The organism is Pseudomonas sp. P1_F7, assembly GCF_056405655.1.
Genome location: NZ_JBFUBR010000005.1, coordinates 287,700 through 403,042, shown reverse-complemented (window position 1 = coordinate 403,042; position 115,343 = coordinate 287,700). Strand labels below are relative to the sequence as shown.

Genomic DNA, 115,343 nt, shown 5'->3' with positions numbered 1-115,343 from the left:
TACGCAAATGGTCGGTGCGATCCACGGTCGCCTGCTGACGGCGTGGGCTGCCGCCGGCGTGCTCGGTCCAGTGCTGGTGAACTACCTGCGTGAATATCAGCTGAGCATCGGCGTCGAGCGCACAGCGGCGTACGACATCACCCTGTACATCCTCGCCGGCCTGCTGGTGCTGGGTTTCCTGTGCAACCTGCTGGTGCGTCCGGTGGCGGACAAGTACTTCATGACCGACGCCGAACTGGCCGCCGAACAGGCGCTGGGCCATGACAAAGGCGCTGACAGCAGCACCGTGCTGGAGTGGAAAGCCGCGCCGGGCACCAAGCCGCTGGCGATTGCGGCGTGGCTGGTGGTGGGCATTCCGCTGGCGTGGGGTGTTTGGGTGACCTTGCAGAAGACGGCGGTGCTGTTTCACTAAGGTGTTCATGGGTTGACAACAGCCAGTCCTGAATAAACACCGACACTGTGGGAGCGAGCTTGCTCGCGATAGCGGTCTGACAGTCGACAGAAAGGTTGAATGTGAGGGCCCCATCGCGAGCAATCGAGCGTCGACCGGCTGCTCCCACAGTTGTTTTGTGGTGTGCCAAATGGCTTGTATGGACATGTCTATCGCTGGCACCCCCGGATTCACTCCGTCAGGGATATCACCTCGCGTGTTTCTGTTTGGCGCCCGCACGCCTATAATGGCTGCCTTTTTCGCCCAATGATTTTGCGGAGCTGGTGATGGCCGAACGTAAGGCGTCTGTCGAGCGCGACACTCTGGAAACCCAGATCAAAGCCTCGATCAACCTCGATGGCACCGGAAAGGCCCGATTTGATATCGGTGTTCCTTTTCTTGAGCACATGCTGGACCAGATCGCCCGTCACGGGTTGATCGACATGGATATTGTCAGCAAGGGCGACCTGCATATCGATGACCACCACACGGTGGAAGACGTCGGTATCACCCTCGGCCAGGCGTTTGCCAAAGCCATCGGCGACAAAAAAGGCATCCGTCGCTACGGCCACGCCTACGTGCCGCTCGATGAAGCGCTGTCGCGCGTGGTGATCGACTTCTCCGGCCGTCCAGGCCTGCAGATGCACGTGCCGTACACCCGCGCCACCGTCGGCGGCTTCGACGTTGACCTGTTCCAGGAATTCTTCCAGGGCTTCGTCAACCATGCATTGGTCAGCCTGCACATCGATAACCTGCGTGGCACCAACACCCACCACCAGATCGAAACCGTGTTCAAGGCTTTCGGCCGCGCCCTGCGCATGGCCGTCGAGCTCGATGACCGCATGGCCGGGCAAATGCCATCGACCAAGGGCGTTCTGTAATGCAGACAGTCGCGGTTATCGATTACGGCATGGGCAACCTGCACTCGGTGGCCAAGGCCCTCGAGCACGTGGGTGCCGGCAAGGTGCTGATCACCAGCGATGCGAACGTGATTCGCGAAGCCGACCGGGTGGTTTTCCCCGGCGTTGGCGCGATTCGCGACTGCATGGCGGAGATCCGTCGCCTCGGCTTCGATTCGCTGGTACGTGAAGTTAGCCAGGACCGTCCGTTCCTTGGCATCTGCGTGGGCATGCAAGCCTTGCTCGACACCAGCGAAGAGAACGACGGTGTCGACTGCATCGGTCTGTTCCCGGGCGCGGTGAAGTTTTTCGGCAAAGACCTGCATGAAGACGGCGAACACCTGAAAGTCCCGCACATGGGCTGGAACGAAGTGAAGCAGAAGGTGAGTCACCCGCTGTGGCACGACATTCCGGACCTGGCGCGGTTCTACTTTGTGCACAGCTACTACATCGCTGCCGCCAACGCGCGGCAGGTGGTGGGTGGCGGTCACTACGGTGTCGATTTCGCCGCGGCGCTGGCCGAAGGCTCGCGATTCGCCGTGCAGTTCCACCCGGAGAAAAGCCATACCCATGGCCTGCAATTGCTGCAGAACTTCGCTGCGTGGGACGGTCGCTGGTAAATGGCAATCAAGAAAAAGCCGCCGATTCTGACCCTCACTCCCGAGCAGGAGAGCGAGGCCAATCGCAAGATCAAGCGTTTCATGGAAGACCGATTCGAACTCGACCTCGGCTCGTTCGAGGCGGCGGAGATTCTTGAGCTGTTTACCCGTGAAATTGCTCCGCACTATTACAACAGGGCGATTTTCGATGTGCAGGCGCACCTCAAAGAGAGGTTCGAAAGCATCGAAAGCGACCTGTGGGCGCTCGAAAAAAACTGATTTCCGAGCCAAGCTGAACATTCAAATTTGAAGGTTTGCCAGATGCTGATTATTCCCGCTATCGATCTTAAAGACGGTGCCTGTGTTCGTCTGCGCCAGGGCCGCATGGAAGATTCCACGGTGTTCTCCGATGACCCGGTGAGCATGGCTGCCAAGTGGGTGGAGGGCGGTTGCCGCCGTCTGCATCTGGTCGACCTGAACGGCGCCTTCGAAGGCCAGCCGGTCAACGGCGAAGTGGTCACCGCCATCGCCAAGCGCTACCCGAACCTGCCGATCCAGATCGGCGGTGGTATCCGCTCCCTGGAAACCATCGAGCACTACGTGAAAGCGGGCGTGAGCTACGTGATCATTGGCACCAAGGCCGTGAAAGATCCGGCCTTCGTCGCCGAAGCCTGCCGCGCATTCCCGGGCAAGGTGATTGTCGGTCTGGACGCCAAAGACGGCTTCGTCGCAACCGACGGCTGGGCTGAAATCAGCACCATTCAGGTGATCGACCTGGCCAAGCAATTTGAAGCCGACGGCGTTTCCGCGATCGTTTATACCGACATCGCCAAAGACGGCATGATGCAGGGCTGCAACGTACCGTTCACCGCCGCATTGGCTGCTGCAACAAAGATCCCGGTGATCGCTTCCGGCGGCATCCACAACCTGGGTGACATCAAGACCCTGCTCGACGCCAAGGCGCCAGGCATCATCGGTGCGATCACGGGGCGTGCGATCTACGAAGGCACCCTCGACGTCGCTGAAGCGCAAGCTTTCTGCGATTCGTACAAAGGCTGAGGACTGATCATGGCGCTGGCCAAACGCATCATCCCTTGCCTGGACGTGGACAACGGCCGGGTGGTCAAGGGTGTGAAATTCGAAAACATCCGCGACGCCGGTGACCCGGTGGAAATTGCTCGTCGTTACGACGAGCAGGGTGCCGACGAGATTACCTTTCTCGACATCACCGCCAGCGTCGATGGCCGCGACACCACGCTGCACACCGTTGAGCGCATGGCCAGCCAGGTGTTCATCCCGCTGACCGTGGGCGGTGGCGTGCGCACGGTGCAAGACATTCGCAACCTGCTCAATGCCGGTGCGGACAAGGTTTCGATCAACACCGCAGCGGTGTTCAACCCGGAATTCGTCGGCGAAGCCGCGCAGCATTTCGGTTCGCAATGCATAGTGGTAGCCATCGATGCGAAGAAGGTTTCCGGTCCGGGCGAAACCCCGCGCTGGGAGATCTTCACCCATGGCGGGCGCAAGCCAACCGGTCTCGACGCCGTTGAGTGGGCGAAGAAAATGGAAGGCCTGGGTGCCGGCGAAATCCTGCTGACCAGCATGGATCAGGACGGCATGAAAAACGGCTTCGACCTGGGCGTCACCCGCGCCATCAGCGATGCGCTGGGCATTCCAGTGATTGCCTCCGGTGGTGTCGGCAACCTGCAGCACCTGGCGGACGGCATTATTGAAGGCCACGCCAGCGCTGTACTGGCGGCGAGTATTTTCCACTTCGGCGAATACACGGTGCAGGAAGCCAAGGCCTACATGGCTAAACGCGGCATCGTGATGCGCTAAGCGCCAAAAACGATACAGGCCAGTGGACACCATGGCGTACCCAAGGCACTCTTGGGTACGCCATGGATTTCGGTAGCCAGACATGCTTAAACGCTTTCTTCTCGCTCTCGCCAGCGCTTCCCTGTTGCTCATTTACGGGGCACACGCTGCAGACCGTCCCGATACCGACCTGGTGTTGCTGACGGAAAACTTCCCGCCGTACAACATGGCGAAGAACGGCAAGAACTTCGCTCAGGACGAGAACATCAATGGCATCGCCACCGATATCGTCCGCGAGATATTCAAGCGCGCCGACATTACCTACAGCCTGACGCTGCGTTTCCCTTGGGAGCGAATCTACAAACTCACCCTGGAAAAACCCGGTTACGGCGTATTCGTCATGGCGCGGTTGCCGGATCGCGAGAAGCTATTCAAATGGGTCGGCCCAATTGGCCCGGACGACTGGATCATGCTGGCCAAGGCTGACAGCAAGATCACCCTCGAAACCTTGAATGACGCGCGCAAATACAAGATCGGCGCCTACAAGGGCGACGCGATTGCCGAGACGCTGGCCAAGCAAGGCCTCAACCCCATCGTTGTGCTGCGAGATCAGGACAACGCCCGGAAACTGGTCAACGGCCAGATCGACCTGTGGGCCACCGGTGACCCGGCCGGGCGCTATCTGGCGCGCCAGGAAGGGGTTAGCGGGTTGAAAACCGTACTGCGTTTCAACAGTGCCGAACTGTACCTGGCACTGAACAAGGACGTGCCGGACGAGACGGTGGCCAAGCTCCAGGCGGCGCTGGACCAGATGCGCAAGGAAGGGCGGGTGGACGAGATCATGGGGCAGTATCTCTAACGCCCGACACCCTCATTCAGCCATGTACATATCACTGTGGGAGCGAGCTTGCTCGCGATGGCGTCGAGTCAGTCGACATCATTGTTGAATGACAGATCGCTATCGCGAGCAAGCTCGCTCCCACAGGGGGTCTGCGGTGTAGATACTAGTGGTACACCCCATCCTTGCCATGCGCAGCCGTCGCCCGGTTACCGCGCACACTGATCATCTGCCTGATATCAATCCACTCGATCCCCTGAGCCTTGAGCTTGGGCAATTCGCGCTCCAGCACCGCCAATGTCTGTGGATACGGATGCCCGATCATCACCGCCGAACCCTGCTTGTGCGCGAGGCTGATCGCGGTCTGCAACTGGGTCAGGATCGCTGCTTCAGTTCGCTCATCGTCGAGAAACACATCCCGCGAAACGCTCGCCAGACCGATCTTCTGCGCTTGGGCAGCGGCTACTGTCTGGGCGCTGGTGCGGCTGTCGACGAAGAATTTATGCCGGCGCTGCAAATCGGCCATCAACCACGCCATGGCGGCTGGCTGTGCGGTCATGCGGCTGCCCATGTGATTGTTGATGCCGCTGGTGTACGGGACCATTTTGAACGCGGCGTTCAGGCGCTTTTCCAGTTCCTCGATGGGCAGCTCGGGATGCCAGGCGAACGGTCCGGTGGCCGGATCCATGGGCATGTGCAGAATGACGATTTTGCCGGCGCGATGGGCTTCGCGGGCGAATTCGGTGGCGTGCGGTGTGTCGGGCATGATCGCCGTGGTCACCGGACCGGGCAGGGCCAGCACGCGGCGATCCCGGGGCAGGTTCTGCCCCAGGTCATCGATGATCAGACTCAGGTAGGCTTTGTGGGGTGTTGATCCGGCGGGTTCTGCGTGAGCAACGCCCGCCAGACAACACAACAGACCGATCAGCAACCGCAGAAGCATCTCAACGGCCGGACGTGATGCTCAGCCCTTTGAGCAGGCTCAGGGCCTGGGCCAATTGGTAATCATCGTCCTGTGGCATAGGTTTGGCCTTGCCGCTGGCGCCGGTCGGTTTGTCGGCGCCGCCGTTGCCATTGCCCAGGTGACCCTGCAAGTCAGCTTCCTTGAAGTAATCGCTGTCCTGCTCGCTGGTGATCTTGGCCTTGCGTACTTCGATATCCGGCACGATGCCCTGGGCCTGGATGGAACGGCCATTCGGCGTGTAATACAGCGCCGTGGTGATCTTCAATGCGCGCTCGTTGTTAAGCGGCAGAACCGTTTGTACCGAGCCCTTGCCGAAACTGGTGGTGCCCATCAGTACGGCGCGTTTCTGGTCTTGCAGGGCGCCGGCGACAATTTCCGAAGCCGAGGCGCTGCCGCCGTTGATCAGCACGACCATTGGCACGGCTTCGCTTTCGTCTTTGCCGGTGGCAGAGAAACGCAGCTCGGAGTTGGCGATGCGGCCCTTGGTGTAAACGATCAGGCCCTTGGTGATGAAGTGGTCGACCACTTCCACCGCCGCCTGCAACACACCGCCCGGGTTGTTACGCAGGTCGAGAATGATGCCTTTGAGCTTCTTGCCGTTGTCCTTGCGCAGCTTGGCCAGGGCCTTGGAGACTTCTTCGCCTGTCTTGACCTGGAACTGGGTGATGCGGATATAGCCGTAGCCGGATTCCAGCAACTGGCTCTTCACGCTCTTCACCTGGATGACGGCGCGGGTCAGGGTCACGTCGAACGGCGTGCCGCCGTCGCGCACCAGGGTCAGGGTGATTTTCTGGCCGATCTTGCCGCGCATCTTGTCCACGGCTTCGGTCATGCTCTGGCCACGGGTCGGCTGGCCGTTGATCTTGACGATGAAGTCGCCGGCCTGAATGCCGGCCTTGGAGGCCGGAGTGTCGTCAATGGGCGACACCACCTTGATGAAGCCGTCTTCGGCGCCGACTTCGATACCCAGGCCACCGAATTCACCGCTGGTGCTTTCCTGCAACTCGGCGAAATCTTCAGGGCCGAGGTAGGCCGAATGCGGATCGAGGTTGCTGAGCATGCCCTTGATGGCGTTTTCCAGCAGGGTCTTGTCGTCCACCGGTTCGACATAAGCGGCTTTGATCCGGTCCATCACCTCGGCAAAGGTGCGCAATTCGTCCAGCGGCAGTGGCGCCTTGGTGGTCGCAGCAGTGCCCGCAGGCGCAACCGCCGGGGCTGGTTGAGCGGCAAACGCCAGAGGCGCGCCGATCACCAGGGCGATCGTCAGGGCCAGCGAGGTAAGGCGGGACAAATGCAGCATGTCGAACGAACTCCTAATGTAGGTAACTCAACGCCTATCCTTGCGCGTGGCACCATTGCGCGGGGTCACTCGGGTGACCCAGCTGACGAATTGCGAAATACAGCGCTGGTGTGTCTTGCCCGCCACTGTTACCGACAGTGGAAATAGGCTCACCGGCTTTAACAACGTCACCCGCAGACTTGAGCAGCGTCTGGTTGTGACCGTACAGACTCAAATAACCATTGCCGTGGTCGAGAATCACCAGCAGCCCGGCGCCACGCAACCAGTCGGCGAACACCACGCGACCACCGTGTACGGCATGCACCGCACTGCCGGCAGACGCGCCGATCATCACGCCGTCCCACTTGGTCCGGGCATCGTCGCCACGGCTTTCACCGAAACGCGCCAGCAGTCGACCATCGACAGGCCAGGGAAGTTTGCCGCGGGTTGATGCAAACGGGCCGCCAAAGGTCTCGCCGGAACTGGAAACCAGTGCGCCTGGTGTCGATCTGACCGGTTTGCGTGGAGCGTCGTCGCTGGCATCCGCCTGCGCCTGGGCCTCACGTAAACGCTTTTTTTCGGCTTCCTGCTGGGCAATCAGCGCTTTTTGCCGCGCTTCTTCTGCCTCACGAGCCTGGCGTGCCAGGGTTTCTTCAATGGTTTTAAGGACTTTAGACAGGTCTGCCTGATCCTGCTCGCGCGCCGCCAGTTTCTGATCGCGAGCCTTTACGTCGTCATTGAGTTTGGCCAGGACTTGCTGGCGCTCCTGGCGGACTTTCTCGAGCTCGTCGCGCTGGGTGTCGAGGCTGCTTTGCTGCACAAGCAATTGCGCCTGCTGCATGGCGATGTCTTTCTCGACATTGGACAGTTGGCGCAGGGTTTCGTTGAAGTTCTTCAACTGTTCCAGGCGAGCCTGGCTCAGGTAGTCGTAATAGGTGAGGGTACGGGCGAATTTTTCCGGATTTTGCTGGTTGAGCAGCAGCTTGAGGTATTCCTGACGTCCGTTCTGGTAGGCCGCCCGGGCCTGCATGGCGATCAGTCGTTGCTGTTCAGTGCGCGCGCTCTGGAGTTTTTTTTTCTCTGCATCGAGGCGCTGTAGTTCGGCTTCGCTTTTCTTCAGCTCTTTTTGCAGGGCTTCGACCTGCTTCTCGAGCTTGCCCATTTCGGTTTCGGTGCCCTTGAGCTGTTTTTGCACACCGGACTTCTCTTCCTGCAGCTTGCCCAGCAGTTTCTTCAGCTCGGCAATGTCCTGACGCGTGGCGTCCAACTGTTGTTGGGTGTCTGCGCGCTCGTCAGCAAAGGCCGGTTGGAGCAGGCATGTCAGAGCTAGGGCTATCAGGACGCGAAGCATAGGGGCGGGCGGCACCAGGGAAAGGGACGGCCTAGTATGCCCGCCATGGGCGGCAAAAAAAATGCCCATTTCTGACTGTGTGATAACTGGAGCGAGCGGCAGACTGAATTCCATTTCGAAAACTCCATAAACCACTGTGGGAGCGAGCTTGCTCGCGATGGCGTCCGATCATTCAACATAGATGTTGGCTGTCAGATTGCTATCGCGAGCAGGCTCGCTCCCACAGGGTTTGGCGGTGTTTGAGCGGCCGGATTACACCAGAATCGAAGTCCCGGTCATTTCCGCCGGTTGCTCAAGGCCCAGCAGCTTCAGCATGGTCGGCGCCACGTCCGCCAGCACGCCGCCTTCGCGGACCTTCAGGTCGCGCTTGCCGACATAGATGAACGGTACCGGCTCGGTGGTGTGCGCAGTGTGCGCCTGGCCAGTGGTTGCATCGGACATTTGCTCGACGTTGCCATGGTCAGCGGTGATCAAGGCTTCGCCGCCGACCTTTTCCAGGGCATCGACGATGCGACCCACGCACAGGTCCAGGCATTCAACGGCCTTGACCGCCGCTTCGAATACGCCGCTGTGGCCGACCATGTCGCCGTTGGCGTAGTTGACCACGATCACGTCGTAACGCTGGTTTTCGATGGCGTCGACGATGCGGTCGGTGACTTCCGGTGCGCTCATTTCCGGCTGCAAGTCATAGGTGGCGACTTTCGGCGACGGAATCAGGATGCGTTCTTCGCCCGGGAACGGTTCTTCGCGGCCGCCGGAGAAGAAGAAGGTCACGTGGGCATATTTTTCGGTTTCGGCGATGCGCAGCTGGGTCTTGCCGTTTTTCGCCAGGTAGTCGCCCAGCACGTTTTCCAGGCTGCCGGCAGCGAAAGCCGACGGCGCAGGGATGCTGGCGGCGTATTGGGTCAGCATGACGAAACCGGCCAGTTTCGGCTGGCGGACACGCTCGAACTCACTGAAGTTGTCTTCGACGAACACGCGGGTCAGCTCGCGGGCGCGGTCGGCGCGGAAGTTCATGAACACCACGGCATCGCCGTCTTCGACTTTTACCGGCTCACCGATGGAGGTGGCTTTGACGAATTCGTCGCTCTCGCCACGTTCGTAGGCCGCTTGCAGGCCTTCCTGAGCGGTGGCGGCGTTGAATTCGCCCCGGCCATCGACAATCAGGTTGTAGGCCTGGGACACGCGGTCCCAACGGTTGTCGCGGTCCATGGCGTAGTAGCGGCCGATGATGCTGGCGATCCGGCCCTTGCCCAGGGCCTGGAAGGTCGCGTCGAGCAGTTCGATCGACGATTGCGCGCTTTTCGGCGGAGTATCGCGGCCGTCGAGGAACGCGTGCAGGTAGATGTTCTGAGCGCCGCGCTTGAAGGCCAGTTCCGCCATGGCGACCAAGTGATCCTGGTGGCTGTGTACGCCGCCATCGGATAGCAGGCCCATGAAGTGCACGGCTTTGCCGGCGGCGACGGCTTTGTCCACGGCGGCGCAGATGGTCGGGTTCTCGAAGAACTCGCCGTCGCGGATCGATTTGGTGACGCGAGTGAAGTCCTGATACACCACGCGGCCGGCGCCCAGGTTCATGTGGCCGACTTCGGAGTTGCCCATCTGGCCATCCGGCAGGCCGACGTCCATGCCGCTGCCCGAGATCAGGCCGTTCGGCACCGTGGCCCACAAACGGTCGAGTACGGGCTTCTTGGCCGCATAGATGGCATTGGATTCGGGGCTGTCACTGTGACCGAAGCCGTCGAGAATCATCAGGACCAAAGGTTTAGGCGTGGTAGTCATGGAATCCACTCGTGGCTGAGGTAAAAGGGGTAATGGAAAAAGGGAGTCGCAGTTTAAAGCGAAGTTCCGGCCGCGTCACCGCCGGACGGGGTTTGGCCCACCATAGTGGCTGTGTATACTGGCCGACATTTTAACGCCCTGGAACCTCCTTCGATGGTTGCTCACCTGATTGAATTCGCCACTAACCACTACATTCTCGTCGGTATCTTCGTCGTACTGCTGGCGTTGCTGATTGCCTATCAAATGCAGGGCGGCGGCCGCAGCCTGAGCACTGGCGAACTGACCGGCCTGGTCAACAAGGACGCCGGCGTTGTGGTCGACATTCGTCCGAGCAAGGATTTCGCCGCCGGTCACATTGTCGGTGCGGTTAACATTCCCCAGGACAAACTGGCCGCCCGCGTTGGTGAGTTGGAAAAGCACAAGGCCAAGACCATCATCCTGGTCGACGCCATGGGCCAGACCGCCGGCACCCACGCCCGCGAACTGATGAAATCCGGCTTCACCGCCGCCAAGCTGTCCGGCGGTATCTCCAGCTGGAAAGCCGACAATCTGCCGCTGGTGAAGTGATATGAGCAGCGTCGTCGTCTATTCCAGCGATTACTGCCCTTACTGCTCGCGAGCCAAGTACCTGCTCGAGAACAAAGGCGTGGCCTTCGAAGAGATCAAGGTCGATGGCAAGCCGCAGGTGCGCGCTGCGATGGCCCAGAAGGCCGGGCGTACGTCCGTACCGCAAATCTGGATCGGCAGCACCCACGTGGGCGGATGTGATGATCTCTTCGCTCTGGAGCGCGCCGGCAAGCTCGACGCGCTGCTCAGGGCCTGAAGACAATACCCCAAACAAGCAAACCTAAAAGAACCCTGGATCAAGAAGGATCTGCGATGACTGACCAACAGAACACTGCTGCGAACGAAGAAGAAACTGCACCGCAATTCTCCTTGCAGCGCATTTATGTGCGTGACCTGTCCTTCGAAGCTCCGAAAAGCCCGGCGATCTTCCGCCAGCAGTGGGAGCCGAGCGTCGCTCTGGATCTGAACACCCGTCAGAAGACGCTGGAAGCCGACTTCCACGAAGTCGTGCTGACCCTGTCGGTTACCGTGAAAAACGGTGACGAAGTGGCGTTCATCGCCGAAGTGCAACAGGCCGGGATCTTCCTGATCAAGAACCTGGACGACGCTTCGATGAGCCACACCCTGGGTGCGTTCTGCCCGAACATCCTGTTCCCGTACGCTCGCGAAACCCTGGACAGCCTGGTGACCCGCGGTTCGTTCCCGGCACTGATGCTGGCTCCGGTGAACTTCGATGCGCTGTACGCGCAAGAGCTGCAACGCATGCAGGCTGCTGGCGAGACGCCGACCGTTCAGTAAAAGCGTTTCAATACTGTGGGAGCGAGCTTGCTCGCGATGAGGTCACCAGCTTCAACATCAATGTTGACTGATGCACCGCCATCGCGAGCAAGCTCGCTCCCACATTTTTTTGGGTGTTATTTAAAGCCGTTTTGACGCCACGCTTCGTACACGGCCACCGCGACAGTGTTCGACAGATTCAGGCTGCGGCAGCCCTCGCGCATAGGCAGACGCAGGCGTTGCTCGCCAGGCAGGGCGTCCAGTACTTCGGCGGGCAAGCCCCGGCTTTCCGGGCCGAACAGGAACGCGTCGCCCGGAACGAAGCTGGCATCGTGGAACGGCCGCGAGCCCTTGGTGGTGAAGGCGAACAGTCGTGGATGGCCGAGGCTCTCCAGGCAGCTGGCGAGGTCCGCGTGGCGTTGCAGGGTGGCATACTCGTGGTAATCGAGGCCGGCCCGGCGCAGGCGCTTGTCGTCCATCTCGAAGCCCAGCGGTTCGATCAAATGCAGGTGGCAGCCACTGTTGGCGCACAGCCTGATAACGTTGCCGGTATTCGGCGGAATTTCTGGTTGGAAAAGGATGACGTGAAACATGCACGGCTCCGAAGGTAAAGATGACGCGCATTCTACGCCGCCAGAAGGCGTGCGTTCGAAACTATTCCTGCGGGTGATGGGCTCGCTGGCGATTGTCGGGGTGATGGTCGGGATGATGATCGGTCGCCTGACCACACCAGACCCCAGTCAGTTGCAGCAGGTGGAAGTGACGAACGACGGGCTGGTGGTGTGGTTCAACAATGAACCCAAGACCCACGGCGAGATGGTTGATGGCAGTGTCGCGCTGCTGTTTGGCGCCGAGGGCAAGGCGCAGAAAGGCCAGCTCAAGCTCGGTGGCAAGGACGTGAACTGGCGGGTGCGTTTGAGCGATGGGGGGTTGTTGCTGACGCTGGTGGCGGCCCGGCCCCTGCAGGGCGAATGGGCCGGTAGCGAGGTCGATGACCGCTGGCGGCTGGAGATCCATCTCCGAGAGCAATAAAAGAGGGAATCCCCGGCCTGCCTGTACCAAGGTTCCCGAAACGGGAGGCTCGTCGCGAATGCGGTGTGAGCCCGGTGTAAAGAGGGAACCCCTGACCTGCCTGTATCAAGGGCCCCAAAACTGCTGGGCTCGTCGCGGGTGCGGTGTGAGCCCGATGTAAAGAGGGGAATCCCCGGCCTGCCTGTACCAAGGTCCCCGAAACCGGGTAGGTGAACTGATTCACTTGAAAGGGTTATTGCAGGGGGCGTGCCAGGTTTTAACAGTTTGGAACAAAAAATCGCTTTGATGCGCTGAAAGCCCCGGGATTCGGGGCTTTCGTGTTTTTTTGAAAGGGATTCGGTTGCGAAAGCAGGCGGGGATTCGAAGCTGTTTTTGTGCGCGATTGCGGTTCACGGTGCATTGCGGCGGTGCATGGAACGTGGTTGTGTGTACGCCTGTAGGAGCTGCCGAAGGCTGCGATCTTTTCGCTTGCGACTAAACTCGAAAGCCAGATTTAGCCCTCATCCCCCTCATCCTCATCCCCGCCATCCACCTTCATCCCCAATTCCTTGATCTTGCGGGTCAGGGTGTTGCGCCCCCAGCCCAGCAAAACGGCGGCATCGCGGCGTCGACCGGCGGTGTGCTTGAGGGCGGTCTCGATCATGATCCGCTCGAAGGCCGGCACGGCGCTGTCGAGCAGGCTCGACTGACCACGGGCCAGCGCCTGATCAGCCCATTGGCGCAGGGCCTGTTCCCAGTTGGTCACGGGTGCCGAGTCCTGCGGCAGGCTCAGCAGCTCAGGCGGCAGGTCGCCGATGTGCACTTCGCGACCCGAAGCCATCACGGTGATCCAGCGGCAGGTGTTCTCCAGCTGCCGCACGTTGCCCGGCCACGGCAGGTTTTTCAGGTATTCCTCGGTTTCGCTTTTCAGCAGCTTAGGCTCGACTGCCAGCTCCTGAGCGGCGCGGCCGAGGAAGTGCTTGGCCAGGGTCGGGATGTCTTCGCGACGATCCGACAGGCGCGGGATATGGATGCGGATCACGTTGAGGCGATGGAACAAGTCCTCACGGAATTTCCCGGCGTGCACCAGGGTTTCCAGATTCTGGTGAGTCGCGGCAATGATGCGCACATCGACCTTCACCGGCACATGACCACCGACGCGGTAGAACTCGCCATCGGCCAGTACCCGCAGCAAGCGGGTCTGGGTGTCGGCGGGCATGTCACCGATTTCGTCGAGGAACAGCGTACCGCCATCGGCTTGTTCGAAACGCCCGCGACGCAGGTTGGCGGCGCCCGTGAACGCACCTTTCTCGTGGCCGAACAGTTCGGATTCCATCAGGTCTTTCGGGATCGCCGCCATGTTCAGTGCAATGAACGGCGAAGCGGCGCGCGGGCTGTGGCGATGCAGCGCGTGGGCCACCAGTTCTTTACCGGTACCCGATTCACCATTGATCAGCACGGTGATGTTGGAGTGGCTCAAGCGTCCGATGGCGCGAAAAACTTCCTGCATCGCCGGCGCTTCGCCGATGATTTCCGGGGTGCGGGTCAGGGTCGGGGCAACTTCCAGGCCCTGTTGTTCCTGAGCGTGCTGGTTGGCGCGCTTGACCAGGGAAACTGCCTCGTCGACATCGAACGGCTTGGGCAGGTACTCGAAAGCGCCGCCCTGATAGGACGCGACAGCGCTGTCCAGATCGGAATGAGCGGTCATGATGATCACTGGCAGCCGAGGGTGCTGCTCGCGAATCCGCGCCAGAAGCTCCAGGCCGCTGGCACCGGGCATGCGGATGTCGGAAATGATCACGTCCGGCTGCTGGCGCGCCAGACGGCTCATCACGCCATCGGCGCTGTCGAAGCTTTGCGTGGTCATGCCTTCCTGTTGCAGGGCTTTTTCCAGGACCCAACGGATAGAACGGTCGTCATCGACGATCCACACGGTTTCACTACGGCTCATGTCGATGTGGCTCCTTGTTCCAGTGGCAGAAAGATCGAGAAGGTGGTGTGGCCGGGGTGGCTGTCACATTCGATCAGGCCCTGGTGCTGGCTGATGATGTTCTGGGTAATGGCCAGGCCCAGCCCGGTACCGTCCGGACGACCGCTGACCATGGGGAAGAAAATGGTTTCCTGAAGTTCTGCCGGGATGCCCGGACCGTTGTCGATGATCTCGATCTTGGTTACCAGGCGATGGCGCACATGGCCGATGGTGAACTGGCGCATGGCGCGGGTGCGCAGGCTGATGCGACCCAGGCGCAGTTCATTCTGGCTGCTGATGGCCTGCATGGCGTTGCGCACGATGTTCAGGACCGCCTGAATCATTTGCTCGCGATCGATCAGGACGTCGGGGATGCTTGGGTCATAGTCACGCACCAAGGTGATGCAGCCCTGGCTTTCGGCCTCCACCAGATGGCAGACACGCTCAAGCACTTCGTGGACATTACACATGGCCAGCGACGGCAGCTTGTTGGAGCCGAGCATGCGGTCCACCAGGTTACGCAAGCGGTCGGCTTCTTCGATGATGACGTTGGTGTAGTCGCGCAGGCTTTCTTCCGGCAGTTCCCGGGCCAGCAATTGTGCCGCGCCGCGAATCCCACCCAAGGGGTTCTTGATTTCATGGGCAAGGCCGCGCACCAGCATCTTGCTGGTTTCCTGCTTCGACAGCTGCGCTTCTTCCTTGGTGATCCGCAGCAGGCGGTCGCGGGGGTGGACTTCGAGCAGCAGCATCGTGTCGCCGTTGCTCAGAATCGGCGTGACCGCGTAGTCGACGGTCAGGGTCTGGCCGGTGAGGGCGGTGAGCATGGCTTCGCGCTTGGTGAACGGGTGAGCTTGTTCGACGGCCTGGCGCAACGAGTTCAGCGCCTCGGTCGATTCGGTAAACAACTCACTGATGAACTGCCCATGGCTGCGCTGACCGCTGATGGCCAGCAGCATCTCCGCTGCCGGGTTCATGTACTCGAGGCGCAGTTCGGCGTCGAGCAGGATGGTGGCAGTGGTGAGGTTGTCGAGTAGCAAACGGTGGAGTGCGTCGCTAATGGTCATCAGGACCTCTTTTAGGGCAGAGCATGCGCAAGAAAAAAACGCTGGTACGGGCAAAATGCAAAAACCAAACCAAGGCTCCGAAAAGAAGCGTTCAGCGCCTGAAACAGGCGTTTGACGCTCGTTTGCGTGGCGTTCTGCCAGCTTTTGCGGGTACTTTCGAACCAAAATGGGTTGGAATGTGAGTGCGGTGCAAGCAGTTGCACCAATATAGTGCGCAAACCTGAGCGAGGTTAGAAAAGTCGCAGGAAAGGATTTTTTTCTTCGGCGGGTTTGTCGCTGAGCGGGCATTCCGGCCGCTGGCCGTAGTCTTCGAGAGTGCAGGGTTTGATCCTGCGCTTCTGGGCGAGAGACGTGCGCTGCATGTGGAAAGGTTGGCTGGCGGTGCGTTCGACGATGCGACCCTGTTCGTCGAGGATTTCCACGGACAGGGTATGGCTGCCGCGATTGATGTTGCTCAAGGCGAACACCGGGCTCAGGCCGGGTTCGGCGGTGGGGTGGCCGTCGAGCAGCAACCGGTAGCGGTGACCGGGCTGCAGGGCAGGTTCGTTGGTGGCGCTGACGATGACTTCGCCGCTGTTGCTGCGGATGGTTGCGTCGGGTTCCGGGATCAGGATGCGCAGCACCTCATAGTGGAACAACGCTTGTACTTCGGGACTGCTCTGGGCGATCAACGGCGCTGCACTGGTGGGGTTGGCCGCCATTCGATTGGTCGTTGTCAGCGGTACACGCCTGGCGTCACCGGGTTTGGGCTGGTCGGTGAAAACCCGATTGCCCTGGGCGTCGACATACATGAAGACCTCTGCCGAGGCGGGCAGGACGACCAGGCAGGCGATCAGTAGCCAGGCCTTCAAGGCTTGTGCACTCGCTGTACGGTGAATGTCACCGCGGGGCTCTGCTGCACAACATTTTCGCCATCGATCACTTGCACGGCGAGGCGATGTTCGCCTCGATCGATGTTCACCAGTTGCAGGGTCGGCACGTTGCCTGGCTGGCCGTAGGGCTGGCCGTCCAGCAGCAGACGCAGCAGGTGGGGCCCTTGCAGGCGCGGCTTGATCAGTACGTTTATCGTGAAGGTGCCATTGTTGGCGCGTAACGCTTCTGTGGTGGGCAGGCCGGTGAGTTCCAGTTTTTCGTAGGCACTGTGGATTGGCTCGGGGTTATTGCCGGCCAGAGGTTGTGCAGGAGCGCTGGGCGGTTGGCGTTCGATGCTGTTGAGCGGCGGCAAATCAACCGCCCGGGCTTCAACACCAGCGGGCGGTTGATTGCTGTAGGCGGTATTACCGGCGGCATCGGTGTATTTGTAGATTTGGGCCATCACGGGAAAATTGAAGGACAGCAGTAGAAGTAATAACAGTGGCCGCATTCGGACTCCCTGTGTGAAGCAAAGACTACTCCGCCAATGGAATACCCTCGCTGCCAGCATAGAACACAACAAGTTCTACCGGTTCATCGCCGGTGACTCCGCGATGAGTGATATTGACCATTTCGGCCAGCGCTTCGCCTTGTTTGATGCGTCTGGTCTGGCCGCTGTTCCTGTCTTCGACGGTTAGCTCGCCGGAGAGGATGTAAGCCGCGTTGGGAATCGGATGGGTGTGCCAGGGGAGTTTGCTATTGGCAGGGATCGTGAGTTTGAGCACTGTCAGTTCGGGCGCGGCATCCGGGTAGCGAATGTAAGGTGTGCTATCCCACGACTTGCTGCTTTGAAGCAGGATTTCCCGTTTGATTTCTGTCGATGGGGGTTTTGTGGTGCAGCCTAGAAGGGCGAGGGCGGTGAGAGCGGCCAGTAGCGTCTTGAGTGGGAAAGTTTTCATCATTCCATCCGTTGATTGCAGGTAGTGAACAGGCTACGAGTCATTCAAGTTGGTTGATGCCGGACGATGCTGTGTGTGCCCGAGGAGATGTCGGGTTTCATTGTCGGAAGTTGCCCACAAAAAAGGCCTCCCGAAGGAGGCCTCTTTTTGTCACGCCGCTTGCGCAGGCGCTACCGGATTAGCAGCTGTAGTACAGCTCGTATTCCAGTGGGTGTACGAAGGTACGTACCTTGATTTCTTCTTCGCTTTTCAGGGCGATGTAAGCGTCGATGAAGTCGTCGCTGAAAACGCCGCCTTTGGTCAGGAACGCACGACCTTTGTCCAGCTCTTCCAGGGCTTCTTTCAGGCTGCCGCAAACTTGTGGGATCTCTTTGGCCTCTTCAGGCGGCAGGTCGTACAGGTTTTTGTCAGCGGCGTCGCCAGGGTGGATCTTGTTCTGGATGCCGTCCAGGCCAGCCATCAGCAGTGCGGCGAAGCATAGGTATGGGTTGGCAGCCGGATCCGGGAAGCGTGCTTCGATACGGCGGGCTTTCGGGCTCGACACGTAAGGAATACGGATCGAAGCGGAACGGTTGCGAGCCGAGTAGGCCAGCATCACTGGAGCTTCGAAGCCTGGAACCAGACGCTTGTAGGAGTTGGTTGCCGGGTTGGTGAAGCCGTTCAGGGCCTTACCGTGCTTGATGATGCCGCCGATGAAGTACAGGGCGGTGTCGGACAGGCCGGCATAGCCTTCGCCTGCGAAGGTGTTCTTGCCATCTTTCCAGATGGACATGTGTACGTGCATACCCGAGCCGTTGTCGCCGTACAGAGGCTTAGGCATGAAGGTCGCGGTACGGCCGTAGGCATCGGCAACGTTGTGCACGACGTACTTCAGGGTTTGGGTTTCGTCGGCTTTCTTCACCAGGGTGTTGAACTTGACGCCGATTTCGTTCTGGCCGGCAGTCGCCACTTCGTGGTGGTGAACTTCGACGGTCAGGCCCATTTCTTCCAGTGCGTTGCACATGGAGGTACGGATTTCGTGGTCGTGGTCGAACGGCGGAACCGGGAAGTAGCCGCCTTTGACGCCTGGACGGTGGCCTTTGTTGCCGCCTTCGATGTCCTGGTCGGACATCCACGAACCTTGTTCAGAGTAGATCTTGAACATGGAACCGGAAATGTCGGACTTGAACTTCACCTGGTCGAAGATGAAGAACTCTGGCTCTGGACCGGCGTATACGGTGTCACCGATAGCGGTGGCTTTCAGGTGCTCTTCGGCGCGCTTGGCGATCGCACGTGGGTCGCGGTCGTAGCCTTGCATGCTCGAAGGTTCGATGATGTCGCAGACCAGGATCAGGGTCGGTTCTTCGGTGAACGGATCCAGAACAGCGGTGGAGTCGTCCGGCATCAGGATCATGTCGGAGGCTTCGATGCCTTTCCAGCCAGCGATGGAGGAACCGTCGAACATTTTGCCGACTTCGAAGAAGTCGTCATCCAGCGCATCGCGAGCCGGCATGGTCACGTGGTGCTGAGTGCCTTTGGTGTCCGTGAAGCGCAGATCAATCCACTTGACGTCATGATCTTTGATGAGTTGAACCGACTTCGACATAGTGTCCTCCGGGTGGCTTCGGGCTAGTAGTGGATGCCCTTAAATGTGGGTGATGCCGGYGCGAATACTCTGCCAAGGCAACCTGCCTCACAAGGGAGCAAATTGCATGCCAGTGCCCCACCATGGGTTTTTTGCCCCAATTTCACGCCTGTCAGGCGGAAAAGTACCTTAAAGCGGAAAATGCCGCCCTACAATGTGGCGTTATTTTCAATAAATGACCTGTTTTGGTGCGCGCAAAACCTTCTGCACATTAACTGGTTAAACCTTGAGCAATTTCCGCTATAATCCGCGCCCCCCTTTTTCGGCAGGCCATGCGCGCGCTGTTTCCATGAAATTAATCGTAAAAGTCTTCCCCGAGATCACCATCAAGAGCCGCCCGGTACGGATGCGTTTCATCCGTCAATTGGCCAAGAACATCCGTGCCGTGCTCCGCGATCTGGACCCGGCCGTGGTGGTGAACGGCGTGTGGGACAACCTCGAGCTGGAAACCCGCGTCAGCGACCCCAAGGCCTTGAAGGAGATGGGCGAGCGCCTGAGCTGCATGCCGGGCATCGCGCATTTCCTGCAGATTGATGAATACCCGCTGGGCGATTTCGACGACATCGTTGAAAAGTGCAAGCAGCACTACGGTGATGCACTGGCCGGGAAGATTTTCTCGGTGCGTTGCAAGCGCGCCGGCAAGCACCCATTCAGCTCGATAGATATTGAGAAGTATGTCGGCAGCCAGTTGCGCCGTCAGTGTGGTGCCGCCGGGATCGACCTGAAAAAGCCGGAAATCGAAGTCCGGATCGAAGTTCGCGACCAACGGTTGTTTGTGATCCACAGCCAGCACAACGGCATCGGCGGATATCCGCTGGGTGCCCTGGAGCAGACCCTGGTGCTGATGTCCGGTGGCTTCGACTCCACCGTGGCGGCCTATCAGATCATGCGCCGCGGCCTGATGGCGCATTTCTGCTTCTTCAATCTGGGCGGGCGTGCCCACGAACTGGGCGTCATGGAAGTCGCGCATTTCATCTGGAAGAAGTACGGCAGCTCCCAACGCGTGCTATTTGTCAGTGTGCCGTTCGAAGAAGTGCTGGGTGAAATTCTCGGCAAAGTCGATAACAGTCATATGGGCGTAGTATTGAAGCGTATGATGTTGCGCGCTTCGTCCCAAATTGCCGATCGACTGCACATCGACGCACTGGTCACCGGTGAGGCGATCTCCCAGGTGTCGAGCCAGACGTTGCCGAACCTGAGCGTGATCGACTGCGTGACCGACAAGCTGGTGTTGCGTCCGCTGATCGCCAGCCACAAGCAGGACATCATCGACCTGGCCAACGAAATCGGTACCGCCGATTTCGCCCGGCACATGCCGGAGTACTGCGGCGTCATCTCGGTCAATCCGAAGACAGCAGCCAAGCGCTATCGCGTCGAGCATGAAGAGAAAGAATTCGATATGGCGGTACTCGAGCGTGCGCTCGAAAACGCCAAGCTGGTGCCGATCGATCGCGTGATCGACGAATTGGGCCAGGACTTGCAGATTGAAGAAGTCAGTGAAGCGCTGGCCGGTCAGATCGTCATCGACATCCGCCACCCGGATGCCGCTGAAGACGACCCGCTGGACCTCGCTGGCATCGAGGTACAAACGATGCCGTTTTATGCAGTGAACGCTCGTTTCAAGGAACTGGACCCTACTCGCCAGTACCTGCTGTATTGCGACAAAGGCGTGATGAGTCGCCTGCATGCCCACCATTTGCTCAGTGAGGGGCATGCCAATGTGCGCGTTTATCGACCGAGCTAAGTGCCCGGGGCTGTTTGCCTGTGGCCTGCGTCACCGGCCCCCCGATGCCACCGTAAAGCTGTAACGGCTTTCACGGACGCTACTGTTAATCGCTGCCAAGACTTGTCAGCACACCGAATCCTCTGATCGAGATACACAAGTGATCGAAAATCTACGCAACATCGCCATCATTGCCCACGTTGACCATGGTAAGACCACCCTGGTAGACAAACTCCTGCGTCAATCCGGCACCCTGGAGCGCAACGAGCTCAACGACGAGCGCGTGATGGACTCCAACGACCAGGAAAAAGAGCGCGGTATTACCATTCTGGCGAAAAACACCGCCATCAACTGGAACGGCTACCACATCAACATCGTGGACACCCCGGGCCACGCCGACTTCGGCGGCGAAGTTGAACGCGTAATGTCGATGGTCGACTCTGTTCTGCTGCTGGTTGACGCTCAAGACGGCCCTATGCCGCAAACCCGTTTCGTGACCAAGAAGGCTTTCGAAGCCGGCCTGCGTCCAATCGTGGTCATCAACAAGGTTGACCGTCCAGGCGCGCGTCCGGACTGGGTTCTGGACCAGATCTTCGACCTGTTCGACAACCTGGGTGCTACCGAAGAACAGCTGGACTTCAAAGTCGTCTACGCCTCGGCCCTGAACGGTATTGCCGGTCTGGACCACACTGAAATGGCTGAAGACATGACCCCGCTGTACCAGTCGATCGTCGACAACGTACCAGCGCCGAAAGTCGACCGTGACGGTCCGTTCCAGATGCAGATCTCCGCACTGGACTACAACAGCTTCCTGGGTGTGATCGGCGTTGGCCGTATCGCTCGCGGTCGCGTCAAGCCGAACACTCCGGTCGTGGCTATCGACGCTGACGGCAAGAAGCGCAACGGTCGTATCCTGAAGCTGATGGGTCACCACGGCCTGCACCGCATTGACGTTGAAGAAGCTTTGGCTGGCGACATCGTCTGCATCAGTGGCTTCGACCAGCTGTTCATCTCCGACACCCTGTGCGACCCACTGAACGTCGAAGCGATGAAGCCGCTGACCGTTGACGAACCAACCGTTTCCATGACCTTCCAGGTAAACGACTCGCCTTTCTGCGGTAAAGAAGGCAAGTTCGTGACCAGCCGTAACATCAAGGAACGTCTGGACAAGGAGCTGCTGTTCAACGTTGCTCTGCGCGTTGAAGAAGGCGACACCGCCGACAAGTTCAAAGTCTCCGGCCGTGGTGAGCTGCACCTCTCGGTACTGATCGAAACCATGCGTCGCGAAGGCTTCGAAATGGGTGTTGGTCGTCCGGAAGTGATCATCCGTATGGTTGATGGCGTCAAGCACGAACCGTACGAAAACGTGACCATCGACCTGCCGGAAGAATCCCAGGGCGCGATCATGGAACAGATCGGTATCCGTAAAGGCGACCTGACCAACATGGTTCCGGATGGCAAGGGCCGTGTGCGCCTTGAGTACAACATCCCGGCCCGTGGTCTGATCGGTTTCCGTAACGAGTTCCTGACCCTGACCTCCGGTGCAGGCATCCTGACCTCGATCTTCGACCGTTACGACACCATGAAGTCCGGTGACATGTCCGGCCGTCAGAACGGCGTGCTGGTATCGGTTGCTACCGGTAAGGCACTGACCTACTCGCTGGAAACCCTGCAGTCGCGTGGCAAGCTGTTCATCGAACACGGCCAGGACATCTATGAAGGTCAAATCGTTGGTCTGAACAGCCGCGACAACGACCTGGGTGTTAACCCAACCAAAGGCAAGAAGCTCGACAACATGCGTGCTTCGGGTAAAGACGAAACCATCGCTCTGGTTCCGCCTGTACGCTTCACTCTGGAGCAAGCTCTGGAATTCGTACAAGAAGACGAGCTGTGTGAAGTCACGCCTAAGTCCATCCGTCTTCGCAAGAAGATCCTGGGCGAAAGCGAGCGTACCCGCGCTGCCAAGAAGTCCGGTAACTAAGTCATTTAGTTAGCTGACAAAAAAAACGCCCCCGGTCGAAAGGCCGGGGGCGTTTTTGTTTGTCTGAAGCCATAAAAAAGATCGCAGCCTTCGGCAGCTCCTACAAAAGCACTGTCGTGCGCATTTCTGTAGGAGCTGCCGAAGGCTGCGATCTTTTCGGGCTTAAAACTTTTCTAAAGTCCGGCGACTGCTGCTCTCGCGCTCCACTTCCTTTGGCTTGTACGCGCAATACCCCGGCCGCGGGCCGATTTTCGGGTGGTTGCGGCAGGTATCCGGGCGCTTATCATAAATAGTGCACAGACGGCTCTTACGATCCAGGTACAGGCAATCGTTGTTGCTCATGCGCTGGAGGGTAAAGATTCCTGACTTCTGGTTGAAGCGCTCGACCAAGCCTTCCTTTTGCAGGCGTTTGGCGATGTTCTTCGGCGGATCGCCCAGCTCGAACTCATCGACCACGCCGATACGGATCAGGTCCTTGATCTTGACCTCGACGGGCAGGGTGCAGCAGCTGGACATGCACGAGCCGCACATCGGGGCAGAGTACTTGGCCCAGGTATCGAGGCGGTCGATCTCTGCGGCAGCGATCAGGTTCGGCTTCATCATCGTTTGTTACCAGCGTGTGCATCAGGGCGCGCGATCATACCGGGACTGGTGGATTTTTGAACAACCTTTCGCCAGATTTTTTCGCAGACGCTGCAAATAGCTGGAAAATCGGCACGAGCCCTGCATTGATTCAGGCACGCGACAACGCAACGTCGATCCAGCTCGTATTCAAAGGAAAAACTGCCGAACCAGAGCCTCTACCGCCTGTCAGACCGTCTAGGCTCAGACAACTCCAAGCTCGCTCGAGGTCCTATCGATGACTCAAGAACCACTTGTTCGCGAAGCAGAGGTGGCCGCATTCCGCGACGCCGTCTTGACCAAACTCACTTATGCAGTGGGTAAAGACCCGGATCACGCCTTCGACCATGACTGGTTCGAAGCCATTGCCCTGGCCGCGCGGGACCACATGGTGGAGCACTGGATGGACCACACGCGGCAGATCTACCGCAAAGGTCAGAAGCGCGTTTATTACCTCTCCCTGGAATTTCTCATCGGCCGGTTGCTCTTCGACAGCCTGAGCAACCTCGGCCTGCTCGACGTGGCCCGCGAAGCCCTGACCGAACTCGGCGTCGACCTTGAGCGCATCCGCTTGCTGGAGCCCGATGCGGCCTTGGGCAACGGCGGCCTCGGGCGTCTGGCGGCGTGTTTCCTGGAAAGCATGTCGACCCTCGGCATCGCCGGTCATGGCTACGGCATCCGCTATGAGCACGGGTTGTTCCGCCAGGCGATTGTCGATGGCTGGCAGCAGGAGCAGACCGAACACTGGCTGGATTTCGGCAACCCGTGGGAGTTCGAGCGGCCGGAAGTGGCTTACACCATCGGTTTCGGCGGCAGTGTCGAGACCCTGACCGACGACACCGGCAAATCCCGACAAGTCTGGTCCCCGGCGGAAACCGTGCGGGCGATTGCGTATGACACACCGGTGGTCGGCTGGCGCGGGGCGAGCGTCAACACGCTGCGCCTGTGGCGCGCCCGGGCCATGGAAGATCTGCACCTGGAGCGTTTCAACGCCGGCGACCACCTGGGCGCCGTGGCCGAAGTAGCCCGGGCCGAAAGTATCTCCCGGGTGCTGTACCCGGCGGACAGTACCGAGGCCGGCCAGGAGTTGCGCCTGCGTCAGGAGTATTTCTTCGTCGCCGCCTCGTTGCAGGATCTGCTGCGCCGCCATCGCAACATGCACACCTCGGTGCTGACCCTGGGCGATCACGCTTCGATCCAGCTCAACGACACTCACCCCTCGATTGCCGTGGCTGAACTGATGCGGCAACTGGTCGACGTGTATGACGTGGCGTGGGATGCGGCGTGGCAGGTCACCGTCGATACGCTGTCCTACACCAACCACACGTTGCTCCCCGAAGCGCTGGAAACCTGGCCGGTCGGCTTGATGGAACGCATGCTGCCGCGGCACATGCAGATCATTTACCTGATCAACGCCCATCACATTGACTCGCTGCGGGCCAAAGGTATTCACGACTTCGACGTGTTGCGCGCGGTGTCGCTGATCGAGGAAGACAACGGTCGTCGGGTGCGCATGGGCAACCTCGCGTTTCTCGGTTCCCACAGCATCAACGGTGTGTCCGGGTTGCACACGCAACTGATGCGCCAAACGGTGTTCTCTGAACTGCACAAGCTCTACCCGGAACGGATCAACAACAAAACCAACGGCATCACCTTCCGCCGCTGGCTGTATCAGGCCAACCCCGAGCTGACCTCGATGCTGGTCGATGCCCTCGGGCCGCAAGTGCTGGATAACCCGGAAGAGCGTTTGCTCGCCCTCGAACCGTTCGCCGAGAAAAATGCATTCCGCAAGGCGTTTGCCGAGCAACGCCTGCACAGCAAGAAAGCCCTGGCGTACCTGATACATGAGCGGCTGGGCGTGGCGGTCAACCCGGCGGCGATGTTCGACGTGCAGGTCAAGCGGATCCACGAATACAAACGCCAGTTGCTCAACCTGATGCACACCGTGGCGTTGTACCAGGCGATTCGCGCGGAACCTGAAATCGACTGGGTGCCACGGGTGAAAATCTTCGCCGGCAAGGCGGCCGCGAGTTATCACCAGGCCAAACTGATCATCAAGCTGACCAACGACATCGCCCGGGTGGTGAACAACGACCCGACCGTGCGCGGCTTGCTCAAAGTGGTGTTCCTGCCCAACTACAACGTCAGCCTGGCGGAGAGCATCATTCCGGCGGCGGATTTGTCCGAGCAGATCTCCACCGCCGGTTTCGAAGCGTCCGGCACCAGCAACATGAAGTTCGGCCTGAACGGCGCGCTGACCATCGGCACCCTGGACGGGGCCAACGTGGAAATGTGCGAGCGCATCGGCGCCGAGCACATGTTCATCTTCGGTCTCAGTGCGCAGCAGGTGGAGGCGCGCAAGCAGAACCATGAATTCAGCGCGGTGCCGGATATTGCTGCGTCCCATCGTCTGAACGATGTGCTGCAAGCGATTCGCGGCGGAGTGTTCTCGCCGGATGATCCGTCCCGTTACACCGGATTGATCGATTCGCTGGTGGACTACGACCGCTTCCTGGTCTGCGCCGACTTCGACTCCTACTGGAGTGCGCAGATGCGCGTCGAAGCCCATTGGCACGATTCGAACCAGTGGTGGCGTTCGGCGGTGTTGAGCACGGCGCGGATGGGCTGGTTCTCGTCGGACCGGACCATTCGCGAGTACGCCACGGAGATCTGGAAGGCGCTGGAGTAAGTCTTCGGGCAGGTGGATATACTGGCGCGCCGAAAAAGATCGCAGCCTTCGGCAGCTCCTACAGGATCGCGTAATACCGCGACTATGTAGGAGCTGCCGATGGCTGCGATCTTTATGGATACGGCTGAGCTAATCTTTCCGGATTGGCCAATGCGTTTAGGGATATCGACCATGCAATGGATGTTCATGCTGATAGGGCTGGTGCTCGGCTGGATACTCGACGAGTCATTCAGTGATGCACTGCTGGGCGCATTACTCGGATTGGGTGTCGGCCAGGCCGTTCGCATGGCTCGCATGGACGCTCGGGCAGCCGAGCAGCAGCGCTTGCTGGAACAGGCACAGGTTGCGCTGCAAGCGGTCGAGCAACGGCTGGCAGAGCTTGAAGCATCAGGCGTCAAGGCGCCGGAAACCCGTGAACCGCTGGTATCGCCTGAAACCCTCCTTGATGAAGTACCTGCCGCAGCCCCGGAATTGATCTGGGAACTGCCGCCCGAACTCGAGCCAATCTCCGCAGCGGCCAGCGAAATCGCCGATGCCTGGAAACCCGAGCCGACCGCTCGCGAAGCACAACCACCTGTCCCCCCGCGTGGCCCGAACCTCATCGACCGCGCCATCGGTCGCGCCCGCGCCTGGCTGTTCGGCGGCAATACCGTGTTGCGGGTCGGCGTGGTGTTACTGTTCCTCGGCCTGGCCTTTCTGCTGCGCTATGCCACCGAAGGCGTGGTGGTGCCGGTTGAGTTGCGCTACGCCGGCGTTGCGACGGCAGCCTTGGGGTTGCTCGGATTGGGTTGGTGGTTGCGAGCCCGCAACAGCAGTTACGCATTGATACTGCAAGGCACCGGGGTTGCCGTGTTGTACCTGACGGTGTTTGCCGCGATGCGCCTGCATCCGTTGCTCGATCCCTCGGCGGCGTTTGGCCTGCTGGTGGCGGTGACGGTCTGTTCGGCGATTCTCGCCATTACCCAGGACTCCCTGGGGCTGGCCGCCGCTGCCGCACTGGGCGGATTCGCCGCGCCCATTCTGGCCTCCACCGGCGCTGGCAGCCACGTCGCGCTGTTCAGCTATTTCACCTTGCTCAACGCTGGCATCCTCACCATCGCCTGGTTCAAGGCCTGGCGGCTGTTGAATGTCATCGGCTTCGTCGGCACTTTCGGCATCGGTTTCGCCTGGGGCCTGCGCTCTTACTCGCCGGAGCTGCTGTGGAGCACCGAGCCGTTCCTGATTGCGTTTTTCCTGATGTACCTGGCCATTGGTCTGCTGTACGCCCGGCGCAAGCTGATGCAGATGAGCGATGCACCAGCAGAGAGCAGTCGCGAAGCGCTGCTGCAGTGGTCGGCGCGCAAGGGTGACTATGTCGATGGCACGCTGCTGTTCGGCCCGCCGCTAGTGGGTTTCGGCTTGCAGTTCGCATTGGTACAGCATCTGGAGTTCGCTGCGGCGTTCAGTGCTTTGGCGCTGGGCATGATTTACATGGGGCTCGCCCGTTGGCTGATGGCCGGGCGCACGCTGTTGCTGGGGGAAACCTGCCTGGCCTTGGGCGTGATCTTCGCCAGTCTGGCGATTCCACTGGGGCTCGATGCACGCTGGACTACGGCGGCGTGGGCGGTGGAAGGCGCGGGGATCTTCTGGCTCGGTCTGCGTCAGCAAAGGCCCCTGGCCCGGGCCTTTGCCTTGCTGCTGCAACTGGGGTCGGCGCTGGTGTTTCTCAGCGAGTTGCACAGCAGCGAGAGCAGCCTGCTCGGCGGTGTGCCATTAGGCGCGCTGTTGTTGGGTGTCGCGTTGCTGTTCAGCTTCTACCAGTTACGCAAAGCCTTGCCGGAGCAGATCAGGCCTTGGGAGCTGATAGGCCTGCCAGTCTTGGCTTGCCTCGGGCTGGCGTTTCTCTATTTGCTGGCACCGCTGTTTTTCTTCAGCCACGGCACGGTGATCAGTTGGGCCTTGGCCGGGGCGCTGACGTTGTTTGTTGGTTTGCACCTGCCATCGCGCACGTTCGTGCTCACCGCGCTCGCTGTGCAACTGTTGGCTGGCGCGCTGTTCCTGGTGACAGGACCGCAGTTCAGTGATGGTCTGCGACCCCTGGCCCATGGCGGGTTCTGGGCGCCGCTGGTGCTGGGGCTGGCCGCGATGGTCGGGGCTTGGCGTTTGCAGACCGGTCATGTGCTCGGAACGTTGGAAGGGCTGAGTCTGTTGCGATTGTCCCAGGCGTTGCTGGTGTGGGGCGCAGGCTGGTGGGCATTGGCCTGGGTCATCGAAGTGCTGCATTTTGCGCCGTTGCCGATCCAAGCGAATTTGTTGTTGAGCATCGCTGCCGTGAGTGTTGCGCTGTGGGCGGGGTTGGCACTGCGCCTGAAATGGCCGTCACTGGGCGTGCTCTGCACAGTGCTGATTCCCGCTGCGGCACTGGTGCTGCTGGCGGCCTGGCACTCGCGTTATCACCCGGCGGCCAACTTCGGCTGGCTGGCGTGGGCCGTCGTGTTCGTCGTGCATTTCATGTCCCTGCGACGTCTGGCGCCCATGCTGCCGGCGCGTGTATTGAGTGTCGCCCATGTGCTCGGCTGCTGGCTGTTGATGGGGGTGCTGGCTTTGGAGCTGCGTTACGGCTTGCTGGTTTTGTCCGAGCAATACAACGCCTGGCGCTGGTTGGGTTGGGCGATTCTGCCAAGTCTGTATCTGGTGCTGATAGCAGCACCTCGCGCGTGGCCTTGGCCAGTGTCGGCGTATTCGAGGGAATACCGTGTATACGCCGCCGCGCCGCTGGCGTTGCTGATGCTCGGCTGGTTCTGGCTGGCGAATGTCGCCAGTGACGGCAACGCCGAGCCACTGCCCTACGTGCCATTGATCAACCCGCTGGAGCTGGGGCTGTTGTTTGCGTTGTTCGGCGTTTATGTCTGGTCCCACAGCGCGATGACACAACTGGCGATCCGCAAGGATTACGCCACCAACGCCACGCAACTGATCGCAGGTGCCTCGCTGTTCGTGTTCTTTACTGCATTGGTGATGCGCACGGCGCACCATTGGAGCGGGGTGCCGTTCGAGCTGGATCTGTTGCTGGAGTCGATGCGAGTGCAAGCCGGGCTATCCATCGTCTGGACCTTGATGGCTCTGAGCCTGATGATCGGCGGCCATTTGCGTCGCCGCCGCGAAGTCTGGCTGATCGGCGCCGCCTTGATTGGCGTGGTCGTGGCCAAGCTGTTTTTTGTCGAATTGAGCAATCGCGGCGGGTTGGCGCGAATCGTCTCGTTTATCGGTGTCGGCGTATTGCTGCTGGTGGTGGGCTATTTCGCCCCGCTGCCGCCCAAGCGCGCCGACGCTGTGCCGGATACCGGGAAACCGGTCGCGGAATCCGAAGGAGTGTCGTCTTGAATCAGAAGCTGAACCTGGGTTGGCTGGGCGTTGTTGCCATGGGTGTGATGTTGTCGGCGGTTGCCCAGGAAAAACCGGCGGACTTCACCACCCAAGTACCCTTGTCGGTAACGGGTGAAGGCCCCTGGTATCGCCTTGAACTGCCCCTGAACGTACAACTGAATGCACGGCAGGCTGACTTGAGCGACGTGCGTGTGTTCAATGCCGTGGGCGATGTTCAGGCTTATGCCTTGGCCCGGGAATCGGCGCGGAGCAATGAAACGCGCACCTTGACCGAGGTGAAATGGTTTGCGCTGTACAACTCGGTGGACTCCACTGAAACCGCGCCGAGCGTACGGGTGCAATCGAGCGCCAATGGCACATTGGTCGAGGTGCAGCCCTCCAGTCAGCTGGAGGCGGGTGAGGAGGAGTTGCGCGGTTGGTTGCTCGACGCTTCCGCTATCAAGGCGCCGTTGCAGCAATTGATTCTCGATTGGACCAGCGAGCGCGACGGCTTCCAGCGTTTCACCGTCGAAGCCAGCGACGATTTGCAGCATTGGCAGTCCTGGGGCGAAGGGCAGGTGGCGCGCCTGACCTTTTCCGACGAGCGGGTCGAACAGCATGAAGTCGGCCTGCCGGGTCAGTCGGCGCGCTACCTGCGGTTGCTGTGGATCACACCGCATTCGGCACCGACACTGACTTCGGCGCAACTGCAAAGCGCCAGTACCCGCAGCCTGCCGCTGCCGTTGGTCTGGTCCCAGGCGTTGGCCGGCAGCAGCGTGAAGGCGGGTGAATACACCTGGCAGTTGCCGATGGGGCTGAATGTCGAGCGAGTGCAGGTCGAGTTGAGCCAGCCCAACAGCCTGGCGCCAGTGAGCCTGGCCGGCCGCCACGACAGCAGCCTGCCATGGCAGTCGTTGGGCAGCGGTTTGCTCTATCGCCTGACCCAGAACGATCAGGACGTGGTGCAAAACGAATTGCCGTTGTCAGGGCAAATCGTCCAGCAATTGAAACTGACCGTGGACGAACGCGGCGGCGGCCTGGGTGATCAGGCGCCGACGCTGAAGTTTGCCGTGCGCGCCACGCAACTGGTGTTCCTGGCGCGCGGGCCGGGGCCTTACACGCTGGTCGTGGGGAATGCGACGGCGAAGGCGGCGAACTTGCCGCTGTCGACGCTGATACCGGATTACAGCCCGGCGAAGCTCGCGACTTTGGGTCGGGCCATGGTGGATGTCGGGGCGGTGGCGACGAAGCCGTCGACGGTCACCACGTCTGCGGCGATCGACACCAACTGGAAAAAAATCGGATTGTGGGCGGTGTTGTTGCTCAGTGGCCGTTAAAACAGTACTGTCCTTGTGGGAGCGAGCTTGCTCGCGATAGCGGTCTTTTAGTCAATAAAAATGTCGAAATGTCCTCTGTTCGAAAGCTCACACCCAGCCCTTTTCCAACTACGCTCATCCCCGCACATGAACTCTCTTCAGCCGATCACGTCTGATAGGAGGAAATGCGCCCCGACTCGCGTTAAACTGCGCGGGTTTTTAGCCCCCCCATTCCACCGGAGCCTTCCATGTCCCGCGTTACCTTGAGTCGCTATTTGATTGAGCAGACCCGCAGCAACAACACTCCTGCCGATCTGCGCTTCCTGATCGAAGTGGTGGCGCGTGCCTGCAAGGAGATCAGCCACGCCGTGTCCAAAGGCGCCCTGGGTGGCGTACTGGGCAGCATGGGCACTGAAAACGTCCAGGGCGAAGTGCAGAAGAAGCTCGACGTGATCTCCAACGAAATCCTGCTCGAAGCCAACGAATGGGGTGGTCACCTGGCCGGCATGGCGTCCGAAGAAATGGACAACGCCTACCAGATCCCGGGCAAATACCCGAAAGGCGCCTACCTGCTGGTATTCGACCCGCTGGACGGTTCGTCGAACATCGACATCAACGCTCCGGTCGGCACTATCTTCTCGGTACTGCGTTGCCCCAATGAATACCTGAGCCAGAACGAGCCCTTGAATGAAAAGGCTTTCCTGCAGCCAGGCACCCAGCAAGTGGCCGCCGGTTACGCGATCTACGGTCCACAGACCATGCTGATCCTGACCCTGGGCGACGGCGTCAAAGGCTTCACCCTGGACCGTGAAATGGGTAGCTTCGTCCTGACCCACGAAGACATCACCATTCCTGAGACCACCCAGGAATTTGCCATCAACGCGTCCAACCAGCGTCACTGGGAAGCACCGGTACAGCGCTACGTCGGCGAATTGCTGGCAGGCGATGAAGGTCCGCTGAAAAAGAACTACAACATGCGCTGGGTCGCCGCGATGGTGGCCGACGTGCACCGCATCCTGACCCGTGGCGGTCTGTTCATGTATCCACGCGACAGCCGCGAGCCGTCGAAGCCGGGCAAACTGCGCCTGATGTACGAAGCCAACCCGATGTCGTTCCTGGTTGAACAGGCGGGCGGCGCGTCCACCGACGGTCACCAGCGCATCCTCGACATCCAGCCGGAAGGCCTGCATCAGCGTGTTGCGGTGTTCCTCGGTTCGAAAGAAGAAGTGGCCCGCGTCACGGCTTACCACAAGGAATAAACCATGACCGCGCCCTGGCAGCCGTTGCTTGATTGGTGGTTCGGAAGTTCCGGGTCAGCGAAGGAAGTGGCGGCGCAGAAGGGCAAGTTGTGGTTCGGCAAGCGCGACAACCAGGACCTCGAAGCGCGCGAGCGTTTCGGGGACTGGACCGAGCAGGCACTGGCCGGCGGATTGACCGAGTGGATGCAACGTCCCGAAGGTTGGCTGGCGCTGGTGCTGTTGCTCGATCAAATCCCGCGAATGATCTTTCGCGACACTCCCAAAGCCTTTGCAGGCGATCTGCGGGCGCAGAAGCTGGTGGCCCAAGGCATTGCGGCGGATTTCGATCGGCAGTTGCAGCCGATTCAGCGGGTGTTCATCTACCTGGTATTCGAGCATAGCGAGAACCTCGCGGTGCAGAACGAAGGCGTCTCGCGCTACATCGAACTGGTGGCGCAGCAGCCGGAGGTTGATCGGGCGCTGTTCAGCGATTACCTGGACTATGCCGAGCGGCATCAGAAAGTGATTGCGCAGTTTGGGCGGTTTCCGCATCGCAATGCGGTGTTGGGAAGGGAGTCTACGGCTGAGGAGTTGGCGTTTCTGTCGAAGCCGGGTTCACGGTTTTAGTTTTTTGCTGTTGCTGTTGCTGTTGCTGATGCCGTCATCGCGAGCAGGCTCGCTCCCACAGTAGATCTCCAGTGCGACAAAGATCCCTGTGGGAGCGAGCTTGCTCGCGATGAGGCCGGTGAGATCGCCTTAGATCCTGAAGCTACCAACTAGCTGCTTCAACCGCGCCGCCTGCTGCTCAAGRTCSGMRCACGCRCGCAASGTCGAYTGCAGGTTYTCCACGCCTTCCTGGTTCAGCGTGTTGATCTCGGTGATGTCGACATTGATCGACTCCACCACAGCCGTTTGCTCTTCGGTGGCGGTGGCGACCGACTGGTTCATGCCATCGATCTCCCCGATGCGCTGGGTCACGCTGCCCAGGCGTTCGCCGGCCTGGTTGGCGATGCCCACGCTGCTTTCGCTCTGGCGCTGGCTGTCGGTCATGATGCCCACCGCTGCCCGGGCGCCGACTTGCAGCTCTTCAATCATCGTCTGCACCTGCTGCGCCGAGTCCTGGGTGCGGTGAGCGAGGTTGCGCACCTCATCGGCCACCACGGCAAAACCACGCCCGGCCTCGCCGGCACGTGCCGCTTCGATGGCGGCATTCAGGGCCAGCAAGTTGGTCTGCTGGGAAATGCTGGTAATCACTTCCAGAATCTGCCCGATGTTGACCGTGTTGCTGTTGAGGGTTTCGATGTTGCCGCACGAATCGCTGATCTTGGCCGACAGCTGCTGCATCGCCGCGATGGTTTTATCCACCACCTGTTGGCCGTCTTCGGCCAGGCTGCGGGCATCGCTGGAATGTTGCGAGGCGAGGGCGGCGTTCTGGGCGATTTCCTGGGCGGCGGCACCGAGTTGGTTGATCGCCGCGGCCACGCTGCTGGTGCGCGAGGCTTGCTGGTCGGAGTTGAACATCGACGAGTTCGACGCGGCCACTACACGCAACGCCACCTCGTTGACCTGGCCAGTGGCCGAGGACACTTCGATGATCGAGGTATGAATGCGCTCGACGAAGCGGTTGAACGACAGTCCCAGCGCGCCGAATTCGTCGTGGCCGTGAATGGTCAGGCGTTTGGTCAGGTCACCTTCGCCTTCGGCGATGTCGTGCATGGCGCGACCCATGGTCAGCAGCGGCTGCATCAGCAGGCTGATCAGCATGCCCAGCAGGGCGATGATAATCACCACGGCAATTACCATGGCGATGATGGCCGAGGTGCGGAATTCGCTGAGCATCGAGAACGCGGTGTCCTGGTCGAGCACCAGCGCCACGTACCAGTCCGCCGATGGCACGCCGTTGACGTGGGTGAAGGAGATGAACTGGCGCCTGCCGTCGATCTCGACTTCTTTCATGCCCGGGCTGACTTTGGGTGTGTCGCTCGGATAGGCCTCGGCCAGGCTCTTGAGCACCAGCTTGCTGTCCGGGTGAATCAGGATTTTGCCGTCGGCACTGACGATGAACGCATGACCGTGGCCGCCGAAGTTCAGCGAATTGATGATCGCGCTGACGCTGGACAGGTCGATGTCGGCGCCGGCGACACCGATCATCTGGCCCTGGTGCTGCACCGGAGTGGCCACGGTGATCACCAGTTTGCCGGAAGACGCGGCAATGTACGGTTCGGTGACGATGGTCTGTTGTGCGCTATTGGCCGCCTTGTACCAGCCACGGGCGCGCGGGTCGTAGTCCGCCGCGCGGTTGCCCGCCGGGACCGAGAACATAACGCCGTCGGCGCCACCGAAGTAACTCAGCTGGAAGTTACCGGTGTAGGCGGGCAGGTCGATGATCTGTTTCAGGCTGGCGGGAACGTTGCCATCGGCGGTGACCTGTTGGGCCATCGATTGCAGCAATTGCATGCGGCTTTCCAGCCAGGTCTGGATGTTGCTGGTGGTCAGGCTGCCGAGTTCCTGCATCGAGGCTTCGGTACTGTTGCGCAAGGTTTCGCGCTGACGATAGTCGTTGAACAGGATGAAACAAGCGAATGCGACGGCCACCACGAGGGCGGCAGCCAGCAAAATCTTGTGGCTGAACTTCATGTTTCTGGTCATGGATGAGCTACCGCAGAGGGTCTGTTCTACAAAAGGGGGGAGGCAAATGCCACCGGCGTGGCTTTGCGTTGCATTTATGTCGACTGAACGGCGTCAAAGATTAGGCGGATTTTCTGAAAAACGACGAAATGCTCGATGAACAAGGAAAATGGATGATTTTCGGCAAAAGGTAGACGAGTGGCCCGATAAATAGCCTGCCGGGCAGGGAACCTGACAGGGGTTTTCTCTTCTAAGCTTCAGCTTGGCAGCCATGCCAATCCCCTACGCCCCCCGGAGTTTCACCATGTCGCTGCGTTCCATCGCCCTGCTTTCGTTTTGCGTGTTGCTGGCTGCCTGCAGCAAGGTCAATCAGGAAAACTACTCGAAGCTCTCGGCCGGCATGGCCAAGGCCGATGTGGAGACCCTGTTGGGCAAACCCGCCGATTGTTCAGGCGCGCTCGGCATGTCCAGTTGCACCTGGGGCGACAAGAACAGCTTTATCAGCGTGCAGTTCGCCGGTGACAAAGTGCTGATGTTTTCCGGCCAAGGCCTGAAGTAAACCGGGGCTTCGTGCCCACGGGAGAAAAATAATGAAGCGGTTATTGATCATCCTTTTTGCCGGTCTGCTGTTGGCCGGCTGTGCCACGTCTGGCCAGGACCCATTGGCCCCCAAGACTGTCAAAAGCGTCAACCTCAAGCGCTACCAGGGCACCTGGTATGAGCTGGCCCGCATGCCGATGTACTTCCAGCGCGACTGCGCGCAATCCGAAGCCCATTACACGCTCAAGCCTGACGGTAACGTGGCGGTGCTGAACCGCTGCCTGACGGCGCAGTGGCAATGGGAAGAGGTCAAGGGCACGGCTTATCCACAGGTGCCCGGCAAGGGCGACAAGCTGTGGGTCGAGTTCGATACCTGGTTCTCCAGGCTGATCCCGGGTACGGCGAAGGGCGAATACTGGGTTCTGTACGTCAGCGATGACTACAAGACTGCCATTGTCGGTGATCCAAGCCGGAAGTATTTGTGGCTGTTGTCGCGCACGCCAACCGTGAACGGTGTGGTGCGTGAGGAGCTGCTGAGCAGGGCGCGCCAGCAAGGTTACGACACCACGCGGCTGATCTGGCGGGCGTCGGAACAGCAGATGGCCGAGACTTCGAACTAATAAATAAGCAAAACCAATGTGGGAGCGAGCTTGCTCGCGATGAGGCCATCAAACTCAACAGAAATGTTGACTGACAGGCCGCCATCGCGWGCAAGCTCGCTCCCACAGGTTTTTGTATTAGCCTAAAAGTTCGCGCAAGACTTGAGTGAAGGCGCGATTGCTTTCTTCTTCCCCGGCATGCCGCCCATCACGCACAACCCACTGGCCATTCACCAACACATCCCGCACCTGGCGATCGCCACCGGCAAACAGCCACCGATTGAGAATCCCGTCACCATTGGCTGTCGCCAGATACGGATCGTTGCCGTCGAGCACCAGCCAGTCGGCGCGCTTGCCGACTTCCAGCGCGCCAATCGACTGGCCCAGTGCCTGAGCACCGCCATCCAGCGCGGCATCAAACAGCGTGCGGCCGACCATTGGCTGATCCGCGCCATACAAACGATTACGCCGCTGGTCGCGCAAACGCTGGCCGTATTCCAGCCAACGCAATTCTTCCACCACGCTCAACGAAACATGGCTGTCGGAGCCGATGCCCATGCGCCCGCCCTGGGCGAGGAAATCCACCGCTGGGAAAATCCCGTCGCCGAGGTTGGCTTCGGTGGTCAGGCACAGGCCGGCGATGGCGCGACTCTTGGCCATCGACGTGACTTCTTCCGGGTTGGCGTGGGTCGCGTGGACCAGGCACCAGCGCTGGTCGACGTCGATGTTTTCGTACAGCCATTGCAGCGGACGACGACCGCTCCAGGTCAGGCAGTCGTCGACTTCTTTCTGCTGTTCAGCGATATGGATGTGCACCGGGCATTGCTTGTCGCTGGCCGCCAGCACTTCGCTGATCTGCTGCGGCGTGACCGCGCGCAGCGAGTGGAAACACAAGCCCAGGGCCTGCGCCGGTTGCTGCGCCAGCACCGGTTGCAAGCGCGATTGCAGCTTGAGGTAGTTTTCAGTGCTGTTGATAAAGCGCCGCTGACCGTCGTTCGGCGCTTGGCCACCGAAACCGGAGTGGCTATAGAGCACCGGTAATAGGGTCAATCCGATACCCGCGGAACTGGCAGCCTGGCTGATACGCAGGGCCAGTTCGGCCGGATCTGCATATGGCTGACCATTGAGGTCGTGGTGCACGTAGTGAAATTCCGCCACCGAGGTGTAACCGGCCTTGAGCATTTCGATGTACAGCTGACGCGCGATGACGCCGAGTTGCTCCGGGCTGATTTTTCCGACGAGGCGATACATCAGATCGCGCCAGGTCCAGAAACTGTCGTTCGGATTGCCCGCCACTTCCGCCAGCCCGGCCATGGCCCGCTGGAAGGCGTGGGAGTGCAGGTTCGGCATGCCAGGCAGCAGCGGACCGCTCAACCGCTCGGCGCCATCTGCATGGGAATCGGCCTGGATATGGGTCAAAACGCCATCGGCGCTGACCTCAAGACGTACATTGTTGGCCCATCCACTAGGCAGCAGCGCTCGTTCGGCAAAGAAGGCGGACATGGTTCATCACCCCATCGTGTGTTATTTGTATATACATATACAGACGTTTGCCTGCCCGGTAAACTCCGGCAAGCTAGCGACATCAATCAAATGACCAAGGATTAACCGTGCCGACTCCGCCTCCAGTCTCTCCGTTGGCCGCGAACATGGGCGACAGTCCGGCGCCCTTGTACGCCCGCGTCAAACAAATGATCACTCAGCAAATCGACAGTGGAAACTGGCCGCCGCACTACCGCGTTCCGTCGGAAAGCGAACTGGTCAGCCAGTTGGGCTTCAGCCGCATGACCATCAACCGCGCCCTGCGCGAGATGACTGCCGACGGTCTGCTGGTGCGCATGCAAGGTGTCGGTACGTTCGTCGCCGAGCCGAAAAGCCAGTCTGCGCTGTTCGAAGTGCACAACATCGCCGATGAAATCGCCTCCCGCGGTCATCGCCACACCTGCAAGGTCATCACCCTTGAAGAAGAGGCTGCCGGCTCCGAGCGCGCCCTGGCCCTGGACATGCGCGAAGGACAGAAGGTGTTCCACTCGCTGATCGTGCATTTCGAAAACGATATTCCAGTGCAAATTGAAGATCGTTTCGTCAATGCGCTGGTGGCGCCGGACTACCTCAAGCAGGACTTCACCCTGCAAACGCCATACGCCTATCTGAATCAGGTCGCGCCGCTGACCGAAGGCGAGCACGTGGTCGAGGCGATTCTGGCCGAACCGTCCGAATGCAAATTGCTGCAGATTGAAAAGGGCGAGCCGTGCCTGCTGATCCGTCGCCGCACCTGGTCCGGTCGTCAGCCGGTGACCGCCGCTCGCTTGATCCACCCCGGTTCCCGTCATCGTCTGGAAGGTCGGTTCCATAAATGAATCAGTTGAAAGTTCTACGCGCCAAAGATTACCCGCGCATGCCGTGGAAAAACGGCGGCGGCAGCACCGAAGAAATCACTCGCGATGCCGGCACCGGTCTGGATGGGTTTGGCTGGCGCCTGTCGATTGCCGACATTGGCGAATCGGGCGGCTTTTCCACTTTCGCCGGTTATGAGCGGGTAATCACCGTGCTGCAGGGCGACGGCATGACCCTGACGGTGGATGGTCAGGACGCTCGGCCACTGTTACCGCTGGACCCGTTTGCCTTTAGTGGCGAGAGCAAGGTTTCCTGCACATTACTGGGTGGGCCGATTCGCGATTTCAACCTGATCTACGCGCCGCAGCGTTATAGCGCGCGGTTGCAGTGGCTGGCGGGCGAGCAGCGGTTTTTCAGTTCGGCGGGCACGGTGTTGGTGTTCAGCATCAGCGATGCGCTGGAAGTGGTGGTCGGTAACAGTGCTTCGAAGCTCGGTCGCCATGACTGCCTGCAACTCGACGGTAACGCTAGCCTGCTGGAAATCTCCGTCAATGGCCCATGCTGTGTGATTGAGCTGGCCGCACGCTGATTCTGAACTTTCAAAGGATCGCAGCCTTCGGCAGCTCCTACAGGATGCACACCATCCCATGTAGGAGCTGCCGAAGGCTGCGATTTTTTGCATTTCAGCGTTCCCGAAAGCGCACCACTTTGTTACCGAATGCCCCAGCGTGGCGCAAAACCACGCTCAAGTAACAAAATCCCATCACCACAAAAATCCTCCCGAAAATATTTCATCTACGCCAAAACCCTTGTTCCAGGCGCTCTCCAGCCGTTTCCGAATTTTTCTTGAATGCTCATCCAACAAGTTGGCCGCTTGATTGCATATGCTTGTATGTACAAGTAAAGACGTATGCGTATGAGTCACGAGGACTCAACCATCGTCCACTGATTCGCCGGTGTGCACTGATGCCCATTGGCTTGCTCGCCCACTGCCTGGGTTGGTTTGGATTGATTGCTGAGGAGTCCTTTTCGTGACTGACATTAAACCTACTAAGTTTCGTGACGTTGAAATCCGTGCCGCACGCGGTAACAAGCTGACCGCCAAGAGCTGGCTGACCGAAGCGCCGCTGCGCATGCTGATGAACAACCTCGACCCGGAAGTCGCCGAGAACCCAAAGGAACTGGTGGTTTACGGTGGTATCGGTCGCGCTGCACGTAACTGGGAATGCTACGACAAGATCGTCGAGAGCCTGACCAACCTGAACGACGACGAGACCCTGCTGGTGCAATCCGGCAAGCCGGTCGGCGTGTTCAAGACCCACGCCAACGCCCCACGCGTACTGATTGCCAACTCCAACCTGGTGCCACACTGGGCGAGCTGGGAACACTTCAACGAACTGGACGCCAAAGGCCTGGCCATGTACGGCCAGATGACCGCCGGCAGCTGGATCTACATCGGCAGCCAGGGCATCGTCCAGGGCACCTACGAAACCTTCGTCGAAGCCGGTCGCCAGCACTACAACGATGACCTGAAAGGTCGTTGGGTCCTGACCGCAGGCCTGGGCGGCATGGGCGGCGCTCAGCCTCTGGCCGCGACCCTGGCCGGTGCTTGCTCGCTGAACATCGAGTGCCAGCAGGTCAGCATCGACTTCCGTTTGAAAAGCCGTTATGTCGACGAGCAGGCTACCGACCTCGACGACGCTCTGGCCCGCATCGCCAAATACACCGCTGAAGGCAAGGCGATTTCCATCGCGCTGCTGGGCAACGCCGCTGAAATCCTTCCAGAACTGGTCAAGCGCGGCGTGCGCCCGGACATGGTCACCGACCAGACCAGCGCCCACGACCCGCTCAACGGCTACCTGCCGGCCGGCTGGACCTGGGACCAGTACCGCGCTCGCGCCAAGACTGAACCTGCCGCTGTGATCAAGGCCGCCAAGCAATCGATGGCCGTGCACGTCAAAGCGATGCTCGACTTCCAGAAAATGGGCGTACCGACCTTCGACTACGGCAACAACATCCGTCAGATGGCACAAGAAGAAGGCGTGGAAAACGCATTCGACTTCCCAGGCTTCGTACCGGCTTACATCCGTCCGCTGTTCTGCCGCGGTATCGGCCCGTTCCGTTGGGCTGCGCTGTCGGGCAACGCCGAAGACATCTACAAGACTGACGCCAAGGTCAAGGAACTGATCCCGGACGACGCCCACCTGCACAACTGGCTGGACATGGCCCGCGAGCGCATCAGCTTCCAGGGTCTGCCGGCACGTATCTGCTGGGTTGGCCTGGGCCTGCGCGCCAAGCTGGGCCTGGCATTCAACGAAATGGTCCGTAGCGGCGAGTTGTCCGCGCCAATCGTGATCGGTCGTGACCACCTGGACTCCGGTTCGGTATCGAGCCCGAACCGCGAAACCGAATCGATGCAGGACGGTTCTGACGCTGTTTCCGACTGGCCACTGCTCAACGCCCTGCTCAATACCGCGAGCGGCGCGACCTGGGTTTCCCTGCACCACGGCGGCGGCGTCGGCATGGGCTTCTCCCAGCACTCGGGCATGGTGATTGTCTGCGACGGTACTGACGAAGCGGCCGAGCGTATCGCTCGTGTGCTGCACAACGACCCGGCCACTGGCGTTATGCGTCACGCCGATGCCGGTTATCAGATCGCCATCGACTGCGCCAAGGAACAAGGGCTGAACCTGCCGATGATTACCGGCAAGTAACACAGAACCTGTGGTACCGCTTTACCTGTGGGAGCGAGCTTGCTTGCGATGAGGCCGGCACATTCAACATCTGTGCTGACTGGCAGATCCCAATCGCGAGCAAGCTCGCTCCCACAGAAAGCAAAGCCCACAAGCCGTTTCACCGTGAATTCCCAGAACAATCCACAGAGGTTGAACCATGGCTGTTAACAGCGATCGTGCAGGCAACAAACCGTTGATCGAGAAGCGTTCGATCGACTACATCCCGGAAGCGGAAAGACACGGTCGTCTGTTAAGCCAGTTCACCCTGTGGATGGGTGCCAACCTGCAAATCACCGCGATTGTCACCGGCGCATTGGCCGTGGTCCTTGGCGGCGATGTGTTCTGGTCGTTGATCGGTCTGTTGATCGGTCAATTACTGGGTGGCGGCGTGATGGCGCTGCATGCCGCGCAAGGCCCCAAGCTTGGCCTGCCGCAGATGATTTCCAGCCGGGTACAGTTCGGCGTGTACGGAGCGGCCATCCCGATCGTGCTGGTCTGCTTGATGTACCTGGGCTTCACCGCAACGGGAACCGTGTTATCCGGCCAGGCGCTGGGCCAGTTGTTTGGCGTCAGCGACACCGTCGGTATCCTCCTTTTCGCCAGTGTCATCGTGCTGGTCACGGTGCTCGGTTATCGGGTGATCCATTGGATCGGCCGTGTTGCCAGTGTCATTGGCGTGATTGCCTTTGTTTATCTGTTCAGCCGTCTGATGAGCCAGGTTGACGTTGGCGCACTGTTGCAAATCCGCCACTTCAGCTGGAGCAGTTTCTTGCTCGCGGTGTCGCTCGCGGCGTCCTGGCAGATCGCCTTCGGCCCTTATGTGGCTGACTATTCTCGCTACCTGCCGAGCAAGATTTCCTCGGTGAAAACTTTTTTTGCCGCAGGCGCAGGTTCGGTCATTGGTGCACAGGTGGCGATGGTCCTCGGCGTGCTCGCTGCCGCTTCGGCCAACGGGCAATACGCCGGCCACGAAGTGGCCTACATCGTTGGTCTGGGCGGTACCGGTGCCACCGCTGCGCTGCTGTACTTCAGCATCGCGTTCGGCAAGGTCACCATCTCCACGCTGAACTCCTACGGCAGCTTCATGTGCATTGCCACCATCATCAGCGGTTTCCGTGGTGACCTGAAGGTAACGCGCTTGCAGCGTCTGGTCTTCGTGCTGGTCATCGTCGGTGCTGCGACCCTGATGGCGTTGCTCGGTCAACACTCGTTCCTCGGCGCGTTCAAGTCCTTCATCCTGTTCCTGCTGGCGTTCTTTACGCCATGGAGCGCGATCAACCTGGTGGACTACTACTGCATTACCCGCGAGCGCTATGACGTGCCGGCGCTGGCCGATCCGAACGGTCGCTACGGCCGTTGGAACCCCCTCGGTATCAGCGTCTATGTCTTCGGTGTGCTGGTGCAGCTGCCGTTCATCTCCACCAAGTTCTATACCGGTCCGCTGGTGGCTGCCCTGGGTGATGTGGATATTTCCTGGATCATCGGCCTGGTGCTACCCGCAGCCCTGTATTACGTGTGCGCAAAAAAATGGCACGGCACAGTGCCCGATCAACTGATTCTGCCGGTCGAGCAGGACAGCGTCGTACAACCTAAAACAAGCGAGACCGGTCGCGCTGCGGCGCAGGCCTGATTGGACGTGGACAGGGCTGGATGCCTCTTGACTGCCGTAAGCCAACTCATGATTAGGAGCGTCACAACAATGAAATCGAACAAGACCCTGCTGACCACATTGCTTTCCATGGGCCTGCTGGCCAGCGCCGGCGCCACTCAGGCGGCGGGTTGGTGCGAGTCGGGCAAACCGGTGAAATTTGCCGGCCTGAACTGGGAAAGCGCCATGCTGCTGACCGACGTGATGCAAGTCGTGCTGGAGAAAGGCTACGACTGCAAGACTGACAGCCTGCCAGGCAACTCCATCACCATGGAAAACGCCCTGAGCAGCAACGATATTCAAGTGTTTGCCGAAGAATGGGTCGGCCGCAGCGAAGTCTGGAACAAGGCCGAGAAGGCCGGCAAGGTCGTCGGTGTCGGCGCGCCGGTTGTTGGCGCGATCGAAGGCTGGTATGTGCCGCGCTACGTGATCGAAGGCGACGCCAAGCGCAAGCTGGAAGCCAAGGCTCCGGACCTGAAAAACATTGCTGACCTGGGCAAATACTCGGCGATCTTCAAGGACGCCGAAGAGCCGTCCAAGGGCCGTTTCTACAACTGCCCGGCCGGCTGGACCTGTGAGCTCGACAACAGCGAAATGCTGAAAAGCTACGGCCTGGAAAGCACCTACACCAACTTCCGCCCAGGCACCGGCCCGGCGCTGGATGCCGCGGTGCTGTCGAGCTACAAGCGTGGCGAGCCGATCCTGTTCTACTACTGGTCGCCAACCCCGCTGATGGGCCAGATCGACGCGGTGAAACTCGAAGAGAAACCAGGCGTGAACAAGACCGTGGATATCAAGGTCGGCCTGTCCAAGACTTTCCACGACGAAGCGCCTGAATTGGTGGCCGTGCTGGAAAAGGTCAACGTGCCGATCGACTTGCTGAACCAGAACCTTGGACGCATGACCAAAGAGCGGATCGAATCACCAAAACTGGCCAAGATCTTCCTGAAGGAACATCCTGAAGTCTGGCACGCATGGGTGAGCGAAGACGCAGCCAAGAAAATCGACGCGGCCTTGTAGGTCGAGCTTCTCCGGCTGTCGGCAACGACAGTCGGATGCTTGATCGCAACCCCTTGATTGAGAGTCTCTTATGTTTCCCGAAAGCTTTACCTTTTCCATCGCCGACTGGGTCAACGGTTGGGTCGATTCGCTGGTCACCAACTACGGCGACGTGTTCCGGCACATCTCCGACACCCTGTTGTGGGCCATCGTCAATCTCGAAGGCCTGCTGCGCGCCGCACCCTGGTGGCTGATGCTGGCAATCGTGGCCGGCGTGGCCTGGCACGCGACCCGCAAGGTCGTGACCACTGCCGTCATCGTCGGTTTGCTGTTCCTGGTGGGTGCGGTCGGCCTCTGGGACAAGCTGATGCAGACCCTGGCGCTGATGATGGTGGCGACGATCATTTCGGTGTTGATCGGCATTCCGCTGGGCATTCTCTCGGCGCGCAGCAACCGCCTGCGTTCGATACTGATGCCGTTGCTGGACATCATGCAGACCATGCCGAGCTTCGTGTACCTGATCCCGGTGCTGATGTTGTTTGGTCTGGGCAAGGTCCCGGCGATTTTCGCCACGGTGATCTACGCCGCGCCGCCGCTGATCCGCCTGACCGATCTGGGCATTCGCCAGGTCGACGGCGAAGTGATGGAAGCGATCAACGCCTTCGGTGCCAATCGCTGGCAGCAACTGTTCGGCGTGCAACTGCCGCTGGCCCTGCCGAGCATCATGGCCGGGATCAACCAGACCACCATGATGGCCCTGTCGATGGTGGTGATCGCCTCGATGATCGGTGCCCGTGGCCTGGGTGAAGACGTGCTGGTGGGGATTCAGACCCTCAACGTCGGACGCGGCCTTGAAGCCGGTCTGGCGATCGTGATTCTGGCTGTGGTGATCGACCGCATTACACAGGCGTACGGTCGCGCACGGCATGAGGTGAGCAAATGAACAACGCAACCGTGAGCAAGATCGAAGTCAAAAACGTCTTCAAGATTTTCGGCAATCGTGCCAAGGACGCGCTGGCCATGGTTGGCCAGGGCAAGACCAAGGACCAGGTGCTGGCCGAAACCGGCTGCGTGGTCGGCGTGAACGACCTGTCGCTGAGCATCGGCAGCGGCGAGATCTTCGTGATCATGGGCCTGTCGGGTTCCGGCAAGTCGACCCTGGTCCGCCACTTCAACCGCCTGATCGACCCGACCAGCGGCGCGATCCTGGTGGACGGCGTGGACATCCTGCAATACGACATGGAAGCCCTGCGCGAATTTCGTCGGCGCAAGATCAGCATGGTGTTCCAGAGCTTCGGCCTGCTGCCGCACAAGAGCGTGCTGGACAACGTCGCCTACGGCCTGAAAATCCGTGGCGAAACCAAAGCCATGTGCGCCGAGCGTGCGCTGCACTGGATCAACACCGTGGGCCTCAAGGGCTACGAAAACAAATACCCGCACCAGCTCTCCGGCGGCATGCGTCAGCGTGTGGGCCTGGCCCGCGCCCTGGCGGCGGACACCGATATCATCCTGATGGACGAGGCGTTCAGCGCCCTCGACCCGCTGATCCGTGCCGAGATGCAGGACCAGTTGCTGGAGCTGCAAAAGACCCTGCACAAGACCATCGTCTTCATCACCCACGACCTCGACGAGGCCGTGCGCATCGGCAACCGCATCGCGATCCTCAAGGATGGCCGCCTGATCCAGGTCGGCACGCCGCGAGAGATCCTGCATTCGCCGGCGGATGAGTATGTCGACCGCTTTGTGCAGCGTCGGGCGGCGGTGGTTTAAAAGGTTTGTGCCGGCTGTGCTGGCCTCATCGCGAGCAAGCTCGCTCCCACAGTGGATCCCCGGTGTTCACAAAACCTGTGGGAGCGAGCTTGCTCGCGATGAGGCCGGAAAAGCTGCATCAAAATTCAGGTTTGTACGCAGAGGTTGAAGATGTCCCAGGCTGAAAAAATCGTTATCACCGAGGCGCAGGTCAGTTGGCAGGATGTGGTCGCCGTTGCTCGTCATGGCGCACAGCTTGAGCTGTCGGCGCCGATCTGGGCGCGCATCGAAAACGCCCAGGCCATCGTCCAGCGCATCGTCACCAGTGGCGAACGTGCCTACGGCATCAACACCGGCCTGGGCGCACTGTGCAACGTCTCGCTGCAGGACGAACAACTCAGCCAGTTGTCGCGCAACACCTTGCTCAGCCACGCCTGTGGCGTTGGCGCGCCACTGACCAACGAGCAGACCCGCTCGATCATGTGCGCGGCCGTCGTCAACTACAGCCACGGCAAATCCGGCCTGCACCGTCAGGTGGTTGAAGCACTGCTGGCACTGCTCAACCGTGGCATCACCCCGCAAGTGCCGTCCCAGGGTTCCGTGGGCTACCTGACCCACATGGCCCACATCGGCATCGCGCTGCTGGGTGTCGGCAATGTCAGCTATCGCGGTCAGGTCGTTTCCGCACAGCAAGCGCTGGCCGAAGAAGGCCTGCAACCGGTCAAGCTCGGTGCCAAGGATGGTCTGTGCCTGGTCAACGGTACGCCGTGCATGACCGGCCTCAGCTGCCTGGCCATTGCCGATGCCACGCGCCTGCTGGAATGGGCTGACGTGATTGGTGCCATGAGCTTCGAAGCCCAGCGTGGTCAAATTGACGCCTTCGACGCCGAGATCATCGCGCTCAAGCCGCACCCGGGCATGCAACAGGTCGGGATCAATCTGCGGGCCTTGCTCGACGGCAGCGAAGTGATTGCCCAGAGCAAAGGTATTCGCACGCAAGACGCCCTGAGTATCCGCTCGATCCCGCAGGTGCACGGCGCCGCGCGCGATCAACTGGTGCATGCGACCAAACAAATCGAAACCGAACTCAACGGCGCCACCGACAACCCGCTGGTGCTGGGCACTGCAGACAATTACCGCGTGGTGTCTCAGGCCAACCCTCACGGCCAGTCCGTGGCAATGGCGGCGGACCTGCTGGCGATTGCCATGGCGGAAATCGGCTCCATCGCCGAACGTCGCCTGGACCGTTTGATCAACCCGCACGTCAGCGGCCTGCCGGCCTTCCTGGTGGCCAACCCGGGGGTAAACTCCGGGATGATGATCGTGCAATACGTGGCCGCTTCGCTGTGCGCAGAGAACCGTCAACTGGCGCAACCAGCGGTGCTGGATAACTACGTGACTTCGGGCCTGCAGGAAGATCACCTGAGTCTGGGCACCAACGCGGCGCTGAAGCTGCATCGCGCGCTGGAAAACTGCACGCAGATCCTCGCCATCGAGTATTTGCTGGCCGCCCAGGCGTTCGAATTCCTCAAGGAACAACGTTTTGGTGCTGGCACCGATGCTGCCTGGCGCCTGCTGCGCGAGCATGTTGCCCCCTACGACCAGGATCGCTGGTTGGCACCGGACATTGCCGCCGCTGCCGCGGTATTGAAAGACCCGATTTTGCTGCACAACGCTTTTCCAGAACTGAACTGATTTCCACAACACCAGCGTGCCAAGGCGCGGCTCCCCAAAAGGCAGACGCGACGGACAACGGACATCTCCGGAGCGTCTGGTGAGTTAACAACTAACTCTCAAAAGGAGCAAAAAATGACTGCGCTAAATTTGATTCCAGGCCAACTGAGCCTTGCCCAACTGCGTGATGTTTATCAGCAGCCGGTCAAAATCACCCTCGACCACAGCGCCTCGGCCCAGATTGAAGCCAGCGTTGCCTGCGTGGAGCAGATCCTCGCCGAGAACCGCACTGCCTATGGCATCAACACCGGTTTCGGCCTGCTGGCCTCGACCCGCATTGCCAGCGAAGACCTGGAAAACCTGCAGCGCTCGTTGGTGCTGTCCCACGCCGCCGGTGTCGGCCAGCCGATCAGCGACGCGCTGGTGAGACTGGTCATGGTGCTCAAGGTCAACAGCCTGAGCCGTGGTTTCTCCGGTATCCGTCGTGTGGTGATCGACGCGCTGATCGCCCTGATCAATGCCGAGGTGTACCCGCACATTCCATTGAAAGGCTCGGTCGGAGCTTCCGGTGACCTGGCACCTCTGGCCCACATGTCCCTGGTGCTGCTGGGCGAAGGCAAGGCGCGCTACAAGGGTGAGTGGATGGAAGCCACCGAAGCGCTGAAAGTCGCCGGTCTGACCCCGCTGACCCTGGCCGCAAAAGAAGGTTTGGCGCTGCTCAACGGCACTCAAGTGTCCACAGCGTTTGCCCTGCGTGGCCTGTTCGAAGGTGAAGACCTGTTCGCCGGTGCCTTGGCGCTGGGCGGCCTGACCGTTGAAGCGGTGCTGGGTTCGCGTTCGCCGTTCGACGCCCGCATCCACGCTGCCCGTGGCCAGAAAGGCCAGATCGATGCCGCCGCCGCGTATCGTGATCTGCTGGGTGAGCGCAGCGAAGTCTCCGACTCCCACGAGAACTGCGAGAAGGTCCAGGATCCGTACTCCCTGCGTTGCCAGCCACAAGTCATGGGCGCCTGCCTGACCCAGTTCCGTCAAGCGGCCGAAGTGCTGGCGATCGAAGCCAACGCCGTTTCCGACAACCCGCTGGTGTTCGCCGCTGAAGGCGATGTGATTTCCGGCGGCAACTTCCACGCCGAGCCGGTGGCCATGGCCGCTGACAACATGGCATTGGCCATCGCTGAAATCGGCTCCCTGAGCGAGCGCCGTATCTCGTTGATGATGGACAAGCACATGTCGCAACTGCCGCCGTTCCTGGTGGCCAACGGTGGTGTGAACTCCGGCTTCATGATCGCCCAGGTGACCGCGGCGGCACTGGCCAGCGAGAACAAGGCGTTGTCCCATCCGCATTCGGTGGACAGCCTGCCGACTTCCGCCAACCAGGAAGACCACGTATCCATGGCGCCGGCGGCTGGCAAGCGTCTGTGGGAAATGGCCGAAAACACCCGTGGGATTCTCGCGGTGGAATGGCTGGCTGCCGCTCAGGGCCTGGACCTGCGCAATGGCCTGAAAACCTCGCCGAAACTGGAAAAGGCTCGGGCCATCCTGCGTAACGAAGTGCCGTTCTATGAGAAAGACCGCTTCTTCGCGCCAGACATCAATGCGGCGTCTGAATTGTTGGCCTCGCGCTGCCTGAACGAGCTGGTGACAACGAAGTTGCTGCCTAGCCTGTAACGGCCCTTTCACGAGACGGCTCGCTTCCACATCGGTTCGTTTTAACATGTGGGGGCGAGCTTGCTCGCGATTCGATTTTGCGTCGAATAACAATAACTAGGGACGAGAAATGCAACAGCCGGAAAAAGGTTTGAAACGCGGGCTCTCTGCCCGACATATTCGCTTCATGGCGCTGGGGTCGGCGATCGGCACCGGGCTGTTTTATGGATCCGCCTCGGCCATTCAAATGGCCGGGCCTGCGGTACTGCTCGCTTACCTGATCGGTGGCGCGGCGGTGTTCATGGTCATGCGCGCCCTCGGTGAGATGGCAGTGCACAACCCGGTAGCCGGCTCCTTCGGCCAGTACGCCAGCACCTACCTGGGGCCGATGGCGGGCTTCATCCTCGGTTGGACCTACGCATTCGAAATGGTCATCGTCGGCATGGCCGACGTCACTGCATTCGGTATTTACATGGGCTTCTGGTTCCCGGAAGTTTCCCGCTGGATCTGGGTGCTGGGTGTCGTTTCCATCGTTGGCGGCTTGAACCTGTGCAACGTCAAAGTCTTCGGTGAAATGGAGTTCTGGCTGTCACTGCTCAAGGTCGCTGCCATCGTTGCGATGATCCTGGGTGGTTTCGGCATCATGTGGTTCGGCATCAGCTCGGCCCCCGGCCAAGCGACCGACATCAGCAACCTCTGGAGCCACGGCGGCTTCATGCCCAATGGCATGGGCGGTCTGATTGCTTCGTTCGCGGTGGTGATGTTTGCGTTTGGCGGTATTGAAATCATCGGCGTAACGGCAGGTGAAGCCAAAGACCCGCAGCACGTGCTGCCCCGGGCGATCAATGCTGTACCGTTGCGCATCCTGCTGTTTTACGTGCTGACGATGCTGGTGCTGATGTCGATCTTTCCATGGCAGCAGATCGGCAGCCAGGGCAGCCCGTTCGTGCAGATTTTCGACAAGCTGGGGATCAGTTCGGCGGCCACCATCCTCAATATCGTGGTGATCACGGCGGCGATTTCGGCGATCAACAGTGACATCTTCGGCGCTGGCCGCATGATGTTCGGTCTGGCCCAGCAAGGGCATGCACCCAAGGGCTTCGCCCGCCTGTCGCGCAATGGCGTGCCATGGATGACGGTCGTGGTGATGAGTGCCGCGCTGTTGCTGGGTGTGTTGCTGAACTACTTGATACCGGAAAACGTGTTCCTGCTGATCGCTTCCATCGCGACCTTTGCCACGGTGTGGGTCTGGCTGATGATTCTGGTTACCCAAGTGGCCATGCGGCGGTCCATGAGCGCCGAGCAGGTTGCACAACTGAAATTCCCGGTACCGCTCTGGCCCTATGCGCCGGCGGCGGCGATTGCCTTCATGCTGTTCATTTTCGGTGTGCTGGGCTATTTCCCGGACACCCAGGCAGCGCTGATCGTCGGCGTGGTCTGGATCGTGTTGCTGGTGCTGGCTTACCTGACATGGGTGAAACCGGCGGCGGGCCAGGCAGCCCTGGTGACGCAGGACCCTACTTTTTCTCATCGATAACCTAATGGAGGCCAAGGATGAAAACTCTCTGGCAACACTGTCACGTCGCAACCATGGCAAAAGGCGTCTACTCGATCATCGAGGACGCGGCCATCGTGACGTCAGGAGCGCACATTGAGTGGATCGGCCCGCGCGGTGAGTTGCCGGCGGGCGAGTACCCGGCCGTCAATGATTTGAATGGGGCCTGGGTCACGCCGGGCCTGATCGACTGCCATACCCATACGGTGTTCGGCGGTAACCGCAGCGGTGAATTCGAACAGCGCCTGCAAGGTGTCAGCTACGCGGAAATCGCCGCCAGCGGTGGCGGCATCGCCAGTACCGTGCGCGCCACCCGCGCAGCCAGTGAAGACGAACTGTTCGCCAGTGCCGCCAAGCGCCTGAAAAGCCTGATGCGCGATGGCGTCACCAGCATCGAAATCAAGTCCGGCTACGGCCTGGACCTGGCCAACGAGCGCAAGATGCTGCGTGTGGCCCGTCGCCTCGGCGCCGAACTGCCGGTCAGCGTGCGCAGCACCTGCCTGGCGGCTCACGCCTTGCCGCCGGAATACGCCGATCGCGCTGATGACTACATCGATCACATCTGCGCCGACATGCTCCCGGCCCTGGCCGCCGAGGGATTGGTGGACGCGGTGGACGCGTTCTGCGAGTACCTGGCATTCTCCCCGGCGCAGGTCGAGCGGGTGTTCATTACCGCTCAGGAACTGGGCCTGCCGGTGAAGCTGCACGCCGAGCAGTTGTCGTCGCTACACGGTTCGAGCCTGGCGGCGCGCTATCACGCACTGTCCGCTGATCACCTGGAATTCATGACCGAGGACGACGCCATCGCCATGGCCAAGTCCGGTACCGTCGCCGTGCTGTTGCCCGGTGCTTTTTACTTCCTGCGCGAAACCCAATTGCCGCCAATGGAAGCCCTGCGCAAGCACGGCGTGAAAATCGCCATCGCCAGCGACCTCAATCCGGGCACCTCGCCGGCACTGTCGTTGCGTCTGATGCTGAACATGGCTTGCACCTGCTTCCGCATGACCCCGGAAGAAGCCCTGGCCGGCGCGACGATTCATGCCGCCACCGCGCTGGGCATGGCCGACACCTATGGCTCGCTGGAGGTCGGCAAGGTTGCGGATTTCGTCGCCTGGCAAATCGATCGTCCGGCCGACCTGTGTTACTGGCTGGGCGGCGACCTGGAAAAACGCGTCGTGCGCCACGGCGTCGAATCAAGTCTGTAGGAGATCTGTTGTGGATAAGGTTCTGAACTTCAAACAAGGCCGCGTACCGCTGCTGATCAGCATGCCCCACGCTGGCGTGCGCCTGACCCCGGCAGTCGAAACCGGGTTGATCCCTGACGCGAAAAGCCTGCCGGACACCGACTGGCACATCCCGCAGCTGTACGATTTCGCCGCCGAACTGGGGGCCAGCACCCTGGCCGCCGAATATTCGCGGTTCGTCATTGACCTGAACCGGCCATCCGACGACAAACCGTTGTACGTCGGCGCGACCACCGGCCTGTACCCGGCCACGCTGTTTGACGGCATTCCGTTGTTCCGCGAGGGGCTGGAGCCTTCAAAAGAAGAGCGCGCGACGTATCTGGAGCAGATCTGGACGCCGTATCACAGCACCCTGCAAAACGAACTGGCGCGCCTGAAAGCCGAGTTCGGCTATGCGCTGCTGTTCGATGCCCACTCGATCCGCTCGATCATCCCGCACCTGTTCGACGGCAAACTGCCGGACTTCAACCTTGGCACTTTCAACGGTGCCAGTTGCGATCCACAGCTCGCGACCCGACTGGAAGCGATCTGCGCCGGGCACCCGGATTACAGCCATGTGCTGAACGGGCGCTTCAAGGGCGGGCATATCACTCGCCATTACGGCAACCCGGCCGAGAACATCCATGCGGTGCAACTGGAACTGGGGCAGTGCACGTATATGGAAGAGTTCGAGCCATTCCGTTATCGCCCGGACCTGGCGGAGCCGACGCGGGTGGTGTTGAAGGAATTGCTGCAAGGGCTGCTGGCCTGGGGGCAGCAGCGTTATTGATTGGCGGCTTTCAATGATCGCGCATTTATGCGCGATCATTTTTTTCGCTGTGAATCGAGGAATTAGCCTACAGCAAATGCAGGCGGATTTCGGCGCCATCAAGTCTGAAAAAAAATATTGTCTGCGAGAGACTTTTCTCTTTCATGCAATCAATTTCAGGAAGGCGCGTTAATGAAATCAAAATTACTTGTGTCGGCGTTGTTGGTCCTTCTGACACAACAGGCCCAGGCGTTGGATATCGAGCATTGCCCTCTGCCTCAAGTCATAAAAAATACCAGTGGCGTCTACTCGGCGCTGACGATCAGCAGAAAAGGGCAATGGGTCGGCGCCGCAACGGCGCCTCGCCCGGAAACAAGCGACCGTTTTTCAGCCGATGAGGTCAAGACCTTTGATGGAGCAGTTTTTTATACGACACAGCAAAACGGTATCGCCCGAGGTGTATTGAGCCGTTGCATGTATACAAACAGGGGCGGAGAGCGCCTGGACTTGTATCATCGTCCGGATGTTCGGCCCGACCTGGCCGTGAAATTGCTCGATATCAAGAATTGGCAACTTCAACCGACATCTGCCACCGGGTTGCAAACCTATCTTTGCAAGAGCAAAGAGCAGGGTGGGTGTGTTTTTGCCCTGATCGAATGATGTGATCAGAATCAAATAAGTCGATCAACCGCCTGGGCATTGCGCAGGCGGCGAACCATGGTCGACGGGTGGTCACCGTTACGAAAACCTGCTCGGGCGCATGGCTGACAAATTGTGACCCCGCACGGACATGCTCATTGACGTAAATCGGGTTTATGATGCCGGACGGCAGAATAATAGAAGTCCCCCCAGGGATGACCTCGACCCTTTACGGAGTGCGCAATGCAGACTTTGTACCCGCAGATCAAACCCCACGCCCGGCACGATCTGGCCGTCGATGCGACCCACACCTTGTACGTCGACGAAAGCGGTTCACCGGAAGGTTTGCCGGTAGTGTTCATCCATGGCGGCCCCGGTGCCGGATGTGATGCCCAGAGTCGTTGCTTCTTCGATCCCAACCTGTATCGCATTGTCACGTTCGATCAGCGCGGTTGCGGTCGCTCCACCCCCCACGCCAGCCTGGAAAACAACACCACTTGGGATCTGGTCGCCGACCTTGAGCGGATTCGCCAGCACCTGGGCATCGACAAATGGGTACTGTTTGGCGGCTCCTGGGGTTCGACCCTGGCGCTGGCCTACGCCCAAACCCATCCTGAGCGTGTGCACGGCCTGATCCTGCGCGGGATCTTTCTCTGCCGTCCGCAGGAAATCGAATGGTTCTACCAGGCCGGCGCCAGCCGTCTGTTCCCAGACTACTGGCAGGACTACATCGCGCCGATCCCGCTGGACGAGCGCGACGACTTGCTTACCGCGTTCCACAAGCGTCTGGTCGGTAACGACCAGATTGCCCAGATGCACGCGGCCAAGGCCTGGTCCACCTGGGAGGGCCGCACCGCGACCCTGCGTCCTAACCCGATGGTGGTCGATCGCTTCTCCGAACCGCAGCGCGCGTTGTCGATTGCCCGCATCGAATGCCACTACTTCAGTAACCATGCCTTCCTGGAGCAGAACCAGTTGATCCGCGACATGGGCAAGATCGCCCATTTGCCCGGCGTGATCATCCATGGTCGTTATGACGTGATCTGCCCGCTGGATAACGCCTGGGAATTGCATCAAGCCTGGCCGAACAGCGAATTGCAGGTCATCCGCGATGCCGGTCATGCCGCTTCCGAGCCGGGAATAACCGACGCGCTGGTACGCGCCGCCAATCTGATGGCCCGGCGTCTGCTCGACCTGCCGCCTGAAGAAGCATGAAGGGCCTATTGCAACGGGTGCGAGGCGCGCGGGTCGAGGTCGCGAGCGAAGTCGTAGGTGCCGTCGATCAGGGATTGCTGGTCCTGGTGGCCGTCGAGCCTGACGATACGCGGGCCAGCGCTGACAAACTTCTTAATAAGCTGCTTAACTATCGGGTGTTCAGTGACGCTGAGGGCAAGATGAATCTGTCCTTGGCGGATGTGGGCGGCGGGCTGCTGCTGGTCTCTCAGTTCACCCTGGCTGCCGATACTAAAAACGGGCTGCGTCCGAGTTTTTCGACTGCGGCCCCTCCGGCGCTGGGCGAGGAGCTATTCGACTATCTATTAAGCAAAGCGAAACAGGTGCATGGCACTGTGGCATCAGGTAGATTCGGCGCGGATATGCAGGTGCACCTGGTCAATGATGGCCCGGTAACCTTCCTGTTACAGACCTGAAAGCGTTTGAAACAAGTTTTTACGTTCATTTCGACTGAAAACAGGGCTTTTTCGCGATAAATACTTTGTTACCCCTGATGCGTTGTAACGCGGCCTACTAGATAATCCCGCGCTACGGGGATCAGCGTTCGTTGGTCCATTTTGACTTAGGTAGAGACTTGTCCGTATCCGATTGGGGAATCATTTCGCCCCAGCGGAGTCGGAACAATGCTCGCCAACTTGGCAAGAGTGGTTTGCAAGGGCGGTTTTTTCATACCGCACACCCTGCAGACCCTTTAACTGGCCGTTGGTTTTTTGATCTGTTTTCGGCGAGGGTTGCTCGTGATTGTTAGTCCCTGTAACGCACCAAAATTGTCTGCCAAACGGTTACGCAGCGCCCTGGTAGCGGGCTCTGCACTGCTCTGCCTGCTCAGCGCCGGTCAGCTTTGGGCATTCAGTCTGGATGATGTATCGGCCAAGGCAAAAGAGCTGGCCGCGCAGAAATACGAAGCGCCGCGCAGTAACCTGCCGAACGAGTTCCGCGACATGAAATTCGCGGACTATCAGAAAATTCGTTTTCTGACGGAAAAAGCCGAGTGGGCTGATCAGAAGACGCCGTTCAAGCTGTCCTTCTATCACCAAGGCATGCATTTCGATACGCCGGTGAAAATCAACGAAATCACCGCGAACACCGTCGAAGAGATCAAATACGACCCGAGTCGTTTCGACTTCGGCGACATGCAGTTCGATCCCAAGGCCACCGAACAACTGGGTTATGCCGGTTTCCGTGTGCTGTACCCGATCAACAAGGCCGACAAGCAAGACGAAATCATGACCATGCTCGGCGCGAGCTACTTCCGCGTCGTCGGCAAGGGCCACGTCTATGGTTTGTCCGCTCGCGGCATGGCGCTGGATACCGCATTGCCGTCCGGCGAAGAATTCCCGCGTTTCCGCGAATTCTGGATTCAGCAGCCCAAGCCAGGCGACAAGCACCTGGTGATCTTCGCCCTGCTGGATTCTCCGCGTGCCACCGGCGCCTATCGCCTGACCCTGCGTCCGGGCAGCGACACCATCGTCGACGTCAAGGCGCAGATGTTCCTGCGTGACAAGGTCGGCAAACTGGGTATCGCCCCGTTGACCAGCATGTACCTGTTCGGCGCCAACCAGCCGTCGAAAGTACTGAACTACCGTCGCGAGCTGCACGACTCCAGCGGTCTGGCGATCCATGCCGGCAACGGCGAGTGGATCTGGCGTCCGCTGAACAATCCGAAACACCTGGCCGTGAGCAACTTCAGCGTGGAAAACCCGCGCGGCTTCGGTCTGCTGCAACGTGGCCGCGACTTCAGCCACTATGAAGACCTCGACGACCGGTACGACAAGCGCCCAAGCGCCTGGATCGAGCCAAAGGGTGATTGGGGCAAGGGCACAGTCGACCTGGTCGAGATTCCGACCGCCGACGAAACCAACGACAACATCGTCGCCTTCTGGAACCCGGAAAAATTGCCGGAACCTGGCCAGCCGCTCGATGTCGCTTATCGTATGCACTGGACCATGGATGAAGACTCGATTCACGCGCCGGACAGCGCCTGGGTCAAACAGACCCTGCGTTCCACCGGTGACGTCAAACAGTCCAACCTGATTCGTCAGCCGGACGGCAGCGTTGCCTACCTGGTGGACTTCGAAGGCCCATCCCTGGCGGCTTTGCCGGCCGATGCGGACGTTCGCAGCCAGGTCAGCGTCGGCGACAACGCCGAGCTGGTGGAAAACAGCGTGCGCTACAACCCTGAAACCAAGGGCTGGCGCCTGACCCTGCGGATGAAGATCAAGGACCCGGGCAAGTCCACCGAGATGCGTGCCGCGCTGGTGCAGAACATCGTGCCGGCGGACCTGGCCAAGACTTCGATTCCGTCGTCGAACTCGTCGGTTGCCAAGGCCGACAAGGTTGCCGCCAAGCAACAAGAGAAAGCTGACAAGGAAGCCAAGCAAGCGGAGGCCAAGCAGGCTGAAGCGAAGCCTGTTGCAGATGCCAAGGACAAGGCCAATAAAGACGCCAAGCAGCCTGCCGCTGCCGACGCGGCCCCAGCCACACCGGAATCGGCCCCGACTGAAGAAGTCCTGACCGAGACCTGGAGCTATCAGTTGCCTGCCGATGAGTAACTCTCAAGTACGGCCAGAAACTCTCTCCGAGTATCTGGCGCATCTGCCAATGACCGACCAGCAGCGCGCGGAACTCGCGGGCTGCCAGTCTTTCAGCGAATTGCACGAACGCCTGTCATCCTCGACGTTCGACGCCCCGACCGAAGCCGCCCAGGCTTCGGTCGGCAAACGCCTGACCCTGAGCACCGCGGAAGAGCTGCAGGACGCGGAAATGCTGGCGCTCGACGCCAACGGCCGGGTTTGCCTCAAGGCGACCCCGCCGATCCGGCGGACCAAGGTCGTGCCGGAGCCGTGGCGCACCAACATTCTGGTGCGTGGCTGGCGTCGGATGACCGGTCGAACCAATCCGCCGAAGCCGCCGAAGGACGAACGTGTCCTGCCGGCCGCGCGCTGGCGTACCGTGGGTTCGATCCGTCGCTACATTCTGTTGCTGCTGATGCTCGGCCAGACCATCGTCGCCGGCTGGTACATGAAAGGCATCATGCCGTACCAGGGCTGGTCGTTCGTCGATCTCAACGAAGTGCTGCACCAACCGCTGCTGCAAACCGCCACGCAAGTGCTGCCGTATGCCTTGCAGACCAGCATCCTGATCCTGTTCGGGATTCTGTTCTGCTGGGTATCGGCCGGCTTCTGGACCGCGCTGATGGGCTTCCTCGAATTGCTGACCGGCCACGATAAATACCGTATCTCCGGTAAAAGTGCCGGCAACGAGCCGATTCCAAAGGATGCGCGCACCGCCCTGGTGATGCCGATCTGCAACGAAGACGTGCCACGGGTATTCGCCGGCTTGCGGGCGACCTTCGAGTCGGTGGCGGCCACGGGTGACCTGGACCGCTTCGACTTCTTCGTCCTCAGCGACAGTAACGACGCCGATATCTGCGTCGCCGAGCAACAGGCCTGGCTGGACGTCTGCCGTGAAGCCGGGGGCTTCGGCAAGATCTTCTATCGCCGCCGTCGCCGTCGCGTTAAGCGTAAAAGCGGCAACCTCGACGACTTCTGCCGTCGCTGGGGCGGTGACTACAAGTACATGGTCGTACTCGACGCCGACTCCGTGATGAGCGGCGAGTGCCTGACCAGTCTGGTGCGCCTGATGGAAGCCACGCCGGACGCCGGGATCATCCAGACCGCGCCGCGTGCGTCGGGCATGGACACCCTGTATGCGCGCATGCAGCAGTTCGCCACTCGCGTGTATGGCCCGCTGTTCACCGCCGGCCTGCACTTCTGGCAGCTGGGCGAGTCGCACTACTGGGGCCACAACGCGATCATCCGCATGAAGCCGTTCATCGACCACTGCGCCCTGGCGCCGTTGCCGGGTAAAGGCGCGTTCTCCGGCTCGATCCTGTCCCACGACTTCGTTGAAGCCGCGTTGATGCGCCGTGCAGGCTGGGGCGTGTGGATTGCCTACGACTTGCCGGGCAGCTATGAAGAACTGCCGCCGAACCTGCTGGACGAACTCAAGCGTGACCGTCGCTGGTGCCACGGTAACCTGATGAACTTCCGCCTGTTCCTGGTCAAGGGCATGCACCCGGTGCACCGCGCGGTGTTCCTGACCGGCGTGATGTCCTACCTGTCGGCGCCGTTGTGGTTCTTCTTCCTGGTGTTGTCGACGGCGCTGTTGGCGGTCAACACGCTGATGGAGCCGCAGTACTTCCTCGAACCGCGCCAGCTTTATCCGCTGTGGCCGCAATGGCACCCGGACAAGGCGATTGCGCTGTTCTCGACCACCATCGTGCTGCTGTTCCTGCCGAAACTGTTGAGCATCATCCTGATCTGGGCCAAGGGCGCGAAAGAGTTCGGTGGCAAGTTCAAGGTGACCCTGTCGATGCTGCTGGAGATGCTGTTCTCCATGCTGCTGGCGCCGGTGCGGATGATCTTCCACACCCGTTTCGTCCTCGCCGCGTTCCTCGGCTGGGCCGCGACCTGGAACTCGCCGCAACGTGACGACGACTCCACGCCGTGGAGCGAGGCGGTCAAGCGCCATGGTCCACAAACCCTGCTGGGCTTCTTCTGGGCCATGCTGGTGATCTGGCTGAACCCGAGCTTCCTGTGGTGGCTGGTGCCGATCGTCGGTTCGTTGATGCTGTCGATCCCGGTATCGGTGATCTCCAGCCGTGTCGGCCTGGGCCTCAAGTCCCGTGACGAGAGCCTGTTCCTCATTCCTGAGGAATACAATCCGCCACAGGCCTTGCTGGCCACCGACCAGTACACCCACGAAAACCGCTGGCACGCGCTGAACGACGGCTTCGTCCGTTCGGTGGTCGATCCACAGCAGAACGCCCTGGCGTGCTCGCTGGCGACTTCCCGGCACAATCAGGCTGAGCCGATTGAATGGCTGCGGATCGAGCGGGTGCGGCATGCGATGAAGGTTGGTCCTGAAGGCCTGACCAACAACGAGCGTGTGCAACTGCTGAGTGACCCGGTGGCCTTGGCCCGCTTGCACGAGCAGGTCTGGAGCGAAGGGCACCCCGAGTGGCTGGGTGCGTGGAGGGCGTCAGTGAAGGCCGATCCTCATGCGCCGCTGCTGCCACTCAAGCCTTTGAGCATGCAGCCTCAAATGGCCTGACAAAAGACCCGCGAAAGCGCGTTGAAAAATCGAAAAGCCCTGCAGGTTTGCACTTGCAGGGCTTTTCTCGTTTTTTTGGTTTGGTTCTAGTCATGGTCCGCGCAAGTTGTTGGAGTTCGCCTCGCCAGCGGGGGTCTTCGATGTGTCGAAGGATCCGCAGCGGAGAGTTTCTAACATGTGTTTTGTAAAATTAACACTACGCCAGAGATACTTTAATATACCCAGGTGCGGTAAAAAATTCACAGATGTGCCGTATTTTAGTTTGTGGTGAACTCCGGCAATAACGACGATGAACTATGGCATTTAAAAGGAGCCTTATGACCTGCGCGGGAGGATCAACTCACGCCATATCGAATCCACTCCACCCGCAAATGAACACCTAACGCGCACTTTTAGCTCAAGTGAGGGAGATGCGTCGGTTATAGTTACTTCATTTTGCAGTCCTACCTGCACCGGGAGTGGGATTCCCGCCACTATAACTGCGAATTTGTACTCAATGAGTTTTTCATCATCTATGATGGGTGGTGCCCAAGCAAAAGTTATCCTCTGATTGGCAATATTCGTAACTCGAAATTCCCTAGGGGTGTTGTTTGGTATTGCTTCTAAAATAGAAGGAATGCCTTTGTCGTTGATTGCCCAGACGTCGATGACGGAGTAATCATCTATTGGTCGATTCAGTTCGTAGCTATTTTCTGACGCTGCTAAAAATATAGGGGGAGCTTCGTTCAATGAAAGTGCGTAGCTTTTTATGTTTGGACTGGATGAGTGGGTCCAAGTGATAGTTGTGCTCTCCTGCTTGGGTGTTACTTGAAGGTTCGTAACTGGCTGTGGTGGTGTAAGGTCTAAAGTTATTTCGAAAAATTCTGGTTCTGATTTTTCGAAAGCACTACGCTCTGATGCGAAAAATGTTTTAATTGTTACCTTTGTGCCTATCCAGTTGGGTGGGCTGGTGTTTACTATTGGCTCTCCTAGAGTGAGCGGATAAATATGGTAGTCGCTAAACGCGCAATACAAAGTATGCTCAGGGTCAGTGATTTCGGGAGTCACATCCCAGTTACTGATGGCTCTGCATTTTCCATCTTCTGGAGCGGATAAAGTGTATCTATGATTGTATAATTTATGTGTGATTGGGAATCGTGTGAATGTTACGTATTCAGAGTAGAGTGCGTTAATATCTTTGGCGCGAACTTCAAATACATATTTTTCAGATGGGTTTAGTCCAGTAATTTGATGAATTTGTCTGAAGCCATCTGCGTGCTTTAAAAATCTGTTATGTTGCCCGTTGATTTTCAGTTCATATCCGTCGACGCCCGCTTCATCATATGATGGATCCCAAGCTATTTCTACAGTGTGTGGGGGCGCGTAGCCATATCTTCTAACGAAAGCAAATTTAGGTAGAGTTGGAGCTACGGTGTCCTGAATCAGAGTGACTGGCTCAGAAAATGCTGAGTAGTTTCTGAGCATATCGAAGGATCTAACTTTGAATGTTGTGTTTACCTTAGGAAAGTCTTTTACTTGATGGTTGGTGCTGTTCGTGAGTGCGAAATGACCATCGTCCCGAAAAATTTCATAGCCGTAGACGCCAAGGTCATCCGCGGAAGCGGTCCAGTTGAATAGTATGGTGTTTTGGTAGTTGCCGTCTGTGACATCATCATTTCGCATTTTTCTTACGATAAAATCGGTAGGGGCGCTTGGTGCGTACCGGTCATTGGCTCTGCGTTTATTAAGTGCTATGCAACGGTCAGTGACGCTGATTTGGGTGTCGAGCCGTTCAATAAAATCAACCATCACAATGTTACAATTCTGGAAGCCCTCTTTGAAGGTTTCTCTGCGTACCGGATGGTTGCGATCTAAATTCTTCGGGCCTGTGGCGGTATAGACCGAGGCGCTTAATGCCCATATGCCTGACAAATCTGGGCTTTTCATTGTTCGAACTACAAGCTCCTCGATCCCGGAATCGGAACTGTCAGCGGGGTTCCACTTGTGGCTGAGTGAACCCCACATATATTCCTGCCAACTCGCTGGAGCGCCATGGTTAAAAAATAAAACAATACTGCGTCCAGGGTGTCTTTGACGAATTTCACCTATTTTCAAGTCTGAAGCTGAACTTGGAATCAATAAGTCTTTAATGGGGTCGAAATATGGAAGGCAACGTTCCAGACTGTCGTCGGGAAACCTGCCGCGATCATAATCGTGAAAGTCGAGGATTACGATTTCACCAGGATTGGCTGTTATGAAGTTTTTTACATCTCTAATTAAATGCTCAAACCGTCGCCCTGCACTGGCGAGCTTATGCTTGAACTCAAAAACCTTATGAAATTTCGTGATGGGATTGTGATTGCCGGTAGTTTTTGTATAGCTACTGTCAACCAGACGTAAATCGAGGTGGCGTGCGCCAGCGGCTAACTGCTCAGGAAATGATTTAACTTGGTTGGCTCCATACAATTCCTCAGGCCCCCAGGTTCCTGCCAAATCCACACCAGAGTTGTGGGCACCAGGAATAGCCAGTTGACTCATTTTCAGTTGTGCGATGTCCGCCGCGATATCTGTCATCCAGCGGCTGTAGTTGATTCTGGGTTCTGCAGGTTCGAGGGAGGGGGAAGGCAAGTCGACAGGTGTATTGGCTGGATCGTCTTTCATGATTGTGCTCCTGGAAAATGACAGGAACACGATGGTGAGCCGTTCTTGAAAGTCGCGTAACTAGCAGAACTGTTAGTCCTGCTGAGCGGTTGCTTTACTAACTTTCAACGGTTGATCATCCGCTCTCACGAGCTCAATGATTGATTCAACGGCATCGATTGAGATTGGCCGGCGTGTGGTCCACCGGCCTCTCATGCTGTTTAGTTCTGTGGTGACTTTAAACTTTGAACCGCCCCACCAGCATCTGCAAATGCGTCCCCAGCCGCGCCAGCTCGACGCTGGAGGCTGCAGTCTCTTCACTGGCCGCCGATGTCTGGTCCGACACATCCCGCACATTCAGCACACTACGGTTGATCTCTTCAGCCACGGCGCTTTGCTGTTCGGCGGCAGCGGCGATCTGCTGGTTCATCGCCTGGATCGCCGACACCGTGCGGGTGATGCTTTCCAGTGAGCCGCCGGCGCGGCGGGTCAGTTCGACACTGCTGTCGGTCAGGGTGCGGCTGTTGTCCATGATGGTCGCCACTTGTTGCGTACCGCTTTGCAGGCCGACGATCAGTTCTTCGATCTCTTCGGTGGACTTCTGGGTGCGCTGGGCCAGACTGCGGACTTCGTCTGCCACCACGGCAAAACCGCGCCCGGCTTCACCGGCACGGGCGGCTTCAATCGCGGCGTTGAGGGCCAGCAGGTTGGTTTGCTGGGCCACGGATTTGATCACATCGAGCACGCTGCCGATCTTGTCGCTTTCGCGCTTGAGTTCGCCCATGGCTTCGGTGGAGTGGCCGACTTCCTTGGCCAGGCGTTCGATCTGGGCGATGGCTTCACCCACCACTTTGTCGCCCTCGCGGGCCTGCTGGTCGGCGGCGACGGCGGCTTCGGAGGCCTCTTCGGCGTTACGCGCAACTTCCTGCACGGTCGCGGCCATTTCGTTCATGGCTGTCGCGACCTGATCGGTCTCGACTTTCTGGCTGTTGACTCCGGCGCTGGTTTGCTCGGTGACGGCAGACAGTTCTTCAGCGGCGCTGGCGATCTGCGTGACGCCATCGCTGATGCCGCCGATCAGTTCACGCAAGCCCTGGGTCATGCTCTGCATGGCACGCTGCAACTGGCCGAGTTCGTCGCGGCGCTGCGACGTCAGGTTGTGGGTCAGGTCGCCACTGGCGACGCGCTCGGCGACGGCCAGGGTCTGGTTCAACGGAATGATGATCTGCCGGGTGATCGCCCACGCGGCCAGCAGGCCGAAGGCGATGGCCAGTACGGTGGCGAGGGTCAGCATGTTCTTGGCATGGGCGGCGTCGGTGTCACGCACGGCGGTTTGCGAGACGGTGAGTTTCTGGCTCATGTCCAGCAGGATCTCGCCTTGGGCAGACATGCGTACCAGGGCCTTGGCGCTGGCCACCTGGGAGTCGCGGAACTGGCTGACAGCGGCGCGGTAGGCCTTCAGCGAATCAGTCGCCTGTTGCAGGTTGGCGATGTGTTCTTCAGGCAGTTTGGCCGGCAGGCTCTCGAGGTTCTTCAGGGCGTTGTCGATCGCGTCGAGGGCTGGCTGTTCGGCCTCTCTCTTGCCGCTGTAGGTGTAGCCGCGGACCTGGAAGCGCGCCTGCTGGATCAGTTTGCTGAGGTCGATCACGCTGTTGAAGGCGGTTACGCTGTCGCCTTGCAGCATGGATTTTTCCACTTCGGCGACGCGGGCCACGGCATTGTCGGCGGTGGCGCCGAGTTTGCTGCGGGCGTCTTCACGCTGGGCGCCGGCCTGGGTCATGTCGCTGAAGGCACGACGGTATTCGGCGACAGCGGCCAGTTGTTGATCGACCATGGCCGTATCAGCCGGTTGCTCGATCAGGCCGCGGGCGGTCTGCAGGCCGCTTTCGAGTTTGCCCAACAGATCGTTGACGGCGCCGGGACCTTGTTCGCCGCGACGCATCTCGTAATCCAGGCGGGCAATGCGCAGGTCCTTGGTCAGGTCGTTGAGACTGGCGATGAACCCCAGTTTATCGCCCCGGCTGGTCACGCCGCTCAGGCCGCTCCAGCCGGTGAAGGTGATCAGCAGGGTCAGTAACAGCACCAGACCGAAGCCGATCCCCAGCTTGCGTTTGACGCTGACGTTTCCCAGATTCTCGGCTAGCCATTGATACATGCTGAAACTCCCCGGACCACAATTTGGTTTTATGGGGGGTTATCGGCCGGCGTGCGGGGTTCTGTAGTACGGGTGGCTGATCATCCAGGGCAGATGACGGACCTGTGGGAGCGAGCTTGCTCGCGATAGCGGCGTGTCAGTCAACAATGAAGTGGCTGATACACCGTCATCGCGAGCAAGCTCGCTCCCACAGGGGAATGTGGCCGGGGATTAGAAAAGTCGTGCCAGCAGCGCGGTCACGGCGGTTTCGACGCGCAGGATGCGTTCGCCCAATTGCACCGGTTGCAGCCCGGACTTGCCCAGCAGGTCGATCTCGTAGGGAATCCAGCCACCCTCGGGGCCGATGGCTAGGGTCACCGGTTCGCTGAGGGCGCGCGGGCAGGGCGGGTAGTTGCCCGGATGCCCCACCAGGCCGAGGGTGCCTTCGGTGATCGCCGGCAGACGATCTTCGACGAAGGGCTTGAAGCGCTTCTCGATCACGACTTCCGGCAGCACGCTGTCCCGGGCCTGTTCGAGGCCGAGGATCAACTGCTCGCGAATCGCCTCTGGCTCCAGGAAGGGGGTCTGCCAGAAGCTCTTCTCGACGCGATAGCTGTTGACCAGCACGATCCGTGGCACACCCATAGCCGCCACGGTCTGAAACACCCTGCGCAGCATCTTGGGTCGTGGCAGGGCCAATACCAGGGTCAATGGCAGCTTGGCCGGTGGTGGCTGGTCGAGGGTGACGCGCAATTCGGCTTCGTCGGCGTCCAGGCGCAGCACTTCGGCCGAACCCATCAGCCCGCCGATCCGCCCGACGCGCATGCTGTCGCCGACTTCACAGCGATGGACTTCCTGCATGTGGGTCAACCGGCGATCACGCAGGATCGCCCGGTCGGCCGCAATGAAATCGGCCTCTTCGAGGAGCAGCAGGTTCACGCTTGGGTCGCTGGCGGCTGGTCGTTGTGGTCGTCAGCCGGTTGGTCGTCCGGATGCTCGCCACGCTTGCTGATCAGGCTGCCAAACAGGATGCCGATTTCGAACAGCAACCACATCGGCACGGCCAGCAAGGTCTGCGAGAAGATGTCCGGTGGCGTCAGGATCATGCCGACCACGAAGCAGCCGATGATCACGTACGGGCGGATCTTCTTCAGGTATTTGACGTCGACCACGCCGATCCACACCAGCAGCACCACGGCCACCGGGATTTCGAACGCCACGCCAAAAGCGAAGAACAGCGTCATGACGAAATCGAGGTAGCTGGTGATGTCGGTCATCATTTCGACACCGGCCGGAGTGGCGGAGGCGAAGAACTTGAAGATCAGCGGGAACACCAGGAAGTAGGCGAAGGCCATGCCGGCGTAGAACAAAAAGATGCTGGAGACCAGCAAGGGTACGGCAATGCGTTTTTCATGTTTGTACAGGCCGGGGGCGATGAAACCCCAGATCTGGTGCAGGATCACCGGGATGGCCAGGAACAGCGAAACCATCATGGTCAGCTTCAGCGGCGTCAGGAACGGCGACGACACGTCGGTGGCAATCATCGTCGCGCCGGCCGGCAAGTACGCACGCAGCGGTGTCGAGACGAAGGTGTAGATCTGCTGGGTGAAGGCAAACAGGCCGGCGAAGATGATGAAAATCGCCGCTACGCAGCGCAGCAGTCGGGTACGCAACTCGGTGAGGTGCGAAACCAGCGGCATGTGCTGGTCGTTTTCAGGAAGATCGCTCATGGGGCTCGCGGCGGCAGTATTGGGTCATGAGGGGCTGGCGCAACAGGCGCAGCCGCAGGTGTGACAGGTTCAACCGGAGTGGCTGCTACAACGGGTGCAGGTTCTGCCGCGGCTGCAGCAGGTGCTGCGACGCTAGCGGCGGGAGCCTGAATCGTCTGCTCTCCCACATGCTCCACCGGCGTCGGCTCCTGCTGGGTCGGCGTGAAGATTTTCCGCGCCTCCTGCTCAAGCGACAGGATGTGCTCGTTGTGCAGTTGCCGACGAATCTCGTCGGCACCGATTTCACGTTCAACTTCCTGTTTGATCGCGTTGAAGCTGCGCTTCAGGCGCCCGACCCACAGGCCAGCGGTGCGCGCAGCGCCCGGCAAGCGCTCGGGGCCCAGCACCAGCAGAGCGACGAGGCCGACGAGCAGCAGTTCAGAGAAGCTGATACCAAACATTAGTCAGTGCTCACACGTCTTTGCGGATCGGCTCTTCGACTTTCTGGGCCTGCACGTCGATGGTGTGCGGCTGGTTCACCGAGGCCTGCGGCTGAACAGGCGGAACCGGTTGGGCCGGGGTCGCAGTCGGGTCGGCCGGTTTTTCGTCGTCGTTCATGGCTTTCTTGAAGCCCTTGATCGATTCGCCGACGTCAGTGCCGAGGTTCTTCAGTTTCTTGGTGCCGAACACCAGTACCACGACAACCAGGATGACGATCCAGTGTTTCCAGTCAAAAATGCCCATGCTGCTGCTCCTCTCTAATAGTTATTCAGGCGGACGGGCGCGAGGCTTTCTCGGCGTGTCCGGAGAGACCGAAACGACGGTCCAGTTCATCGAGTACAGCCTGTGGATGCTGCCCCAATTGGGCGAGCATGACCATGCTGTGGAACCACAAATCGGCGGTTTCGTAGATCACATCGCTGCAGTCGCCGCTGACGGCGGCATCTTTGGCGGCAATGATGGTTTCGACCGACTCTTCGCCGACTTTTTCCAGAATCTTGTTCAAGCCCTTGTGATACAGGCTGGCGACATACGAGCTGTCGGCGGCGGCGCCTTTGCGCTGCTCCAGCACTTCGGCCAGACGGGTCAGTGTGTCACTCATGTTTGTGCCCTGCGCAATAGATGGCGTGCGGATCTTTCAGAACCGGGTCGACGGTTGTCCAGTCGCCGTTCTCATAGACGCGGTAGAAGCAGCTCTGGCGGCCGGTATGACAGGCGATGTCGCCGATCTGCTCGACCATCAGGATGATGACGTCGGCGTCGCAGTCCAGGCGCATCTCGTGCAGGGTTTGCACATGGCCGGACTCTTCGCCCTTGCGCCACAGCTTGCCACGGGAGCGTGACCAGTAAATGGCACGGTTCTCGGCAGCGGTCAGTTCCAGTGCTTCGCGGTTCATCCAGGCCATCATCAGGACGCGCCCGGTCTTGTGATCCTGGGCGATGGCCGGCACCAGGCCGTCAGCGTCCCACTTGATCTCGTCCAGCCAGTTTTTCATCTTCGACTCCGACAGCGGGCTCGACACTTCAATAGCCGAGCTCAGGCGTTGAAACAGTGTGCCAGTCGTTCACACAACTGGCTATCGGCGCACGACCAGATACAAACCGACCGCCATCATGATGCCGGCCGGCCAGTAAGCCAACTGGTTCAGCGGGCCGCCAGCGGCAAGGATCGCGCCCCCGGCCAGGTGAGCTGTGCCGAGCAGGCGCAGGAACCAGTCGTCACGGCGTCGATGCCACGCTGGCGGCGGGTCGTAGGCGTGGGGCTGGGACATGCGTTCGAGCAGGTCGCGGGCCATGTTGGCCAGGTGCGGGATCTGTTCGAACTGGCTGTGCACGTTGCCTAGCAGGGCTTTGGGGCTGACCCGTTCGCGCATCCAGCGTTCGAGGAACGGCTGCGCGGTGTTCCACAGGTCGAGGTCCGGGTACAGCTGGCGGCCCAGGCCTTCGATGTTCAACAAGGTTTTTTGCAGCAGGACCAACTGTGGCTGCACTTCCATGTTGAAGCGGCGCGCGGTCTGGAACAGGCGCATCAGCACCTGACCGAAGGAAATATCCTTCAGCGGTTTTTCGAAGATCGGCTCGCACACGGTACGGATCGCTGCTTCGAATTCGTTGAGTTTGGTTTCCGCCGGCACCCAGCCCGAATCGATGTGCAACTGCGCCACGCGACGGTAATCGCGCTTGAAGAAGGCGAACAGGTTGCGCGCCAGGTAATCCTGGTCTTCCGGGGTCAGGCTGCCGACGATACCGCAGTCGATGGCGATGTACTGCGGGCTCCACGGGTTCACGGTACTGACGAAGATGTTGCCCGGGTGCATGTCGGCGTGGAAGAAGCTGTCGCGGAACACCTGGGTGAAGAAAATCTCCACGCCGCGTTCGGCGAGCATTTTCATGTCGGTGCGCTGGTCGGCCAGGGTCGCCAGATCGGTGACCTGAATGCCGTAGATGCGTTCCATCACCAGCACTTTCGGCCGGCACCAGTCCCAATAGACTTGCGGCACGTACAGCAACGGCGAGCCGTCGAAGTTGCGCTTCAACTGGCTGGCGTTGGCCGCCTCGCGCAGCAGGTCGAGTTCGTCGTAGATGGTTTTTTCGTAATCGCTGACCACGTCCACCGGGTGCAGCAGGCGCGCATCGGCCGAGAGTTTTTCGGCGGCGCGAGCGAGGATGAACAGCCACGCCAGGTCCTGGGCGATCACCGGTTTGAGGCCGGGGCGGATCACCTTGACCACTACTTCTTCGCCGGTTTTCAGTTGCGCGGCATGCACCTGCGCTACCGAGGCCGAGGCCAGCGGTTCGACGTCGAAACGGCTGAACACGTCGCTGATTTTCTTGCCCAGCTGTTCTTCGATCAGCTTGACCGACACTTGCGAGTCGAACGGCGGCACGCGGTCCTGCAGCTTCATCAGCTCATCGGCGATGTCTTCTGGCAGCAGGTCGCGACGGGTGGACAGGATCTGCCCGAACTTGATGAAGATCGGCCCCAGGTCCTGCAACGCCAGGCGCAGGCGCGCGCCACGGCTCAGGTCCAGGGTCTTGCGCGGGAACCAGCGCCACGGCAAGACATAACGCAACGCCCGCAGAAACCAGGGCAGCGGCAGGGCGAACAGCAGATCATCGAGGCGGTAGCGGATCACGACGCGCTGGATGCGCAACAAACGGCGGACGGCAAGCAGCTTCATGCGTTATCGCTTGGGTCGAGGGATCGGGAAAGGCGCTCGAAACGCGCCTCGAGACGTTCCAGATCGAGCTTGATCTGGTCCAGTTCGCTGAATCGGGCTTCGGCTTCGCGCTGACCGACGAGGGTCCGCGATTCTTCGGCCAGGTATTCGCCCAGGTTCTGGCCCAGGCCGGCAAAGCCTTGCTGATACCAGCGGGCGCGACTGCGCAGGTGACCGCCGAGCAGTTGCGTGGCCACGGGGCCGAGCCAGCGGGAGAGTTCGTACTCCCAGTCCAGCTCCAGGTCCTGAAGGATCGCCGCGAGTTCCAGCAGCACGCCGCTGTCGCCGTCGAGTTCGACTTCAGGGCTGTGCAGGATCGAGGTCTTGTCCTTGCTCATGGTCAGCTTCAACAGGCTCGAAGCCGGTGCACGCAGGGTGCAGTCGGCGCCGGTTTCCCACTGGGAGGCGAGCATCAGGCCTTCGTCGCTGGGCAGGATGAACAGTTGCAGCGCCGGGCTGCGGCAATCGACGGCAATCACTTTGCCGGTCAAATGCGCCAGCCGCGGCAGCGCCGTGCTGTCGAGACGCAGCACCCGGTTCAGGCCGAGTTCAACGCTGGCGAGCAGGCCGGCGAGCAGCATCAGGGCTTGATGCCGCGGTGCAGGGCAACGATGCCTGCGGTCATGTTGTGATAGGTCACGCGGTCGAAACCGGCCTCGACCATCATCGACTTCAGGGTTTCCTGGTTCGGGTGCATGCGGATCGATTCGGCCAGGTAGCGATAGCTCTCCGAGTCGTTGGTGATCAGCTTGCCCATCAGCGGCATGAAGGCGAACGAGTAGGCGTCGTAGGCCTTGGACATCAGCGCGTTGGTCGGCTTGGAGAATTCCAGCACCAGCAAACGGCCGCCAGGCTTGAGCACGCGCAGCATCGAGCGCAGGGCATCTTCCTTGTGGGTCACGTTGCGCAGGCCGAAGGCGATGGTCACGCAGTCGAAATGGTTATCCGGGAACGGCAGTTTTTCCGCATCGGCCTGGACGAATTCGACGTTGCCGGCCACACCGAGGTCCAGCAGGCGGTCACGACCGACCTTGAGCATGGATTCGTTGATGTCGGCGAGCACCACCTGGCCGGTCGGGCCTACCAGATGTGAGAACTTGCGGGTCAGGTCGCCGGTACCGCCGGCGATGTCCAGCACGCGGTTGCCGGTGCGCACGCCCGACAGTTCGATCGCGAAACGCTTCCACAGACGGTGCATGCCGCCCGACAGAAGGTCGTTCATCAGGTCGTACTTGGCGGCTACGGAGTGGAAAACCTCAGCGACTTTTTCCGCTTTCTGGCTTTCCGGAACGTTTTTGAAGCCGAAGTGAGTGGTGGGTTCGGCATCGCTGCCTTTGCGCTGATCAGTCATATCGCTGTCACCAAAAGAGAATGCGCGACATTCTAATCCCCAAGGCATGCTTTGTCTTGGCAAGGCTGAAGGTAAGATGGGCAACCATCGGGACGTTTTGACGCAGCAGAGGTCAAGATGCCTCGGGAAAGCATCCATAAAGCAGGAGTCATTTGATGGCCCGTATTAGTGTTGAACGTGCCCATGGCCTGGGTAAGGAAGCGGCTCGCGAGAAGGCCGACAAGCTGGCGCAGAAACTTTCCGATCAGTATGGCCTGGAGCCGCAGTGGTCCGGCGACACCCTGAACCTCACGCGCTCGGGTGTGAAGGGCGCGGTGCATGTCAGTGAAGATTCGATCAAGGTCGACGTGGAGCTGGGCCTGATGATGTCGGCCATGAGCGGCATGATCAAAGCGGAAATCGAAAAGGCGCTGGATAAAGCGTTGGCGTAACACGAAAAAGATCGCAGCCTTCGGCAGCTCCTACATTGGTACGGCATAAGTCTGTAGGAGCTGCCGAAGGCTGCGATCTTTTCCTGAAGGCACCACCGATTTATGTCAGTTGTTAGGGTGCCGTTTCTAATTTTTCTCCCTACTTTGTGCCAGAGCCCGACACTTACCCGGGCAGTTCCTCAAACCTTTTGCGCGTGAGGTGCACCATGGCCAAAGTTATTTTGAAGAAAAAAACCGACCCGTCGACCGGCACGCTGAGCGACGTCAAATCCTATGCCCGCAAGATCTGGCTGGCAGGCCTGGGTGCCTACGCCAAGGTCGGTCAAGAGGGCAGCGAGTACTTTCAAGAACTGATCAAGGCTGGTCAGGTTGTTGAAAAGAAAGGCAAAAAGGTAGTCGCTGAGAAGCTTGAAGCGGCTAATGCCGAGATCGATGAAGCCAAGAGTGAAGTCAGCACTTTCAAAGGCCGCGTCGAAGTCCAACTCGACAAGGTCGAGAAGGCGTTCGACACGCGTGTCGCAAGTGCCTTGAATCGTATCGGTATTCCGTCTAAACATGACGTTGAGACACTCTCTGCTAAGCTCGATGAGCTGACGGCATTGCTCGAACGTGTCGCGCGTAAATCTTAAGGAGAACGGGATGGCTGTTAAAAAGAAAACCGAAAAAGAAGGCAGCTCGTGGATCGGGAAGGTTGAAGATTACTCCCGAAAAATCTGGCTGGCTGGTTTAGGCGTGTACTCGAAGATCGACACTGACGGCAGCAAACTCTTCGATGCATTGGTTAAGGACGGCGAGAAAGCCGAGAAGCTCACCAAGAGCGCTGTTGGCAAGACTGTCGACGCCGCCAAGGACTCCGCTTCTTCGGCCAAGTCGCGCATCAGCGGTGTGAAAGATCGCGCACTGGGCAAGTGGGATGAGCTGGAAGGCGCTTTCGACAAGCGTCTGAACAGCGCCATTTCGCGTCTGGGCGTACCGAGCCGCAACGAAGTCAAAGCACTGCACAGCAAGGTCGAAACTCTGACCAAGCAAATCGAAAAACTGACCGGTGCCAAGGTTGCGCCTGTTGCGGCGAAAACCGCGGCGGCCAAACCTGCTGCCAAGCCGGCCGCCAAAACCGCAGCCAAGCCACTGGCAAAAGCGGCGGCCAAGCCTGCTGCTAAAACCGCTGCTGCAAAACCTGCAACGGCGAAGCCAGCAGCCAAACCGGTTGCTGCGAAAGCCGCCGCCAAACCAGCTGCCAAGCCTGCGGCTAAAACGGCTGCTGCAAAACCAGCTGCCGCCAAGCCAGCAGCCAAACCCGCTGCGGCGAGAAAGCCTGCAGTGAAAAAGCCGGCAGCTCCAAAAGCCGCCGCGCCAAAACCAGCAGAGGCAGCTGCCAAACCGGCAACGCCGGCAGCTCCGGTCAGCGCATCGAACTCCGCGACCGCGCCAACCCCTGCTGTCACCCCGACTGCCGCGCCAGCTCCATCGACGCCAACCAGTCAGTCCTGATTTTCAGGGCTCAAGAAAACGCCCGGCCTGTGAAGGTCGGGCGTTTTTGTTTGTGCACGAATCTCTGAGCGACACAAGCCCACTGTGGGAGCGAGCTTGCTCGCGATAGCGGTGTATCAGTCGACATCCATGTTGGCTGAACAGACGCCATCGCGAGCAAGCTCGCTCCCACAGGGTTTGGGGGTGTCGGGTTTACTCGTGGTCTTCCAGGTACTCCATCGCCATCTGTTCGGTCGCAGCCTTCATCGACGGCAGCAGGTGCGGCGCCACCAGCATCATGATCTGGTAAACCACCAATCGCACCTCGCCCTGACGATCAAGAATCCGCTGGTAATCCAGCGAGAACAGCAGTGTCAGGGTGATCTGCTCCACCAATTGCCCCAGTGCCTGGGTATCGCTGACCAGCAGCCCTTGCGCTTGCAATCGCGCCAGCAACGACGCCAGTGTGCGCTTGAGTGCATTGAGCAGGTTGCGAATGCCCTTGGCCAGTTTCGGCAGGCGCCCGGCGAGGTTCGACAGGTCTTGGAACAGGAACCGGTAGTGGGACAGGCGTTCGACGATCAGGTGCAGGAACAGCCAGTATTCTTCGGGTGCCAGTTCAGCATCGGCCGGTGGATCGAGCAAGGGCGCCAGTTCGCCCTGAAAGCGCTCGAACAGCCCGAGAATCAGCGGTTCCTTGCCGTGGAAGTGGTAGTAGAGGTTGCCCGGGCTGATGCCCATTTCATTGGCAACTTCCATGGTGGAGACATTCGGTTCGCCCTTTTGATTGAACAACTGCAGGGCACATTCGAGGATCCGGTCGCGGGKTTTCATCCAGTCTTCTTAATGATCGGGTCTTGCCACGGCCGGTAGAGGCCGTGGCGCGTTGAACGTCAGCGCACGCGCACGTAAGTACCGGGTGCTGCCTCCATCGGTGGGTAGTTCTGGTTGCCAAGCGCCATGTGGGTATCCTTCTGCGCGCCGGAGCGTTCCTGAATCCAGCTCAGCCATTGGGTCCACCAACTGCCGTCGACATGCTTGGCGTCGTAGTACCAGGCACGGGGGTCGCTGCTCAGTTTGCCGTTCTCGACGTAGTTGGCTTTCGGATTGCTCGGCGGGTTGAGGATGCTCTGTACATGTCCGCTGTTGGACAGCACGAAGCGCCGCTCACCACCGAGCAGCAGCGTAGAGCGATACACCGCATCCCAAGGCGTGATGTGATCGTTGATGCCGGCGACGCTGAAGCTGTCGACGGTAACCTTCTGCAAATCGATTGGCGTACCACACACTTCCAGCCCGCCCGGGTGGGTCAGCGGGTTGTGCTTGAAGAAGTCCAGCAGGTCGCCATGCAGGGCCGCCGGCAGGCGCGTGTTGTCGTTGTTCCAGTAGAGGATGTCGAACGCCGGTGGCTCCTTGCCCAACAGGTAGTTGTTGACGAAGTAGCTCCAGATCAAATCGTTGGGGCGCATCCAGGCGAAGACCTTGGCCATGTCGCGGCCGTCCAGCACACCTTTCTGATAGGAGCGGCGCTTGGCAGACTCCAGAGTCTGTTCGTCGGCGAACAGCGAAGCGGGGCTGTCCAGCTGGCTGTCGAGCAGGCTCACCAGATACGTCGCGCTGGACACCCTGCGCAGCTGCCGTTTGGCCTGCAAGTGGCCTTGCAACGCGGCAATGGTCAGCCCGCCGGCGCAGGCGCCCATCAGGTTGACCTCGCGTGCGCCAGTGATCGCCCGGCAGACATTCATGGCCTCTTCCACGGCTTCCACGTAGGTCGAGAGCCCCCATTCGCGGTGACGCACATCCGGGTTGCGCCAGCTGATCATGAAGGTTTGCAGGCCGTTTTTGAGAGCGTACTGGACGAAACTGTTGTGGGGGCTCAGATCGAAAATGTAGTACTTGTTGATTTGCGGCGGCACCACCAGCAGGGGCTTGGAGTACTGTTTTTCGCTCATCGGCTTGTACTGGATCAACTCCAGCAGTTCGTTGCGAAACACTACGGCACCGGTGGTGGTGGCGACCGTCTTGCCGACCTCGAACGCTTGCTTGGTGACCTGTCGGGGCAGGCCGTCGTTGTGCAGCAGATCGTCCACCAAATGGCTGATGCCACGCACCAGGCTGTTACCGCCGGAATTGAAGAGCTCCTTGACCGCCAGTGGATTGAGCAGGGTGTTGGAGGGCGATACGGCATCGTTGAGCAGGGCGAAAGCGAAGTGGGCGCGGGCGCGGTCGTCCGGGCTCATGTTGCTCTCGTCGATCCAGCTTTTGACCTGTTTCTGCCAGCTCAGATAGGCCTGCAGGCTGCGGCGATAAAACGGGTTGAGGCTCCACGCCGGATCGGCGAAGCGAGCGTCCTGCGGGTTGGTCGGGTGCAGGGTTTCGCCCAGCAGCACACGGCCAAGCTGACCGCCGAGTTTGAGGGCATGTCGGGCGCTGTGTACCGGATTGCGCAAGCCATGGGCGGCCACACTGCGCAGGGTCGACAACAGATCCCGACCGCGCAGGCCGGTAATCGCACTCTGTGCATTGATGAACGCGGCGGGAGTCGGTAGGGAATCCCTCGCTGGTTTCTCGCGCATGAGTCAACACTCCTTCGTCTTCAGGCCAAAAACAAATACACCGAACCAGAACACCATAGACGCTGTAACGGATTGTTGCGCGGCGTGGCATCCTGCCGACCGCTGATGCAGCGGTTTAGCTGCCCAATGGCGCCGGACGCGGGTGCATTACCGCGCGCTGGCGCTCCTCTTCCAGGAATTTCATGATGATCGGGGCCACCGCTTCGGCCCGGGTAATCAGGAACAGATGCCCGTCATCGATGATGTGCAACTGGGCGTTGGGAATCCGCCAGGCCAGCAAGCGCATGTTGACCAACGGGATCAGTGGGTCATCGTCGCCGGCCAGTACCAGGGTCGGCTGGCGGATCTTGTGCAGCCAGTGGATGCTGGTCCAGCCGAGGCCGGCGAACAGCTGCCAGTAGTAACCGAGCTTGCCCGCCGAACGCACCTTGGCCGCATGGCTCGCGGCCAGTGTCGGGTCGCGACGGAAAGCGCCGCCGTAGATCATCGGTGCAATACGGATCACGTGGGATGGCTGGATGTAACGCCGAGGGCTGGCCATCATCCACAGCACTTTCGGCTTGCCCGGCACCATCACCGCACCCGCCGCCGTCGCCGCCAGCACGAGTTTCTTGCAGCGCTCCGGATAGTCGTAGGCGAACTGTTGGGCCAGGGCGCCACCCCAGGACACGCCGATGACGTTGACCTGCCCATAGTCGAGATAGTCGAGCATGCGTGCCGTGAGTTTCGCCAGCCCCGGGAAACGATACGGCCGGTTCGGTGTCGACGAACCGCCGACGCCGGGTACGTCGAAGGCGATGACTTCCAGGTCCGGGTCCAGCGCCGCGATGAACGGGAACACCAGCTCCAGGTTGGCGCCGATGCCGTTGAAAATCAGCAGGGGCGTCAAGTGAGGCTTGCCGGGGCGTACCGCCGTGCGGAGCGTCTGGCCATCCAGATCGACGGTACGGAATATGAAGGGTTGCGGCATGCTTCTGGCCCTGTGGGTCGCTCTCTTGAATTCTTCCCTGATCCCCTGTAGGAGCGAGCTTGCTCGCGAAAAACGTGAGGGCAACGCGTTATCCAAGCAGCACGCGTTATCGTTAACGTCCATCGCGAGCAAGCTCGCTCCTACAGGGGCGGGGTGTGTCAGTTACCGCTCGTGTACATAAGTGCCCGGTGCGGCTTCACCCGCTGGATAGGCTTTGTTGCCCAATTTCAGCGGAGCTTTTTTCAGGTTGCCCGAACGCTGTGCCTGCCATGCCTGCCAGTGCAGCCACCAGGAGTCGGCGTGCTTGGTCGACTCTTCCTGCCAGTCATCGGCATTGGCGGGCATTTCGGTGCTGGTCATGTAGCGCGATTTCGGATTGCCCGGCGGGTTCAGAATGCTCTGGATGTGCCCGCTGCTGGACAGCACGAATTCAACATTGCCGCCGAACAGTTGCGCCGACTTGTAGCAGGAGCGCCACGGAGTGATGTGGTCGGTGGTGCCGGCCAGCGAGAAGATGTCGGCGGTGACCTTCTTCAGGTCGATCGGCGTGCCGCACACTTCCAGTGCATCGGCGCGGGTCAACGGGTTACTTTTGAACATTTCGATCAGGTCACCATGGAACGCCGCGGGCAACCGGGTGGTGTCGTTGTTCCAGAACAGAATGTCGAATACCGGCGGCTCGTTGCCCAGCAGGTAGTTGTTGACCCAGTAGTTCCAGATCAGGTCGTTGGGACGCATCCAGGCGAAGACCTTGGCCATGTCGCGGCCTTCGAGGACGCCGGCCTGGTACGATTGGCGCTTTGCGGCTTCGAGGGTTTGCTCGTCGACGAACAGGGCCACGTCGCTGTCCAGGGTGGTGTCGAGCACGCTGACCAGCAGGGTCAGGGCGTTGACCTTGTTCTCGCCGATGGCCGCGTAGTGGCCCAGCAGCGCGGTGCAGGTGATGCCGCCGGAGCAGGCACCGAGCATGTTCACGTCTTTACTGCCGGTGATGGCGGTGACCACATCGACCGCTTCCTTGAGCGCTTCGATGTAGGTCGACAGGCCCCACTCGCGCTGCTCTTTGGTCGGGTTGCGCCAACTGACAATGAAGGTCTGCACGTTGTTGCGCAGGCAGAACCGCGCCAGGCTTTTTTCCGGGCTCAGGTCAAAGACATAGAACTTGTTGATCTGCGGCGGTACCACCAGCAGTGGGCGTTCATACACCTGCTCGGTGATCGGCTTGTACTGGATCAACTCCAGCACGTCGTTGCGAAAGACCACCGCACCCTCGGTCACGCCAAGGGTCTTGCCGACCTCGAATGCGCCCATGTTGACCTGACTCGGCATGCCGCCGTTGTGCACCAGGTCCTTGGCCAGATGCGAGAGGCCATCGAGCAGGCTTTTACCACCGGTTTCGAAGAAGCGCTTGACCGCCGCCGGGTTGGCCGCCGTGTTGGTCGGGGCGAAGGCCTCGGTCATGAGGTTGATCACGAAGTGCCCGCGACTGACGTCCTTGGCCGGCAGGTTGCTGTCGTCGATCCAGTCGTGGAGTTCCTTGCGCCACGCCAGGTAGGTTTGCAGATAACGTTTGTAGAGCGGGTTCTGGCTCCAGGCCGGATCCGCGAAGCGACGGTCATCGCTGGTCGGTTGCAGTTCGGATTTACCGAACAGCACATTTTTGAGTTCAAGGCCGAAATGCGCAACATGCTTCGCGCTGTGCACGGGTTGCCTGATGGCCTGCCTGAGCACCATTCGAGCAGAAGCCAGTAGATCCTTTCCACGCAGCCCAACGACAGGATTCAGCCCCAAGGTGTTTTCCGAGGCTTGACTCTTCAAGTCATCGTTATTCTTGTTACTCATCTACGACGCTCCATTGTCCTGAGACGAGTACCGGGTCCTGCTGTGTAGTCACACAGCCAATGCCAGGTACTACTGCTCGGGGTGACCGTTAATACTGCATCGCTGCTTTTTTAATGCAGAGAGCACTGCAGGGAACTTGCCAATTCCATTGGTTACCCGAGTTTAATTTTTTTCGCAAGCAGGCCAATCCGCGGCCCTGAAGCGGAGCATTCAAACAGATGAAATTAGAAAATGCCCTCTAATGAGCAAGAGGCTCGGATTAGAGCATCAGTTTGACGACGGATTCGTTCGGATCGCGGGTTTTTCCGGCGGCTTTCAGCTCGGCCAAATAGTCTTCCCAAAGTGCGTCATAACGTCGCGCCAGTTCGTAGAGGTATTCCCAGGTGAACAGACCGCTGTCGTGACCGTCATCGAAGGTCAGTTTCAGTGCGTACTGACCGGCCGGTTCTACCTTGGTCAGGCCTACGTTGATCTTGCCAAATTGCAGGATGGGTTTGCCGTGGCCCTGGACCTCGGCGGAAGGAGAGTGCACGCGCAGGAACTCGGCGGGCAGGGTGTATTCCTCGCCCGACGCGTATTTCAGCGACAGGGTTTTCGAGGCTTTGTGCAGCTTGATGTCGGTGGGGATCATGGCCGGATGTCCGTCTTGTGCAGAACCTTGTGGGAGCGAGCTTGCTCGCGATAGCGGTATCAGATTCAACATCTATGTCGAATGAGATGGCCTCATCGCGAGCAAGCTCGCTCCCACAGGATCTCTATCGCTGTAAGTATGGCTTACAGGATATAACGGGACAGGTCTTCGTTCTCTGCCAATTCGCCCAGGTGGCTGTTGACGTAGTCGGCGTCGATCAGGATCACCTTGTCGTCATGGGCGCTGGCCAGGTCGCCGGCGCTGAACGACACCTCTTCGAGCAGGCGCTCGAGCAAGGTGTGCAGGCGACGGGCGCCGATGTTTTCGGTTTTCTCGTTGACCTGCCAGGCGATCTCCGCGATGCGCTTGATGCCGCTCGGCTGGAACTCGATGGCCAGGCCTTCGGTTTTCAGCAGGGCGCAATATTGCTCGGTGAGCGAAGCGTGGGGCTCGCTGAGGATGCGTTCGAAGTCTTCCGGGCTCAGGGCCTTGAGTTCGACACGAATCGGCAGGCGGCCTTGCAGCTCGGGCACCAGGTCGCTCGGCTTGCTCAGGTGGAACGCGCCGGAAGCAATGAACAGGATGTGGTCAGTCTTGACCATGCCCAGCTTGGTGTTGACGGTGCAGCCTTCGATCAGCGGCAGCAAGTCGCGCTGCACGCCTTCGCGGGACACATCGACGCCACCGGAATTACCGCGCTTGGCGACCTTGTCGATTTCGTCGATGAACACGATGCCGTGCTGCTCGACCGCTTCCAGGGCCTTGGCCTTCAACTCTTCATCGTTCACCAGGCGGCTGGCCTCTTCGTCGCGCACCAGCTTGAGCGCTTCCTTGACCTTGAGTTTGCGGCTCTTGCGCTTGCCCTTGCCCATGTTGGCGAACAGGCTCTGCAACTGGTTGGTCATTTCTTCCATGCCCGGTGGCGCGGAGATATCGACGCCGGCCATTTCGGCGACCTCGATTTCGATCTCCTTGTCATCCAGCTGACCCTCGCGCAGGCGCTTGCGGAACAGCTGGCGGGTGTTGGAGTCGGCAGTCGGGGCATCGTCGTTGCTGAAACCCATGCGTGCCGGTGGCAGCAGGGCGTCGAGGATGCGCTCTTCGGCGGCGTCTTCGGCGCGGTGGCGAACCTTGACGATTTCCTGCTCGCGCAGCAGCTTGATCGCGGCATCGGCCAGGTCACGAATGATCGATTCGACGTCGCGGCCGACATAGCCGACTTCGGTGAACTTGGTCGCTTCGACCTTGATGAACGGCGCATTGGCCAGTTTTGCCAGGCGACGGGCGATCTCGGTTTTACCGACACCGGTCGGGCCGATCATCAGGATGTTCTTGGGTGTTACTTCAACACGCAGCTCTTCCGGCAGCTGCATCCGACGCCAGCGGTTACGCAGGGCAATGGCGACGGCGCGCTTGGCATCGTCCTGGCCGATGATGTGGCGGTTGAGTTCGTGGACGATTTCACGGGGAGTCATGGACATAATATTTAAAGGACCTCAAGCAAGAATGAGCCGTGGCACGGGGCCGAAACAGGCTTACTCGGCGCAGTCCTGCTCCTCAATGGTCTGGGTGTGGTTGGTGAATACACAGATGTCGCCGGCGATACCGAGGGCGGTTTCGACGATCTCACGGGCCGACAGATCAGTCTTTTTCAGCAGTGCGCTGGCAGCCGCTTGAGCGTAAGCGCCGCCGGAGCCCATGGCGATCAAACCGTCTTCAGGCTCAACCACATCGCCGTTGCCGGTGATGATCAGGGAGGCGTCTTTGTTGGCGACCGCGAGCATGGCTTCGAGGCGGCTCAGGGAGCGGTCGGTGCGCCATTCTTTGGCGAGTTCGACGGCGGCGCGCACCAGGTGGCCTTGATGTTTCTCAAGTTGGCCTTCGAAGCGTTCGAAGAGGGTAAAGGCGTCAGCGGTGGCACCGGCAAAACCGGCGATGACCTGGCCGTGGTACAGGCGGCGAACTTTTTTCGCGTTGCCTTTCATCACGGTATTACCAAGGGAAACCTGGCCGTCGCCGCCCATGACGACTTTGCCGTGGCGGCGAACTGAAACGATGGTGGTCAAGGGAAGAGTCTCCACGCAGCGGGGCGAAAATGCCTTATGCCCATTCATATGGGGGTGCCGGAGTGGATTTCAACTGTAGGGAGGGAGAGGGGACGGGCGGCGTGTTGCAAATGGAGATATGTGGTGCGCTCCCACAGGGTTAGCGTAAACCCTGTGGGAGCGAGCTTGCTCGCGATGAACGATGACGCGGTAGTTCTGAAGGGATCAGCGGCTCTGGCGTTGTTGTAACAACAAATTGCTGAAGCCTGCGCCTGCCAATTGTTTCTGCGCCGTAGTCAGTTGTTCGCGGTTGCTGAACGGTCCGACCAGCACCCGATACCAGGTTTCGTCTTTAACCGTGCCGGACTCAACCGAGACAGCCTGGCCCAGCAGAATGATCTGCGCCCGAACCTTGTCCGCATCAGTCTCTTTGCGGAACGAGCCAGCCTGCAGGAAAAACTTCGTCACAGGCGCCGCCTTGACCGGAGGCGCTGGCGGAGGCGTGATCCCGGCCAATGCAGCCTGGGCGCGAGCCGTGTCGATCTTCGCCGCTTCGGCCGGGGTGACCGGCGTGGTCGGGATGGCCGGCACTTGTGGCGTCGGCAGGGTTTTTTCCGGCACGGCATCCGGCGGCACGATGACTTCCGATTCCGGCAGCAAGGTGTAGAAGTCGTACTTCGGCTTCACCGGTTGCGTCGGGCTCGGCGGGGTTTTGTTGGCCTCGGCGATCTTGCTGGCTTTCTGCTGTTGCTCGACTTTCTCACGCTTGACCGTGTCGCTGCCCTTGCCCGGTTCCAGCTTCATCAAAAACACAAGGAAGGCACCGACCGTCAGGCCGATCGCCATCCACAACCAACCCGGGATCGGTTGCTTTGCAGGAGCTTGGTAACGGCTGGCGCCACGCTTGGGTGCAGGTTTTTTCTTGGCAGCCAACTTACATACGCTCCAGAGTTTCCAGGCCCAAGAGTTCCAGGCCTTGCTTGAGGGTGCGTCCGGTCAGCGCGGCGAGGCGCAGGCGGCTCTGCATTTGTGCCGGGGTATCGGCGGCGAGGATCGGGCAGTTCTCGTAGAAGCTGGAGAACAGGCCGGCGACGTCGTACAGGTAAGTGCAAAGGATGTGCGGGGTGCCTTTTTCGGACACGTTGTTCAGGATTTCACCGAACTGCGCGAGTTTCGCCGCCAGCTCGTGTTCGTGCGCCGCTTCCAGAACGATCTGGCCGTCGACTTCGCTGAAGTCCTTGCCGAGCTTGCGGAACACCCCGGCCACGCGGGTGTAGGCGTACAGCAGGTACGGCGCGGTGTTGCCTTCGAAGTTCAGCATCAGGTCGAAGTTGAAGCTGTAGTCGCTGGTGCGGTGCTTGGACAGGTCGGCGTATTTCACTGCGCCGATGCCCACGACCTTGGCGATGTTGCGCAACTCGGCTTCGGCCAGCTCCGGATTCTTGTCCTTGACCAGGGTGTAGGCGCGCTCCTGGGCTTCGGTCAGCAGGTCGATCAGTTTCACGGTGCCACCATCACGGGTCTTGAACGGACGACCGTCCGCGCCGTTCATGGTGCCGAAGCCCATGTGTTCCATTTCCATCGGATGGGTCACGAAACCGGCCTTGCGTGCAACAGCGAACACTTGCTGGAAGTGCAGGGCCTGACGCTGGTCGACGAAGTACAGCGCACGATCGGCCTTGAGCTTGCCGCTGCGGTAGCGCACGGCCGCCAGGTCGGTGGTGGCGTAGAGGTAGCCGCCGTCGGCCTTGACGATGATCACCGGCAGCGGGTCGCCGTCGGCATTCTTGAACTCGTCAAGGAACACGCACTGGGCGCCGTTGCTCTCGACCAGCATGCCTGCGGCCTTGAGGTCGTTGACCACGTTGATCAGGTCGTCGTTGTAGGCGCTTTCGCCCATCACGTCGGCCATGGTCAGTTTGACGTTAAGCAGTTCGTAGATCTTCTGGCAGTGGGACAGCGAGATGTCCTTGAACTTGGTCCACAGCGCCAGGCAGTCGGCATCGCCGGCTTGCAACTTGACCACCAGGCCGCGGGCGCGGTCGGCGAACTCTGCGGATTCGTCGAAGCGCTGCTTGGCGGCGCGGTAGAAGTTCTCCAGGTCCGACAGCTCGTCGCTGGTGATCGGGTTTTCCTGCAGGTAAGCCATCAGCATGCCGAACTGGGTGCCCCAGTCGCCGACGTGGTTCTGCCGGATCACGGTGTCGCCGAGGAATTCCAGCACACGGGCCACGCCGTCGCCGATGATGGTCGAACGCAAGTGGCCGACGTGCATCTCTTTGGCCAGGTTCGGTGCCGACAGGTCGACCACGGTGCGCTGTACCGGGCCGGCTTTGCGCACGCCGATGTGGGCGTCGGCCAGGGCGGCATCCAGGCGGGTCGCCAGGGCATCGGTGTTCTGGAAGAAGTTCAGGAAGCCAGGGCCGGCGATTTCGGTCTTGGCGACGTTTTCGTCAGCCGGCAGCGCAGCGATGATTTTTTCCGCCAGATCGCGCGGCTTCATGCCGGCCGGCTTGGCCAGCATCATGGCGATGTTGCTGGCGAAATCGCCGTTCTTCTTGTCGCGGGAGTTTTCCACCTGGATCGCCGGCGACAGGCCTTCAGGCAACACACCTTCGTTGACGAGTTGGGTGATAGCTTGTTGGATCAGCTGGCGAATGGTGTCTTTCATGGTCTTCTCTTTCGACCGCAAGCGCGGCGGCGCATCATGCGCTGGTGGAAAAACTGGGCATTATCCGTTGCGAAGACGGGCTTGCCAACCTTAGCAGGCAGGATATGGATGTGTGGTGACAAAAGAGGCAAAGATCGCAGGGTAGGAGCTGCCGAAGGCTGCGATCTTTTGATCTTGACCTTCTTAATACAAATCCACCGGATCAACATCCATAGACCAACGCACCGCCCGCCCGCTCGGCATCTGCTCCAGCACCAGCAACCAACTGGCCAGTAATCGATGTAAGGGTGCCCGCGCCGTAGCCTGCAACAGCAGCTGCGCACGATAACGCCCGGCCCGGCGCTCCATCGGTGCCGGGACTGGTCCCAATAACTCGATCCCCGTCAGATTCTGCTCGGCCAGCAAACGCTCCGCCTCGCTGCAAGCCTCATCCAGGAAGCCCTCGGCCTGACCCGGTTTATGCGCCTCGGCCCGCAGCAGCGCCAGGTGCGCAAATGGCGGCAATCCCGCCGCACGGCGTTCGCTCAAGGCCTGTTCGGCAAAAGCGAAATAGCCTTGCTCGGTCAGTTGCACCAGCAGCGGATGGTCGGCCAGGTGCGTCTGGATAATCACCTTGCCCGGCTCTTCGGCGCGGCCTGCGCGGCCGGCGACCTGGACGATAAGCTGAGCCATGCGCTCGCTGGCGCGGAAGTCACCGGAGAACAGGCCGCCGTCGGCGTCGAGGATCGACACCAGCGTCACCCGTGGAAAGTGGTGGCCTTTGGCAAGCATCTGCGTGCCGATCAGGATGCATGGCTGGCCTTTTTGAATGGTCGCGAACAACTGGTTCATCGCATCCTTGCGTGATGTGCTGTCGCGGTCGACCCGCAGCACCGGATAGTCCGGGAACAGAATCGCCAGGCGCTCCTCGGCCCGTTCGGTGCCGGCGCCAACGGGACGCAGATCGACCTTGTTGCACTTCGGGCACTGGCGCGGCACACGTTCGACGTAGCCGCAATGGTGGCAGCGCAACTCGCCGTAGCGCTGATGCACGGTCATGCGCGCGTCACAGCGCTGGCACTCGGACATCCAGCCACAGTCATGGCACAGCAGGGTCGGGGCGAAGCCGCGGCGGTTGAGGAACACCAGGACTTGTTGTCCGGCGGCCAGGGTCTGGCCGATGGCTTGTTGCATCGGCCCGGAAATGCCGCTGTCCAGCGGGCGGCTTTTGACATCCAGACGCAGGAAACGCGGCTGCTTGGCGCCGCCGGCGCGCTCGTTCAAGCGCAGGAGTCCGTAGCGGCCGGTGTAGGCGTTGTGCAGGCTTTCCAGCGAAGGGGTGGCGGAACCGAGGACAATCGGGATGTTTTCCTGTCGTGCCCGTACCAGTGCCAGATCACGGGCGTGGTAGCGCAAACCTTCCTGTTGTTTATAGGAGCCGTCGTGCTCTTCGTCGATGATGATCAGGCCGGGGTTCTTCATCGGTGTGAACAGGGCCGAGCGGGTGCCGATAATGATGTCGGCCTCACCGTCCCGGGCGGCCAGCCAGGCCTCGAGGCGTTCGCGGTCATTGACCGCCGAATGGATCAGCGCGATACGGGCATTGAAGCGCTGTTCGAAGCGCGCCAGGGTCTGCGGGCCGAGATTGATTTCCGGGATCAGCACCAGCGCTTGCTTGCCGGCCTCGAGGGTTTCGCGGATCAGCTGTAAATAGACTTCGGTCTTGCCGCTGCCGGTGACGCCGGCCAGCAAAAACGCGTGATAACTGTCGAAACCGGCGCGAATCGCCTCATAGGCGGCGCGTTGCTCCGGGTTAAGCGGCAGTTCCGGTTGCGCCAGCCAGTGTTCCTGGCGTACGCCCGGGGCGTGGCGGCGGATCTCGACCTGCACCAGCTCCTTGGCCAGCAGCAAATCCAGGCTGTCCTTGCTCAGCATCAATTTGCTCAGCAACTGATGGGCGACGCCGTGGGGATGCTGGGCCAGCGTGGCCAGGGCTTCGCGCTGGCGCGGGGCACGGGCGATGCGCGGATCATCGAGGCTGGCGCCCGGCGCGGCGGACCAGAAACGCTCCTGGCGCGCTTCGGCCAGCTCACCCTGGCGCAGCAAAACCGGCAGCGCCCAGCTCAAGGTGTCGCCGAGGCTGTGCTGGTAATACTGGGACGTCCACAGGCACAGCTTGAACAGCGCGGTCGGCAGCGGTGGCGTAGCGTCGAGCAGGGCCAGGGCCGGCTTGAGCTTCTCGGCCGGCACTTCGCTGGTGTTGGTGACTTCCACCAGAATCCCGATCATCTCGCGCCGGCCGAACGGCACCCGCAGGCGCATGCCGGGGTGCAACTGGGCGCGCAGGACGCCGGCCGGGGCGCGGTAGTCGAACAGGCGGCGTAGCGGCGAAGGCAGGGCGAGGCGCAGAATGGCGTCGGGCACGCGGGGGATCTCGATAAGCAGAAAAAAACAGCAGGCTCGCTCCCACAGGGGCGGCGATCTGGCCGGGAGCCTAGCAGACGGTCGGTAGAAGCGACAGCTTGCGTGAATGGGATTGTCTGGTAGAATCCGCGGCCTAATTACGTGCGGTATTCAACAATAGTGTTGGGTGGCGGCACGCTAGCCTGAGGAAAACACCATGAAAGCTGATATCCATCCAGAATACCCAGCAGTTGCTGTTACCTGCAGCTGCGGCAACAAGTTCGAAACCCGTTCGACCTTCGGCAAAGCCCTGGCGATCGACGTTTGCAACGAATGCCACCCGTTCTACACCGGTAAGCAGAAGACTCTGGACACCGGTGGTCGCGTACAGAAGTTCGCCGACCGTTTCGGTGCTTTCGGCGCGAAAAAGGCCTAAGGCCGATCAACTTGGGAAGCCGCTGCGGTTTTTCCATGCTGATGAAAAAGGCGTCCCTTGCGGGCGCCTTTTTTGTGTCTGCGATTTGGCTGTCTGGCGCCCAGGCCTTTTGCCCGGCGCCAAGCGGCTTGACGCCCGTCGCGGTGCAGCGGGTGGTGGATGGCGACACTCTGCACCTGAGCGATGGCCGCAATGTGCGCATGATCGGCTTGAACACGCCGGAGCTGGGCAAGAAGGGCCGTTCCGACGAACCGTTCGCCGTGGCCGCGCGCAAACGCCTCGAAGCCTTGGTGGCGGCGAGCGACGGTCAGGTTGGATTGCTGCCGGGTAAAGAAAGCAAGGACCATTACGGCCGCACCCTGGCCCATGTCTACGGTGCCGATGGCGCCAACCTCGAAGCGCAAGTGCTCGCCGAAGGCCTGGGTTTTCAGGTGGCCGTGGCGCCGAATGTCGATCTTGTCGCCTGTCAGCAGGCTGCGGAACGCAGCGCTCGCCAGGCCGGGCTCGGTGTATGGCGCCAGTCGCCTGTACTGAAAGCGGAGCAGATCAGCACTTCCGGTTTTGCCGTGCTCAGCGGTCGTGTGAGCAAGGTTCAACGCAATCGTGGCGGGGTTTGGATCGAGTTACAGGATTCGGTTGTATTGCGCGTTGCGCCCAATCTTCTGGGGCGGTTCGATGCAACTACGCTGGAAAGGCTCGAGGGCAAGCAAATAGAGGCGCGCGGCTGGGTCCTGGATCGTTCGCGGCGTGGCGGTCTCAAGGAGGGTCAGGCACGCTGGATGTTGCCCTTGACCGACCCGGCGATGCTTCAAACGGCACAGTGATAAAAAATTGTAGACATTTTTTCTGTCGATTGTGAACAGTCTATCCCTTATGTTCCGTGGCTCTTGGCCCAAAGTCGTAGGGCCGGGCGCTTGACAGGGGTGACCCGTCAGTCTTGTGGGGACTTTGCGAGGCGCGTATCCTCGCTGACCAGTCTGTCCAACAGTAAAAGCGGAATGCCAAAATGTCTGATCTGAAAACTGCCGCTCTCGAATATCACGCCAATCCTCGTCCAGGGAAGCTGAGTGTCGAGCTCACCAAGGCCACTGCTACCGCTCGCGACCTGTCGCTGGCGTACAGCCCGGGCGTAGCCGAACCAGTACGCGAGATCGCCCGCGATCCTGAACTGGCCTACAAGTACACCGGCAAAGGCAACCTGGTTGCAGTCATTTCCGATGGCACCGCGATTCTCGGCCTGGGTAACCTCGGCCCATTGGCTTCCAAGCCAGTGATGGAAGGTAAAGGCGTACTGTTCAAGCGCTTCGCCGGCATCGACGTTTTCGACATCGAAGTCGACTCCGAAAGCCCGCAAGCCTTCATCGACACCGTCAAGCGCATCTCCATCACCTTCGGTGGCATCAACCTGGAAGACATCAAGGCACCAGAGTGCTTTGAAATCGAACGCGCTCTGATCGAGCAGTGCGATATCCCGGTATTCCACGATGACCAGCACGGCACCGCTATCGTGACCGCTGCCGGCATGATCAACGCCCTGGAAATCGCTGGCAAAACCCTGCCGGAAGCCAAGATCGTTTGCCTGGGTGCCGGCGCCGCCGCCATCTCCTGCATGAAGTTGCTGGTGAGCATGGGCGCCAACATCGAAAACATCTACATGGTCGACCGTACCGGCGTGATCCACTCCGGCCGTGACGACCTGAACCAGTACAAGGCTGTATTCGCTCACGCGACCGACAAGCGCACCCTGGCTGACGCCCTGCAAGGCGCTGACGTGTTCGTTGGCCTGTCCGGCCCGAACCTGCTGAGCGCTGAAGGCCTGCTGTCGATGGCGCCTAACCCGATCGTGTTCGCCTGCTCCAACCCTGATCCGGAAATCTCCCCGGAACTGGCGCACGCCACTCGTAACGACGTGATCATGGCTACCGGTCGTTCCGACTACCCGAACCAGGTCAACAACGTACTGGGCTTCCCGTTCATCTTCCGTGGTGCCCTGGACGTTCGCGCCAAGCGCATCAACGAAGAAATGAAAGTGGCTGCGGCCAACGCCCTGCGTGAACTGGCCAAGCTGCCAGTACCTCAGGAAGTGTGCGACGCCTACGGCGGCATCAAGCTGGAATTCGGTCGTGAGTACATCATTCCGAAGCCAATGGATGCCCGCCTGATCACCCTGATCTCCGATGCCGTGGCTAAAGCCGCCATCGAGACCGGTGTGGCGACCCTGCCGTATCCGAAGAACTACCCGCTGAAAAGCGTGGATGACGTGTTCAACGGCTAAGCCGTTGTAGCGCTTCAACCGAAAGCCCCGGCTCGTAAGAGTCGGGGCTTTTTTGTGCCTGACAGTTTTGCGCCGCCTGTCAGGGCCTCTTCGCGGGCAAGCCCGCGAAGAGGCCGGCTCAATCAATGCAAAACTTGCAGATAGTAAAAAGCCCCGACTCTCACGAGCCGGGGCTTTTGGCGATGGGTGGCAAGATCAGAACAAATCGATCGGCGCCGCTTCATCCGCCGGCAGCGGGCTGCCCGGTGCAAGGCCGTTGCCCAGTTCGTTCCCCGACGGTGGCGTATCTTCGACCTTGAACAGTTCGAAGTAGGCCCCCGGGGTGCCCGGGCTGGCCGCGCGGCCGCTGATCGGATCGACTCGCAGGCTGAGGATGCCTTCCGGCTCCGGTTGCGTGTGTGGCGGCTTGCCTTTGAGTGCGGGGCCCATGTAGTTCATCCAGATCGGCAGCGCGACGGTGCCGCCGAATTCCTTGCGGCCCAGGCTTTCCGGTTGATCGAAACCGGTCCATACGGTGGTCACGTAATCGGCGTTGTAACCGGAGAACCAGGCGTCCTTGGATTCGTTGGTCGTACCGGTCTTGCCGGCAATGTCAGGACGGCCCAAGGCCAGCGCGCGGCGACCGGTACCGAGCTTGATCACGTCCTCAAGCATGCTGTTGAGGATGTACGTGGTGCGCCCGTCAACGACGCGTTCGGCCACGGCGGGTGCTTGTGGCGCCTGCGTAGCGCCCGGGGCTTCGCCTGGCGTTGCGTTGACCGTGAAGGCTTGAGGGGCGGGCGCGGCAATGCCATCGCTGGCGGCACCGCCCTGAGGCACGCTCGGCGGGTTGGCGACGAACAGCGTGTCGCCGTTGCGGCTTTCGATCTTGTCGATGATGTATGGGGTGATCTTGTAGCCGCCGTTGGCAAAGGTGCTCCAGCCGGTGGCGATCTCCATTGGCGTCAGGGTCGCGGTGCCCAGCGCCAGGGACAGGTTGGGTGGCAGGTCCTGTTTGTTGAAGCCGAAGCGAGTGATGTAGTCGATGGTCTTGCCTACGCCCATCGCTTGCAGCAAGCGGATCGACACCAGGTTACGCGACTTGTACAGCGCTTCGCGCAGGCGAATCGGGCCGAGGAAGGTGTTGGTGTCGTTCTTCGGGCGCCAGACCTTGTCCAGGTATTCGTCGACGAACACGATCGGTGCATCGTTCACCAGGCTGGAGGCGGTGTAGCCGTTATCCAGTGCGGCGGCGTAGACGAACGGTTTGAAGCTCGAACCCGGCTGGCGCTTGGCCTGCAATGCGCGGTTGTAGTTGCTCTGCTCGAAGGCGAAACCGCCGACCAGCGAACGAATGGCACCGTTCTGTGGGTCCAGGGATACCAGCGCGCCCTGGGCCTGCGGGATCTGGCTGAACTTCGGCGAATTGTCAGGCTGACGCTGCACGCGAATCAGATCGCCGACCTGGGCCACGTCCGATGGTTGTTTCGGATTGGCGCCCATGCTGTTGGTATTCAGGAACGGCCGGGCCCACTTCATGGTGTCCCAGCTCACGTGTTCCTGGCCGGTGCGAGTCAGCACTTGCAGGCCGTTCTTGTCGACCTGGGTCACGATGGCCGGTTCCAGGCCGCTGATGGTGCGTTGTTTGGTCAGCTCGGTGGCCCAGGCTTCGCGAGTCTTGCCCGGCAGCCGCGACTCTGGCCCGCGATAGCCGTGGCGCTGATCGTAGGTCATCAGGCCTTCATGGACCGCAGTGTTGGCCAGTTCCTGGAGGTCGCTCGGCACCGTGGTGGTGACGCGGAAGCCTTCGGTATACGCGTCGCTGCCATAACGCCCGACCATTTCGGCACGGGCCATTTCGGCGATGTACGGGGCGTTCACTTCAGGAGTCGGCACGTGATAGCTGGCGTTCAGCGGCTCGTTGATCGCCGCGGTGTAGTCGGCCTCGCTGATTTTCCCGAGCTTGTACATGCGCCCCAGGATCCAGTCGCGACGTTCCTTGCTGCGCGCCGGGTTGGCCAGCGGGTTGAAGCGCGACGGGGCTTTTGGCAGGCCGGCGATCATCGCCATCTGCGCGAGGCTGACGTCACGAATCGACTTGCCGTAATACACCTGCGCCGCCGCTTCGATGCCATAGGCGCGGTTGCCCAGGTAGATCTTGTTGACGTACAGCTCAAGGATTTCGTCCTTGGTCAGCTGCCGTTCAATCTGCAGGGCCAAGAGGATTTCGGTGGTTTTGCGCGAGAAGCTGCGTTCGCTGCTCAGGAAGAAGTTCTTCGCCACCTGCATGGTGATTGTGCTGCCGCCGGACTGGATGTGTCCGCTTTTGACCAACTGGGTCGCTGCACGCATCAGGCTGCTCGGATCGACGCCGTAGTGGTTGGCGAAATTGTCGTCTTCAGCACTTAGTAACGCATTGATGAAGTTGGGGGGAATGTCGGCGAAACGGATCGGTGTGCGGCGCATTTCACCGAATTCTGCGATCAACTTGTTATCGCTGCTGTAGACCCGCAAAGGGATCTGCAACTGGATGCTTCTCAGCGCCTCCACGGACGGCAGCCCGGGACTAAGGTAGAGGTACGCCCCGCTCAGACCCAGAAGGAGTCCGCAGAAAACCGCGACGATGGACCAACCGAAAAACTTCAGCAGACGAATCAAGGCTTTTGGATATCCAGGGCAAAAATGAATTGGGCAACAGGGTTCAGGCTAAATGAGAACGACCCGCGCTTGAGCAAATGCGGAAAAAAACGCTGGGCATTATAAGCATTTTTCTGATCGGGAGCGTGGTTGGCGCTGCTGTCAAGACGGATGGATTGAACGCAATCGACATTGCAGAGTCCGTAACTCACGGAAAGTCATAGGGAATTGGTAGTGCTAGGACTCTTCAACAAAAAAACCGATACGCTCCTGGGAATCGATATCAGCTCCACCTCGGTGAAACTTCTTGAGTTGAGCCGTCAGGGCGAGCGCTACCGGGTCGAGGCCTATGCGGTCGAGCCGTTGCCGGTCGGCGCGGTGATCGAGAAGAATATCGCCGAGCTCGAAGGCGTGGGGCTGGCCCTCGCGCGCGCGCTGGCCAAGGCCAGAACCGGCCTCAAGAACGTGGCCGTGGCCGTGGCAGGCTCGGCGGTGATCACCAAGATCATCGAGATGGATGCCGGTCTTTCCGAAGACGAGATGGAAAGCCAGCTGAAGATCGAGGCTGATCAGTACATTCCTTATCCCCTGGACGAAGTCGCGATTGATTTTGAAGTCCAGGGCACCTCTGTGCGCAATCCCGAGCGCGTTAGCGTGCTGCTCGCCGCTTGCCGCAAGGAAAACGTCGAAGTCCGCGAGGCAGCCCTGGCCCTGGCGGGGCTGACCGCCCGCGTGGTCGATGTCGAGGCCTACGCGCTGGAGCGCTCATTCGGATTGCTGGCCAGTCGGCTCGCGGTTTCCGGGGAACGTTTGACGGTCGCAGTGGTGGATATCGGCGCCACCATGACCACCCTGAGCGTGCTGCACAACGGGCGGATTATCTACACCCGCGAACAACTGTTCGGCGGTCGACAGTTGACCGAAGAAATCCAGCGTCGCTATGGCCTGACGCTGGAACAGGCGGGTCTGGCGCAAAAGAAGGGCGGCCTGCCGGATGGCTATACCGGTGAGGTCTTGCAGCCATTTCGAGAGGCGCTGGTGCAGCAGGTGTCGCGCTCGTTGCATTTCTTCTTTGTCTCCGGCCAGCACAGCTCCGTCGACCATGTCCTGCTGGCCGGCGGTACTGCGTCGATCCCGGGGCTGGACCGTTTGATCGAGCAGCAATTGGGCACGCCGACCCAGGTCGCGAATCCTTTTTCCGAAATGACTCTGGGCAGCAAGGTCAATGGTGCTGCCCTGACGAGTGATGCCCCGGCGTTGATGATCGCCTGTGGTCTGGCCCTCAGGAGCTTCGACTGATGGCACGGATCAACCTTTTACCCTGGCGCGAGGAGCGGCGTGAAATTCGCCGCAAGCGCTTCCTGCTGATTCTGCTGGCCGCAATGGTGGGCACTATGGGCGCGGTGCTGGTCGCGAACCAGGTCATCAGCGGCGCCATCGACCGGCAAGTCGCCCGTAACGATTACATCGGCAAGCAAATCGCCGTGGTCGATGAGCGGATCAAACAGATCAATGATCTCAAGGCGCGCCGTCAGCAACTGGTCGAGCGCATGCGCATCATCCAGGACCTGCAAGGCAATCGCCAAATCAGCGGGCGAATATTTGACCAGTTGGCGCGAGCACTGCCCGACGGCGTGTATTTCACCGAAGTGAAAATGACCGCAAAGACCTTGTCCATCACCGGCGCTGCGCAATCCAACAACCGTGTTTCAGACTTGATGCGCAACCTCGATGCATCGGATTGGTTCGATACGCCGAGCCTGACCGAAGTCAAGGCCACAGCTGCCGGCCAGGTGGAGCAGGCCAACGTCTTCCAGTTGACCGTTCGCCAGACTCAACCCGCAACACCGGAGGGGGGCAAATGAATCCGTCCGAATGGTTCGAAGGGCTGCGCAAGATCGACATCAATGATCTGGATACCAGCAACATGGGTTCCTGGCCGCGGGCGATCAAGTTTCTGGTGGCCGGTTTGCTCATGCTTCTGGTGCTGGCCCTGGGCTACAACTTTTCCACTCGCGACCTTGGGAGCCAACTTGACCTCAAGCGCGAGGAAGAGTCGACACTCAAGGAACAGTTCGCCGACAAAGCCCGCATGGCGGCGAATCTGGATCTCTACACCCAGCAGTTGAAGGAGATGGAGAACGCCTTCGGCGAGTTGTTGCGGCAACTGCCCGGCGACACCGAAGTGCCCGGCTTGCTGGAAGACATCACGCGTACCGGTCTGGGCAGCGGCCTTGAGTTCGAAGAGATCAAGCTGCTGCCGGAGGTTGCCCAGCCGTTCTACATCGAACTGCCGATCCGGATCACGGTCACCGGCGATTACCACGATTTGGCCACCTTCGTCAGTGGCGTGGCCGGGTTGCCGCGAATCGTCACCTTGCACGATTTCGACCTTGCCCCCGTCAGCCCCCAGGGTGCTCCGAAACTGCGCTTGAGCATCCTCGCCAAGACCTACCGCTACAACGACAAGGAACAGCATCAATGAGGCCGGCGCGTTGTTTTTCGGTGGTGGTGTTGCTGTCTGCTCTGTCCGGTTGTGACGCAAGCGATGACTACGACGATCTGGACGCGTACATGAGCGAAATGCGCCTGCGCGGGCCGGGCAGGATTGAACCAACGCCGGTATTCCGGTCTTACCCGGCATTCACTTACAACGCGGCGAATCTGCGCAGTCCGTTTTCACCGCAGGTCAGCACTGATCTGGCGGCTCAGCGTCGGGGTTCACGTAACGTCAAACCCGACCCTGGTCGGGTCAAGCAATACCTCGAAGGTTTCAACATCGAGCAGTTTGAAATGGTCGGCACCCTTTCCAATGCAACGGGCTCCTACGCCTTGCTGCGCGGGGCGGGTGGGGTCCATCGGTTGAAAGTCGGCGATTACCTGGGGCGTAACGACGGACGGATCGTTGCGATCAGTGGCTCGCAAGTCGATGTGGTTGAAATTGTCCCTGATGGTCAGGGCGCGTGGCTGGAGCGTCCCCGGACCATTCCTTTGAAAGAGCACTCATAGTGGAACTCGAATAATGAACCGGATTTTCTCAACCTTCGGCCTTTCGCTATGGATAGCGTTGTTGTCGCCGATGGTACAAGCGGCCAATCTCAAGGCGCTGGATGTCGCTGCGCTGCCGGGAGACCGTGTCGAGTTGAAGTTGTCGTTCGATGAGCCGCCCCCGGTGCCCCACGGCTACACGACGGAGTCGCCGGCCCGGATTGCGCTGGATTTGCCGGGTGTCACCAGTCAGCTGGCCAGCAAGACCCGTGATCTCGGCAGTGGAAATGCCCGTAGTGCAACGGTGGTGGAAGCCCGGGACCGTACGCGATTGATCATCAACCTGACTCAGTCGGCCCCGTACGACTCGCGAATTGAAGGCAACAATTTGCTGGTAGTTGTCGGGCAGGGTGTCAAGCCGTCGACAGCCAGGCCGGCGACCACAGCAGTGCCGGTTCCGGCACGAGCCGCTGCAACGGCAGGCAAGGCCATTCGGGGTGTGGATTTCCAGCGGGGAACCCAGGGCGAAGGCAACGTGGTGATCGACTTGTCGGATCCATCGATTGCACCGGACATACAAGAGCGCGAGGGCAAGATCCTCGTTGGGTTTGCCAAAACCCGATTGCCCGAGCCGTTGCGCGTGCGTCTGGATGTGAAGGATTTCGCCACGCCAGTGCAGTACGTCAATGCCAGCGCCAGCGGCGATCGAGCCACCATCAGCATTGAGCCCGGTGGCACGTTCGATTACTCGACCTATCAGACCGACAACAAGCTCACGGTCAGCGTTCGCCCGGCGACGGTCGACGACCTGCAAAAGCGCAATGCCGGGCAACACGCCTACAGCGGCGAGAAGCTTTCGCTGAATTTCCAGGACATCGATGTGCGTTCGGTGCTGCAACTGATCGCCGATTTCACCAACCTCAATCTGGTGGCCAGCGACACGGTGCAAGGTGGTATTACTTTGCGCTTGCAGAACGTGCCGTGGGATCAGGCGCTGGATCTGGTACTGAAAACCAAGGGGCTGGATAAGCGCAAGGTCGGCAATGTCCTGCTTGTTGCGCCGGCCGATGAAATTGCTGCCCGTGAGCGTCAGGAGCTGGAGTCACAGAAGCAGATTGCCGATCTGGCGCCGTTGCGTCGGGAACTGTTGCAGGTGAATTACGCCAAGGCGGCGGACATCGCCAAGCTTTTTCAGTCGGTGACCAGTGCCGAAGCGAAACCCGACGAACGGGGGTCGATCACCGTCGATGAGCGCACCAACAACATCATTGCCTACCAGACCCAGGACCGGCTGGATGAGCTGCGCAGGATCGTCACGCAGCTGGATATTCCTGTGCGTCAGGTCATGATCGAGGCGCGCATTGTCGAAGCCAACGTCGACTATGACAAAAGCCTCGGGGTGCGCTGGGGCGGTTCGATACAGAACAAGGGCAACTGGAACACATCCGGCGTCAGCAACGGGGTCAACGGGTCGTCGACCATTGGCACGCCCGGCAGTACCAGCACCAATTCACCGTTCGTCGACATGGGTGCGGTCAATAACACCTCGGGAATCGGCATCGCGTTCATCACCGATAACGTCTTGCTGGACCTGGAACTGACAGCCATGGAGAAAACCGGCAACGGGGAAATCGTCTCGCAACCCAAGGTGGTCACGTCCGACAAGGAAACCGCCAAAATCCTCAAGGGCACCGAGATTCCCTATCAGGAAGCCAGTTCCAGTGGCGCGACTTCGGTTTCGTTCAAGGAGGCTTCGCTGTCGCTGGAGGTGACGCCGCAGATCACGCCCGACAACCGGATCATCATGGAGGTCAAGGTGACCAAGGACGAACCGGACTTCCTGAACAAGGTCCAGGATGTGCCGCCCATCAAGAAAAACGAAGTCAACGCCAAGGTCCTGGTCAACGATGGCGAGACCATCGTCATTGGCGGTGTTTTCTCAAATACTCAGAGCAAGGTCGTAGATAAGGTGCCATTTCTTGGCGATGTGCCGTATCTTGGCCGCCTTTTCCGGCGTGATGTGGTTTCGGAGAAAAAATCCGAGCTGTTGGTATTCCTCACTCCGCGTATCATGAATAACCAGGCGATTGCTGTGAGTCATTGATTCTGTGCGAAATTTGATTCTTGTTGGACCGATGGGTGCTGGAAAAAGCACCATCGGCCGGTTGCTGGCCAAAGAGCTGCGCCTGCCATTCAAAGATTCCGATAAGGAAATTGAATTGCGCACGGGCGCCAATATCCCTTGGATCTTCGATAAAGAAGGCGAACCGGGCTTTCGTGATCGCGAGCAGGCAATGATTGCCGAGCTGTGCGATTACGACGGTGTGGTGCTGGCGACAGGCGGGGGCGCGGTCATGCGCGAAGCCAATCGTCGGGCACTGCATGCCGGTGGGCGGGTGGTTTATCTGCATGCGTCGGTCGAGCAGCAGGTCGGCCGCACGGCCCGCGACCGCAATCGGCCATTATTGCGTACTGCCGATCCGGCCAAGACCCTTCGGGATCTGTTGGCGATCCGCGATCCGCTTTATCGGGAAATTGCCGACCTTGTGGTCGAAACCGATGAGCGGCCGCCACGAATGGTCGTACTCGACATCCTGGAGCGCTTGCAGCAGTTGCCACCCCGTTAAAGCGCCGCGCGAAATGCGCTATCCTCGGCGTCGCGCCATGACCGCTCAAGGTTGTGGCGGATGGCTACCGAACGGCGTCACACCAGCAGAGGCTGTGGATATTCATAAATTCAGGGCAGGATGCCTGATTCATCTTCACTGTGGGGACACATGCAGACACTCAAGGTCGATCTAGGCGAACGCAGCTACCCGATTCATATTGGCGAAGGTTTGTTGGATCAGCCTGAGCTGCTGGCCCCGCACATTCGCGGACGACAAGTAGCGATCATCTCCAACGAGACTGTTGCGCCGCTCTATCTCGAGCGTCTGACCCGCAGCCTGGCGCAGTTCTCGGTGATTTCCGTGGTGCTGCCCGACGGCGAAGCCTTCAAGACCTGGGAAACCCTTCAGCTGATTTTCGACGGCCTGCTGACCGCCCGGCATGACCGCCGCACCACAGTGATCGCCCTCGGTGGCGGTGTGATCGGTGACATGGCCGGCTTTGCCGCTGCCTGCTACCAGCGCGGCGTCGATTTTATTCAGGTTCCGACCACGCTGCTGTCGCAGGTCGACTCCTCGGTGGGCGGCAAGACCGGGATCAACCATCCGCTGGGCAAGAACATGGTCGGCGCCTTCTACCAGCCGAACGTGGTGCTGATCGATACCGCCAGCCTCAATACCCTGCCGGCGCGCGAGCTGTCCGCCGGGCTGGCCGAAGTCATCAAGTACGGGCTGATCTGTGATGAGCCGTTCCTGACCTGGCTCGAAGACAACGTCGACCGCCTGCGCAATCTGGACCAGCAAGCCCTGACCTATGCCATCGAACGCTCCTGCGCGGCCAAGGCGGCGGTGGTCGGTGCCGATGAGAAAGAGACGGGCGTTCGTGCCACGTTGAACCTGGGCCACACTTTTGGCCACGCGATCGAAACCCACATGGGCTATGGTGTGTGGCTACATGGTGAGGCTGTGGCTGCTGGCACCGTAATGGCGCTGGAAATGTCCGCGCGATTGGGCTGGATCAGCGAGCAGGAGCGTGATCGCGGCATTCGTCTGTTCCAGCGTGCGGGGCTGCCGGTCATTCCGCCAGAAGAGATGACAGAAGCCGATTTCCTCGAACATATGTCCATTGATAAAAAAGTGATCGACGGTCGTTTGCGCCTGGTGCTGCTGCGCCACATGGGTGAAGCGGTGGTGACCGACGATTATCCGAAAGAGGTTCTACAGGCCACGCTGGGGGCAGACTACCGCGCCCTGGCCCAGCTTAAAGGTTAATAAGAACACGATGACTAGTTTGCATGCCGACGAGGCTTTCCTCGGCCATTACCAGTTGAGTCATGACCCTTTTGCTCCACGGGTGCCTGGCTTCAAGTTTTTCCCGGCCCAGCGCAAACCCGTGCTGGGACAACTGCATCACCTGGCCCGTTACAGCCAGTTGCTGCTGGTGGTCACCGGTCCCGAGGGCAGTGGCAAGACCCTGTTGCGTCAGGCCCTGGTTGCCAGCACCAACAAGCAATCGGTACAAAGTTTGGTGGTGTCCGCCCGCGGCGCCGGCGATGCGGCAGGGGTGTTGCGCCAGGTGGCCCAGGCGCTGAACGTCGGCCAGGCTGATGCCGACGCTATTCTGGCTCAAGTGGTGCAACTTGCACTGACCGGGCAAGAAGTCTATCTGCTGGTCGATGATGCCGAGCAACTGGACGAGTCCGCCCTTGAGGCGCTGATGATCCTGGCTGCCGGCGCGCCTGAAGGCCGCCCGCATGTGTTCCTGTTCGGTGAAACCTCGCTGATTGCTCAGCTTGAGGCCTTGCATCTCGAGGAAGAGCGCTTCCACGTCATCGAACTGCAGCCCTACACCGAAGAAGAAACCCGCGAATATCTGGAGCAGCGGCTCGAAGGCGCTGGCCGCGGCATCGAACTTTTCACCGCGAATCAGATCTCTGATATTCACGAAAGCTCCGAAGGCTGGCCTGGCAGCATCAATCAGGTCGCCCGCGATGCAATGATCGAAGCCATGATCGCCAGCCGCTCAGCGGTCAAGCGTCCAAAAATGGGGTTCAATATGCCGAAGAAACACGTATTGGCGATTTCCGCCGTGGTCGTGGTCGCGGTCGCTGCCGCCTGGTTGATGCCGGGTCGCAACAAGGCACCGACCACGGGTGCGCCGGCCAATGAACAGGCGCAACTGCCGCTTGGTCAGGGCCAGCCAACAGCGAATGGCGGTGCTCCGGCCGTCGAATTCGCTGGCAACACGCAGCCGATGCCATTGCCGTTGGTCGGTAACTCGCAGCCGGTCATGCGCGGTCCGCTGGCTGAGGCCGCGGGTGGCATTACTGAGGGCGACGACGGCGTGCCGGTTGAAGGCTCCAGTGCCACACCGCCGACGGTGACCACCACTTCACCGCCTGTGGGCGTTCCTGCCGGCCCTGCGCCGACGCCAGCGGCCAAGCCAACGCCTGCGCCGACTCAGGTCGCTACCGCCAAGCCGGCGCCTGCTCCAGTGGCCAAACCTGCTCCAGCGCCGGCCAAGCCAGTCGTTGCTGCGGCGGCCAAACCTGCCGAGAAACCGGCTCCGGCTCCGGCTCCGGCGGCCAAGGCTGCTGGCGGCACCTGGTACGCCGGTCAGGCACCGGGCAACTACGTGGTGCAAATCCTTGGCACCAGCTCCGAAGCGTCCGCACAAAACTTCGTCAAGGAGCAGGGCGGCGAGTACCGTTACTTCAAGAAAGTCCTTAACGGCAAGCCGCTTTACGTCATCACCTACGGTAACTTCGCCAGTCGCGATGCAGCCGTAACTGCCATCAAGGCCTTGCCAGCGAAGGTTCAGGCTGGTAAACCTTGGCCTCGCACTGTCGCCAGCGTCCAACAGGAACTGGCAACAACTCGCTGAAGATTCGGCGGCCTTACCCAGGCCGCCTCTCCAAGCACCTCAAAATTTCTACAAGTGCGCGCCGCCTTCCGGGCTGCGTGCCTTGTGGTGTCTGCGTCATAGTAGCTTTTGAGTCGTAGCGGTCAAAATTAAAAAAAGTTTTGACTAGCACAGCAGATCGCTTTAAACCTTTCACAAATGCGACATGGATTTGCGACATTTCGTCGTCAAATTTGTGGGGCTAAGTGTCGGTGTGTACAATGACCTCCCTTTTGCCCCCGCAAAGCTGGCGTACGTTTGGCGCGGATGGCAAGTGGTTGAATTGAAAAGAAATTTGCCTCGATCAGAGGCAGCCTGGTGAGAAAGTGTCTATGAAAGCAGGTCTGTACCAACCAGATGAATTCAAGGATAACTGCGGTTTCGGCCTGATAGCCCATATGCAGGGCGAGCCCAGTCATACCCTTTTGCAAACGGCCATCGAGGCCCTGACCTGCATGACCCACCGCGGTGGGATTAATGCCGACGGCAAGACCGGTGACGGTTGCGGTCTGCTGATTCAAAAGCCGGACGTGTTCCTGCGAGCCATCGCCCAGGAAACGTTCGGCGTCGAAATGCCCAAGCAATATGCCGTGGGCATGGTTTTCTTCAACCAGGACCCGGTCAAAGCCGAAGCCGCTCGCGAGAACATGAACCGCGAGATCCTGGCCGCCGGCTTGCAGTTGGTTGGCTGGCGCAAAGTGCCGATGGACACCAGCGTTCTCGGCCGCCTGGCCCTTGAGCGCCTGCCGCAGATCGAGCAAGTGTTCATCGGCGGTGAAGGCCTGAGCGATCAGGACATGGCCGTCAAGCTGTTCACCTCCCGTCGTCGCTCGTCCGTGGCCAACGCGGCTGACACCGACCACTACGTCTGCAGCTTTTCGCACAAGACCATCATTTACAAAGGCCTGATGATGCCGGCGGACTTGACCGCCTTCTATCCGGACCTGAGCGATGAGCGCCTGCAAACCTCGATTTGCGTGTTCCACCAGCGCTTCTCCACCAACACCCTGCCGAAATGGCCGCTGGCCCAACCGTTCCGCTTCCTGGCGCACAACGGCGAGATCAACACCATCACCGGCAACCGCAACTGGGCTGTGGCCCGTCGCACCAAGTTCACCAACGATCTGATGGACCTGGAAGAGCTCGGCCCGCTGGTCAACCGCGTGGGTTCCGACTCCTCGAGCATGGACAACATGCTGGAGCTGATGGTCACCGGTGGCATCGACCTGTTCCGTGGCGTGCGGATGATCATTCCGCCTGCGTGGCAGAACGTCGAGACCATGGACCCGGACCTGCGTGCGTTCTACGAATACAACTCGATGCACATGGAACCGTGGGACGGCCCGGCCGGCGTGGTAATGACCGATGGTCGCTACGCGGTGTGCCTACTCGACCGTAACGGTCTGCGTCCGGCGCGCTGGGTCACCACCAAGAACGGCTTCATCACCCTGGCTTCGGAAATCGGTGTCTGGAACTACCAGCCTGAAGACGTGATCGCCAAGGGCCGTGTGGGCCCGGGCCAGATCTTTGCCGTGGACACTGAAACCGGTCAGATCCTCGACACCGATGCGATCGACAACCGCCTGAAGTCCCGTCATCCGTACAAGCAATGGCTGCGCAAAAATGCCCTGCGCATCCAGGCGACCATGGAAGACAACGACCACGGTTCGGCGTTCTACGACGTCGATCAGCTCAAGCAATACATGAAGATGTACCAGGTCACGTTCGAAGAGCGCGACCAGGTGCTGCGTCCGCTCGGCGAGCAGGGCTACGAAGCCGTGGGCTCGATGGGCGACGATACGCCGATGGCCGTGCTGTCCCAGCGCGTGCGCACGCCGTACGACTACTTCCGCCAGCAGTTCGCGCAGGTCACCAACCCGCCGATCGACCCGCTGCGTGAAGCCATCGTCATGTCGCTGGAAATCTGCCTCGGTGCCGAGCGCAACATTTTCCAGGAGTCGCCGGAACACGCTTCGCGCGTGATCCTCAGCTCGCCGGTCATTTCCCCGGCCAAGTGGCGCTCGCTGATGAACCTCGATCGTCCGGGCTTCGAACGCGCCATCATCGACCTCAACTACGACGAGAGCGTCGGCCTGGAAGCTGCGATCCGCAACGTTGCCGATCAGGCTGAAGAAGCCGTGCGCTCGGGCCGTACTCAGGTCGTTCTGAGTGACCGTCACATTGCTCCGGGCAAGTTGCCGATCCACGCTTCGCTCGCCACCGGCGCGGTACACCACCGCCTGACCGAAAAAGGCCTGCGTTGCGATTCCAACATTCTCGTGGAAACCGCGACCGCCCGTGACCCGCATCACTTCGCCGTGTTGATCGGTTTCGGCGCCTCTGCCGTTTACCCGTTCCTGGCCTATGAAGTGCTGGGTGACCTGATCCGTACCGGTGAAGTACTGGGCGACCTCTACGAGGTGTTCAAGAACTACCGTAAAGGCATCACCAAAGGCTTGCTCAAGATCCTGTCGAAGATGGGCATCTCGACCATCACGTCGTACCGCGGTGCGCAGTTGTTCGAAGCCATCGGCCTGTCCGAGGAAGTCTGCAACCTGAGCTTCCGTGGCGTGCCGAGCCGCATCAAGGGTGCGCGTTTCGTCGACATCGAAGCCGAGCAGAAAGCCCTGGCCACCGAAGCCTGGAGCCCGCGCAAGCCGATCCAGCAAGGCGGCCTGCTGAAGTTCGTCCACGGTGGCGAGTACCACGCCTACAACCCGGACGTGGTCAGCACTCTGCAAGCCGCCGTGCAGCAGGGCGACTACAGCAAGTTCAAGGAATACACGTCGCTGGTGGACAACCGCCCGGTGTCGATGATCCGCGACCTGCTGAAAGTCAAAACCCTGGACACGCCGCTGGATATCAGCGAGATCGAACCACTGGAATCGGTGCTCAAGCGCTTCGACTCCGCCGGTATCTCCCTGGGCGCTCTGTCGCCGGAAGCCCACGAAGCCCTGGCCGAAGCCATGAACCGCCTCGGTGCGCGTTCCAACTCCGGCGAAGGCGGCGAAGACCCGGCGCGCTACGGCACCATCAAGAGCTCGAAAATCAAGCAAGTGGCGACCGGCCGTTTCGGTGTAACCCCGGAATACCTGGTTAACGCCGAAGTGTTGCAGATCAAGGTCGCCCAAGGCGCCAAGCCCGGCGAAGGCGGTCAACTGCCAGGAGGCAAGGTCAACGGTCTGATCGCCAAGCTGCGTTACGCAGTGCCGGGCGTGACCCTGATCTCGCCACCGCCGCACCACGACATCTACTCGATCGAAGACTTGTCGCAGCTGATTTTTGACCTGAAACAGGTCAACCCGAAGGCACTGGTCTCGGTGAAGCTGGTAGCCGAAGCGGGCGTCGGCACCATCGCTGCCGGTGTGGCCAAGGCCTACGCGGACTTGATCACCATCTCCGGCTACGACGGCGGCACCGGTGCATCGCCGCTGACCTCGATCAAATACGCGGGCGCTCCGTGGGAACTCGGCCTGGCCGAAACCCACCAGACCCTGCGCGGCAACGACCTGCGCGGCAAAGTCCGGGTACAGACCGACGGCGGCCTGAAAACCGGTCTCGACGTGATCAAGGCGGCCATTCTCGGCGCTGAAAGCTTCGGCTTCGGCACTGCGCCGATGATCGCCCTGGGCTGCAAATACCTGCGTATCTGCCACCTGAACAACTGCGCCACTGGCGTAGCGACTCAGAACGAGAAGCTGCGCAAGGACCACTACATCGGCACCGTCGACATGGTGGTGAATTTCTTCACCTACGTCGCCGAAGAAACCCGTGAGTGGCTGGCCAAGCTGGGCGTGCGTTCCCTCGAGGAGCTGATCGGTCGTACCGATCTGCTGGAAGTCCTCGAAGGCCAGACCGCCAAGCAGCATCACCTGGACCTGACCCCGTTGCTGGGCAGCGACCACGTACCGGCGGACAAACCGCAGTTCTGTGGTGTTGAACGCAACCCGCCGTTCGACAAGGGCCTGCTGGCCGAGAAAATGGTCGACATGGCCACCTCGGCGATCAACGACCTGAGCGGCGCTGAATTCGACCTGAATATCTGCAACTGCGACCGTTCCATCGGCGCACGGATCTCCGGCGAAATCGCGCGTAAACACGGTAACCAGGGCATGGCCAACGCGCCGGTCACGTTCCGCTTCAAGGGCACTGCCGGTCAGAGCTTCGGCGTGTGGAACGCCGGTGGCTTGCACATGTACCTGGAAGGCGATGCCAACGACTACGTCGGCAAGGGCATGACCGGCGGCAAGCTGGTGATCGTGCCGCCGAAGGGCAGCGTCTACCGCACTCAGGACAGTGCCATCATCGGCAACACCTGCCTGTACGGCGCCACTGGCGGCAAGCTGTTCGCCGCCGGCACTGCGGGCGAGCGTTTCGCCGTGCGTAACTCCGGTGCCCACACTGTCGTGGAAGGCACTGGCGATCACTGCTGCGAGTACATGACCGGTGGTTTCGTCTGCGTATTGGGCAAGACCGGTTACAACTTCGGCTCTGGCATGACCGGCGGTTTCGCCTACGTGCTCGACCAGGACAACAGCTTCGTTGACCGGGTCAACCACGAACTGGTGGAAATCCAGCGTATCAGCGGCGAGGCGATGGAAGCCTACCGTAGCCATTTGCAACGCGTGCTGAACGAGTACGTCGAGGAAACCGACAGCGAGTGGGGTCGTGAACTCGCCGAGAACCTCGATGATTACGTGCGCCGTTTCTGGCTGGTCAAGCCCAAGGCTGCCAACCTGAAGTCGTTGCTTTCCAGCACCCGTGCCAACCCGCAGTGATATGCGCCTGAAGAGTTTGATGAGGTTTTAAAATGGCTGAACGTCTGAATAATGACTTCCAGTTCATCGAGGTCGGGCGCAAGGATCCGAAGAAGAAACTGTTGCGTCAACGCAAGAAAGAGTTCGTGGAAATCTACGAACCCTTCAAACCCCAGCAGTCGGCCGACCAGGCCCACCGCTGCCTGGGTTGCGGTAACCCGTATTGCGAATGGAAGTGCCCGGTGCACAACTTCATTCCCAACTGGCTGAAGCTGGTGGCCGAGGGCAACATCCTCCAGGCCGCCGAGCTGTCGCACCAGACCAACACCCTGCCGGAAGTCTGCGGCCGGGTGTGCCCGCAGGACCGTCTATGCGAGGGTGCCTGCACCCTCAACGACGGCTTCGGCGCGGTGACCATCGGCTCGGTGGAGAAGTACATCACCGACACCGCGTTCGCCATGGGCTGGCGCCCGGACATGTCCAAGGTCAAGCCGACCGGCAAGCGTGTCGCGATCATCGGTGCCGGGCCTGCGGGCCTGGGCTGTGCCGACGTGCTGGTACGCGGTGGCGTGACCCCGGTGGTGTTCGACAAGAACCCGGAAATCGGTGGCCTGCTGACCTTCGGCATCCCCGAGTTCAAGCTGGAAAAGACCGTGCTGAGCAATCGTCGCGAAGTCTTCAGCGGCATGGGTATCGAGTTCCGCCTCAACACCGAGGTGGGCAAGGATGTGACCATGGAGCAACTGCTCGAAGAATACGATGCGGTATTCATGGGCATGGGCACCTACACCTACATGAAGGGCGGCTTTGCCGGGGAAGACCTGCCGGGCGTGTACGACGCGCTGGACTTCCTGATCGCCAACGTCAATCGCAACCTGGGCTTTGAAAAGTCGCCGGAAGATTTCGTCGACATGAAAGGCAAGAAGGTCGTGGTTCTCGGCGGTGGCGACACGGCGATGGACTGCAACCGTACGTCGATCCGCCAGGGCGCCAAGTCGGTGACCTGCGCCTATCGTCGTGACGAAGCGAACATGCCTGGCTCGCGCAAAGAGGTGAAGAACGCCAAGGAAGAAGGCGTGAAATTCCTCTACAACCGCCAGCCGATCGCCATTGTCGGTGAAGACAAGGTCGAAGGCGTGAAGGTGGTCGAGACCCGTCTCGGCGAGCCGGACGCCCGTGGCCGTCGCAGCCCCGAGCCGATCCCGGGCTCCGAAGAGATCATCCCGGCCGACGCCGTGGTCATCGCCTTCGGTTTCCGTCCAAGCCCGGCGCCGTGGTTCGAGCAGTTCGAAATCCAGACCGACAGCCAGGGCCGCGTGGTGGCGCCGGAACAAGGTCAGTACAAGCACCAGACCAGCAACCCGAAAATCTTCGCCGGTGGCGACATGGTGCGCGGTTCCGACCTGGTGGTGACGGCGATCTTCGAAGGCCGCAATGCGGCGGAAGGGATCCTGGATTACCTGGGCGTTTAACCCCGACCCAGAGCCAAATGCAATACCCCCTGTGGGAGCGAGCTTGCTCGCGATAGCGGTGGATCAGTCAGCAGAGATGTTGAATGTGAAGCCATCATCGCGAGCAAGCTCGCTCCCACAGTTGTTTCGTGGTGTTACGAATACTGCGTTTACATTGCGACAAATTGACCCGATAGACAAAAGGCTGACCTGCAACCGTGCCTTTTGCGCCCGGCTCTGAGAAAATGCCCTCACTTTTTTTCCGGATGCCGACATGACTGCCCTGAAGAACGACCGTTTCCTGCGCGCCCTGCTCAAGCAACCCGTAGACGTCACCCCTGTGTGGATGATGCGTCAGGCCGGTCGCTACCTGCCTGAATACCGCGCCAGCCGTGCCAAGGCCGGCGATTTCATGAGCCTGTGCATGAACCCGGCGTTCGCTTGCGAAGTCACGATGCAACCGCTCGACCGCTATCCACAGCTGGATGCGGCGATCCTCTTCTCCGACATCCTGACCATCCCCGATGCCATGGGCCAGGGGCTGTACTTCGAAACCGGCGAAGGTCCGCGCTTCAAGAAAGTCGTCAGCACCCTGGCCGACATCGAGGCCCTGCCGATTCCCGATCCGCAGAAAGACCTGGGTTATGTGATGGACGCGGTCAGCACCATCCGCCGCGAGCTCAATGGCCGTGTACCGCTGATCGGCTTCTCCGGCAGCCCGTGGACCCTGGCCACCTACATGGTCGAAGGCGGCTCGTCGAAAGACTTCCGCAAGACCAAGGCCATGCTCTACGACAACCCGCAAGCCATGCACCTGTTGCTGGACAAGCTAGCGCAGTCGGTCACCAGCTACCTCAACGGCCAGATCATGGCCGGCGCGCAAGCGGTGCAGATCTTCGACACCTGGGGCGGCAACCTCTCGGCGGCGGCGTACCAGGAGTTCTCCCTGGCCTACATGAAAAAAATCGTCAGCGGCCTGATCCGCGAGCACGAAGGCCGCAAGGTGCCGGTGATCCTGTTCACCAAGAACGGCGGTCTGTGGCTGGAAAGCATCGCCGACGCCGGTGCTGATGCATTGGGTCTGGACTGGACCTGCGATATCGGCAACGCCCGCGCCCGTGTCGGCGACAAGGTGGCGCTGCAAGGCAACATGGACCCGACCGTGCTTTACGCCAAGCCGGAAGCCATCCGCGCAGAAGTCGGGCGTATTCTGGCCAGCTACGGCAAGGGCAGCGGCCATGTGTTCAACCTCGGCCATGGCATCACGCCGGAAGTCGATCCGGAACACGCGGGTGCATTCCTGCATGCCGTGCATGAATTGTCGGCGCAATATCACGAATAACGGTCAACGCTGTTCTAAAGCCTGTCCCGCCTCTAGCCGGACAGGCTTTTTTATGTCCTACAAACACTGCATGGACAAAGCGTTTCTTCTTGTAAGAGTGTTTCCTTTCTTGTCGGAAAATTGAATGCATAGACTATTCCCGCCTACGTGGACGATTACTCCTACATAGAACTCTTCGTCATCCCCGTAAGGTTCCAGACCCCTGTTCAGCGCAATGCTGAACAATAACGAAGGGAACATCGCCGCCCGCAAGGTGCGTTGTTTTCGATAAGCAGTCTGGAATACATCATGAAAATTACATTTGATAAAAGAAGTGCATTAACGGCCTGCACTTCATCGATGATCCTGTTATCGGCAATGCTGTCCTCTCAAACCGTTTCCGCCCATGGCTATCTGGAAGTACCACCTTCGCGTGCACTGTCTTGCCAGAAAGGTTTGAACACCAACTGCGGTGGCGCCCAGTACGAACCACAGAGTGTCGGTGAGACCTTCAAGGGCTTTCCGGCAGGCGTTGGCGGTGCACCGTTGCAGGGGCCGGTCGATGGCAAGATCGCCAGCGGCGGTCACGCGCTGTTTTCCGCCATGGACGCACAGTCAGCCACTCGCTGGCACCTGACGGAAATCAAGGATCGCAATATCGATTTCCAATGGCGTTACACCGCGGCCCACCCGGCTACCAAGCACGAGTATTTCATTACCCGCGACGGCTGGAACCCGAACGAGTCGCTCAAGCGCGTCACCTTCGAAAGCACGCCGTTCTGCACCATCGATGGCGGCAACCAGTTGCCGGCGTCGGGCGCCAAGCACAACTGTACCCTCCCGTCTGACAAGTCCGGCCAGCACGTCATCCTGGCGATCTGGACCGTCGGTGACACCGACGCCGCGTTTTACAACGTTGCAGACGTGAACATCCTTGCCGAACCGGAGCTGCCGGGCGGCTGGTCCCCGGTAGGCAGCATTGCGCCATCGACCACATTGCTGGTGGGTGACAAGGTCAAGGCCCGCGCGTTCACCGCCAATGGCGAGAGCCCGGACTACAGTGTCGAAATCAGCATCGACAACGCTGAAGACGGCACGCCGCAAAACTGGTCGTTCAAGTTGGCGGAAAAAATCAACGCGACCCACACCCTGGTTCGCGCCGGTATCCGTGACGACAGCGGCGATGTTGTCCCGGTCAAAGGCACCAACCGCCTCTACGTGCAAAAAGAAAGCGGCGTAGTCCGCTACGAAGTGCAGCTGGGCATGAAGGAAGACGCCGCTGCGCGCATGTCGGTGGCCTCGCAGCAAGCCGAATACGTTCTGGATAAAGGCCGGGCCAAGGTCGAGTTCAGCATGATTTCGAACCGCCCGATGAACGTCGAAGCGACCTTGCTCGATCAGAACAACAAACCGGTAGGCACCACGTCGGCACAAGTGGCCAGTGGCTCCACCTCGCTGTCCATGGATGTGCGCAGCAACCCGGGCGCGCACACACTGACCCTGGTCGGCACCACGCTGGATGGCCGCACCACCCGTCAGGATACCCAGACCACCCAGATGACCGGTGAAGGCGCGGGCGTCGAATACGATTTCGTGTTCCCTGAAGGCTTCAGCGGCTACACCGCTGGTACCAAGGTGTTGCAGCCGAAGACCGACGAAGTCTTTGAGTGCAAGCCGTTCCCCGAGTCGGGTTACTGCAAGCAGTACAGCCCTACCGCCAATGGCTTCGAGCCGGGTGTTGGTGCTCACTGGCACATGGCGTGGGACAAGTTGTAAGTCCTCGCAACTGGCTTCAGGCGGCCTGGAAAAGGTCGCCTGAAGCCAGGCGCCTCTGTTGAGTATCGAATTGAGAATGAAAGTTTCGAAGTTCTCCGGACAACGCTTTCGGGCGTGCCTGAGCAGCGTTTGTTGGCTCGCATTGCCAGTGGGCGGCGCGGTGTTTCTGGCGTGGCAGGAAATGGAATTTCGCGAGCATCTGGCTTCACCGTCGCCCGACATTGCAACCCAGGTGACGGTGCCTGTACGTGAGCCGCTCGAAACAGCATCGATTGCCATCGTGTTCGGCCTGACGACGGAGGCCACACCGCAGCCCAGCGCCGAGCCGCTGACTTTGCAAGCGAGCTTTGTCAGCAACGGATTATCCAAGGCACTGCTGGCCAATGCACAAGGCTCTCGTCTCTATCAGGTGGGTGAGCGTTTGCCTGGCGGCAGCGTCCTGCGTCGTATCGAGACCCACCAGGTTGCACTGTGGAACAAGGGGCGAGAAGAGCTGCTAACGCTCGTGCCTTCTGGCGCACGTTTTCTGAAGGGACTCGAATCATCCGTCGATTCTCAACCGGTTACCACGACCACGCGTTTTTTACGCCCGCTCTCCGGGCAACCAGAGTGATGAATTTCATGAACAGCTTCGACGGTGTGCATTGGTTGCGCTCCATGTTTCTGCTTGCCGTTTTGGCGGCTGCAGCCTTTTCGGGCACGCTTCGCGCCGAAGAAAAATGGCAGCTGGCGATGAACAACGCAGAGCTGCGCGACATCGTCGAAGAGATCTCCAACATTCTCGGGACCACCGTGGTGCTGGACCCCAAAGTCTCCGGTCGCGTCACGGTCATGTCCCGGCAGGCCCTCGATCGTGAAGGGGTGCGCCGGTTGTTCTATTCGGTGCTCGACGCCCATAACTTCACGGTGATCGATGAGGGCGACCGGATTCTCATCACTCCGGTCGCCGAGGCCAGGACCCGGGCCGGCCAGGGCACGGTAAAAACCACCACGGCGTCGCAGTTCGTGACCGAAGTCATCGGCTTGAACACCGGTAGCGCCACCGATATTGCCGGGTTGGTGCGGCCATTGGTGTCTGCCAATGGTTATGTCGGGCCTTCGGTGTCGGCCAACGCGTTGGTGCTGACCGATACGGCTGCCAATGTGAAGCGCATCGCCCGGGTGATCCGCGAACTGGACTCCGGTCAGAACAACCTGCACGCGGTGGTTCAGCTCAAGCATGCCCAGGCGGGCGATGTCGCACCGGTGATCGAGGCGTCCATGGGCAAGCGCAATGCCGAGTCAGCGATACAGGTTCTGGCCGACACCAGGACCAATCGCCTGATTTTCATTGGCCCGCCGGTCGTTCGCCAGCGTTTGATCGAACTGGCCCGAGGTCTCGATACGCCGGCCACCACGACGCTCGACAATGCCCGGGTGATTCGCTTGCGTCACAGCGATGCCAAGCAGTTGGCCGAGATTCTGGAGTCGATGGGGCAGGGCAGAAAGCAGACATCCGCGGTCGGCAGCGCCAAGGACACGTCTGGCGGTGCAACCTTCATGATCAAGGCCGACGAAAGCCAGAACGCGCTGGTGCTGATTGCCGAGCCGGCGCAGGTACGGACCATCGAAAACATCGTGCGTCAGCTGGACCAGCCACGGGCCCAGGTGTTGATCCATGCTGCCATCGTCGAAATTTCCGGCGACATCGCCGAGGCCGTCGGCGTGCAGTGGAACCTCAACACAGGTGACGCCAAGGGCTTCATCAACTTTCCCGGCACCGACATTCCGATCGTCGGCGGGCTGAAGTTCGACGAGAAAAGATCGGCGCCGGAAGGGGCGATTCTGCAACTGGGCAGTGACCGCTTCGGCGCGCTGATTTCAGCCCTGGCCAGCAATACCCACAGCAACCTGCTGTCCACGCCGAGCCTGTTGACCCTGGACAATCAGGAAGCCGAAATCATCGTCGGCCAGAACGTGCCGTTCAAGACCGGCTCCTACGCCACCAACAGCAACGGCGCGGAGAATCCGTTCACCACCGTCGAGCGCAAAGACGTCGGCATCAGCCTGAAGATCAAGCCTTACATCAACGAAGGCTCGACGTTGCGCCTGGAGGTCGAGCAGGAAGTGTCGGACATCGCGCCGTCGGTGTCGGGCATTGATTCCTCGGACCTGATCACCAACAAGCGAGCGCTCAAGAGCACGATCCTCGCCGACGATGGCGAAATCATCGTGATCGGCGGCCTGATCAGGGACAGCGTGCGCACCCAGAAAAGCGGCGTGCCGCTGCTGCGTGACATTCCCTACCTCGGCGCGTTGTTCCGCTGGAGCCGCGACACCCAGACCAAAAGCAACCTGATGGTGTTCTTGCGCCCGACCATCGTGCGCAGCAAGGAAGACCTGTCCCAGGTCAGCCAGCAGCGTTACAACGCGCTGCGTGACTTGAGCAAATCAGGGGCGGGGGAAAACAACTCGTTGTTGCTGCCGTCCGAGGCGCGTGGGTTGTTCGAACCGGCCAGCGACGCGCCAGTGTTCGATTTGCGCGGCAAGGCGCAGTGAATCCATGAGCGAACTCTGCGAGCAATTGCCCTTCGGTTTCGCCCGGCGTTTTGGCGTGTTGCTGGAGCATGACGGCGACGACCTGCGCCTTGCCCTGCGTAGCGATGCGCCGCTCACCGCATTGACGGAAGCGCGCCGGGTGTGTGGGCGGGCGTTGCCGTTTCAAATCGTCGGAGCCGATGAGTACGCCTCGCGCCTGGCGGCGGCCTATCGCGAGGGGCACAGTGCGGTGGAGCAGGTTGCCCAAGGGCTGGACGAAGAACTGGACTTGCTCAGCCTGGTCGATCAGGTCCCGCAAACCGCCGACCTGCTGGAGCAACAGGGCGATGCGCCGATCATTCGCCTGATCAACGCGCTGCTCGGTGAAGCGGTGCGTGAGCACGCCTCGGATGTGCACCTGGAAACCTTCGAGCAGTACCTGTCGGTGCGCATGCGGGTGGATGGCCAACTGCGTGAAATGCTCAGGCCCAAGCGCGAACTGGCGACGCTGCTGGTGTCGCGGATCAAGGTCATGGCGCGCCTGGACATTGCGGAAAAACGCGTGCCCCAGGATGGGCGAATGGCCTTGCGCCTGGCCGGGCATGAAGTCGATGTGCGGGTCTCGACGCTGCCTTCGGCCCACGGCGAACGCGTGGTGCTGCGCCTGCTCGACAAGCAGGCCGGGCGCCTGGACCTGCATCGGCTGGGCATGCCGGACGATACCCTCGCGGCCCTGCGCCAGTTGTTGGGCAAACCCCACGGCATCCTGTTGGTGACCGGGCCGACCGGCTCCGGCAAGACCACCAGCCTGTACGCTGCGCTGAGCAGCCTGAATGACCAGACCCGCAATATTCTCACGGTCGAAGACCCGATCGAATATCACCTGCCGGGTGTCGGCCAGATGCCGGTCAATCCGAAAGTCGACATGACCTTCGCCCGGGGCCTGCGGGCGATTTTGCGCCAGGACCCGGACGTGGTGATGGTTGGTGAAATCCGTGACCGCGAAACCGCCGAGATCGCTGTCCAGGCGTCCTTGACCGGACATCTGGTGCTCTCGACCCTGCACACCAACAGCGCGGCCGGCGCGGTCACGCGGCTGGTAGACATGGGCGTCGATGCCTACCTGCTGGCGTCCTCGCTGGTGGGCATTCTGGCCCAGCGCCTGCTGCGCACCTTGTGCCCCCATTGCAAGGTTTCGTACCTCGCCGACGCGGCGGCCTGCCAGCGCCTGGGGCTAGACACCGCCACGCCGCACACCCTGTTCAAGGCCTCGGGCTGTGAACAGTGCCAGCACGGCTATCGCGGACGCATCGGCATTTACGAACTGATCAGCGTGACACCCGCTGTCTCGGCGCTGATCCATCAGGGCGCCAGTGAGCAAATCCTGGTCGACGAAACGCGCAAGGTCTCGCACAGCCTGTTCCAGGACGGGCGCCAGCGGGTGCTGGAAGGATTGACCAGCCTCGATGAGTTGCTGCGTGTGACGCAGGAGAGCTGACCGGTGCCGACCTTCGACTACCGCGCCCACGATGCCCAGGGACGATCCTGCAAGGGACGACTGGAGGCCGATGGACCCCGCCATGGGCGACAGTTGTTGCGTGAGCGCGGTTTGTGGCCGCGTGTCTTGATCGAGGTCAGGGCCGGCGGCGGTGCGGGCCAGCAGTCGCGAGGTGGGCGCCTGAGTGCTGCTGATCTGGCGCTGTTGACGTTGCAACTGTCAACGCTGGTTCAGGCCGAACTACCGCTGGAGGAAGCGCTCGATGCGGTGGCGCAGCAGAGCTCAAAGCGCAAGGTCGCAGGCCTGCTCTTCGCGGTCAGGAGCCGGGTGATGGAAGGCCACGCCCTGGCCTCGGCACTGGGGCAATTTCCCCGGGCCTTCCCCGAGTTGTTCCGCGCCACCGTTGCCGCCGGAGAACGCTCGGGGCATCTGGGCCATGTGCTGGAGCAACTGGCGGCCTACACCCAGGCCCGCCAGGCCTCACGGCAAAAGATTCAGATGGCCCTGGTGTACCCGTTGATCCTGATGTTGGCCAGCGCAGCAATCGTCGGTTTTCTGCTCGGTTATGTGGTGCCGGATGTGGTGAAGATCTTCGTCGACAGTGGCCAGCCGTTGCCCTGGCTGACCCAGGCGCTGATCGGCGTGAGCAACGGCCTGCGCAACCATTTCCTGTTGTTGATGAGCGTGCTGGCGACGTTGTTCGGCCTTTGGCGCTGGAGCTGGCAGCAGCCGCAGTGGCGCCTGCGCTGGCATCGTTGGGTGCTGAATGCGCCAGTCATCGGTGAAGTGCTGCGTGCCATGGAAGCCGCGCGGTTTGCCAGCACCCTGGCGATCCTCGGCAAAAGTGCCGTGCCGTTGGTGGACGCCCTGGAAATTGCCGCCGCGGTCATCGGCAACCTGACCATCCGCGCGCGGATGGTCGACGTCGCCCGTTCCGTCCGCGAAGGCGGAACGCTGACCCGCGGCCTGGAACTGAGCGGCGACATCCCGCCAATGATGCTGCACATGATCGCCAGCGGCGAACGTGCCGGCGAACTCGACCGCATGCTGGCCCGGGCCGCCGAACAACAGGAAAACAGCCTCGCCGCACGCATTGCGCTAGTGGTGAGCCTCTTCGAGCCGGCGATGCTGGTGCTGATGGGCGGCGTCGTGCTGCTGATCGTCATGGCCATCCTGCTCCCGATTCTCAGCCTCAACCAATTGGTGAATTGATCCATGCAACCTGTCCGTAAAAACCTTTCCCGCGCGCAACGCGGTTTTACCCTGATCGAAATCATGGTGGTGGTGGTCATCATCGGCGTGCTGGGGGCTATCGTGGTGCCGCAGTTCATGAGCCGCCCTGATCAAGCCAAGGTCACTGCCGCCAGAATCGATATCCAGGCCATCGCCACTGCCCTGGAAATGTATCGCCTCGACAACGCCCATTACCCTTCGACCCAGCAAGGCCTGGAAGCGTTGGTCAAGCGTCCCTCCGGACTGCCCGTGGCACGCGGTTGGAACCCTCAGGGTTACCTCAAGAGCATGCCGGTCGACCCGTGGAACACGCCTTATCAGTACCTCAATCCGGGTGTGCGATCGGTAGACGGCACTTACGACCTGTATTCCCTGGGCGCCGATGGCGTAGCGGGCGGCGAAGGGGTTGCAGCCGAAATCGGCAATTGGGGCCATTGATCGGTGGGCTACCGCTGCCGGGGGTTTACCTTGCTGGAATTGATGATCGTGATTGTACTGGTCGGCGTTTTGCTGGGCATGGTGAGCCTTGCCGGTGGGGGCAGTCCGGCGCGTGAGGTGAAGCAGGAAGCCGAGGCGATGATGCAGGTGATCCATCAGTTGCGTCAGCGCGCCGTGTTCGAAGGTCAAGAGTACGGCCTAAGGCTGAGTACCGATGGCTACCGGGCGATGCGCCTGGAAGTGCGCGGGTGGGAGCCGGTGGCGGCGCTTTCTCGCTGGCCCCTGAGCGCGCGAGTACGTTTTCAGCAGGACGGCTATGGGGTAGAGCTGGACGCTGATGAAGGACCGCCGCAGTTGCTGATACTCAGCAACGATGAAACCAGTGCCTTCACCCTGACATTCGAGTCCGGCAACAGGGCCTGGCTGAGCCTGTCCGGCGATGGCCACGGCGAGGTGGTGATCGATGGCTAGCCCGCGATCCCGATCCGCCATGGGCGGTTTCACACTGCTGGAAATCATGGTGGCCCTGGCGGTCTTCGCGACACTGGCGGCAGCCGTGCTGTCGGCCAGTCAATACGCGGTGAAGCAGCGCGGCGCTGTTGAGGAGCGACTTTTTGCGGCGTGGCTGGCGGACAACCGGTTGAACGAGCTTCGCCTGCAATCCGGCTTGGCGGCCGGTCAGCAACAACAGGTCGTGTCCATGGATCAGCGCGACTGGGTGCTGCAACAGCACATCAGCGCCACCCGCGATCCGCGTTTGCTCCAGATCGACATTCAGGTCAGCCCGGCGAACAGTGCGCACGCCTTGCATCGTGCCAGCGGCTGGATACTCGCGGGTCATGAATAAGCAGCGCGGGTTCACCTTGCTGGAGCTGGTCATCGCCATGGCCATCTTCGCCGTGCTGGGGGTGGCCAGTTGGGGCTTGTTCGATGGCGTGCTGCGAGTGCAACAGGGCACGACAGCCCACGAGCGAGCACTCAGGAGCCTGCAACGAGCGGTGGCGGTGATCGAGCGGGATCTGCTGCACGTTACCGCACAGCCGATGGTACTCGCACCGGCGCTTTTGCAGTTCCAGCGTAGTCACTGGCGCAATCCTCTGGACCAACCGCGAAGTGAGCGTCAGGCGCTGACCTATCGACTCGACGGCGGCGTGCTGTGGCGCGAAAGCCAGGGCGAAGGTACGGAGTTCGTGCAGCGACAAAAACTGCTGGAAGGTGTGCGCGAGTTGAGCTGGCGTCTGTTCGACAACCAGTCCGGCTGGGTCGCTCATTGGCCGGCCGGGCAGGACGCAAAGGCGCCCTTGGCGCTGGAGGTGCACGTCTCGGTCGGGCGCTTCGAATCGATTCGTCGGGTGTTGCCGATGCCGGGTGCTTTGCCATGAACGGGCACCAACGTGGCATCGCGTTGATCAGTGTACTGCTGGTCATGAGCCTGGCACTGCTGATCATCGGTGGCCTGTTGCGCAGCCATCACCTTTCGCTGCAAAGCAGTGGGCAACAGTTGCAGCAGATACAGCTGCGGCAACTCGCATCGGGCGGGGAAACGTGGGCGTTGTTGCTGTTGCGCGACGCGTTGCAGGACGCGAAAAAACCCGTCGAACGGTTGCAAGGCTGGACTGACATGGCGCCTGACTTCGAGGTTGACGATGCGCAGATCCTTATCGATATCGACGACCTCGCCGGGCGCTTCA

General features: G+C 60.2%; 101 protein-coding genes and 2 pseudogenes (2 of these 103 cut by a window edge). 65 read left to right on the top strand and 38 right to left on the bottom strand.

Annotation, left to right across the window (positions count from 1 at the left end; translation table 11 throughout):
• The 7 genes from AC1D1M_RS10230 to AC1D1M_RS10200 all read left to right on the top strand — a co-directional run.
• A protein-coding gene (locus tag AC1D1M_RS10230; RefSeq protein ID WP_477775535.1) for an OFA family MFS transporter crosses the window boundary here: on the top strand, positions 1–412 show its 3' end. The gene continues 1,253 nt to the left of window position 1, outside the view; only the last 412 of its 1,665 coding nucleotides appear in the window; its start codon lies beyond the left edge, outside the window; the stop codon is at positions 410–412.
• A gap of 305 nt (positions 413–717) precedes the next feature.
• A complete protein-coding gene (gene hisB / locus AC1D1M_RS10225) occupies positions 718–1,311 on the top strand; it encodes an imidazoleglycerol-phosphate dehydratase HisB (RefSeq protein WP_123367004.1) in 594 nt (197 codons plus the stop codon).
• Positions 1,311–1,949, top strand: coding sequence for an imidazole glycerol phosphate synthase subunit HisH (gene hisH / locus AC1D1M_RS10220; RefSeq protein ID WP_057712412.1), 639 nt, complete (start codon positions 1,311–1,313; stop codon positions 1,947–1,949). Before hisB ends, hisH begins: the two co-directional genes overlap by 1 nt.
• The gene (locus tag AC1D1M_RS10215) at positions 1,950–2,207 is read left to right on the top strand and encodes a DUF2164 domain-containing protein (RefSeq protein WP_093227621.1); all 258 of its coding nucleotides are present in this window, start codon (positions 1,950–1,952) and stop codon (positions 2,205–2,207) included.
• Positions 2,208–2,249: 42 nt separating this feature from the next.
• Positions 2,250–2,987, top strand: a complete 738-nt coding sequence (gene hisA, locus AC1D1M_RS10210) for a 1-(5-phosphoribosyl)-5-[(5-phosphoribosylamino)methylideneamino]imidazole-4-carboxamide isomerase (RefSeq protein ID WP_007972753.1) — start codon at positions 2,250–2,252, stop codon at positions 2,985–2,987.
• A gap of 9 nt (positions 2,988–2,996) precedes the next feature.
• Positions 2,997–3,767: an imidazole glycerol phosphate synthase subunit HisF gene (gene hisF, locus AC1D1M_RS10205; protein WP_090452593.1), complete on the top strand. Its 771-nt coding sequence runs from the start codon at positions 2,997–2,999 to the stop codon at positions 3,765–3,767.
• Positions 3,768–3,849: 82 nt separating this feature from the next.
• On the top strand, positions 3,850–4,605 hold the full coding sequence (locus AC1D1M_RS10200; RefSeq protein WP_477775534.1) for a substrate-binding periplasmic protein: 756 nt from the start codon (positions 3,850–3,852) through the stop codon (positions 4,603–4,605).
• A gap of 145 nt (positions 4,606–4,750) precedes the next feature.
• Here AC1D1M_RS10200 and AC1D1M_RS10195 read toward each other — a convergent pair whose 3' ends face one another.
• The 4 genes from AC1D1M_RS10195 to gpmI all read right to left on the bottom strand — a co-directional run bounded on the left by AC1D1M_RS10195 (position 4,751) and on the right by gpmI (position 9,960).
• Complete coding sequence (locus AC1D1M_RS10195; RefSeq protein WP_477775533.1) at positions 4,751–5,527, bottom strand: divergent polysaccharide deacetylase family protein; 777 nt, start codon at positions 5,525–5,527, stop codon at positions 4,751–4,753.
• A gap of 1 nt (position 5,528) precedes the next feature.
• Positions 5,529–6,848: a S41 family peptidase gene (locus AC1D1M_RS10190; protein WP_477775532.1), complete on the bottom strand. Its 1,320-nt coding sequence runs from the start codon at positions 6,846–6,848 to the stop codon at positions 5,529–5,531.
• 34 nt (positions 6,849–6,882) lie between these two features.
• Positions 6,883–8,178 carry a murein hydrolase activator EnvC family protein gene (locus AC1D1M_RS10185; protein ID WP_477775531.1) on the bottom strand — a complete coding sequence of 432 codons (1,296 nt, stop codon included), beginning with the start codon at positions 8,176–8,178 and terminating at the stop codon, positions 6,883–6,885.
• A gap of 252 nt (positions 8,179–8,430) precedes the next feature.
• Positions 8,431–9,960: a 2,3-bisphosphoglycerate-independent phosphoglycerate mutase gene (gpmI, locus tag AC1D1M_RS10180; protein ID WP_477775530.1), complete on the bottom strand. Its 1,530-nt coding sequence runs from the start codon at positions 9,958–9,960 to the stop codon at positions 8,431–8,433.
• A gap of 153 nt (positions 9,961–10,113) precedes the next feature.
• On the opposite strand from gpmI, the gene AC1D1M_RS10175 reads away from it, so the two are divergent.
• Genes AC1D1M_RS10175 through secB form a run of 3 tightly spaced genes read left to right on the top strand, consistent with a single transcriptional unit; the run spans position 10,114 to position 11,325 of the window.
• Positions 10,114–10,527 carry a rhodanese-like domain-containing protein gene (locus tag AC1D1M_RS10175; RefSeq protein WP_007989216.1) on the top strand — a complete coding sequence of 138 codons (414 nt, stop codon included), beginning with the start codon at positions 10,114–10,116 and terminating at the stop codon, positions 10,525–10,527.
• A gap of 1 nt (position 10,528) precedes the next feature.
• Complete coding sequence (gene grxC, locus AC1D1M_RS10170; RefSeq protein WP_008047737.1) at positions 10,529–10,783, top strand: glutaredoxin 3; 255 nt, start codon at positions 10,529–10,531, stop codon at positions 10,781–10,783.
• 56 nt (positions 10,784–10,839) lie between these two features.
• A complete protein-coding gene (gene secB / locus AC1D1M_RS10165; protein WP_057397192.1) occupies positions 10,840–11,325 on the top strand; it encodes a protein-export chaperone SecB in 486 nt (161 codons plus the stop codon).
• Positions 11,326–11,441: 116 nt separating this feature from the next.
• On the opposite strand, the gene AC1D1M_RS10160 is transcribed toward secB, so the two are convergent.
• Complete coding sequence (locus AC1D1M_RS10160; protein WP_477775529.1) at positions 11,442–11,897, bottom strand: tRNA (cytidine(34)-2'-O)-methyltransferase; 456 nt, start codon at positions 11,895–11,897, stop codon at positions 11,442–11,444.
• Here AC1D1M_RS10160 and AC1D1M_RS10155 point away from each other — a divergent pair.
• Positions 11,896–12,336, top strand: a complete 441-nt coding sequence (locus tag AC1D1M_RS10155; protein ID WP_046040880.1) for a hypothetical protein — start codon at positions 11,896–11,898, stop codon at positions 12,334–12,336. The two genes, AC1D1M_RS10160 and AC1D1M_RS10155, sit on opposite strands and share 2 nt — an antisense overlap.
• A 493-nt stretch (positions 12,337–12,829) precedes the next feature.
• Here AC1D1M_RS10155 and ntrC read toward each other — a convergent pair whose 3' ends face one another.
• Both ntrC and glnL read right to left on the bottom strand, forming a co-directional pair.
• Complete coding sequence (gene ntrC, locus AC1D1M_RS10150; RefSeq protein WP_150811998.1) at positions 12,830–14,266, bottom strand: nitrogen regulation protein NR(I); 1,437 nt, start codon at positions 14,264–14,266, stop codon at positions 12,830–12,832.
• Positions 14,263–15,348 (bottom strand): nitrogen regulation protein NR(II), encoded by a 1,086-nt coding sequence (gene glnL, locus AC1D1M_RS10145; protein WP_057712404.1) that lies wholly within the window; start codon positions 15,346–15,348, stop codon positions 14,263–14,265. Before glnL ends, ntrC begins: the two co-directional genes overlap by 4 nt.
• 23 nt (positions 15,349–15,371) lie before the next feature.
• Between glnL and AC1D1M_RS10140 the strand changes: the two genes are divergently transcribed.
• Positions 15,372–15,530, top strand: a complete 159-nt coding sequence (locus tag AC1D1M_RS10140) for a hypothetical protein (RefSeq protein WP_477775528.1) — start codon at positions 15,372–15,374, stop codon at positions 15,528–15,530.
• A gap of 48 nt (positions 15,531–15,578) precedes the next feature.
• Here AC1D1M_RS10140 and AC1D1M_RS10135 read toward each other — a convergent pair whose 3' ends face one another.
• From AC1D1M_RS10135 to glnA, 4 genes are all read right to left on the bottom strand, one after another.
• On the bottom strand, positions 15,579–16,199 hold the full coding sequence (locus AC1D1M_RS10135) for a DUF4124 domain-containing protein (RefSeq protein ID WP_477775527.1): 621 nt from the start codon (positions 16,197–16,199) through the stop codon (positions 15,579–15,581).
• Positions 16,196–16,711 carry a DUF4124 domain-containing protein gene (locus tag AC1D1M_RS10130; protein WP_477775526.1) on the bottom strand — a complete coding sequence of 172 codons (516 nt, stop codon included), beginning with the start codon at positions 16,709–16,711 and terminating at the stop codon, positions 16,196–16,198. The genes AC1D1M_RS10135 and AC1D1M_RS10130 overlap by 4 nt, the downstream gene beginning before the upstream one ends.
• Positions 16,712–16,736: 25 nt before the next feature.
• Positions 16,737–17,159 (bottom strand): cupin domain-containing protein, encoded by a 423-nt coding sequence (locus AC1D1M_RS10125; RefSeq protein WP_477775525.1) that lies wholly within the window; start codon positions 17,157–17,159, stop codon positions 16,737–16,739.
• Positions 17,160–17,337: 178 nt separating this feature from the next.
• Positions 17,338–18,744 (bottom strand): type I glutamate--ammonia ligase, encoded by a 1,407-nt coding sequence (gene glnA, locus AC1D1M_RS10120; protein WP_008002929.1) that lies wholly within the window; start codon positions 18,742–18,744, stop codon positions 17,338–17,340.
• Between the two features lie 328 nt (positions 18,745–19,072).
• Here glnA and thiI point away from each other — a divergent pair, with 328 nt between their 5' ends.
• Positions 19,073–20,527 (top strand): tRNA uracil 4-sulfurtransferase ThiI, encoded by a 1,455-nt coding sequence (gene thiI / locus AC1D1M_RS10115; protein ID WP_477775524.1) that lies wholly within the window; start codon positions 19,073–19,075, stop codon positions 20,525–20,527.
• 139 nt (positions 20,528–20,666) lie between these two features.
• Positions 20,667–22,487: a translational GTPase TypA gene (gene typA / locus AC1D1M_RS10110; protein ID WP_046041316.1), complete on the top strand. Its 1,821-nt coding sequence runs from the start codon at positions 20,667–20,669 to the stop codon at positions 22,485–22,487.
• A gap of 162 nt (positions 22,488–22,649) precedes the next feature.
• Here typA and AC1D1M_RS10105 read toward each other — a convergent pair whose 3' ends face one another.
• Complete coding sequence (locus AC1D1M_RS10105; protein WP_477775523.1) at positions 22,650–23,090, bottom strand: YkgJ family cysteine cluster protein; 441 nt, start codon at positions 23,088–23,090, stop codon at positions 22,650–22,652.
• A gap of 256 nt (positions 23,091–23,346) precedes the next feature.
• On the opposite strand from AC1D1M_RS10105, the gene AC1D1M_RS10100 reads away from it, so the two are divergent.
• The 5 genes from AC1D1M_RS10100 (at position 23,347) to AC1D1M_RS10080 (ending at position 32,323) form a co-directional block, all read left to right on the top strand.
• Positions 23,347–25,797, top strand: a complete 2,451-nt coding sequence (locus AC1D1M_RS10100; protein WP_477775522.1) for a glycogen/starch/alpha-glucan phosphorylase — start codon at positions 23,347–23,349, stop codon at positions 25,795–25,797.
• A 171-nt stretch (positions 25,798–25,968) separates the two neighbouring features.
• On the top strand, positions 25,969–29,160 hold the full coding sequence (locus AC1D1M_RS10095) for a DUF2339 domain-containing protein (RefSeq protein ID WP_477775521.1): 3,192 nt from the start codon (positions 25,969–25,971) through the stop codon (positions 29,158–29,160).
• Complete coding sequence (locus AC1D1M_RS10090; protein ID WP_477775520.1) at positions 29,157–30,479, top strand: DUF3999 domain-containing protein; 1,323 nt, start codon at positions 29,157–29,159, stop codon at positions 30,477–30,479. Before AC1D1M_RS10095 ends, AC1D1M_RS10090 begins: the two co-directional genes overlap by 4 nt.
• Before the next feature lie 227 nt (positions 30,480–30,706).
• Positions 30,707–31,717 carry a class 1 fructose-bisphosphatase gene (locus AC1D1M_RS10085; protein WP_477775519.1) on the top strand — a complete coding sequence of 337 codons (1,011 nt, stop codon included), beginning with the start codon at positions 30,707–30,709 and terminating at the stop codon, positions 31,715–31,717.
• Positions 31,718–31,720: 3 nt separating this feature from the next.
• Positions 31,721–32,323 (top strand): DUF924 family protein, encoded by a 603-nt coding sequence (locus tag AC1D1M_RS10080; RefSeq protein WP_477775518.1) that lies wholly within the window; start codon positions 31,721–31,723, stop codon positions 32,321–32,323.
• Positions 32,324–32,452: 129 nt separating this feature from the next.
• On the opposite strand, the gene AC1D1M_RS10075 is transcribed toward AC1D1M_RS10080, so the two are convergent.
• On the bottom strand, positions 32,453–33,217 hold the full coding sequence (locus AC1D1M_RS10075; RefSeq protein ID WP_477775654.1) for a methyl-accepting chemotaxis protein: 765 nt from the start codon (positions 33,215–33,217) through the stop codon (positions 32,453–32,455).
• 93 nt (positions 33,218–33,310) lie between these two features.
• Positions 33,311–34,333, bottom strand: a pseudogene (locus AC1D1M_RS10070) (HAMP domain-containing protein); the annotation flags it as partial.
• 295 nt (positions 34,334–34,628) lie between these two features.
• Here AC1D1M_RS10070 and AC1D1M_RS10065 point away from each other — a divergent pair.
• Together AC1D1M_RS10065 and AC1D1M_RS10060 are read left to right on the top strand one after the other, a co-directional pair.
• Positions 34,629–34,883 (top strand): hypothetical protein, encoded by a 255-nt coding sequence (locus AC1D1M_RS10065; RefSeq protein ID WP_007975531.1) that lies wholly within the window; start codon positions 34,629–34,631, stop codon positions 34,881–34,883.
• Positions 34,884–34,914: 31 nt separating this feature from the next.
• Complete coding sequence (locus AC1D1M_RS10060) at positions 34,915–35,484, top strand: lipocalin family protein (protein ID WP_477775517.1); 570 nt, start codon at positions 34,915–34,917, stop codon at positions 35,482–35,484.
• 117 nt (positions 35,485–35,601) lie between these two features.
• On the opposite strand, the gene AC1D1M_RS10055 is transcribed toward AC1D1M_RS10060, so the two are convergent.
• Positions 35,602–36,966: a formimidoylglutamate deiminase gene (locus tag AC1D1M_RS10055; protein ID WP_477775516.1), complete on the bottom strand. Its 1,365-nt coding sequence runs from the start codon at positions 36,964–36,966 to the stop codon at positions 35,602–35,604.
• 146 nt (positions 36,967–37,112) lie between these two features.
• Here AC1D1M_RS10055 and hutC point away from each other — a divergent pair, with 146 nt between their 5' ends.
• From hutC to mdoH, 17 genes are all read left to right on the top strand, one after another.
• A complete protein-coding gene (gene hutC / locus AC1D1M_RS10050) occupies positions 37,113–37,823 on the top strand; it encodes a histidine utilization repressor (protein WP_162135916.1) in 711 nt (236 codons plus the stop codon).
• Positions 37,820–38,389: a HutD/Ves family protein gene (locus AC1D1M_RS10045; protein ID WP_056725763.1), complete on the top strand. Its 570-nt coding sequence runs from the start codon at positions 37,820–37,822 to the stop codon at positions 38,387–38,389. Before hutC ends, AC1D1M_RS10045 begins: the two co-directional genes overlap by 4 nt.
• Before the next feature lie 442 nt (positions 38,390–38,831).
• Positions 38,832–40,514: a urocanate hydratase gene (gene hutU, locus AC1D1M_RS10040; protein ID WP_223457817.1), complete on the top strand. Its 1,683-nt coding sequence runs from the start codon at positions 38,832–38,834 to the stop codon at positions 40,512–40,514.
• 178 nt (positions 40,515–40,692) lie between these two features.
• A complete protein-coding gene (locus AC1D1M_RS10035; protein WP_477775515.1) occupies positions 40,693–42,165 on the top strand; it encodes a purine-cytosine permease family protein in 1,473 nt (490 codons plus the stop codon).
• Between the two features lie 69 nt (positions 42,166–42,234).
• Positions 42,235–43,203: an ABC transporter substrate-binding protein gene (locus AC1D1M_RS10030; protein ID WP_056725760.1), complete on the top strand. Its 969-nt coding sequence runs from the start codon at positions 42,235–42,237 to the stop codon at positions 43,201–43,203.
• A gap of 70 nt (positions 43,204–43,273) precedes the next feature.
• Entirely contained in the window at positions 43,274–44,125 is an 852-nt protein-coding gene (locus AC1D1M_RS10025; RefSeq protein WP_046039591.1) for an ABC transporter permease, read from the top strand.
• Complete coding sequence (locus AC1D1M_RS10020; RefSeq protein WP_052960551.1) at positions 44,122–44,952, top strand: quaternary amine ABC transporter ATP-binding protein; 831 nt, start codon at positions 44,122–44,124, stop codon at positions 44,950–44,952. The genes AC1D1M_RS10025 and AC1D1M_RS10020 overlap by 4 nt, the downstream gene beginning before the upstream one ends.
• Positions 44,953–45,102: 150 nt before the next feature.
• On the top strand, positions 45,103–46,626 hold the full coding sequence (hutH, locus tag AC1D1M_RS10015; protein WP_477775514.1) for a histidine ammonia-lyase: 1,524 nt from the start codon (positions 45,103–45,105) through the stop codon (positions 46,624–46,626).
• A gap of 114 nt (positions 46,627–46,740) precedes the next feature.
• Entirely contained in the window at positions 46,741–48,273 is a 1,533-nt protein-coding gene (gene hutH / locus AC1D1M_RS10010) for a histidine ammonia-lyase (protein ID WP_477775513.1), read from the top strand.
• Between the two features lie 109 nt (positions 48,274–48,382).
• The gene (locus tag AC1D1M_RS10005; protein ID WP_008002958.1) at positions 48,383–49,789 is read left to right on the top strand and encodes an amino acid permease; all 1,407 of its coding nucleotides are present in this window, start codon (positions 48,383–48,385) and stop codon (positions 49,787–49,789) included.
• A 17-nt stretch (positions 49,790–49,806) separates the two neighbouring features.
• On the top strand, positions 49,807–51,012 hold the full coding sequence (gene hutI / locus AC1D1M_RS10000) for an imidazolonepropionase (protein ID WP_477775512.1): 1,206 nt from the start codon (positions 49,807–49,809) through the stop codon (positions 51,010–51,012).
• 10 nt (positions 51,013–51,022) lie between these two features.
• Positions 51,023–51,820, top strand: a complete 798-nt coding sequence (gene hutG, locus AC1D1M_RS09995) for an N-formylglutamate deformylase (RefSeq protein WP_477775511.1) — start codon at positions 51,023–51,025, stop codon at positions 51,818–51,820.
• Positions 51,821–51,991: 171 nt separating this feature from the next.
• Positions 51,992–52,459, top strand: a complete 468-nt coding sequence (locus AC1D1M_RS09990) for a DUF3757 domain-containing protein (protein WP_477775510.1) — start codon at positions 51,992–51,994, stop codon at positions 52,457–52,459.
• Between the two features lie 222 nt (positions 52,460–52,681).
• A complete protein-coding gene (gene pip, locus AC1D1M_RS09985) occupies positions 52,682–53,653 on the top strand; it encodes a prolyl aminopeptidase (protein ID WP_477775509.1) in 972 nt (323 codons plus the stop codon).
• Positions 53,650–54,087 (top strand): D-aminoacyl-tRNA deacylase, encoded by a 438-nt coding sequence (gene dtd, locus AC1D1M_RS09980; protein ID WP_477775508.1) that lies wholly within the window; start codon positions 53,650–53,652, stop codon positions 54,085–54,087. Before pip ends, dtd begins: the two co-directional genes overlap by 4 nt.
• A gap of 321 nt (positions 54,088–54,408) precedes the next feature.
• The gene (locus AC1D1M_RS09975) at positions 54,409–56,223 is read left to right on the top strand and encodes a glucan biosynthesis protein G (RefSeq protein WP_477775507.1); all 1,815 of its coding nucleotides are present in this window, start codon (positions 54,409–54,411) and stop codon (positions 56,221–56,223) included.
• Entirely contained in the window at positions 56,216–58,786 is a 2,571-nt protein-coding gene (mdoH, locus tag AC1D1M_RS09970) for a glucans biosynthesis glucosyltransferase MdoH (protein WP_477775506.1), read from the top strand. The genes AC1D1M_RS09975 and mdoH overlap by 8 nt, the downstream gene beginning before the upstream one ends.
• A 315-nt stretch (positions 58,787–59,101) precedes the next feature.
• Here the strand turns inward: mdoH and AC1D1M_RS09965 are convergent, their stop codons facing one another.
• The 12 genes and pseudogenes from AC1D1M_RS09965 to ubiE all read right to left on the bottom strand — a co-directional run bounded on the left by AC1D1M_RS09965 (position 59,102) and on the right by ubiE (position 69,820).
• Entirely contained in the window at positions 59,102–61,426 is a 2,325-nt protein-coding gene (locus AC1D1M_RS09965) for a phosphatidylinositol-specific phospholipase C domain-containing protein (RefSeq protein WP_477775505.1), read from the bottom strand.
• Between the two features lie 217 nt (positions 61,427–61,643).
• Positions 61,644–62,357, bottom strand: a complete 714-nt coding sequence (locus AC1D1M_RS09960) for a methyl-accepting chemotaxis protein (RefSeq protein WP_477775653.1) — start codon at positions 62,355–62,357, stop codon at positions 61,644–61,646.
• A gap of 141 nt (positions 62,358–62,498) precedes the next feature.
• A pseudogene (locus tag AC1D1M_RS09955) lies at positions 62,499–63,560 on the bottom strand (methyl-accepting chemotaxis protein); the annotation flags it as partial.
• A gap of 210 nt (positions 63,561–63,770) precedes the next feature.
• Positions 63,771–64,478 carry a 16S rRNA (uracil(1498)-N(3))-methyltransferase gene (locus AC1D1M_RS09950; RefSeq protein ID WP_007996288.1) on the bottom strand — a complete coding sequence of 236 codons (708 nt, stop codon included), beginning with the start codon at positions 64,476–64,478 and terminating at the stop codon, positions 63,771–63,773.
• Entirely contained in the window at positions 64,475–65,269 is a 795-nt protein-coding gene (gene tatC / locus AC1D1M_RS09945) for a twin-arginine translocase subunit TatC (protein WP_007989278.1), read from the bottom strand. Before tatC ends, AC1D1M_RS09950 begins: the two co-directional genes overlap by 4 nt.
• The gene (tatB, locus tag AC1D1M_RS09940) at positions 65,266–65,709 is read right to left on the bottom strand and encodes a Sec-independent protein translocase protein TatB (protein ID WP_477775504.1); all 444 of its coding nucleotides are present in this window, start codon (positions 65,707–65,709) and stop codon (positions 65,266–65,268) included. The genes tatC and tatB overlap by 4 nt, the downstream gene beginning before the upstream one ends.
• Positions 65,710–65,719: 10 nt before the next feature.
• Positions 65,720–65,992, bottom strand: coding sequence for a twin-arginine translocase TatA/TatE family subunit (locus AC1D1M_RS09935; RefSeq protein WP_218439040.1), 273 nt, complete (start codon positions 65,990–65,992; stop codon positions 65,720–65,722).
• A gap of 25 nt (positions 65,993–66,017) precedes the next feature.
• Complete coding sequence (locus AC1D1M_RS09930; protein WP_085717300.1) at positions 66,018–66,350, bottom strand: phosphoribosyl-ATP diphosphatase; 333 nt, start codon at positions 66,348–66,350, stop codon at positions 66,018–66,020.
• Positions 66,343–66,744, bottom strand: a complete 402-nt coding sequence (gene hisI, locus AC1D1M_RS09925; protein WP_007975565.1) for a phosphoribosyl-AMP cyclohydrolase — start codon at positions 66,742–66,744, stop codon at positions 66,343–66,345. Before hisI ends, AC1D1M_RS09930 begins: the two co-directional genes overlap by 8 nt.
• Positions 66,745–66,825: 81 nt before the next feature.
• Positions 66,826–68,430 carry a ubiquinone biosynthesis regulatory protein kinase UbiB gene (gene ubiB / locus AC1D1M_RS09920; protein ID WP_477775503.1) on the bottom strand — a complete coding sequence of 535 codons (1,605 nt, stop codon included), beginning with the start codon at positions 68,428–68,430 and terminating at the stop codon, positions 66,826–66,828.
• Positions 68,427–69,050 carry a ubiquinone biosynthesis accessory factor UbiJ gene (locus AC1D1M_RS09915; RefSeq protein ID WP_477775502.1) on the bottom strand — a complete coding sequence of 208 codons (624 nt, stop codon included), beginning with the start codon at positions 69,048–69,050 and terminating at the stop codon, positions 68,427–68,429. The genes ubiB and AC1D1M_RS09915 overlap by 4 nt, the downstream gene beginning before the upstream one ends.
• Complete coding sequence (gene ubiE, locus AC1D1M_RS09910) at positions 69,050–69,820, bottom strand: bifunctional demethylmenaquinone methyltransferase/2-methoxy-6-polyprenyl-1,4-benzoquinol methylase UbiE (RefSeq protein ID WP_007989286.1); 771 nt, start codon at positions 69,818–69,820, stop codon at positions 69,050–69,052. Before ubiE ends, AC1D1M_RS09915 begins: the two co-directional genes overlap by 1 nt.
• A gap of 155 nt (positions 69,821–69,975) precedes the next feature.
• On the opposite strand from ubiE, the gene AC1D1M_RS09905 reads away from it, so the two are divergent.
• The 3 genes from AC1D1M_RS09905 to AC1D1M_RS09895 all read left to right on the top strand — a co-directional run bounded on the left by AC1D1M_RS09905 (position 69,976) and on the right by AC1D1M_RS09895 (position 71,742).
• Entirely contained in the window at positions 69,976–70,251 is a 276-nt protein-coding gene (locus AC1D1M_RS09905; RefSeq protein WP_477775501.1) for a polyhydroxyalkanoic acid system family protein, read from the top strand.
• Positions 70,252–70,457: 206 nt separating this feature from the next.
• Positions 70,458–70,880 carry a phasin family protein gene (locus tag AC1D1M_RS09900; protein WP_477775500.1) on the top strand — a complete coding sequence of 141 codons (423 nt, stop codon included), beginning with the start codon at positions 70,458–70,460 and terminating at the stop codon, positions 70,878–70,880.
• A gap of 10 nt (positions 70,881–70,890) precedes the next feature.
• Complete coding sequence (locus tag AC1D1M_RS09895; protein ID WP_477775499.1) at positions 70,891–71,742, top strand: phasin family protein; 852 nt, start codon at positions 70,891–70,893, stop codon at positions 71,740–71,742.
• 192 nt (positions 71,743–71,934) lie between these two features.
• Here the strand turns inward: AC1D1M_RS09895 and AC1D1M_RS09890 are convergent, their stop codons facing one another.
• The 10 genes from AC1D1M_RS09890 to AC1D1M_RS09845 all read right to left on the bottom strand — a co-directional run bounded on the left by AC1D1M_RS09890 (position 71,935) and on the right by AC1D1M_RS09845 (position 84,859).
• Positions 71,935–72,555, bottom strand: coding sequence for a TetR/AcrR family transcriptional regulator (locus AC1D1M_RS09890; RefSeq protein WP_477775498.1), 621 nt, complete (start codon positions 72,553–72,555; stop codon positions 71,935–71,937).
• A gap of 59 nt (positions 72,556–72,614) precedes the next feature.
• A complete protein-coding gene (phaC, locus tag AC1D1M_RS09885; RefSeq protein WP_477775497.1) occupies positions 72,615–74,297 on the bottom strand; it encodes a class II poly(R)-hydroxyalkanoic acid synthase in 1,683 nt (560 codons plus the stop codon).
• 115 nt (positions 74,298–74,412) lie between these two features.
• On the bottom strand, positions 74,413–75,267 hold the full coding sequence (gene phaZ, locus AC1D1M_RS09880) for a poly(3-hydroxyalkanoate) depolymerase (protein ID WP_007975576.1): 855 nt from the start codon (positions 75,265–75,267) through the stop codon (positions 74,413–74,415).
• 162 nt (positions 75,268–75,429) lie between these two features.
• The gene (gene phaC / locus AC1D1M_RS09875; RefSeq protein ID WP_477775496.1) at positions 75,430–77,109 is read right to left on the bottom strand and encodes a class II poly(R)-hydroxyalkanoic acid synthase; all 1,680 of its coding nucleotides are present in this window, start codon (positions 77,107–77,109) and stop codon (positions 75,430–75,432) included.
• Positions 77,110–77,368: 259 nt separating this feature from the next.
• Positions 77,369–77,740 carry a gamma-butyrobetaine hydroxylase family protein gene (locus tag AC1D1M_RS09870; RefSeq protein WP_108230757.1) on the bottom strand — a complete coding sequence of 124 codons (372 nt, stop codon included), beginning with the start codon at positions 77,738–77,740 and terminating at the stop codon, positions 77,369–77,371.
• 143 nt (positions 77,741–77,883) lie between these two features.
• A complete protein-coding gene (gene hslU / locus AC1D1M_RS09865; protein WP_477775495.1) occupies positions 77,884–79,221 on the bottom strand; it encodes an ATP-dependent protease ATPase subunit HslU in 1,338 nt (445 codons plus the stop codon).
• 54 nt (positions 79,222–79,275) lie between these two features.
• Entirely contained in the window at positions 79,276–79,806 is a 531-nt protein-coding gene (gene hslV, locus AC1D1M_RS09860; protein ID WP_007975582.1) for an ATP-dependent protease subunit HslV, read from the bottom strand.
• A gap of 204 nt (positions 79,807–80,010) precedes the next feature.
• Positions 80,011–80,718 (bottom strand): SPOR domain-containing protein, encoded by a 708-nt coding sequence (locus AC1D1M_RS09855; RefSeq protein ID WP_477775494.1) that lies wholly within the window; start codon positions 80,716–80,718, stop codon positions 80,011–80,013.
• 1 nt (position 80,719) lies between these two features.
• Entirely contained in the window at positions 80,720–82,456 is a 1,737-nt protein-coding gene (gene argS / locus AC1D1M_RS09850) for an arginine--tRNA ligase (protein ID WP_477775493.1), read from the bottom strand.
• A 183-nt stretch (positions 82,457–82,639) separates the two neighbouring features.
• Positions 82,640–84,859, bottom strand: coding sequence for a primosomal protein N' (locus tag AC1D1M_RS09845; RefSeq protein WP_477775492.1), 2,220 nt, complete (start codon positions 84,857–84,859; stop codon positions 82,640–82,642).
• A 196-nt stretch (positions 84,860–85,055) separates the two neighbouring features.
• Between AC1D1M_RS09845 and rpmE the strand changes: the two genes are divergently transcribed.
• The 3 genes from rpmE (at position 85,056) to AC1D1M_RS09830 (ending at position 87,549) form a co-directional block, all read left to right on the top strand.
• The gene (gene rpmE / locus AC1D1M_RS09840; RefSeq protein WP_007975586.1) at positions 85,056–85,274 is read left to right on the top strand and encodes a 50S ribosomal protein L31; all 219 of its coding nucleotides are present in this window, start codon (positions 85,056–85,058) and stop codon (positions 85,272–85,274) included.
• A gap of 35 nt (positions 85,275–85,309) precedes the next feature.
• Positions 85,310–86,098, top strand: coding sequence for a thermonuclease family protein (locus AC1D1M_RS09835; RefSeq protein WP_477775491.1), 789 nt, complete (start codon positions 85,310–85,312; stop codon positions 86,096–86,098).
• Positions 86,099–86,280: 182 nt separating this feature from the next.
• Positions 86,281–87,549: a malic enzyme-like NAD(P)-binding protein gene (locus AC1D1M_RS09830; RefSeq protein ID WP_056725708.1), complete on the top strand. Its 1,269-nt coding sequence runs from the start codon at positions 86,281–86,283 to the stop codon at positions 87,547–87,549.
• A 195-nt stretch (positions 87,550–87,744) separates the two neighbouring features.
• Here the strand turns inward: AC1D1M_RS09830 and AC1D1M_RS09825 are convergent, their stop codons facing one another.
• Positions 87,745–90,186 (bottom strand): penicillin-binding protein 1A, encoded by a 2,442-nt coding sequence (locus AC1D1M_RS09825; RefSeq protein ID WP_477775490.1) that lies wholly within the window; start codon positions 90,184–90,186, stop codon positions 87,745–87,747.
• A gap of 213 nt (positions 90,187–90,399) precedes the next feature.
• Here AC1D1M_RS09825 and AC1D1M_RS09820 point away from each other — a divergent pair, with 213 nt between their 5' ends.
• The 21 genes from AC1D1M_RS09820 to AC1D1M_RS09720 form a co-directional block, all read left to right on the top strand.
• Positions 90,400–91,464 carry a pilus assembly protein PilM gene (locus AC1D1M_RS09820; protein ID WP_477775489.1) on the top strand — a complete coding sequence of 355 codons (1,065 nt, stop codon included), beginning with the start codon at positions 90,400–90,402 and terminating at the stop codon, positions 91,462–91,464.
• Entirely contained in the window at positions 91,464–92,030 is a 567-nt protein-coding gene (locus AC1D1M_RS09815) for a PilN domain-containing protein (protein WP_477775488.1), read from the top strand. Before AC1D1M_RS09820 ends, AC1D1M_RS09815 begins: the two co-directional genes overlap by 1 nt.
• Positions 92,027–92,650 carry a type IV pilus inner membrane component PilO gene (locus tag AC1D1M_RS09810; protein WP_477775487.1) on the top strand — a complete coding sequence of 208 codons (624 nt, stop codon included), beginning with the start codon at positions 92,027–92,029 and terminating at the stop codon, positions 92,648–92,650. The genes AC1D1M_RS09815 and AC1D1M_RS09810 overlap by 4 nt, the downstream gene beginning before the upstream one ends.
• Positions 92,647–93,174, top strand: coding sequence for a pilus assembly protein PilP (locus tag AC1D1M_RS09805; RefSeq protein WP_477775486.1), 528 nt, complete (start codon positions 92,647–92,649; stop codon positions 93,172–93,174). The genes AC1D1M_RS09810 and AC1D1M_RS09805 overlap by 4 nt, the downstream gene beginning before the upstream one ends.
• 13 nt (positions 93,175–93,187) lie before the next feature.
• Positions 93,188–95,257, top strand: coding sequence for a type IV pilus secretin PilQ (locus AC1D1M_RS09800; protein WP_477775485.1), 2,070 nt, complete (start codon positions 93,188–93,190; stop codon positions 95,255–95,257).
• Between the two features lie 4 nt (positions 95,258–95,261).
• Entirely contained in the window at positions 95,262–95,780 is a 519-nt protein-coding gene (aroK, locus tag AC1D1M_RS09795; RefSeq protein ID WP_015093141.1) for a shikimate kinase AroK, read from the top strand.
• A 150-nt stretch (positions 95,781–95,930) separates the two neighbouring features.
• Positions 95,931–97,031: a 3-dehydroquinate synthase gene (aroB, locus tag AC1D1M_RS09790; protein ID WP_007975598.1), complete on the top strand. Its 1,101-nt coding sequence runs from the start codon at positions 95,931–95,933 to the stop codon at positions 97,029–97,031.
• A gap of 10 nt (positions 97,032–97,041) precedes the next feature.
• Positions 97,042–98,643, top strand: coding sequence for an ExeA family protein (locus tag AC1D1M_RS09785; protein ID WP_477775484.1), 1,602 nt, complete (start codon positions 97,042–97,044; stop codon positions 98,641–98,643).
• Positions 98,644–98,993: 350 nt separating this feature from the next.
• Positions 98,994–103,439 carry a glutamate synthase large subunit gene (gene gltB / locus AC1D1M_RS09780; protein WP_477775483.1) on the top strand — a complete coding sequence of 1,482 codons (4,446 nt, stop codon included), beginning with the start codon at positions 98,994–98,996 and terminating at the stop codon, positions 103,437–103,439.
• A 32-nt stretch (positions 103,440–103,471) separates the two neighbouring features.
• Positions 103,472–104,890: an FAD-dependent oxidoreductase gene (locus tag AC1D1M_RS09775; protein ID WP_007997363.1), complete on the top strand. Its 1,419-nt coding sequence runs from the start codon at positions 103,472–103,474 to the stop codon at positions 104,888–104,890.
• A gap of 253 nt (positions 104,891–105,143) precedes the next feature.
• On the top strand, positions 105,144–106,211 hold the full coding sequence (gene hemE, locus AC1D1M_RS09770; protein ID WP_477775482.1) for a uroporphyrinogen decarboxylase: 1,068 nt from the start codon (positions 105,144–105,146) through the stop codon (positions 106,209–106,211).
• Positions 106,212–106,499: 288 nt separating this feature from the next.
• Positions 106,500–107,966: an N-acetylglucosamine-binding protein GbpA gene (gbpA, locus tag AC1D1M_RS09765; protein ID WP_477775481.1), complete on the top strand. Its 1,467-nt coding sequence runs from the start codon at positions 106,500–106,502 to the stop codon at positions 107,964–107,966.
• Positions 107,967–108,024: 58 nt separating this feature from the next.
• Entirely contained in the window at positions 108,025–108,579 is a 555-nt protein-coding gene (locus tag AC1D1M_RS09760) for a type II secretion system protein N (RefSeq protein ID WP_477775480.1), read from the top strand.
• An 8-nt stretch (positions 108,580–108,587) separates the two neighbouring features.
• A complete protein-coding gene (gene gspD, locus AC1D1M_RS09755) occupies positions 108,588–110,504 on the top strand; it encodes a type II secretion system secretin GspD (protein WP_477775479.1) in 1,917 nt (638 codons plus the stop codon).
• A 4-nt stretch (positions 110,505–110,508) separates the two neighbouring features.
• Entirely contained in the window at positions 110,509–111,981 is a 1,473-nt protein-coding gene (gspE, locus tag AC1D1M_RS09750) for a type II secretion system ATPase GspE (RefSeq protein ID WP_477775478.1), read from the top strand.
• A gap of 3 nt (positions 111,982–111,984) precedes the next feature.
• Positions 111,985–113,193, top strand: a complete 1,209-nt coding sequence (gene gspF, locus AC1D1M_RS09745) for a type II secretion system inner membrane protein GspF (RefSeq protein ID WP_477775477.1) — start codon at positions 111,985–111,987, stop codon at positions 113,191–113,193.
• Positions 113,194–113,196: 3 nt separating this feature from the next.
• The gene (gene gspG / locus AC1D1M_RS09740) at positions 113,197–113,652 is read left to right on the top strand and encodes a type II secretion system major pseudopilin GspG (RefSeq protein ID WP_477775476.1); all 456 of its coding nucleotides are present in this window, start codon (positions 113,197–113,199) and stop codon (positions 113,650–113,652) included.
• 3 nt (positions 113,653–113,655) lie between these two features.
• A complete protein-coding gene (gspH, locus tag AC1D1M_RS09735; RefSeq protein WP_477775475.1) occupies positions 113,656–114,123 on the top strand; it encodes a type II secretion system minor pseudopilin GspH in 468 nt (155 codons plus the stop codon).
• Positions 114,116–114,499, top strand: coding sequence for a type II secretion system minor pseudopilin GspI (gene gspI / locus AC1D1M_RS09730; RefSeq protein ID WP_477775474.1), 384 nt, complete (start codon positions 114,116–114,118; stop codon positions 114,497–114,499). Before gspH ends, gspI begins: the two co-directional genes overlap by 8 nt.
• Entirely contained in the window at positions 114,492–115,034 is a 543-nt protein-coding gene (locus AC1D1M_RS09725; protein ID WP_477775473.1) for a type II secretion system protein GspJ, read from the top strand. The genes gspI and AC1D1M_RS09725 overlap by 8 nt, the downstream gene beginning before the upstream one ends.
• Positions 115,031–115,343, top strand: partial view of a type II secretion system protein GspK gene (locus tag AC1D1M_RS09720; RefSeq protein ID WP_477775472.1) — the start only. The gene runs 539 nt beyond the window's last position; only the first 313 of its 852 coding nucleotides appear in the window; it begins with the start codon at positions 115,031–115,033; the stop codon falls past the right edge of the window. The genes AC1D1M_RS09725 and AC1D1M_RS09720 overlap by 4 nt, the downstream gene beginning before the upstream one ends.

Excerpts from the sequence above, each read along its gene's own strand:
- hisB (WP_123367004.1), top strand. The coding sequence starts at position 718 with ATGGCCGAACGTAAGGCGTCTGTCGAGCGCGACACTCTGGAAACCCAG.
- hisH (WP_057712412.1), top strand. The coding sequence starts at position 1,311 with ATGCAGACAGTCGCGGTTATCGATTACGGCATGGGCAACCTGCACTCG.
- AC1D1M_RS10215 (WP_093227621.1), top strand. The coding sequence starts at position 1,950 with ATGGCAATCAAGAAAAAGCCGCCGATTCTGACCCTCACTCCCGAGCAG.
- hisA (WP_007972753.1), top strand. The coding sequence starts at position 2,250 with ATGCTGATTATTCCCGCTATCGATCTTAAAGACGGTGCCTGTGTTCGT.
- hisF (WP_090452593.1), top strand. The coding sequence starts at position 2,997 with ATGGCGCTGGCCAAACGCATCATCCCTTGCCTGGACGTGGACAACGGC.
- AC1D1M_RS10200 (WP_477775534.1), top strand. The coding sequence starts at position 3,850 with ATGCTTAAACGCTTTCTTCTCGCTCTCGCCAGCGCTTCCCTGTTGCTC.
- AC1D1M_RS10195 (WP_477775533.1), bottom strand. The coding sequence starts at position 5,527 with ATGCTTCTGCGGTTGCTGATCGGTCTGTTGTGTTGTCTGGCGGGCGTT.
- AC1D1M_RS10190 (WP_477775532.1), bottom strand. The coding sequence starts at position 6,848 with ATGCTGCATTTGTCCCGCCTTACCTCGCTGGCCCTGACGATCGCCCTG.
- AC1D1M_RS10185 (WP_477775531.1), bottom strand. The coding sequence starts at position 8,178 with ATGCTTCGCGTCCTGATAGCCCTAGCTCTGACATGCCTGCTCCAACCG.
- gpmI (WP_477775530.1), bottom strand. The coding sequence starts at position 9,960 with ATGACTACCACGCCTAAACCTTTGGTCCTGATGATTCTCGACGGCTTC.
- AC1D1M_RS10175 (WP_007989216.1), top strand. The coding sequence starts at position 10,114 with ATGGTTGCTCACCTGATTGAATTCGCCACTAACCACTACATTCTCGTC.
- grxC (WP_008047737.1), top strand. The coding sequence starts at position 10,529 with ATGAGCAGCGTCGTCGTCTATTCCAGCGATTACTGCCCTTACTGCTCG.
- secB (WP_057397192.1), top strand. The coding sequence starts at position 10,840 with ATGACTGACCAACAGAACACTGCTGCGAACGAAGAAGAAACTGCACCG.
- AC1D1M_RS10155 (WP_046040880.1), top strand. The coding sequence starts at position 11,896 with ATGCACGGCTCCGAAGGTAAAGATGACGCGCATTCTACGCCGCCAGAA.
- AC1D1M_RS10160 (WP_477775529.1), bottom strand. The coding sequence starts at position 11,897 with ATGTTTCACGTCATCCTTTTCCAACCAGAAATTCCGCCGAATACCGGC.
- ntrC (WP_150811998.1), bottom strand. The coding sequence starts at position 14,266 with ATGAGCCGTAGTGAAACCGTGTGGATCGTCGATGACGACCGTTCTATC.
- glnL (WP_057712404.1), bottom strand. The coding sequence starts at position 15,348 with ATGACCATTAGCGACGCACTCCACCGTTTGCTACTCGACAACCTCACC.
- AC1D1M_RS10140 (WP_477775528.1), top strand. The coding sequence starts at position 15,372 with ATGCGCAAGAAAAAAACGCTGGTACGGGCAAAATGCAAAAACCAAACC.
- AC1D1M_RS10130 (WP_477775526.1), bottom strand. The coding sequence starts at position 16,711 with ATGCGGCCACTGTTATTACTTCTACTGCTGTCCTTCAATTTTCCCGTG.
- AC1D1M_RS10125 (WP_477775525.1), bottom strand. The coding sequence starts at position 17,159 with ATGAAAACTTTCCCACTCAAGACGCTACTGGCCGCTCTCACCGCCCTC.
- glnA (WP_008002929.1), bottom strand. The coding sequence starts at position 18,744 with ATGTCGAAGTCGGTTCAACTCATCAAAGATCATGACGTCAAGTGGATT.
- thiI (WP_477775524.1), top strand. The coding sequence starts at position 19,073 with ATGAAATTAATCGTAAAAGTCTTCCCCGAGATCACCATCAAGAGCCGC.
- AC1D1M_RS10105 (WP_477775523.1), bottom strand. The coding sequence starts at position 23,090 with ATGATGAAGCCGAACCTGATCGCTGCCGCAGAGATCGACCGCCTCGAT.
- AC1D1M_RS10100 (WP_477775522.1), top strand. The coding sequence starts at position 23,347 with ATGACTCAAGAACCACTTGTTCGCGAAGCAGAGGTGGCCGCATTCCGC.
- AC1D1M_RS10095 (WP_477775521.1), top strand. The coding sequence starts at position 25,969 with ATGCAATGGATGTTCATGCTGATAGGGCTGGTGCTCGGCTGGATACTC.
- AC1D1M_RS10085 (WP_477775519.1), top strand. The coding sequence starts at position 30,707 with ATGTCCCGCGTTACCTTGAGTCGCTATTTGATTGAGCAGACCCGCAGC.
- AC1D1M_RS10080 (WP_477775518.1), top strand. The coding sequence starts at position 31,721 with ATGACCGCGCCCTGGCAGCCGTTGCTTGATTGGTGGTTCGGAAGTTCC.
- AC1D1M_RS10065 (WP_007975531.1), top strand. The coding sequence starts at position 34,629 with ATGTCGCTGCGTTCCATCGCCCTGCTTTCGTTTTGCGTGTTGCTGGCT.
- AC1D1M_RS10060 (WP_477775517.1), top strand. The coding sequence starts at position 34,915 with ATGAAGCGGTTATTGATCATCCTTTTTGCCGGTCTGCTGTTGGCCGGC.
- AC1D1M_RS10055 (WP_477775516.1), bottom strand. The coding sequence starts at position 36,966 with ATGTCCGCCTTCTTTGCCGAACGAGCGCTGCTGCCTAGTGGATGGGCC.
- hutC (WP_162135916.1), top strand. The coding sequence starts at position 37,113 with ATGGGCGACAGTCCGGCGCCCTTGTACGCCCGCGTCAAACAAATGATC.
- AC1D1M_RS10045 (WP_056725763.1), top strand. The coding sequence starts at position 37,820 with ATGAATCAGTTGAAAGTTCTACGCGCCAAAGATTACCCGCGCATGCCG.
- AC1D1M_RS10035 (WP_477775515.1), top strand. The coding sequence starts at position 40,693 with ATGGCTGTTAACAGCGATCGTGCAGGCAACAAACCGTTGATCGAGAAG.
- AC1D1M_RS10030 (WP_056725760.1), top strand. The coding sequence starts at position 42,235 with ATGAAATCGAACAAGACCCTGCTGACCACATTGCTTTCCATGGGCCTG.
- AC1D1M_RS10025 (WP_046039591.1), top strand. The coding sequence starts at position 43,274 with ATGTTTCCCGAAAGCTTTACCTTTTCCATCGCCGACTGGGTCAACGGT.
- AC1D1M_RS10020 (WP_052960551.1), top strand. The coding sequence starts at position 44,122 with ATGAACAACGCAACCGTGAGCAAGATCGAAGTCAAAAACGTCTTCAAG.
- hutH (WP_477775514.1), top strand. The coding sequence starts at position 45,103 with ATGTCCCAGGCTGAAAAAATCGTTATCACCGAGGCGCAGGTCAGTTGG.
- hutH (WP_477775513.1), top strand. The coding sequence starts at position 46,741 with ATGACTGCGCTAAATTTGATTCCAGGCCAACTGAGCCTTGCCCAACTG.
- AC1D1M_RS10005 (WP_008002958.1), top strand. The coding sequence starts at position 48,383 with ATGCAACAGCCGGAAAAAGGTTTGAAACGCGGGCTCTCTGCCCGACAT.
- hutI (WP_477775512.1), top strand. The coding sequence starts at position 49,807 with ATGAAAACTCTCTGGCAACACTGTCACGTCGCAACCATGGCAAAAGGC.
- AC1D1M_RS09990 (WP_477775510.1), top strand. The coding sequence starts at position 51,992 with ATGAAATCAAAATTACTTGTGTCGGCGTTGTTGGTCCTTCTGACACAA.
- pip (WP_477775509.1), top strand. The coding sequence starts at position 52,682 with ATGCAGACTTTGTACCCGCAGATCAAACCCCACGCCCGGCACGATCTG.
- dtd (WP_477775508.1), top strand. The coding sequence starts at position 53,650 with ATGAAGGGCCTATTGCAACGGGTGCGAGGCGCGCGGGTCGAGGTCGCG.
- mdoH (WP_477775506.1), top strand. The coding sequence starts at position 56,216 with ATGAGTAACTCTCAAGTACGGCCAGAAACTCTCTCCGAGTATCTGGCG.
- AC1D1M_RS09965 (WP_477775505.1), bottom strand. The coding sequence starts at position 61,426 with ATGAAAGACGATCCAGCCAATACACCTGTCGACTTGCCTTCCCCCTCC.
- AC1D1M_RS09960 (WP_477775653.1), bottom strand. The coding sequence starts at position 62,357 with ATGAACGAAATGGCCGCGACCGTGCAGGAAGTTGCGCGTAACGCCGAA.
- tatC (WP_007989278.1), bottom strand. The coding sequence starts at position 65,269 with ATGAGCGATCTTCCTGAAAACGACCAGCACATGCCGCTGGTTTCGCAC.
- tatB (WP_477775504.1), bottom strand. The coding sequence starts at position 65,709 with ATGTTTGGTATCAGCTTCTCTGAACTGCTGCTCGTCGGCCTCGTCGCT.
- AC1D1M_RS09935 (WP_218439040.1), bottom strand. The coding sequence starts at position 65,992 with ATGGGCATTTTTGACTGGAAACACTGGATCGTCATCCTGGTTGTCGTG.
- AC1D1M_RS09930 (WP_085717300.1), bottom strand. The coding sequence starts at position 66,350 with ATGAGTGACACACTGACCCGTCTGGCCGAAGTGCTGGAGCAGCGCAAA.
- hisI (WP_007975565.1), bottom strand. The coding sequence starts at position 66,744 with ATGAAAAACTGGCTGGACGAGATCAAGTGGGACGCTGACGGCCTGGTG.
- ubiB (WP_477775503.1), bottom strand. The coding sequence starts at position 68,430 with ATGAAGCTGCTTGCCGTCCGCCGTTTGTTGCGCATCCAGCGCGTCGTG.
- AC1D1M_RS09915 (WP_477775502.1), bottom strand. The coding sequence starts at position 69,050 with ATGCTGCTCGCCGGCCTGCTCGCCAGCGTTGAACTCGGCCTGAACCGG.
- ubiE (WP_007989286.1), bottom strand. The coding sequence starts at position 69,820 with ATGACTGATCAGCGCAAAGGCAGCGATGCCGAACCCACCACTCACTTC.
- AC1D1M_RS09905 (WP_477775501.1), top strand. The coding sequence starts at position 69,976 with ATGGCCCGTATTAGTGTTGAACGTGCCCATGGCCTGGGTAAGGAAGCG.
- AC1D1M_RS09900 (WP_477775500.1), top strand. The coding sequence starts at position 70,458 with ATGGCCAAAGTTATTTTGAAGAAAAAAACCGACCCGTCGACCGGCACG.
- AC1D1M_RS09895 (WP_477775499.1), top strand. The coding sequence starts at position 70,891 with ATGGCTGTTAAAAAGAAAACCGAAAAAGAAGGCAGCTCGTGGATCGGG.
- phaC (WP_477775497.1), bottom strand. The coding sequence starts at position 74,297 with ATGCGCGAGAAACCAGCGAGGGATTCCCTACCGACTCCCGCCGCGTTC.
- phaZ (WP_007975576.1), bottom strand. The coding sequence starts at position 75,267 with ATGCCGCAACCCTTCATATTCCGTACCGTCGATCTGGATGGCCAGACG.
- phaC (WP_477775496.1), bottom strand. The coding sequence starts at position 77,109 with ATGAGTAACAAGAATAACGATGACTTGAAGAGTCAAGCCTCGGAAAAC.
- AC1D1M_RS09870 (WP_108230757.1), bottom strand. The coding sequence starts at position 77,740 with ATGATCCCCACCGACATCAAGCTGCACAAAGCCTCGAAAACCCTGTCG.
- hslU (WP_477775495.1), bottom strand. The coding sequence starts at position 79,221 with ATGTCCATGACTCCCCGTGAAATCGTCCACGAACTCAACCGCCACATC.
- argS (WP_477775493.1), bottom strand. The coding sequence starts at position 82,456 with ATGAAAGACACCATTCGCCAGCTGATCCAACAAGCTATCACCCAACTC.
- rpmE (WP_007975586.1), top strand. The coding sequence starts at position 85,056 with ATGAAAGCTGATATCCATCCAGAATACCCAGCAGTTGCTGTTACCTGC.
- AC1D1M_RS09835 (WP_477775491.1), top strand. The coding sequence starts at position 85,310 with ATGCTGATGAAAAAGGCGTCCCTTGCGGGCGCCTTTTTTGTGTCTGCG.
- AC1D1M_RS09830 (WP_056725708.1), top strand. The coding sequence starts at position 86,281 with ATGTCTGATCTGAAAACTGCCGCTCTCGAATATCACGCCAATCCTCGT.
- AC1D1M_RS09815 (WP_477775488.1), top strand. The coding sequence starts at position 91,464 with ATGGCACGGATCAACCTTTTACCCTGGCGCGAGGAGCGGCGTGAAATT.
- AC1D1M_RS09810 (WP_477775487.1), top strand. The coding sequence starts at position 92,027 with ATGAATCCGTCCGAATGGTTCGAAGGGCTGCGCAAGATCGACATCAAT.
- AC1D1M_RS09805 (WP_477775486.1), top strand. The coding sequence starts at position 92,647 with ATGAGGCCGGCGCGTTGTTTTTCGGTGGTGGTGTTGCTGTCTGCTCTG.
- AC1D1M_RS09800 (WP_477775485.1), top strand. The coding sequence starts at position 93,188 with ATGAACCGGATTTTCTCAACCTTCGGCCTTTCGCTATGGATAGCGTTG.
- aroB (WP_007975598.1), top strand. The coding sequence starts at position 95,931 with ATGCAGACACTCAAGGTCGATCTAGGCGAACGCAGCTACCCGATTCAT.
- AC1D1M_RS09785 (WP_477775484.1), top strand. The coding sequence starts at position 97,042 with ATGACTAGTTTGCATGCCGACGAGGCTTTCCTCGGCCATTACCAGTTG.
- gltB (WP_477775483.1), top strand. The coding sequence starts at position 98,994 with ATGAAAGCAGGTCTGTACCAACCAGATGAATTCAAGGATAACTGCGGT.
- AC1D1M_RS09775 (WP_007997363.1), top strand. The coding sequence starts at position 103,472 with ATGGCTGAACGTCTGAATAATGACTTCCAGTTCATCGAGGTCGGGCGC.
- hemE (WP_477775482.1), top strand. The coding sequence starts at position 105,144 with ATGACTGCCCTGAAGAACGACCGTTTCCTGCGCGCCCTGCTCAAGCAA.
- gbpA (WP_477775481.1), top strand. The coding sequence starts at position 106,500 with ATGAAAATTACATTTGATAAAAGAAGTGCATTAACGGCCTGCACTTCA.
- gspD (WP_477775479.1), top strand. The coding sequence starts at position 108,588 with ATGAACAGCTTCGACGGTGTGCATTGGTTGCGCTCCATGTTTCTGCTT.
- gspE (WP_477775478.1), top strand. The coding sequence starts at position 110,509 with ATGAGCGAACTCTGCGAGCAATTGCCCTTCGGTTTCGCCCGGCGTTTT.
- gspG (WP_477775476.1), top strand. The coding sequence starts at position 113,197 with ATGCAACCTGTCCGTAAAAACCTTTCCCGCGCGCAACGCGGTTTTACC.
- gspI (WP_477775474.1), top strand. The coding sequence starts at position 114,116 with ATGGCTAGCCCGCGATCCCGATCCGCCATGGGCGGTTTCACACTGCTG.
- AC1D1M_RS09725 (WP_477775473.1), top strand. The coding sequence starts at position 114,492 with ATGAATAAGCAGCGCGGGTTCACCTTGCTGGAGCTGGTCATCGCCATG.